This is a genomic window from Pseudochelatococcus sp. (assembly GCF_050946405.1).
Taxonomy (GTDB): domain Bacteria; phylum Pseudomonadota; class Alphaproteobacteria; order Rhizobiales; family Beijerinckiaceae; genus Pseudochelatococcus.
This window is the reverse complement of the sequence record NZ_JBMNUS010000011.1, coordinates 56,580-149,272: the sequence shown is the minus strand read 5'-3', so window position 1 is coordinate 149,272 and position 92,693 is coordinate 56,580. Positions and strand designations below refer to the sequence as shown.

The window sequence follows — 92,693 nt, the reverse complement described above, 5'->3', positions numbered from 1 at the left end:
GCGGAAGCATAGACGCACACGCAGTTTCGCCCTGCCCGCTTGGCCTCGTAAAGCGCGCTGTCGGCAGCGCGGGTGAGATCCTCGAGATCGTAGCCCGTACCGGTAGACGAGGCGATGCCCACGCTGATGGTAATGGCGCGCTCCTCCGCGCCCGTGCCCAGCCGAAAGCCGGATATGTCGCGCCTGATACGCTCCATCGCGCTCACGGCGTCCTGCTCCCGCGCCGACTGAAGGATGCACAGGAATTCCTCGCCGCCGATGCGGAAGAGAGAATCGTTCGGCCGCAGGCTGAGCGTGGCGCGCTCCGCGACGGTACGCAGCACGTCATCGCCGGCGAGGTGGCCGAACGTGTCGTTGACCTGCTTGAAATGATCGAGATCGATGATGGCGACACAGACGGGCGCGCCCGACATCGCCTGACGCCGCAGAATGCGCGCGGCATGGTTGCCGAGCGCGCGCCGGTTGCCGAGCCCCGTCAGCGGATCGATCATGCTCTGCACCCGCTGTTCCGTCTCCAGCCGCTCCTTGATCAGGGAGAGCATCAGATAGGCGACGGCGATGTTGGCGCCGATCGAGACGAGCCGCAAAGCCGCCATCCATCTATCGTCGGCAGCGGACGCGACCATGAGATCGCCCTTCAACAGGTGGAGGAAAAGCAGCGCGCCGTAAGTCAGGAAAACCGTACACTTGATGCCCATCGCCACGCAAAGAGACAAGCGCGAAGGCATATACTCCCGCCTTCCCCGGTACAATTCGGCGATCGCGAGCAGATAATAGGCGACGGGAACGAACGTGATCGCCGCCATCCGCGTCCACGGCAGAGCGGCGCCGCCCGCGAGCGGTATGCACAAAAGCCAGACCAGACCGCCGGCGGAGGCGGCAAGAGCGGATATCGGCCGCTTGCCGAACAGGCGCGCCGCCTGCCAGACCGCGCCGTATCCCAGAAACAGCAGCGTATAGCCGAGATCCCTGAGGCGCGGCAGCCCCATATCCGCCGCATAGCGCGAGAGGAAATCACCCGCCGCAGCCCCCAGAAAGCACACGCCGAGAAACAACAATTCACGATTGGCGCGGTTGTTGCGCCACGATGACAACAGCAGCACACCCAGCAGCAGGTTCGCGGCCATGGCGACGGTGCGCAACGTCAACGGGTCCAGTTCCATCAGGCGTCAACCCCGAAAGGAGCCGGATGACGGGAAAGACCGCCCGGAATGTCAGTGATATCGGGCTCTTTCATAACCCCCGCCCAACAAATCTTGACTTCATAAAAGCCCGTTATTTCCAATTAAAACACACCTCCAGGTCATATCAAGTGCAATACTTATCCAAACGCGGATTCAATATTTCGGTGAAATATCGCTTCATCATCCTGAAACCTTCCGCATTGCATGCAACCTCGTAACAAATCCATCTCCAATATCAATTTTTCCGGCATGTCAACCGGAAGAGCGGGGAACGGCACAATAATTGCGTGTAGCCGGCCGACGCCTGACGCGCCGGCATCGATGATGCGGCGGATGGAACGTCTCGAAAATGGCGGAAAAGTATATGCGGCTGTTGGGAAAATCGGCCGTACTATAACGGTTGCACCCGATCGGGCATCACGTCGAGCATCAATTGCAGCCAGCCGGGGAAGCGGGAGCGGCTTGCGCAGCAGCCCCGTTCAGCCTTCGCGCAAACCGCCCTGATGCGGGAATCCGAACGCGTTCCGATCAAATGGAATCATTCGATCGATAAGAACTTGCCTAAAATCAGGGCGTGAGAGCATTGCCATGTTTCGATGAAACGTGGTCATGCGGCAAGAGCCGCCGGGCGGCCGCCGGGCGGCCGGCGCCCTACTCGCCCGCCGCCGCTTGCAGCCCCCGGAAGGGATGCGCCGGATAGACGCCGAGGATGCGCGACTCCCGCGAGAAAAACGCGAGCTCCTCCAGCGCCAGCCGCAGGCCTGGATCTTCGGGATGGCCGTCGACCTCGGCATAGAAGCGGGTCGCCACGAAACGGCCGCCGACCATGTAGCTTTCCAGCTTCGTCAGGTTGACGCCGTTGGTGGCGAAGCCGCCCAGCGCCTTGTAAAGGGCGGCGGGCACGTTGCGCACCTGAAAGACGAAGCTCGTCACCGTCGGTCCGTCGCCCTGCCGCGCCCAGCGGGGCTCCCGCGCCAGCACCACGAAGCGCGTGGTGTTGTCCTTCTCGTCCTCGACATCGCGCGCCAGCGTGTCGAGACCGTAGATCTCCGCCGCGAGCGCCGGCGCGAGCGCCGCCTGCGTCGGGTCGTTCCATTCCGCCACCTGACGCGCGGCCCCGGCCGTATCGGATGCGACGACCGCCTCGAACCCGTGTTCCCGGATGATCCGCCGACACTGGCCCAGCGCGTGGATATGGCTGTGAACGGCCTTCACGGTGCCGAGCGTCGCCCCCCTCGGCGCAACCAACTGGAAGCGGATGGGGAGAAAGTGTTCGCCGACGATGTAGAGGCCGGACGACGGCAGCAGGTGATGGATATCGGCGACCCGGCCGGCGATGGAATTCTCGATCGGGATCATGCCGAGCCCGGCGCTCCCGCCGCTGATCGCGGCGAGCGCGTCCTCGAAGGTGGCGCAGGGCAGGAACTCCCGGTCAGGGAACACCTCGTGGGCGGCGATGTGGGAATTGGCGCCGGGCTCGCCCTGATAGGAGACGATGCGGGGCAGAAAGTCGAAAGCAGGTGTCGTGAAAGCAGGTGTCATGCCGGATTCATTCCTGAGAGGATGGCGCGGGCGCGGGCCAGATCGTCCGGCGTGTCGACGCCGAGCGGCACGCCGTCGACGATCACGGCATCGATGCGCATGCCCGCCTCCAGCGCCCGCAACTGCTCCAGCTTCTCGCGCCGCTCCAGCGGCGAGGGCGCGAGGGCGACGAAACGCGCCAGTGCCTCCCGGCGATAGGCGTAAAGACCGATGTGGTGAAGCAGCGGCCCCTCGCCCCACGGCGCGGCGGCGCGCGTAAAGTAGAGCGCACGCACGCGGTTGTCCGCCACGGGGCTGCCGACCACCTTCACCACGCTCGGGGCCGTGCGCTCTTCCTCGCGCGAGATGACGGCGGCAAGCGTCGCGATATCCACGCCCGGATCGTCGAGCGGCGGCAGCGCGGAGGCGATGACGGCGGGTTCGATGGTGGGCAGATCGCCCTGCACGTTGACGACGATGTCGTGCCGCCCCTGCGGATCGACGAGAGACAGCGCCTCGAAGATGCGGTCCGAGCCGGAAGGATGGTCGGCGCGCGTCATCACGGCGCGGCCGCCGGCCACCGCCACCGCTTCCGCGATGGCGGGCGAATCAGTTGCAACCACGACCGGGCCGATAGCCGCCGCTTCGGCGCGGCGAAGCACATGCACGATCATGGGCGAGCCGGCGATATCGGCGAGCGGCTTGTCGGGGAGGCGCGTCGCCGCAAGGCGCGCGGGGATGATGACGACGGGCGAGGCCATTAGGAAAACGGAACCTGCGAAAAATGGATATAGGCCGCCACGGTTAGCGAAAAAACGCGCGCATGTCACATAAGATATTTTCAGGCGTCGCCTCGCCGCATGCCCGCGATTGATTATACGAGTTGCAAAGTACGGGGCAATCCGGTTAATCATCAACAATGTGATTGCTCGCGAGGGCCGGCGTGCTCGTGACGGGCAGAACTCAGGCATGGACCGGAGCCGTACACCGATGGATTCCTTCGAGCTCAACAAGATCGCCGGCGGGGTGCTCGGCGCGCTGCTTTTCGCGATGAGCCTCAGCGTCATGTCGGGCATCATCTTCAGCCCGACGATCCCGGTCATTCCCGGCTACGACCTGCCGGGCACGGACGATGCGGGCGGCGGCTCCGCCGGCACGGCGGTGGCTGCGGTGGCGCCCATCGCCGTGCGGCTCGCCAGCGCGGACCCCGCGCGCGGCGAAAAGGCGGTTGCGAAATGCAAGGCCTGCCACAATTTCGTCGAAGGCGCGGGCGCGAAGGTCGGGCCGGACCTCTACAACATCGTCAACCGCGCCATCGGCACCGTGGAAGGCTTCGGCTATTCCGCGCCGATGAAGGCGCACGCCGACGCGGGCGACAAGTGGAACTACGATTCGCTCGACCAGTTCATCCACAAGCCCAAGGATTTCGTGAAGGGCACGATCATGGCCTTCGCCGGCGTGGCGAAGCCCGAGGAACGCGCCGACATCATCGCCTATCTGCGCACCCTCTCGCACGATCCCGCGCCGCTGCCCGAACCCGAGGCCGCTCCGGCCGAGGCGGCGCCCGCCGAAGCGGCACCCGCGCAATAACGCGCGGACGCCGCTTTCCCGGAAAAACCCGCTCAAACAAGCAAATGGTCCGGCGATATGCCGCCGGACCATTCGTTGCAGCAACAATTGTGCTATAGCGTTTTCAAGCAAAGTTGATACCGCTTTGCGTGAAAAAAATGCGTCAAGTCAATAAGATAGAGCATTTCGGCGTTTCAGCGAAACACCGAAATGCTCTAGAATCGATCCAGCAGGCCGAAGCCGATCATCGCGGCCGTCATCAGCGGACGGCGCAGCCAGCGGCCGCCGGGTAAAGCGGGAACCGGCAGCGCGGCCATCCGGTCGAAGCGCAGGGTGTCGCCGCCGATCGCGTCCGCAACGATGCGTCCCGTATAGGGGCCGAGCATCACGCCCTGCCCCGAATAGCCCGAAGCGACATAGAGCCCGTCCTGAACGCCGCCTTCCAGCCGGCGGACGAACGGCAGACGCGTGGCGGTGATGCCGAGCCTTCCGCCCCAGCCATGCGTAACGGCGGCATCCGCAAGCTGCGGATAGAGCGCCAGCATGCGCCCGCGCACGCGCGTGGCGAAATCCGCCGGCAGGCCCGCGCCATAGCTCTCGCCGCCGCCGAAAATGATGCGGTTATCGTCGGTGCGGCGAAAATAATTGACCACGAACCGGGTGTCGGAAGCGGCGATGGGGCCGGCCAGCACGCTGTCCGCCAGCGCCGGGGCGAGCGGCGCGGTGGCGATCATGAAGTTCACCAGCGGAGCCACATGCGCCGCCGTCTCCTCCGACAGCGGATCGAGAGAGCCGTCGCCGGTGAGCAGCACCGCTTTCGCCCGCACCGCGCCTGCATCGGTGACGACGCGCCACCCCTGCCCCTCCCGCACGACGCGGCGGACGGGCGATTGCTCATGGATGCGCGCGCCCGCGTCCTCCGCCAGCCGCGCGAGACCGCGCGCGAGCGCCAGCGGATCGAGATGACCGCCGTGCGGATTGTATACGCCGCCGTGACAGCCGCGCATGCGCGTGTATCTTTCCACCCCGCGCGCATCGAGAACCTCAAGGTCCGGCACGCCGTAACGGCGCGCGAGATGCCCGGCATCCTCCGCCAGCGCCCGGAAATGGCGCGCGCGATGCGCGAGCAGCAGCAGGCCGGGACGGAAGGCGCAATCGGTTTCGGAATCGCCGGCGAGCGCGGCGACCACAGCCACGAGATCCCGCCGCGCCTCTTCGGCCATGTCCCACAGCTCGCGCGCACGCGCCTCGCCCACCTGCGCCTCGAGCCAGGCCTGATCGCGCCGCTGGCCGGGATGCACCTGCCCGCCGTTGACGCCGGAAGCGCCGGCGCCGACACGCGCCGCCTCGACGACGCGCACGGCCGCCCCCGCGAGCGCCGCGGCCCGCGCGGCGCCGAGCCCGGTGAAACCCGCGCCGACGATGCACACGTCGGCCACGTTATCGTCGCCCGCCAGAGCCGGGCGCAAGGCGCGGGCGTCGGCCCGCACCGCATAGAGATTGGTCAGGGGAGATGGCGCCATCGGCCGTCAGGTCCGCAATGGGGAAGGGAAAACACGGTAACGATTGGGAGACCGGCAAATATTTCCGGCGGACGGAGCAAACGGCCCCGCCCGCGAACGCGCGTTTTCATGCGTTCAGACGTTCAGTAGCAGATATTCGCGCTCCCACGGGCTGATCACCTGCATGAAGGTTTCGTATTCCGTGCGCTTGACCGCCGAATAGGTGTTGACGAAGCTCTCGCCCAGCACCTCGATGAGCGGCGTGCACTCGCTGAGTTCGCTCACCGCCTCCAGGATGCCGCGCGGCAGATCGAAATCGAGGTTGTAGGCGGAACCCGAGACCGGCTCGCCGGGCTGCAAGCCGGCCTCGACGCCGAGATAGCCGCAGGCGAGCGTGGCGGCGATGGCGAGATAGGGGTTGGCGTCGGACGACGGCACACGGTTCTCGACGCGCCGCGCATCGGCGTCGGACGGCGGCACGCGCAGGCCGGTGGTGCGGTTGTCGTAACCCCAGCGCACGTTGATGGGCGCGGTGGAGTGGCGCGTGAGCCGGCGATACGAATTGACGTAGGGCGCGAGCATGGGCATCGCCGCCGGCAGATAGGTCTGCAAGCCGGCGATGAAGGAGAAGAAGGCCGGCGACGGCGTTCCGTCCTCGGCCGAGAACAGGTTGCGGCCCGTTTTCATATCCACGACCGAAGTGTGGATGTGCATGGCCGAGCCCGGCTGGCGGGCGATGGGCTTGGCCATGAACGTGGCGTACATGTCATGCTGGAGCGCCGCCTCGCGGATGGTGCGCTTGAACAGGAACACCTGGTCGGCGAGATCGAGCGGATCGCCGTGGCGCAGGTTGATTTCCATCTGCCCCGCGCCCTCTTCGTGAATGAGCGCGTCGATGGCGAGGCCCTGCGCCTCGGAATAGTCGTAGATGTCCTCGAACAGGTCGTCGAACTCGTTGACGGCGGAGATGGAATAAGCCTGCCGGCCGATCTCCGCCCGCCCCGAGCGGCCGATCGGCGGCTCCAGCGGATAATCGGGGTCCGTGTTGCGCTTGACGAGATAGAACTCGATTTCCGGCGCGACGACCGCCTTCCAGCCGCTGCGGCGATAGAATTCGAGCACCCGCTTCAGCACCTGCCGCGGCGCGTTGTCCACCGCGCGCCCGTCGCGGTAGAAGGCGTCATGGATGACCTGCGCCGTCGGGTCGCTCTCCCACGGCACGGCGGTGAGCGTGGAAAAGTCCGGCCGCAGCACGAGGTCGCCGTCGGAGGGCATCTCGCGCTCCAGCACTTCCTCGGGGTAGTTGCCGGCGATGGTCTGGTAGAAGATGGAGCCCGGCATGCTCATGGCCGGGTTGCCGAGAAATTTCTCCGCCGGCATCACCTTGCCGCGCGCGACGCCCGCCTGGTTGGGCACCAGACACTCGATCTCCTCGACGCCGGCGCGCGCCATGAAGTCGCGCGCGTCGTCGATGTCCGCGGCGCCGCGCCTGCTGCGCACGCTTCTCTTCTGAGGCGTTTTCTTCCTGTTCATCGATCACCCGTTGCGTCTGCCGCAGGCAGTAACAGCGGGGAAGCGGCTTCTGTCAATCATCTGACATCAAATCCCCCGATCGTGCCGGTGTGAGTTGGGGAAACGAAGGCGCTTGCGGCGACAGCGCGCCGCCGTTAACGTTTTCCGCCGATGGGACGAGGGAGCACGGCCCGCGTATCCGTGCCGGCAATGCGGAGACTGACGCGCCAATGACTGAGGTTCGCACGGAAGCTCGAACGGAAGCGCGCAAGCGCGATTCGCTGGCCATCGGCGCGGTCCGGCGCGATTTCGCGCCCTGGCTCGACCCGAGCGCGAAACCCCTTATCCGCTACGAAGCCGTCACGAAGCGCTTCGGCGACTTCATCGCTGTGGATAACCTCACCCTGCATATCTTCGAGCGCGAGTTCTTCTGCCTGCTCGGCCCCTCCGGCTGCGGCAAGACGACGCTGATGCGCATGCTCGCCGGCTTCGAGGAGCCGACGGAGGGCCGCATCGTGCTGGCCGACCAGGTGGTGAGCGGCATTCCCCCGCACCGGCGGCCGGTCAACATGATGTTCCAGTCCTACGCGCTTTTCCCGCACATGAACGTGGAGAAGAACATCGCCTTCGGGCTGGCGCAGGACGGCGTGCCGAAGCGCGAGATCGCGGACCGGGTGGCGGAGATGCTGCGCCTCGTGCAGCTCGCCCCCTTCGCGCGGCGCAAGCCGGACCAGCTCTCCGGCGGCCAGCGCCAGCGCGTCGCCCTGGCGCGCGCGCTCGTCAAGCGCCCCAAGGTGCTGCTGCTCGACGAGCCGCTCGGCGCGCTGGACAAGAAGCTGCGCGAAGAGACGCAGTTCGAGCTGATGGACCTGCAAGTCAATCTCGGCATGACCTTCCTCGTCGTCACCCACGATCAGGAAGAAGCCATGGTGATGGCCGACCGCATCGCGGTGATGGACAAGGGCACCATCAAGCAGATCGCGCCGCCCGGACAGGTCTACGAACAGCCTGCCAGCCGCTATGTGGCGGAATTCATCGGCGACGTGAACATCATCGAGGGCCGCGTCGGCGCGGCCGGAGACGGCCGGCTGCGGATCGAGCGCAAGGACGGCGAGGGCTCCCTCGCCATCGAGGCGCCCTCGGGCGTCACGGTGCAACAGGGGCAGGAGGTGGCCATCGCGCTGCGGCCCGAAAAGCTCGTGCTGCACCGCGAGGCGCCGCAAGGCGCGCCTCGCGCGGAAGGCCCACTTGGCGCGGAAGGCCCACTTGGCGCGGAAGGCCCACTTGGCGCGGAAGACACGCCCAACCTGCTCACGGGCGAGATCTGGGATATCGGCTATCTCGGCGACTGGACGATCTACCTCGTGAAGCTCGCGAGCGGCCAGATCGTGCGCGTGTCGCGCGCCAACGCCAGCCGTTTCGTCGCGCAGCCGCTGACCTGGGACGACAAGGTGCACATCACCTTCGCGCCCGAGGCCGGCGTGCTGCTGACGCACTAGCGGGGGGCGGCATGAGCGACAATTCCGCGATCATCGCGCAGGCCACCGCGCCCAAACCCTTCTCGCGCACGCCGTCGCCGGTGCGGGCGATCGTGCCCGCCCTGCCCTTCCTGTGGCTGCTGATCTTCTTTCTCACGCCCTTCGCCATCGTGTTCAGGATGTCGATGTCGCAGCCGGCGACAGCGCAGCCGCCCTACACGCCCGTTTTCGATTGGGCGGCGGGCTGGGCCGGCATCGTGGCGGCGGCGGGCGAACTCAACCTCGACAACTTCCTGCTGCTCGCGGACGATTATCTCTATCTCGCCTCGGCGTTCTCGTCGCTCAGGATCGCGGCGATCTCGACGGCGCTGCTGCTCGCCATCGGCTTTCCCATGGCCTATGCGATGGCGAAGGCGCCCGAGAACCGCCGGCCCGTGCTGCTGATGCTGGTGATCCTGCCGTTCTGGACGAGCTTCCTGATCCGCGTCTACGCCTGGATCGGCATCCTGAAGCCGGAAGGGCTGCTCAACACGGTGCTGATGAGCGCAGGCGTCATCGACCGGCCGTTGCAGATCCTGAACACGGACACGGCCATCTTCATCGGCGTGGTCTATTCCTACCTGCCGTTCATGGTGCTGCCGCTGTACGCGACGCTTGAGAAACTGGACTGGACGCTGCTTGAGGCGGCGCAGGATCTCGGCTGTCCGCCGTGGCGCGCGTTCTGGCGCATCACGGTGCCGCTGGCGTTGCCGGGCATTCTGGCCGGAGCGTTGCTGTGCTTCATCCCGATCGTGGGCGAATACGTCATTCCCGAACTGCTGGGCGGCGCGGATTCGCTGATGATCGGCAAGACGCTGTCGGACGAGTTCTTCAGAAACCGCGACTGGCCCCTGGCTTCGGCGGTGGCGGTGGTGCTGCTGATCATCGTCGTCGGCCCGGTGATGATCTATCGCGAGATTGAGACGCGCAGGCTGGAGAAGGCCCGATGACCCGCCGTTTCACGCCCTTCGACGCCACGGCGCTCACCTTCGGCTTCGCCTTCCTCTACCTGCCGCTGCTGGTGCTGATCGTCTATTCCTTCAACGACTCGCAACTGCTCAACGTTTGGGGCGGCTTTTCCACGCGCTGGTATGTGGCGCTGTGGCACAACGCGCCGCTGCTGACGGCGCTCGGCAATTCGCTGGCCATCGCGGCGCTGTCGGCGGCCATCGCCACCTTCTTCGGCACGCTCGCGGCGCTGGCGCTGGTGCGCTACACGCGTTTCTGGGGGCGGCCGCTGTTCACCGGCATGGTCTACGCGCCGATGGTGATGCCGGAAGTCGTCACCGGCCTGTCGCTGCTGCTGTTCTTCGTCTCGGTGGGAGCGGAGCGCGGCTTCTGGACGGTGACGCTGGCGCATACGACATTCACGATGTGCTATGTCGCGGTGGTGGTGCAATCGCGGCTCGTCACCTTCGACCGCGCGTTGGAAGAAGCGGCGCAGGATCTCGGCTGCCCGCCGGTGCGCACCTTCTTCACCATCACCCTGCCGCTGATCGCGCCTTCGGTGCTGGCGGGCTTCCTGCTTGCCTTCACCCTGTCGCTGGACGACGTGGTGATCGCCAGCTTCGTCACCGGCCCCGGCACCTCCACCCTGCCCATGGAGATCTTCAACAAGGCGCGGCGCGGCCTGTCGCCGGAGATCAACGCGCTGTCGTCGCTGATGCTGCTGGTGGTGACGGTGGTGGTGGTCGGCTCGTCGCTGGCGACGAAACGCGCCGCGCTGCCGGGGCGGTAGGCTTTCGTCCCTCCCGCGGCCCCGCGCGAAGCGTCAGTTCAGCCGGATCGCGACAAAACCGTCGGGATTGCGACAAAACTGTCATAAAACTGTATTGACTCTTTTTTAAATATTTTATAATGGCTGATCATTGCCATATTTTATCCTTATTTTTTGGGGCGATTATTATGAGTGTTTCTCTTTTTGGATCACGTTCCATATTGGGTGCATTGCAACAGGTCGAGCAGACGCAACGGGGCCAAGGGTCGCAGGATGCGTCGCATCTGTTAACATTGTCGGACAAACTGTCGAAGTCGGCAACGCAGCTGAATGACAAAGCGAGAGCCTTGAATGAATTCAAGGCGGAAGTTCGGACTGCCGCGGGCGGATCGGCCGTTGATCTGCTGAAAACCGTGCTCTCCCATATGAAGCCCGATGCCTTGCGGCATGTGAACGTGGCATACAACCTGTCCGCGTCTGCTGATGGCAGCGCCGGCGAGCGCGCTGGCACGCTTCATCTCGCCGTGGGCGAGCAACATGCTGACATCAGCTTTAGCGCCACGAGCGAGACGCAGATCAACAACTATCTGACGGCCCACGAACTTGCGATGCAGGCGACGGCGCATGTCGAGGGCGCGGCCCCTGCCCAGATCGATAAACTGCGCGAGGCTATCTTCGCAGCGCTTGAAAATACCGCCGCCGTCAGCAATCCGGCGGCAGCGTTGCGCTCCGATCCCGGCATAAGAGGCGCCCTGGACAATCTTGGATTGAAGACCAGCATCATCGCCCTCGCCGAAAACGAAAATGGCGTCCCGGTGCCTACCGTTCTTGACATGAGAACAGATCCGAAAGGCCGCGAGGCTGCGATAGACGATCCACAGCTCCGAGAGACGTTGAAGGCTGTCATCGCATACGAAACTGCCGAAGTTGTTGTCGCGCAGGCAAAGAGCATGGCGTCGACACTTACGAGCAAGCCGAGTCAAGCTCAACTCGATGCATTAAGTAACGCCGTGATAAATGCGGTGAACAACGCGGACGTCAGCGTATCCCAGAACAACGAATTGCGCGCGGGAACCGTGAGCTTTGACCCCAACGTCAGAGCAGCTCTGGAAGCGCTCGGACTGGAAGGGTGCATCGTCAGCGCCGACACAGATCGCTCCGGCACCGAAAAACTCACCCTGACGGATATTTCGTCTGCCTTGAATATAGTCGTCGAAACCAGCATCAGCAAAAAAACCAACGCCGCTACCACTAGCAAGGCTTCGCTTACACGAAGCCCGATGGCACTCATTACGTCGCTAAATACGCTTGAGAGAAATAGATATTTAACCGGAAATTTCATGGAGAAACATAAGTATCAGTCCAACGCCACGCTCACAGACTTGCAGAACTCGTCAACTCAGCTTTCATACAGCTACAGCAGTGGCAGCCAAAAAATCAACTTTTCGGTCAATAAAAGCTGCCCAGATTTCGGCCATGTTGTTAGTTTAGCACAAGAATCTTACGTATTTAATCTACAAAAAAAGTTAATCGCAGAATTACAGCACCAAGGTCTCTTGAACACAGGTCATGATGCGGAACAGCAGTTCCGAAAGATCACCAAATTCGCCATCACGACGGCAACACAAGGTAAGAACCTGCCTCTGTCGGAAGATGCCATCGCGGAACTGGCAGTTAAGATCGCGGACGTTGTTACAGCTCTTCGTACGGATTTTCAACAAGGTGGTACAGCATTGCAGGAGCACCAAGCTCAAAAAGAAGAGGTTGAAAAACTCAGGTCGCAATCAAACACTTGTTTCGGCGGCTGGAGACGCCCCACAAGAGAGATCGACGCCGGGGCGCTTGCCGCCGCACTCGCGCGAGCGTCCTGAGAACCGCGGAAAGCCGGAGCGCCGCGCTTCGGCTCTCCGGCCGCCCTGCCACGCCATGATCGCCACCGGCTGACGAAATATTAACGATGTCTGCGTTCTTCTGGCTGCTACACTGAGCAAGTTCGATTCGTTTGGTGTCACGCAGCCGGGAGATCGTCTTTGGTTCGTCGTTCCTGTCCGCCAGCGCCCGGTTCAGCAAAAGCCTCGCCATCGGTCGAGGCGTTGCGCCGCGCCACGCTTCTCGCCACGCGCCGCGACCTGCTCGGCCTCGCGGGCGGCATCGCCGGCGCGGCGCTGGCCGCGCGCCTGTTGCCGGGGGTCGCGATGGCGCAGGAAGATGCGCCGGCCTCCGGGGGCGCTGCCGAGGCGCATGGTCTTTCCGCCTTCGGCGACCTCGCGTTGCCGAAGGATTTTGCGCATTTTCCCTACGTGAACCCGGATGCGCCCGTCGGCGGCAAGCTGGTGATGCGGGTGACGCAGGGCAGCTTCGATACGTTCAACACGCTCAACGCCTATGTGTTGCAGGGCGACGCGGCGGCGGGCATGGGCGCGACCTTCGACTCGCTGATGGCGGGATCGGGCGACGAGCCGGATGCCGTCTATGGCCTCGTGGCGCAATCGGTCGAGGTCAGCGCCGACCGGCGCACCTACCGCTTCCGCCTGCGCAGGCAAGCGCGCTTCCATGACGGCACGCCGCTGACGGCGGCCGATGTCGCCTTCTCCTTCGATATCCTGAAGGAAAAGGGCCATCCCTCCTACGCCGCCATGCTGGCGGAGGCCGAGCGGGCCGAGGCGGAGGCGGACGATATCGTCACCTTCCACCTCTCCGCGCAGCGCGGGCGCGACCTGCATCTCCTCGTCGCCAGCCTGCCCATCTTTTCAAAGGCGTACTGGAGCACGCGCGATTTCGCCGCCTCCACGCTGGAGCCGCCGCTGGGCTCCGGCCCCTACAGGGTGGGGCGCTTCGAGGTGGGGCGCTTCATCGAGTTCAACCGCGTGGACGATTACTGGGCGCGCGATCTCAACGTCAATGTCGGGCAGAACCGCTTCCGGCATGTGCGCTACGAGTATTTTCGCGATGAACAGGTGATGTTCGAGGCGTTCAAGTCCGGCATCATCAATTTCCATGCGGAATATACCGCGAGCCTGTGGGCCAACGGCTACGACTTCGCCGCCTTCCGCGAGGGCCGCGTGCAGCGGGAGAAAATCGAGACCGCCGCCGCGCCCAACGTCCAGGGCTGGTATTTCAACACGCGCCGCGACAAGTTCGCGGACCCGCGCGTGCGCGAGGCCATCGGGCTGGCATTCGATTTCGAATGGACGAACGCCAAGATCATGTACGGCGCCTACCGGCGCACCACATCGTTCTTCGAGCACACGCCGGGCAAGGCCGAAGGTCCGCCCTCGCCCGAGGAACTGGCGCTGCTCGAACCTTTTCGCGGGCAGGTGCCGGACGAGGTGTTCGGCGAGCCCTTCGTGCCGCCGGTGTCCGACGGCTCGGGCAACGACCGCAACCTGCTGCGCCGCGCCTTTCAGTTGCTGACCGAGGCCGGATTGAAGCGCGACGGCGACGTCTTGCGCCTGCCGGACGGCAAGCCGCTGGAGATCGAGTTCCTCGATTCCGGTACGCGCTTGCAGCCGCACACGCAGCCCTTTCAGGCCAACCTGCGCCGGCTCGGCATCAAGGCGACGTCGCGCATCGTCGATCCGTCGCAATATCAGGAGCGGCTACGCCGCCACGATTACGACGTCGTCAGCGTGGCGCGGGCCGGCAGCCTCACGCCGGGGGCGGAATTGCGCATCTTCTACGGCTCCAGGGCCGCGACGACGCCCGGCAGCCTCAACCTCGCCGGCATCGCGAACCCCGCGATCGACGCGCTGATCGACCATGTGGCCCGCGCCGAAACGCGCGCGGACATCGCGATCGGCACACGCGCGCTCGACCGCGTGCTGCGCGCGGGGCGCTACTGGGTGCCGATGTGGTTCCGCCCCGATGATTGGTATGCCTTCTGGGATATCTTCTCCCGCCCCGGGCAAGCGCCGCGCTACAGCTCCGGCGCGCCGGGGACATGGTGGTTCGACGCCGAAAAGGCCCGGCGCATCGGCTGGAAGGGCTGAGCCATGTTCGCCTATGTCGCGCGGCGTGTGCTGCTGATGATTCCGACCATTTTCGGCATCATGCTGATTTCCTTCGTTATCGTGCAGTTCGCCCCGGGCGGGCCGGTGGAGCGCATCATCGCGCAGATGCAGGGCGCGGACGGCGGGGCCATGGCGCGCATCGGCGGCGGGGGCGGCGGCGATCTCGGCGCGGCCGCCGACGCGGCGGGCGCGGGCGGCGGCCGCTACCGCGGCGCGCAGGGGCTCGATCCGGCGTTCATCGCGCAACTGGAAAAGCAGTTCGGCTTCGACAAGCCCGCCCACGAGCGTTTCATCAAGATGCTCGGCGACTACGCCACGTTCAACTTCGGCAAGAGCTATTTTCGCGATGTCTCCGTGCTGTCGCTGATCGCGGAAAAACTGCCGGTATCGATCACGCTCGGCCTGTGGATGACGCTGATCTCCTACGCCGTCTCCATCCCGCTCGGCATCGCCAAGGCCGTGCGCGACGGCTCGCGGTTCGATGTATGGACGTCGGGCGTGATCGTCGTCGGCTACGCCATCCCCTCCTTCCTGTTCGCGATCCTGCTGATCGTGTTCTTCGCCGGCGGCTCGTTCTGGCAGATCTTTCCGCTGCGCGGCCTCACCTCCGAGAACTTTTCGGAATTGTCGGCTCCGGGCAAGATCGCCGATTATCTCTGGCATATCGCGCTGCCGATCCTTTCCATGGCCATCGGCGCCTTCGCGACTTCCACGCTGCTGACGAAAAACTCGTTTCTGGACGAAATCCGCAAGCAATACGTGCTCACCGCCCGCATGAAAGGGCTGAGCGAACGCCAGGTGCTCTACGGCCACGTCTTCCGCAACGCCATGCTGATCGTGATCGCGGGATTTCCCGGCGCCTTCATCGGCGCGTTCTTCGCCGGCTCGCTGCTGATCGAGACCATCTTCTCGCTCGACGGGCTGGGGTTGCTGTCGTTCGAATCCATCGTCAACCGGGATTATCCGGTCGTCTTCGCCAGCCTGTTCATCTTCTCGCTGCTGGGGCTGGTGGTGAACCTTCTCTCCGACCTCACCTATACGTGGATCGATCCGCGCATCGATTTCGAGACGCGGGAGGTCTGAGATGCAAGATGCCGCGTTACAGGATACCGCCAGACGAGACGCCGCCATCCCCGCCGCGCCCGCCCTGCCCGCCGGCGGGTGGCTGCGCCTGTCGCCGCTCAACCGGCGCCGGCTGCGCAACTTCCGCGCCAACCGGCGCGGCTTCTGGTCGCTGTGGATCTTTCTGGCGCTGTTCTTCGTGACGCTGGGCGCGGAGTTCATCGCCAACGACAGGCCGCTCGTCGCCTCCTACAAGGGCGAGTTGCTGTTTCCGGTGCTTGTCGACTACCCGGAGGAAAAGTTCGGCGGCTTCCTCGCGCGCACGGATTATCGCGATCCGTTCATCGCCGGGGAGATCGAGGCCAACGGCTGGATGGTGTGGCCGCCGGTCCGCTTTTCCTACCGCACGCACAACCTCGCCATTCCGGTGCCGGCCCCCGCGCCGCCGACATGGCTGCTCGGCGACGAACAATGCGGCGGTTCCTGCCGCGATATCGAATGGAACTGGCTCGGCACCGACGATCAGGGCCGCGACGTGCTGGCCCGCCTCATCTACGGCTTCCGGCTCTCGGTGCTGTTCGGGCTGATTCTGGCGGGCATATCCTCGATAATCGGCATTTTCACCGGCGCGATACAGGGCTATTTCGGCGGCTGGACGGATCTCGTGCTGCAACGCATCATCGAGATCTGGAACTCGATCCCCTCGCTTTATCTGCTCATCATCGTGTCATCGATCATCACGCCGGGCTTTTTCGTGCTGCTCGGCATCCTCCTGCTGTTCTCGTGGGTGGCGCTCGTCGGCGTCGTGCGGGCGGAGTTCCTGCGCGCGCGCAACTTCGAATATGTGAACGCGGCGCGCGCGCTCGGGCTGTCGGATGCCACCATCATGTTCCGCCACCTGCTGCCCAACGCCATGGTGGCGACGCTCACCTTCCTGCCCTTCGTGCTCAATGGCTCGATCACCACGCTGACATCGCTCGACTTTCTGGGGTTTGGCCTGCCGCCCGGCTCGCCGTCGCTGGGTGAATTGCTGGCGCAGGGCAAGGCCAATCTGCAAGCGCCGTGGCTCGGGCTCACCGGCTTTTTCGTCATCGCGCTGATGCTGTCGCTGCTGATCTTCATCGGCGAGGCCGTGCGCGACGCCTTCGATCCGCGCAAGACGTTCAATTAAGGGACAGCATGGGCGCGCCGCTACTTTCCGTCAAAAACCTGGGCGTGAATTTTCGTCAGGACGGCCGCGAGATCCGCGCCGTCAAGGGTGTGTCCTTCGATCTGCACGCGGGCGAGACGCTGGCGCTGGTGGGCGAATCCGGCTCGGGCAAGTCGGTGACGGCGCTGTCGATCCTGCGGCTGCTCAATTATCCGGCGGCCTCGCATCCCTCCGGCGAGGTGCTGTTCAAGGGGCGCGACCTGCTGCGCGGGACGGAAGACGACTTGCGCAAGGTGCGCGGCAACGACATCACCATGGTGTTTCAGGAGCCGATGACCTCGCTGAACCCGCTGCATGTCATCTCGCGCCAGATCGGCGAAATCCTGAGCCTGCACAAGGGCATCACCGGTCAGGCGGCGCGGGCGCGCACGCTGGAGCTGCTGGAGCTGGTCGGCATCCGCGATGCGGCGAACCGGCTCGACGCCTATCCGCACCAGCTTTCCGGCGGGCAGCGCCAGCGGGTGATGATCGCCATGGCGCTCGCCAACGAGCCGGACCTGCTGATCGCCGACGAACCCACGACCGCGCTCGACGTCACGGTGCAGGCGCAGATTCTCGACCTGCTGGCGGAGCTGAAGGCGCGGCTCAACATGGCGCTGCTGTTCATCACCCACGATCTCAACATCGTGCGCCGCATCGCCGACCGGGTTTGCGTGATGACCGGCGGCGAGATCGTCGAGACGGGGCCGGTGGCGCAGGTGTTCGATGCGCCGCAACACCCCTACACGCAAAAGCTCCTCGCCGCCGAGCCGAAGGGCGCGCCCCGGCCCGTGGCAGCAGATGCGCCGGTGGTGGTCGAGGCCGGGCCGATCAGGGTGTGGTTCCCGATCCGGCGCGGCTTCTTCCGCAAGACCGTCGGTCACGTGAAGGCGGTCGACGGCGTTTCGCTGACGGTGCGGGAGGGCGAGACGGTGGGCGTCGTGGGCGAGTCGGGCTCGGGCAAGACGACGCTCGGCCTCGCGCTGCTGCGCCTCATCCGCTCCGAGGGACCGATCGTCTTTCTCGGCCAGCACATCGACGGGCTGAAGCGCAAGGCGGTGAAGCCGCTGCGACGCTCCATGCAGATCGTGTTTCAGGACCCCTACGGCTCGCTGTCGCCGCGCCTCTCGGTGGCGGAGATCGTGGCCGAGGGACTTGGGGTGCAGAACACTCACCTCTCCGACGAAGAGCAGCGCGCGCGGGTGGCGCAGGCGCTCGCCGATGTCGGCATCGACCCCGCGGCGATGGACCGCTATCCGCACGAGTTTTCCGGCGGGCAGCGCCAGCGCATCGCCATCGCCCGCGCCATGGTGCTGGAGCCGCGCTTCATCGTGCTGGACGAACCGACCTCCGCGCTCGACATGTCGGTGCAGGCGCAGATCGTCGACCTGCTGCGCGAGCTGCAACGCACGCGCCGGCTCGCCTACCTCTTCATCAGCCACGACCTCAAGGTGGTGCGGGCGCTGTCCAACACCGTGATCGTGATGCAGAACGGCAAAGTGGTGGAACAGGGGCCGGCCGGCCCCCTGTTCGCCGATCCGCAGACGGACTACACGCGCACGCTGTTCAATGCCGCGTTCGCGCGCCCCGGGCACGGCTAAAGCATCGTGCGGAAAAGTGGATACCGCTTTTCGTCGACAAAGATACGCAAAATCAATAATCTGGAGTGCATTTCCATCAAAACGCCAACCGCCGGCGCGCGGCGTCGACGCTGACCCGCTTGAGAAAAACTGTCTTGCGCGGTATATTCTACACATGAATTCTGGAATAGATAAAATTGACCGCCTGGAGCGCGACGGCATACTGAAAATCGTATTGCTGTCCATTCTTCTTGCCTGCGTCGGCGCGGCGCTCGTCTTTTTCCAGGGAGCCGAATTTTTCCGGCGTCACACCGTTGTCTGGACCGGCTCCATCGCTGAAGGCACCGTGCGGATAATTTCGGTCGAAGGCTCGCGCAAGAGCAGAAGATACACCGTGGTGGTCGCCTATACCGGCCATTTCGGGCGCGGCGTGCAGACCGCGCAGGGGTCTTACAGGCATTGGCTGCCGTTTCTGGTTCCCGCGTCGGGAGAAACGATCTCCATCGCCTATGATCCGGGCGATCGCCGGAACATCGAGCCCGTGTCGACGCAATCCCTCGGCATGACCGTCGCCGCGTTCAGGCTGTTCGTCGTTCCGGCGCTTACGCTCGCGGCCCTGTCCGGCGGCGCGGCATTCCTTTATCTTGCGATCGGGGCGGGCATTGCGGGCGAGCGCAGCGAAGCGGCCTTCTTCCGTCGCAAGCTGATGCGGCGACGGATGCCGCTTGAGGAAAAGCGCGAAACACGGCCGCCGCCGCGGGAAGCGCCGCCTTTCGGGCCGCTGCGGGAACAAGTTCACTTCGAGATTGACGGCGGCGAGCCGCCACGGCAAACCTGAAAGACTTCCGCGAACGGACGTTCACGCCTGATGCGAAAAACCGGCGCGAGCCTCCTGACAGCGCAACCGACATGGGATATCGACGGCCGAAGCGGCATGAAGAACGCAGCCGACCGTTAGACGCGAGGTGATATCGGCAGTCTAAAGAATTTATGGAGCGCGATCGACCGGCTCGGGCTGACCTTGATTCTGATCCGGATGCTGACTTTGATTCTGACTTCGGTCACGCAAATGCCGCACTCGGGACGAAAAACATTCCGGTTCGCATGGCGTCAACTCATCGTCATGTTCCGCGTATTTGTGTCTTGCTTGCTATGTCACGTTTAACGTGCGACGTCTCGTTTTTCTGCAACTTCAGGCCCGTTCAGCCGGAACGCACAAGGAACGCCATGTTTCCCAAGCCTCTCCCCTCGCTCACGCCCAACACCTACGACTACGAATCGCTGCCGATGGTGAAGCCGACCGGCTTTCGCGAGTACGATGCGCGCTGGCTGTTCGAAAAGGAAATCAACCTGATGGGCGTGCAGGCGCTGGGGCTTGGCCTCGGCCACCTGCTGCATGAGATGGGCGTGAAGCCCGAAATCGTCACCGGCCACGATTTCCGCGGCTATTCGTCCTCGATCAAGTATGCGCTGATCACCGGCCTCATGGCGGCGGGCGTGAAGGTGAAGGATATCGGCCTCGCGCTGTCGCCCATGGCCTATTTCGCCCAGTTCGCGCTCGATGTGCCGGCGGTGGCGATGGTGACGGCCTCGCACAACGACAACGGCTGGACCGGCGTGAAGATGGGCGCGGCGCGCCCCCTCACCTTCGGCCCCGACGAGATGTCGCTCCTGCGCGACATCGTGCTGAACGGCCGGTCGCAAACGCGCCCCGGCGGCGAATATGTCTTCGTGGAAGGCTTCGCGCGGCGTTACATCGACGATCTCGCCAACCGGCCGAAGCTCAAGCGCAAGCTCAAGGTGGTCGCGGCCTGCGGCAACGGCACCGCCGGCGCCTTCGCGCCGCAGGTGCTGGAGGGCATCGGCTGCGAGGTCGTGCCGCTCGACACCACGCTCGATCACACTTTCCCGCGCTACAATCCCAACCCCGAGGACATGAAGATGCTGCACGCCATCTCGGCGGCGGTGCGTGACTCGGGTGCCGATGTCGGCCTGGGTTTCGACGGCGACGGCGACCGCTGCGGCGTGGTGGACAACGAAGGCGAGGAGATTTTCGCCGACAAGATCGGCGTCATGCTGGCGCGGGATCTCTCGACGCTGCATCCGGGCTCGACCTTCGTGGTCGACGTCAAATCCACCGGCCTCTTCGTCACCGATCCCGTGCTTCAACAAAACGGGGTGAAGGCGGACTACTGGAAGACCGGCCACAGCTACATCAAGCGCCGCGTGAAAGAACTCAACGCGCTGGCCGGCTTCGAGAAATCGGGTCATTTCTTCTTCAACGCCCCCATCGGCCACGGCTATGACGACGGCCTGGTGACGGCGCTGGCCGTGTGCGACATGCTGGACCGCAACCCGGACAAGACGATGGCCGACCTCTACCGCGCGCTGCCGCGCACATGGGGCACGCCGACCATGTCGCCCCATTGCGCCGACGAGGTGAAATACGATGTCGTCGCGCGGGTGGTGAAGCGCTTCGAGGCGCTGCGCGCCGAAGGCGGGCAGGTCGGCGGGCAGGCGATCCGCGATCTCGTCACCGTGAACGGCGTGCGCGTCGTCACCGAAGACGGCACCTGGGGGCTCGTGCGCGCCTCCTCGAACAAGCCCGAGCTCGTCGTGGTGATCGAAAGCCCCGTCTCCGAGGCGCGCACACGCGAGATGTTCAAGGCCGTCGATGACATCCTGCGCGAGAACACGGAAGTCGGGGAATACAACCAGACCTTCTGATCTTTCGGGCTGCAACCGATGCAGGGCGCGGGATGTCTCCCGCGCCTTTTTCGTTTTCCGGCGCGGCAGCGCCGCGTCTTTCCTGTCAATACTTCATAAACCATCTGGACAAATCAGCCGTTTGGGATTCAGATGATGATGATTCGGAAAGATGCGGCACGTCTTACCGATCAGACGTTTGGGACTCCGAAGGGGGCGTTGCATGGCGCGCGCGCAAGCGGCGGGCGTGCCCGCGCGCGCGGGCACGATTCTGGGAATTACGCGATCGATCGCCAATCCCGGATACCGCCAACTGGCATTGATGGAACCGTGGCTGAGGCTCATGGTGCCCACGCTGCTTGTCGTGTTTCTCACGTCGCTCATTGCGGGCGCGGTGCTGCAAGGCATCGACAGCCGCAACCAGACCCTTGACGCCGCCATCGCCGAGATCGATCTCGTCGCGGCCCTCGCCGCGAGCGACATCGGCCGCAAGCTCGCCGCCGCCGACGCGGACGGCGAAGGGCCATCGCTGCCGGCAGCGGCCTTCGCGGTGCTCGACCGCGCCATTCCCGCGCAGGCCCTCACCAACGGCCGCGTCATCATGGTCGCAGACGCTTCCGGCCGCGTGAGCGCCGCGCGCCCGAGCACGTGGCTGAACAGCAACTGGCTGAACAGCAACCGGATGAACCGCGGCGGACCGGCGGGCGCGAAACTCTCCGACATCCTCGGCAACGCCCAGCCTCTCACCACTTTCGCCGACCGGGCCGGCGTGCTGCGCATCCGCCTGGCGTCGGGCGAGGCGGCTTTCGCCACGGTGCGCAACCTGCCCGGCGGGGCGCAGGTCGCCGTGATCCAGCCCGAGCGGGATGCGCTGACGGGATGGCGCGCCGCCATCACCGGGCAGACGACGCTGCTGGCCGCCTGCGCCTTCGTGCTGGTGGCGCTGGCGCTCGCCTATTTCATGCAGGCGGCGCGGGCGCGAGCGGCGGATGACGTGTGCGAGAAGGTGCGCGAGCGCGTGGATGCGGCGCTGGACCGCGGCCGTTGCGGCCTGTGGGACTGGGACATCGCGCGCGGCCGCATCTACTGGTCGGACTCGATGTACGATATTCTCGGCTACAGCCGCCACGACGAATTCATGTCCTTCGGCGAGATGAACCGGCTGGTTCACCCGGACGACGCCGATCTCTACGCCATGGCCGACATGGTGGCCAGCAAGCGCGCCTCGGCCATCGACCACGAATTCCGCATCCTCAACGCGGAAAACCAGTGGGTGTGGATCAAGGCGCGCGCGCAGCTCATCGACGACGGCGGCAGCGAGGGGCCGCATCTCGTGGGCATCGCCGTCGACATCACGGAGCAGCGCCGCCTCGCCGAGCGCACCGCGACCGCCGACATGCGGCTGCGCGAGGCGATCGAAACCATTTCGGAAGCTTTCGTCCTGTGGGACGCCAACAACCGCCTCGTCACCTGCAATTCCCGCTTCCAGCGCCTGCATGGCCTGACGCCGGAGCACGTAATCCCCGGCATGGCCTATGACGAGCTGATGAGTCTGGGCACCCTGCCGCCCGTGCGCACGGAGCTGATGGGCCGGATGAGCCCGGCGCAGGGCCGCCCCGGCGCGGACGGCCGGGAGGGCGGCGCGCGCACCTTCGAGGCGCAGCTCGCCGATGGCCGATGGTTGCAGATCAACGAGAGGCGCACCCGCGACGGCGGCTACGTCTCCGTCGGCACCGACATCACGGCCCTGAAGAACCATGAGGAAAGGCTGATGGAATCGGAGCGGCGGCTCATCGCCACCGTGGCTGATCTCAAACGCTCGCGCCAGAAGCTGGAGACGCAGGCGCGTCAGCTCGCCGATCTCGCCGAGCGCTATCTGGAGCAGAAGGCGGAGGCGGAATCCGCCAACCGCGCCAAGGCCGAGTTCCTCGCCAACATGAGCCACGAACTGCGCACGCCGCTCAACGCCATCATCGGCTTTTCGGAGCTGATGGAAAGCGGCATCTTCGGCGAACTCGGCAGCGAGAAATATCACGAATATTGCCAGGATATCCGAAGCAGCGGCAAGTACCTGCTCGGCGTCATCAGCGATATTCTCGACATGTCGCGCATCGAGGCCGGGCGCATCAGGCTGGAATGCGAATCGCTGGTCGTCGACGACGTGATGCGGGAAGCGGCGCGGGCGGTGAAGCGCGATGCGGAACTGAAGGGCCTTGCGCTCGCGGTGGAGACGCTGCCCGATACCTCCATCAGCGCGGACCCGCGCGCGGTGGAGCAGATTCTCGGGCATATCCTGCGCAACGCCGTCAAGTTCACGCCCGAGGGCGGGCACGTCACGCTGCGCGCGCGCGTGTCGGGACCAAACGTCCATCTCTATGTCGAGGACACCGGCATCGGCATTCCGGCCGAGGCGCTCAAGAAGCTCGGCCGCCCGTTCGAGCAGGTGGAGACGGAATTCGCCCGCAGCTACAAGGGATCGGGGCTCGGGCTCGCCATCGCCCGCTCGCTGGCGGAACTGCACGGCGGCGGCCTGCGCATCCGCTCCAGCGTCGGCAACGGCACGGTCGTGATGGTGAGCCTTCCAGCCGGGATGCAGAGCCGGAAGGCGGCCTGAAGCATCGGCGTTTCAACGAAACACGGATAACCGGCAGGCGGATACCGCCGGTTGTCAAGTCGCATCGCTGTCAGCGGGCCGCGGGCGGGCGAATGTCGAGCGGCGCCGCCCACCGCCCGGACGGCGCAGGCGCGGAAGAACGGGCGCGAGCCGGCGCGGGGGCGGCGGCGGGCGCAGCCACGGCAGGGGCGGCGGCAGGCGACGTCGCGGCCGGCACGGTGTAGAAGGCGCTCGTCTCGTCGAAACCGGCCCCGCTCTCGACAGCGCCGTAATTGGGAATGAGGTCGCTCGGGATGGTGATGGACCCGGCGGCGCCGGAGCCCGATTTCAGGCAGTTCGCACAGACGCCGCCCACCGCGCGCTTGGCGCTCCGCTCCCATTGATCGAAACGGCGCTGCTCTTCCTGAAGCGCTTCCAGGTTCGCTTCCCGCTCGCGCATCTTCTGCGCGCGCCACTCCGGCGAAAACATCTTCGGTCCCGTGGCGGCGGAAGCGGAGGAGCCGATGGCGAGCGTGTCCTCCTCAGCCGCCCCGGCGGAGGCATCGACATCCTGGGCTTGCGCCGCACCCGCCAGCAACACCAACGCCAGAACAGCAAGAACCTTCACGGCAGCCCCCCACAAACCAATCCCGACGACAACGCGATGCGCGGGCCGCCCGGGTAAAAACCATCCCGTCCGCCGGCAAATCCGCTCCCGGAAATCGTTCATCCGGGAACGGCGGCAACGGTTCATGAGATAAGCTCACAACGAACAAGGCGCAATGACTGATGTCATACGGCCTATGCTTTTATTCCGGCGAAAGCGCCGCCTCTTCAAGCCGGAGGGGCGCGCCGTTCGGAGAGGAGATCGCGGATTTCCGTCAACAGCCTGACATCGGCGGGCGCCTCGGGCGCGGGCGCCGGCGGCTTGTTGCGCTCCGCCTGACGCTTCAGCTCGTTGATGCCCTTGACCACGAGAAACAGCACCCAGGCGACGATGAGAAAATTGATGGCGGCGGTGATGAAGCTGCCATAGGCGAGCACCGCCCCCTGCGACCGCGCGGTCGCGAGCGACGTGGACGTCACCTCGCCGGAAAGCGGCAGAAAATAGTTGGAGAAGTCGACGCCGCCGCGCGTGATCCAGGCGATCAACGGCATGAAAAGGTCGCCGACGATCGATTCGACGATCCGGCTGAACGACGCGCCGATGATCACGCCGATGGCGAGATCGACCACATTGCCCTTGAGGGCGAACTCCCTGAATTCCTTCAGCATCGATTGCATTCCTCTCACCGCGGGTTTCAGTCACGCCGGATATGGCGCGGCATAGTCTCTTATAGCATCGGGAAACGACAACTCAGCCTCCAAAACGCGCGGCGATGACGCGGCTGAGGCGCTCGCCCTCCGCGAGATAGCGCGCGACGGAGAGTTGCGCCGCATCCGTGCAGGTGCGGTAAGTGACCGAAAAACCGCGATAGCCCTGGTTGAACGCGCCCGCGAGCCGCGCGCGGGTTTCGGGATCGCGGGTCTCGCTGTCGATCAGCGCCGCCATGCGCTCGCGCCATTGCGATGCATCCGCCGCGCCGCAGAGCGGGCGCAGGAACGACAGCGCGCCCATGACCTCCGACAGGCGCAGCAAATCATCCTCATAGCCGGGCGGCGGCGTGCGCGTGACTTCCGGCGCCGGCGCGGCTTCCTCCCGCTCGGGCGCCGTGCGCGCGGGCGGGAGAGGCGCTTTCTGCGCCTGCGCGGGAAAACAGATGCCCGCCGCCAGCAGACAAACCGGCAGGAAGCGCATGAGCCGCTTCATCGCGACGCCCCGTTTTCCGTATCGACGGCAGCCGGAGCATCGAGCGCGGCGCGCGCGCGAATCAGCCACGCCGCCAAACCGTCCGTCACCGGCAGGCCGGCGATTTCATCGGCGCCGAACCAACCGGCCGCCGCGCTGTCGCTGCCCGCCACGGCCTCCCCCCCCTGCCAGCGGGCCGCGAACACCGCGATGACGAAGCGGTGGGCGGCGACGTCATGACGGCCCACGAAGCGAAGACTGACAGGTTGCACCGCTACGGCGGTCTCTTCCGCCAGCTCGCGCAAGGCGGCGGCTTCCGGCGTTTCGCCGGGCTCGATCCGTCCGCCGGGCAGGCTCCACAGGCCGGCGGCGGGCGGATTGCGCCGGCGCACCAGCAGCACGTCGGGGCCGCGAAACACCGCGATGCTGGCGGCCCGCCCCGCTCCTGCATCCGGGAGAAGGAAGCCGGAAGCGCTCAAACGTGCTGTCCGCCGTTGATGTGCAGTTCGGCGCCCGTCACGTAGGACGACGCCTCCGTGCACAGGAAGTAGATCGCCTTCGCCACCTCGTCCGGCGTACCGAGGCGGCGCAGCGGAAACGTCTGCGCCATCTGCGCCGTGCCGGGCGAAAGAATCGACGTATCGATCTCACCGGGCGAAATGGCGTTGACGCGCACGCCGAGCGGCCCGAAGTCGGCCGCCATCTCGCGGGTGAGCGCGGCGAGCGCCGCTTTCGACGTCGCATAGGCCGCGCCGGCATAGGGATGGACGCGCGAACCCGCAATGGACGTGACGTTGACGACCGAGCCGCCCGCGCGCGACAATTCCTCGACAAGGCCGCGCGCCAGCATCACGGAGGCGAAGAAGTTCACCTGAAACACCCGGTGCCAGTCCTCGATCGGCGTATCGAGCGTGCTCAGGCGGCCGCCTTCCTCCGCCTTGGGCGAGATGCCGGCATTGTTGACGAGCGCGTCGAGCACCCCGCCCTCCTCCGCGAGACGGCGCTTCATCTCGTCGATGGCGGCGAGCGTCGAGCGGACATCGGCGAGATCGACCTGGATGTGGTCTTCCGGCCCCATTTCCCACGGGCATTGCTCGGGAAAGGCATGGCGCGAGCTGGTGATCACGCGCCAGCCCGCGGCGGAAAAGCGTTTGACCGTGGCATGACCGATCCCCCGGCTGGCGCCGGTGAGCAACATGATGCGGCGTCGCGCGTTCGTCGTTCTGGTCACGGCCGATTCTCGCTGAAAATATGTATGCCGGATATTACGCCCCTATCGCCTCCCGGTCCACCGCCATGCGAGCGCACCGGCGCTGTTCGGCATGCAATGCGGCCGCCGCGATATCGCATCATGTGCAAGGCGCTTGTCATGGCGGCGCGCAGGCGCGATAACACCTGCATGAACGAGAAAGCTTCTTCCCCCGCTCCCGCGAGCATCGACGGCCTTCCCTTTGAAAAGGCGCTGGCCGAGCTTGAACAGATCGTATCGCGCCTCGAGCGCGGCGATGTGCCGCTTGAGGAATCGATCGCCATATTCGAGCGCGGCGAACTCCTGAAAAAGCACTGCGACGGCCTGCTGAAGGCGGCTGAAGCGCGGATCGACAAGATCACGCAGGCGGACAACGGCAATATCGCCGCCGAACCGCTCGATGTCGAGAGCTGATCTCGCTCCCGCAGCAACGGAAACCTTTGACGCGTGTCAATGAAACGCCTATTCCCTGTTAACTTGCGCTCCAGACCGCGCGCCGCCTGCCCGTGACGTGACGGGACCGCAAGCCTTGCCGGAGGTTTCCCGAAGTTGCCCCTCAACACCCCGCTCCTTGACACCATCCTGACGCCGGCCGATCTCAGGTCCCTGCCGGAAACGGCGCTGCCGCAGCTTGTCGACGAGCTGCGGGCGGAGGTGATCTCCGCCGTCTCCGTGACCGGCGGTCATCTCGGCGCGGGGCTCGGCGTCGTCGAGCTGACGGCCGCGCTGCATTACGTTTTCGACACGCCCGCCGACCGGCTCATCTGGGATGTCGGCCATCAGGCCTATCCGCACAAGATCCTGACGGGCCGGCGCGACCGCATCCGCACGCTGCGCAAGGGCGGCGGCCTCGCCGGCTTCACCCGCCGGGCTGAGAGCCCCTACGATCCTTTCGGCGCGGGCCATTCCTCCACCTCGATCTCGGCGGGGCTCGGCATGGCCGCCGCGCGCGATCTTTCCGGCAGCGACAATCACGTCGTCTGCGTCATCGGCGACGGGGCGATGTCGGCGGGCATGGCCTACGAGGCCATGAACAACGCCGGGGCGCTCGGGGCGCGGCTCATCGTCATTCTCAACGACAACGACATGTCGATCGCCCCGCCCGTGGGCGCGCTTTCCGCGCATCTCGCGCGCATCGTCTCCAGCGGCACCTACCGGTCGTTGCGCGAGACCGGCAAGCAGATCGTCCGCCACCTGCCGCGCTTCTTCTACGAGAAGGCGCAGCGCGCGGAGGAATACGCGCGCGGCTTCTGGGCCGGCGGCACGCTGTTCGAGGAGCTCGGCTTCTACTACGTCGGCCCGGTCGACGGCCATAACCTCGACCACCTGCTGCCCGTGCTGCGCAACGCGCGCGCCGCTCCCGACGGGCCGATCCTCGTCCACGTCGTCACGCAGAAGGGCAAGGGCTACGCGCCCGCCGAGGCGGCGGCGGACAAATATCACGGCGTGAGCACGTTCGATGTCGTCACCGGCGCGCAGGCCAAGCCGAAGGCGAACGCTCCCACCTACACGCGCGTCTTCGCCGACAGCCTCATCCGCGAGGCGGCGGGCGACGACAGGATCGTGGCCATCACCGCCGCCATGCCTTCGGGCACCGGGCTCGATCTCTTCGGGCAGGCATATCCCGAGCGCACCTACGACGTCGGCATCGCGGAGCAGCACGCCGCGACTTTCGCCGCCGGTCTCGCCGCCGAGGGCTACCGGCCGTTCTGCGCCATCTACTCCACCTTTCTGCAACGCGCCTACGACCAGATCGTGCACGACGTCGCCATCCAGAACCTGCCGGTGCGCTTCGCCATCGACCGCGCCGGGCTCGTGGGGGCGGACGGGCCGACGCATGCGGGCTCGTTCGACATCGCCTATCTCGGCTGCCTGCCCAACATGGTGCTGATGGCGGCGAGCGACGAGGCGGAGCTCGTCCATATGGTCGCGACCGCCGCCGCCCACGACGCCGGCCCCATCGCGCTGCGCTATCCGCGCGGCGAGGGCCTGGGGCTGGAGCTGCCGGAGCGGGGCGAGGCGCTGCCCATCGGCAAGGGCCGCATCCTGCGCGAGGGCACGCGCGTGGCGCTGCTGTCGCTCGGCACCCGGCTTGCCGAGGCGCTCGCGGCGGCGGAGCAACTGGAGGCGCGCGGCCTTTCCACCACCGTCGCCGACGCCCGCTTCGCCAAACCGCTCGACCTCGATCTCATCCGCCGTCTCGCGCGCGAGCACGAATGCCTGATCACCGTGGAGGAAGGATCGCGCGGGGGCTTCGGCGCCTTCGTGCTGCATGCGCTGGCGCAGGAGGGGCTGCTCGACCACGGCCTGAAGGTGCGGACCATGACGCTGCCCGATGCCTTCATCGAGCACGACAAGCCCGAACGCATGTACGCCGCCGCCGGGCTCGACGCCGCCGGCATCGTCGCCACCGTGTTCGCGGCGCTGGGCAACGCGCCGGCGATCGCGGGCGTGCCGGCGCTCAGGGCCTGATCCGGGCGGGGCTTCATGGCGGAGCGGCGCAGGGCGGATATCGTGCTGGTCGAGCGCGGGTTTTTCGACAGCCGCGCGCAGGCGCAGGCGGCCATAGCCGCGGGCGGCGTATGCGCGGACGGCGTCGTGCTGCGCAAGGCGTCGCAAGCGATTCCGCCTGAAGCCGCCATCGTGGCGGAGGCGGCGCATCCGTGGGTGTCGCGCGGCGGCGTCAAGCTCGCGGCCGCGCTCGACGTCTTCGGTTTCGCGGTGACGGGCGCGCGGGCGCTCGATCTCGGCGCTTCCACCGGCGGCTTCACGCAGGTGCTGCTGGCGCGCGGCGCGGCGCATGTCCATGCCGTCGATGTCGGCCACGGGCAGTTGCACCCGCTGATCGCGAACGATCCGCGCGTCACCGCGCTGGAGGGCACCGACGCCCGCCGGCTGGCCGAGCGCGAGCCCGGCCCCTTCGACGTGCTGACCGTCGATGTCAGCTTCATCTCGCTGAAGCCCGTGCTGCCGCCCGTCGTGCCGCTGCTGCGGCCGGGCGCGGCGCTGATCGCGCTGATCAAGCCGCAGTTCGAAGCCGGGCGCGCGCATCTCGGCAAGGGCATCGTGCGTGACGCCGCCGTGCAGGCGCAGGTATGCGCGGATATCCGCGCCCATGTCACGGGGCTCGGCTTCACCGTCTCCGGCCTGATCGAGTCGCCGATCGCCGGCGGTGACGGCAATCGCGAATTTCTGATCGGGGGCCGTCTTTCGTGACGCAGACATTGACCATCGCCCGCCTCGGCGCGCGCGGCGACGGGATCGCGGACACGCCCGCCGGCCCCGTCTACGTGCCCTATGCGCTGCCGGGCGAAGTCGTGCGCGTGAGCCTGCCCGCACCCGACCCCGCCACCGGCCGCGCCGCCCGTTCCTCGATGGGGCGCGCCGACGCGCGCGCCGTGCCGGTGGCGATCGAGACCCCCTCCCCCGACCGCCGACCTCCCGAATGCGCGCTATTCATGCGCTGCGGCGGCTGTGTCACGCAGCACATGAGCGAAGCCGTCTACCGCGCCTGGAAACGCGACAGCGTGGTGCGGGCGCTGGCGCAGGCCGGCGTCGACGCCGGCGTCGAACCGCTGGTCGACGCGCACGGCGCGGGACGCCGGCGTGTCACCTTCCATGCACGGCGCAAGCACGCGCCGGAGGGCATCGACGACGCCATCGGCTTCATGGCGGCGCGCAGCCACGATCTCGTGCCGGTCTCGCATTGCCCGGTGCTCGATCCGGGATTGGCGCGGGCGCCGGCCGTCGCGCTCGATCTTGCCCGCCTGCTGCTGCCGAAGGGCAAGCCGCTCGATATCCAGTTGACGGCCACCGTCGGCGGTCTCGATATCGACGTGCGCGGCCACGGCCCCGCCGACGAGGCGGCGCGGCGCAAACTCACCGAGGCGGCCGAGCGGCTCGATCTCGCCCGCCTGTCCCTTCACGGCGATCTCGTCGTCCAGCGCCGCACGCCGGGCATTTTCATGGGGCGCGCCCTGGTGGCGCCGCCGGCCGGCGGCTTCCTGCAAGCGACGGCGAACGGCGAGGAGACGCTGGCGCGGCTCGTGAACGAGGCCATCGCGCAAGCGCCCCGGCGCGTCAGGCTCGCGGCGGATCTTTTCGCGGGCTGCGGCCCCTTCGCGCTGCGCCTTGCGGAAACCGCCGAGGTGCATGCCGTGGAAAGCGCCGCTCCCGCGCTGGCCGCGCTCGACAGGGCTTTTCGGGATACGCCCGGCCTGCGCCGCATCACCACGGAAACGCGCGATCTGTTCCGCCGCCCCCTGTTGCCGCTGGAGTTGAACCGCTACGACGCCGTGGTGTTCGATCCGCCGCGCGCGGGCGCGGAAGCGCTGGCGCGCGAGCTGGCGAAAAGCCGGGTGCCGCTCGTCGTCGCCGTTTCCTGCGACGCCGGCACCTTCGCGCGCGATGCCGGCCTGCTGATCCAGGGCGGCTACCTGCCGCAGCGCATCACGCCGGTCGACCAGTTCCGCCATTCGCCGCATGTCGAAACCGTCGCCGTTTTCACGCGCGCGGAAGCGGCGAAGCCAGCGCGGCGGAAAAGATAGAGCGACGTGCCTTCAAGCCGAAAGCAACAAAAAACCCGCACCATGGCGGCGCGGGTTGCCTTCCTGCATCACAAGCGGCGCATCAGAGCGGAATGCGATCAAACTGAAGCCATCCCGCTCTCAATTCCATATCCTGCCGCACCTTGCGCTCAAATCGACCTGAACGCAAACCGCTCTAAAGCGTTTTCAAGCAAAGCGGATACCGCTTTGCGTGAAGAAAACGCGTCAAGTCAATAAGATAGAGCATTTCTGCGTTTCAACGAAACGCCGAAATACTCTAGAAACGCCCGCCCTGGAACATCTTGCTGATCCACGAACCGGTGTCCTCGCGCGGCTCCATCCCCTTGCCGGCGAGCAAGGCATAGGCGTCCTTGTACCACGGGCTGTCGGGGAAGTTGTGGCCGAGCACGGCCGCCGCCGTCTGCGCCTCGCTCATGATGCCGAGCGCGGTATAGGCTTCGGTCAGGCGCATCAGCGCCTCCTCGACCGCCCGCGTCGTCTGGTAGCGCGCGACGACTTCGCGGAAGCGGTTGATGGCGGCGGTATAGTTGCGCTTGCCGAGATAGAAGCGGCCCACCTCCATCTCATGGCCCGCGAGCTGGTCGCGCACCACCTGAAGATTGAACTTCGCATCCTTGACGTATTCGGAATTGGGATAGCGCTCGATCAGCGTTTCCAGAGCGTTGACGGCGCGCTGCGTGGACGCCTGGTCGCGGGTGACGTCAGGCACCTGCTTGTAATAGGACATCGCCAGCAGATACTGCGCATAGGCGGCGTCCTGCGAGTTGGGATAGAGCGTGACGTAACGCGTCGCGCTGTTGGCCGAGTCGTCGTAGCGCCCGCCCTCGTAGGAAACATAGGTCTGCATGATCAACGACCGCTGCGCCCAGGAGGTGCCCGGATTCTGGCGGTTGATGGTGTCGAATGCCTTGTACGCGCCCTCGAAATCGCCCTTGGCCGACTTCGCGAGGCCCTCGTTGTAGAGTTCCTCCGGCGGCGTCACCGGAACGATCTCGGGCTTGTAAACCTCTGTCTTGTCGAACGGGTTGAGCGACTTGACCGTATCGCACCCGGCAACCGCAAGCGCGATCACGCCGGCCGCGGCCACACGGCCGAGAAGGCCCGCAACGGCATGCCGACCGGAAACCGCTTTATCGGAAAAAGGCAAGTGCGGAAAACGCATCCCTCGTCAGTCCTCCAGATGGCGCGAGGGACACAGACTACCCCCAACCCGAGGGTGTTTACCCCAAACACACCTCATACGCCAAGCACTCTGTTCAAGCACTCTGTTGCCGCGTTTCAGATTCCGCCGCCGGACTTTGGAAAAATCAGGTCAGGTCGGGCGCATAGGCCGGAGCGGGAGCGCCCGCGACCATCTCCCCGTAGGCGTATTCCCGGCGCGGCGCCAGCGAATCGACGATCATGTAATTGGCCCGGTCGCTGAACAGCGCCTCCAGCACCGCCACGTTCATGCGGTGGCCGGCGCAATACGAACGATATTCGCCTTGCAGCGCATAGCCGGCAAGCGCCAGATCGCCGATGGCGTCGAGCAGCTTGTGGCGCACGAACTCGTCCGCGTAGCGCAGCCCCTCGGGATTGACGATGCCGTCGTCGGCGATGGCGACCGAATTGTCCAGCGAGGAACCGAGCGCCAGTCCCATGGCGCGCAGCTTCTCGACATCACGCATGAAGCCGAAGGTACGCGCGCGGCAGATCTCGTCGCGGAACACGGCGGCGTCCAGATCCACCACCTTGCGCTGACGCCCGATCACGGCCGAATCGAAATCGATTTCCACATCGAGACGGAACCCGCGCTCGAAGGGGCGCAACTCGGAGAAACCGCGGCCGTGATTGATCCGCACCGGGCGCAGCACGCGCAGGCAGCGGCGCGGCGCCTTCTGCCGCACGACGCCGGCGGCATCGATCGCCTCGACGAAGCGGGCGGCGCTGCCGTCGAGGATCGGCATTTCCGGCCCGTCGATCTCGGCCAGCACGTTATCGACGCCGAGCCCCGCGAAAGCGGCCATGAGATGCTCGATCGTGGCGACGGAGCCCGTGTCGGCATCGCCCAGCACGGTGCAGAGCTCCGTCGTGCTGACGTGGACATGGCGGGCGTCGATCAGCCGCTCACGGCCGTTCGACAGGCCGGTGCGCAGGAAGACGACGCCGTGATTGGCGTCCGCGGGATGCAGAACAAGTCGTGCAGGCTTGCCGGAATGAACACCCGCCCCCGTGAGCGTTACAGCTTTGCGAAGCGTGGTTTGCCGGCTGGCTTTCATCGACTGCGTCCCGGACCGGCGATACCACATGGCGACGCAAATCCGGTCCAGACCTGCGCGCCGGGTGAGGAGCGGGCGTGAAACACAGCCCTCGACTCACCGTTGCAGTCATACATAGCCGCCATAGCCGACCCGCGCCAAATCACGCTTTCTTACCGTCTGTTACAGTGCAGCAATGACCATAATAGTCTTTGATTACAATTATTTACGATCTATTAACCTTCTCGCGGGCGAAACGCTCGCAAGCGCCCCGCAACGACGAAACCGTCACGCACGGGCGTCGAAAACGTCGTTTTCGGCTCTCCCGCGCGGTCTTTTCGCCGGCGGGGCCGAAAAACGGCAGCGGGGCCTTTCGGCCCCGCTGTGGACAAGTTCGGAAAACGTGATCGGGTTTACCGCATCGAACCGACGATCAATTCGCCTGCCGGCGCAGGAACGCCGGAATTTCGAGCTGATCGTCATCGATCGTGGCATTGCGCGCGCCGACCGGCGGACGGACGGGCTGCTCCGGCTGGGCCGGGCGCGGCGCGGGAGCCGGTGCCGCCGCGGGCTGGCTGCGCTGGGGCGCGGGGGCGGCCTGCGGCGGGTAGGCGACCTGTCCGCCGTGTGCTTGCCCGCCGTGTGCCTGCCCACCCTGCGGCACCGTCTCGTCCCGGCGGCCGAGACCGACTGAGGCGAGGCGTTGCAGCAGCGACATGCGCTGGCGCGGATCGTGGGCCTGCTGCGCATGCTGGGGCGCTTCTCCCCGGCTGGCGCGGATCTGGTTCTGCGCCGGCAGCGGCAGCTCGTCGACGCGCGGCATGCGGGGAGCGCGCACGGTCTGCTCCGCGCGCGGAGGCAGGAAGTGCTCCGGCAGCGGCTCGTGCTGCTGGGGCTGCGGCGCCAGCGCGGGCGCTGCGGGCGCCACGGCCGCGCGCGGCTGCGCGGGCTCGAACACGACATCGTGGCGGCCGACCGCGGGCGCCGAATGCGCGACGGCAGGCGGCACCTGACCGGCGGCGACCAGGGCCGCCAGAGGCGCGCCGTGTCCGGCCGCCTGATAATGCTGCGCGGCCGCCGGCGCCGACGCGTGAACGGCCTCGCCGGGCGCGGCGATCTGCCCCGACGACTGCACCGCGCGCAGGCGCGCTTCCGAGCGCAGCCGCTCGGCGACTTCCGCGATGCGCTGCTCGGTCGCCGTCACCTCCTGCCCGCCGGTGACGAAGAGCGGCTCGATGCCGGTCGCGACGACCGACACGCGGATGATGCCTTCGAGGCTCGGGTCGAAGGTCGCGCCCAGGATGATGTTGGCGTCGGAATCGACTTCCTCGCGGATGCGGGTGGCGGCCTCGTCGACCTCGTAGAGCGTGAGGTCGTTGCCGCCGGTGATGGAGATCAGCAGGCCGCGCGCGCCCTTCATCGACACGTCGTCGAGCAGCGGGTTGGCGATCGCCGCCTCGGCCGCCGTGATGGCGCGCTTCTCGCCGGAAGCCTCGCCCGTGCCCATCATCGCCTTGCCCATGCCGCGCATGATGGAGCGCACGTCGGCGAAGTCGAGGTTGATGAGACCTTCCTTCACCATCAGGTCCGTGATGCAGGCGACGCCCGAATAGAGCACCTGGTCGGCGAGCGAGAAGGCGTCGGCGAAGGTGGTCTTTTCGTTGGCGACGCGGAACAGGTTCTGGTTCGGGATCACGATCAGCGTGTCGACCGACTTCTGCAATTCCTGAATGCCGGATTCGGCCATGCGCATGCGGCGCGCGCCCTCGAACTGGAACGGCTTGGTCACGACGCCGACCGTCAGGATGCCCATGTCGCGGGCCGCCTGGGCGATGACCGGCGCGGCGCCGGTGCCGGTGCCGCCGCCCATGCCGGCGGTGATGAACACCATGTGCGCGCCCGACAGGTTGTCGCGGATCTCGTCGATGACCTCTTCCGCCGCCGCGCGGCCGACATCGGGCTGCGAGCCCGCGCCGAGGCCTTCCGTCACCTGCGTGCCCATCTGGATGATGCGCTCGGAGCGGGAGCTCATGAGCGCCTGGGCATCCGTGTTGGCGCAGACGAACTCGACCCCTTGCAGGCCGGATTCGATCATGTTGTTCACCGCATTGCCGCCGGCTCCGCCGACGCCGAAAACGGTGATGTGGGGCTTCAGTTCCCGGATGTCCGGGGCTTGCAGGTTGATCGCCATGTTTGGCCTCTTCTCATCGATCGGCGCCCGGCTGCGCGCCCCTCTCTCCAGATAAACCCCAGACGTGGCGGCCGCCGCACCGCCGCCCGTGCTCAGAAACTGTCGCGTATCCAGCGGCCCATGCGGCTGAAATAGCCGTCCGTGCCGGTTCGCGCGGCGTAGCCCGCCGAACGCGGCTCGAAATGCTCCACATGCGCCATCTGCGGATACACCAGCAAACCGACGGATGCGGAAAACGCCGGTCCCTTCGCGGCATCCGGCAGGCCCTTGATGCCCAACGGCCGGCCGATACGCACCTGACCCGTTCCCTTCTCGCCGACGAGAATGCGCCGCGCCAGCTCCGGCAAGCCCGTGAGCTGGCTCGCGCCGCCCGTCAGGATCACGCGCCGCCCCGCCTCCGCCGCGAAGCCGGCCTCGCGCAGGCGGCCGCGCGCCAGTTCGAGAATTTCCTCGACGCGCGGCTTGATGATGCGCACCAGATGCGATTTCGGCACATGGTTCGGCACATCCTGCTCGCTGTCGTCCACCTGCGGCACGGCGACGATCTCGCGCTCGTCGGAGGGCGAGGAAATCGCCGCGCCGTAGAGCGTCTTGAGCCGCTCCGCCGCCGCCACGCGGGTGGAAAGGCCGCGCGCCACGTCCATGGTGACGTGGTGGCCGCCGACGGCGAAGGCGTCCGCATGGACGAGATGACCGCCCGCGAACACGCCCATGCTGGTTGTGCCGCCGCCGAGATCGATGAGCACCGCGCCCATCTCCGCCTCGTCGTCCACGAGCGCCGAAAGACCGGCGGCATAGGGCGTCGCCACCACCGCCTCGACATCGAGATGGCAGCGCTCGACCGCCAGCATCAGGTTGCGCACCGCCCCCGCATCGGCGTTGACGACATGCATGTCGACGCCGAGCTTCTCGCCGATCATCCCGCCGGGATCGAGCAGGCCACGCTGGCCGTCGAGCGAGAAACCGGTGGGGAGGGCATGCAGCACGGCCCGGCCCGGCCGCGTCGCGTGGGCGGATGCGGCGTCCAGCACCCGGCCGATATCGCCCGTCGTCACCGCGCCGCCGCGCACCGCCACATTCGCCGTGAACCGTTGCGACGCGAGCCGCCCCCCGGTGAGGTTGACGACCACCGACTTGAGTTCGACCCGCGCCATGCGCTCCGCCGCGTCCACCGCATGGCGGATGGCGCGCTCGGCCGCGTCCAGATCGACGACGATGCCGCCCTTGAGGCCCATGGAGCGTTGGTGGCCGATGCCGAGCACCCGCGCCAGATGGGTGCGGCCGCGCAGGGCCTCGGTCTCGCTCACGGGATTGAGCTGGGCGATCAGGCAGACGATCTTGTTGGTGCCCACGTCGAGCACCGACAGCGTGGCGCTCTTGCGGGCGGAAAGCGGTTTCATCCGTGGCGTCAGCCCCGGAGTCAGGCGGTTGCCGGTGGAGCTCATGTTTCGGGGGCCTTCCGCTTGACGGTTTTCTTCTTCGCGTCGGCCATCGCCGCCGCGCCCTCCTCGCTCAGGCGCATGGCGATGCGGTCGGCCTGGCGCATGTCGATGGCGATCAGATCCTTGTCGAGAATCCGCTCGCGCTTCTCCAGCTCCACGAGACGCGCCATCGCCTCCACCGGCTCGCTTTCGGGCAGGCGCACGATCAGGTCGTTGTCGAACTTCACATCCCAGCGGCGGCCGGAAACCAGAATGCCGGCGCGGATGCGCTCCCTGAGCGGGCCGGCGGCGCGCAGCACGTCGATATATTCCTGCGAGCGCGTATTCGCCCCGTCGCCGGCGACGAACGGCAGCCGCGCGAAACGCGCGTCCGTCATCAGGTCGATGACCGTGCCGTCGCCGGCGATGACGAACAGCTCGCCGTTGAGTTGCCAGAGGGCGCGCGGCTCGCGCTCCACGATGGTGATGGCGAGCGCGTCGGGATAGTGCTTGCTCACCGACGCCTGCCTGATCATCGGCACGGATTCGAGGCGCTTGCGCACCTCGCCGACATCGAGGAAAGCCAGCGAGCGCAGCGGCGTGATGCCCGCCGCCGCCAGCACCTCGCTCTCGCGCAGCTCGACCATGCCGGCGATTTTCACCTCGTCGATGCCGAGCCCGAGCACGCGCGCCAGCGCGTCGTAGGGCGCACCGTAAGCGGCGCGGAACGTTTCCATGTGCCCGCCGAGAGAGACGCCCGCCGCGCCGACCGCCGCGAACAGCACCGCCACCAGCCCGGTTCCCGCGCCGCGCGGCACCGTGCGCGCCGCCTTCTCGAACGCGGTCAGGCGCTGCGACCGCCGGTCGCCGCCGGCGCGGCGCGCACCGGCGGCGGCGGAGGCGCGCCCGCCGCCCTTCAAACCTCGCCACAGATGCTTGACACCAGCCATCGAAAGCCCGCCCGGAAAATTCCGCCTGAACATTCTTTTCGGAAACGGTCGCCGGAGCGTCGATGCTTCGACAGCCGCATCAACGGCTTCAGGGCCACCGTTAACGATGACTCTTCCGCCTTTTGGTAAATATTTATTTAAGAGCCGCATCGCCCGTCGCGGCCGGGAACGCCGCCCCTCCTTGCGCGATCATGACGCCGGCAGGCGCTCACGCGAAAGAAATCCCTTTTTCATCAATGGAATGATCACTGCCGCCGCCGATCCGGCCGCGCCTGCGCCGGCCGCGGACAAGGGTTATTCACAACCGTCGACCGCGCGGGAAATCGCGTTGTCCAACGTTAAGAATTCTGACCTTCCGCAGGCAGTCCGACACGCCGGATTTCCCATTGCAGGACAATTCCCGTTGTCTCACGGACCCTTCGGCGAACTTCCTCACCGAGCACCTCAATATCGGCCGCCGTCGCGCCGCCGGTGTTCACGAGAAAATTGCAATGCAGTTCGGAAACCTGCGCCGCACCGATTCGCAAGCCGCGGCAGCCCGCCGCGTCGATCAGTTCCCACGCCTTGCCGCCGGCCGGATTGGTGAAAGTGGAGCCTCCCGTGCGCGTGTTCACGGGCTGCGTCGCGGCACGGGCCTCCGTGATGGCGTTCATGCGCGCGAGGATGTCGTCGGGATTGCCCGGCTGGCCCTGGAGCAACGCGTCGATGAAAACGAGATCCTCGGACACGGCCGTATGGCGGTAGCTGAAGCCCATGTCGGCAGGCGTGAGCACGCGCCTTTCCCCCCTGCGGTCGAGCGCCCGCGCCTCGACGAGCACCTGCGCGACATCGCCGCCATACGCGCCGCCGTTCATGCGCAGCGCGCCGCCGATGGTGCCGGGAATGCCGCGCAGGAAGACGAGGCCGTCGGTGCCGGCCTCCGCCGCCGCGCGCGCTACCTTGACGTCGGCGGCGCCGGCCCCGGCCCGGACGCCATGACCCGACAACGTGTCGACGCCGGAAAATCCCTTGCCGAGCCGCACCACCGCGCCGGGCACGCCGCCGTCGCGCACCAGCAGGTTGGAGCCGAGCCCGATGACGAGCAGCGGCACGTCGGCGGGCAGCAGCCTGAGAAACAGCGCCAGATCGTCGGCGTCCGCGGGCGTGAACAGCAATTGCGCCGGCCCGCCGGTGCGGAACCACGTCAGCGGCGCGAGCGGCGCGTTGGTGGCGAGACTTCCCCGCACCCCGCCGGCCCCCGGCAGCCCGTCGCGAAACGGCGCGGAGATGTCCGGGAAGATCATGCCACCTCACCCGCAGCCGGTTCGCCGGGTGTGGCATCGCCCGCCGCCAGTTCGCCCGGCAGCGCGTTGGCCCAGCCGGTGATGCTGCCCGCGCCCAGAAACACCACGTAATCGCCGGGCGACACCAGCGCGCGTATCTTGTCGGCCAGCCCCTCCGACCCGTCGATGGCCAGCACGTCGCGGTGGCCGCGCGCGCGCAGGCCGGCGACGAGATCGTCGCGCCCCGCGCCCTCGATCGGCGTCTCGCCCGCCGCGTAGACCGGCGCGACGAGCACGGCGTCGGCATCGTTGAAGCAGGTGCAGAAATCGTTGAACAGCGCGTGCAGGCGCGTATAGCGGTGCGGCTGCACTACCGCCACCACGCGCCCGGTGGTGGAGGCGCGCGCCGCCTTCAGCACGGCGGCGATCTCCACGGGGTGATGGCCGTAGTCGTCGAAGACGGTGACGCCGTTCCATTCGCCCGTGCGCGTGAAGCGCCGCTTCACGCCGCCGAAACCCTCGACGGCCTTGCGGATCGCCTCCGGCGTCATGCCGAGCCGGAAGGCGACCGCGATGGCGGCCGTGGTGTTGAGCGCGTTGTGCAGACCCGGCATCGGCAGCGTCAGGTTGTCGATGACGGTGGCGGCATTCGACTGGCGCTCGCGGATCAGCACGGTGAAGCGGCTGCGCCCGCCCGTCAGATCGACGTCGAGCAGCCGCACGTCGGCCTGCGGATTCTGGCCGTAGGTGATGACGTGGCGGTCCTCGACCGCGCCCACCAGATCCTGCACGACGGGATGGTCGATGCACATCACGGCGAAACCGTAGAAGGGCAGATTCTCGACGAAGGCGCGGAACGCCTCCTTGACCTTCTCGTAAGTGCCGAAATGATCGAGGTGCTCGGGATCGATGTTGGTGACGACGGCGACATCGGCCGGCAGCTTGAGGAACGTCCCGTCGGATTCGTCCGCCTCCACTACCATCCAGTCGCCGCCGCCGAGCCGGGCGTTGGTGCCGTAGGCGTTGATGATGCCGCCGTTGATGACGGTGGGGTCGAAGCCGCCGCCGTCGAGCAGCGTGGCGACGAGCGAGGTGGTCGTGGTCTTGCCGTGCGTGCCGGCGATGGCCACGCAGGTCTTCAGCCGCATCAGCTCCGCCAGCATCTCCGCGCGGCGCACCACCGGCAGGCGGCGCAGGCGCGCTTCCACCAGCTCCGGGTTGTCGCGCTTGATGGCCGTCGAGACGACGACGACTTCCGCCCCGCCCAGATGGCCCGCATCGTGGCCGACGTACACGGCCGCGCCCTTGTCGCGCAGACGGCGGACGTTGGCGTTCTCCGCCGCGTCCGAGCCTTGCACGGTGTAGCCGAGGTTGAGCAGCACCTCCGCGATGCCGGACATGCCGATGCCGCCGATGCCGATGAAATGGATGGGGCCGAGTTCGCGGGGCAGTTTCATGAACCGCATTCCTTCACGTGATGATCGCCGCGACGCCTTTTGCGCCACGGCGTGTCTGAGTTCAAGTACCGGACCGCTTTTCGGAAGCCGTCTCGCCGCGCGCGACGCCCAGCACCCGCTCGGCGAGCCTGTCCGCCGCATCGGGGTAGCCCGCCTTGCGCGCCGCCTCGCCCGCCCGCCGCAGGGCGGCGGGATCGCGCAGGCGCGCCGCGAGTTCCTCCGCGAGCCACGCGGGCGAAAAATCCTTCTGCGCCACGGCGGACGCCGCGCCGGCGCGCACCAGCACGGCCGCGTTCGCCGCCTGGTCCTGATCGAGCGCGCCCGGCAGCGGCACGAGGATCGCGGCGCGGCCGATCACCGCGAGTTCCGCCACCGTCGAGGCGCCGGCGCGCCCGATCACGAGATGCGCCGTCGCCATGCGCTGCGGCAGATCGGTGAAGAACGGCGCGATCTCGGCTCGCACGCCGAGCCGCGCATAGGTTTCGCGCACACGCTCCACATCCTCGGCCCGCGCCTGCTGGACGATGGAAAGACGCCCGCGCAGGTCCTGCGGCAGCAGTTCGACGGCGGGCGGCACGATGTCGCTCATCACCCGCGCGCCCTGGCTGCCGCCCGTCACCACGAGATTGAACGCATCTGCCTCCCCTGGCGGCGCGAGCGGCGTGCCGGCCGCGGCGAGCACCGCCGGGCGCACCGGATTGCCGACATGCGCGAGGCGCGCGCGCGCCTTCTCCGGCACGTTGCCGACTTCGGGAAAGCCCGTGGCGATCAGCGTCGCCCAGTTGCTCAGCAACAGGTTGGCGCGGCCCAGCACGGCGTTCTGCTCGTGCACGACGATCGGTATCCGCAACAATCCGGCCGCGAGCAGCGGCGGGACGGTCGGATAGCCGCCGAAGCCGACGATGACGGCGGGCCGACGGCCGCGGATCGCCGCGAACGCGGCGAAAAAGCCGCGGGCCAATGTCGCCGCCGCCTTCAGCGCCGCGAGCGGCGAGCGCCCGGAGGGCGTCGCCGCGGGAAAGGCGATGACGGCATCGGCGGGAAAGTTCTGCGCGAATTTCGCCGCGCGCGCGTCGGTCGCCAGTTCCACGCGCACGCCGCGCGCCTTCAGCGCCACGGTCAGCGCCTCCGCCGGAAACAGGTGCCCGCCGGAGCCGCCGGCGGCGACGATGACGAGGGGAGCGCGGGTTTCAGCCATTGTAGCCATCCGCCGGTATGCCGCGGTCGAGAATCGCCGCGCGCGGGCGCTTGCGGGTGAGCGCGATCAGGAAACCCATGGCGAGCGCCAGCGACCATAGCGACGACCCGCCGTAGGAGACGAACGGCAGCGTCATGCCCTTGGCCGGCAGCAGATGCACGTTCACCATCATGTTGATGCACGCCTGCACGCCGAACAGCGTCGCGAGCCCGGTCGCGGCGAGGCGGCAGAACGGATCCTCGCTGCGCCGCGCCATCACGAGGCTGCGCAGCACGATGAAGGCGAAGAGCAGCGCCAGCCCGATGCACACCGCGATGCCGAACTCCTCCGCCGTGGCGGCGAAGATGAAGTCGGTATGCGCGTCCGGCAGGATGCGCTTCACGGTGCCCTCCCCCGGCCCCTTGCCGGACCAGCCGCCTTGCGCGAAGGCGTCGAGCGCCGTGTTGACCTGGAAACTGTCGCCGGAGGACGGATCGAGGAAGCGCTCGATGCGCGCGCGAACGTGACCGATGAAGTTGTAGGCGGCGACGAGCCCCAGCAGCGCGATCCCGCCGATGCCCAGCACCCAGAACATGTGCAGCCCTGCCGTGAAGAACAGGCACGCCCACACGATGGTGACGAGCATCGTCTGTCCGATATCGGGCTGGAGGATGAGCGGCACAATGGTGGCCGGGAGCATCAGCACGGCGAGCAGCGTGCCGGGCATGTCCTTGCGCCGGTTGCCTTCCGCGAACAGCCAGGAGGTGAGCACCACGAAGGCCGGCTTGACGAATTCCGAGGGCTGGAGCGTGAAGCCGCCGAGCGTGAACCAGCGCCGCGAACCCTTCACCTCCGGCCCCATGTAGAGCGCGAGCACGATGAGCAGCATGCCGCCGAGATAGGCCAGCAGCGCCGCCCGGCGCACGTAGCGCGGCGGCAGCATGGATGTGCCGAGCAGGATGGCGATGGTGGGAATGAGATAGAACACCTGCCGGTTGACGAAGTGGAAGTCCGACAGGCCGAGCCGCTCGGCGACGGGCGGCCCGCCGCCCATCAGGAACACGAGCCCCGCCACCATCAGCGTGCCGATGGCGGCCAGCGACAGCCTGTCGACGGTCCACAGCCATTCACCCGCATAGGTGCGTTCAGCGCGCGACGCCATTTTCAATCCCTCAAAGCGGCGTCACGTCTCATCGGCCCGACCAGAAACCGGCCCCACTTGCGTCAACGCCTGCACGGCCTCGCGAAAACGATCGCCGCGCACCTCGAAATTCGGGAACTGGTCATAGGAGGCGCAGGCCGGCGACAGCAGCACGACAGCCTCCCCCGCACGGTCGTTGGCCGCAGCGGCGGCCGCCTGCCGCAACGCCTGATCGAGCGTGCCGCTCAGGCTGTAGGGCACCCGGCCGTTGAGCGTGCGCGCAAAGTCCGCGCTCGATTCACCGATGAGATAAGCATGGACGATTTTTGGAAAATATTCCGTTAACGGCGCGATGCCGCCTTCCTTCGCCCGTCCGCCGACGATCCAGAAGATGCGCTCGAAGCTGGCCAGCGCCTTCGCCGTCGCATCGGCGTTGGTGGCCTTGGAATCGTTGACGAACAACACGTCGCCCGCGCGCCCGACCAGCTCCATGCGGTGCGCGAGGCCGGGAAAGGTCGCAAGCCCCCGCGCCGCGACGGCACCCGGCACGCCGATCGCGATGACGGCCGCGAGGGCGGCGGCGGCGTTCTGCGCGTTGTGACGGCCGCGCAGCGAACCGATCCCGGCAAGGTCCGCCACGGCCAGGCCGTCGCGCAGGATCGTCGTGCCCGTCAGCGAGAACCCCGCCGCGAGCGCCCGCTCCACGCTGACGGGAACGACGCGCCCGCCCGCCCGCGCCAGCCGCGCCGCGATCGCCCGCGTATGGGCATCGTCGACGCCGACGACCGCCGTGCCGGACGCCGCGACGAGCCGCTCCTTGATGGCGGCGTAGTTTTCCATCGTGCCGTGGCGGTCGATATGATCGGGCGTCAGGTTCAGCAGCACGCCGACCGTCGGATCGAACGTCGGCGCGAGGTCGATCTGGAACGACGAGCATTCCACCACATGCACCCGCCCGGCTGCCGCCCCTCGCGCGGGCGGATCGAGCGACAGGATCGCCGTGCCGATGTTGCCGCCAAGTTGCACGTCGCGCCCAGCCTCACGCAGCAGATGGGCGATCAGCGCCGTCGTGGTGGACTTGCCGTTGGTGCCGGTGATGGCGATGAAGGGCGCGTCGGGTGCGATCAGCCGCCGCTCCCGGGCGAACAATTCGATGTCGCCGACGATCTCGACGCCTGCCGCCCGCGCCAGCGAGACCGACCAGTGCGGCGCGGGATGGGTGAGCGGCACGCCGGGCGAGAGCACGAGCGCCTGCGCCGCGCTCCAGTCCGCCTCGCGCAGGTCGGCGACGGCGACGCCGGCGGCGCGTGCCTTGTCGCGCCCCGTCTCGCCGTCGTCCCAGGCGGTGACGATCGCGCCGCCCGCGATGAGCGCCTGCGCGGTGGCGAGGCCCGACCCGCCCAGCCCGAAAACGAAAACGCGCTTGCCGTTGAACGCAGTAACCGGGGTCATTCTATCTCAGCTTCAGCGTGGAGAGGCCGACGAGCGCCAGCACGACGGCGATGATCCAGAAGCGGATCACGACCTGCGGCTCCGTCCAGCCCAGTTGCTCGAAATGGTGATGGATGGGCGCCATCTTGAACACGCGCTTGCCGGTGAGCTTGAAGGAAGCCACCTGCACGATGACGGACAGCGCCTCCAGCACGAACAGGCCGCCGACGATGGCGAGCACGATCTCGTGCTTGGTGGCGACGGCGATCGCGCCCAGCATGCCGCCGAGCGCGAGCGAGCCCGTGTCGCCCATGAAGATCTGGGCGGGCGGCGCGTTGAACCACAGAAAGCCGATGCCCGCCCCGATCAAGGCCCCGCACAACACGGAAAGCTCGCCCACGCCCTGCACGAAATTGAGTTGCAGGTAATTGGCGAAGATGGCGTTGCCGACCAGATAGGCGATGAAGCCGAACGTGGCCGCCGCGATCATCACCGGCACGATGGCGAGGCCGTCGAGGCCGTCCGTGAGGTTCACGGCGTTGCCCGCCCCCACGATGACGACGGCGCCGAACGCGGCGAAGAACCAGCCCAGATCGATCAGCAGATCCTTGAAGAAGGGAATGGCCACGGAGGTGGCCAGCAATTCACGCGCGGGCGGCAGCGTCTCGCGGCTGACCAGCACGATGACGATGCAGGCGGCAAGGCCGATCAGCCCCTCGATGGCGAGCCTGAGCTTGCCGGAAAAGCCCTTGTGCGACTGTTTCGTGACCTTGAGATAATCGTCGTAGAAGCCGATGGCGCCGAAGCCCAGCGTCACGAACAGCACGACCCAGACATAGGCGTTGGCGAGATTGGCCCACAGCAGCGCCGAAACGAGAAGGCCGGACAGGATCATGAGCCCGCCCATGGTCGGCGTGCCCTTCTTGGCGAGGTGCGACTGCGGCCCGTCGCTGCGGATCGGCTGGCCCTTGCCCTGCCGCACCCGCAGCGAGGCGATGATCGCGGGGCCGAACAGGAAGACGAAGAACATCGCCGTCGCGGTCGCCGCTCCGGTTCGAAAAGTAATATAGCGGAACACGTTCAGCGCCGGCACGGAGGCGCTCAGTTCTGCAAGCCAGATAAACATGCGCTTTCGGTCTCCGTCAGCCGTGAAATTCCGCCGCCGCGAACGGGCGGCAAGCCCTGTCTGAACGCATCGCATCGTTCCCGGAACGCGCGCGTTTCCGACCGGATGCTATCGTGCGCCCGCCACGCGAAAGCGGTTCTTGAGCGCCGCGACGATGCGCGACACCTTCGTGCCGTTCGATCCCTTGACCATGACGGCGTCGCCCGCCCGGACGGCGCGCAGCACCGCGCCCTCGAGTTCGGCGGGCGTAGCGGCATACGCCCCGCGCACGTCCGGCGCAAGGGCGCGCCACAGGTGATGCATGCCGGGCCCGGCGGCGAAAACGAGGTCGACGTCGTTATCCGCAATGGGGCCGTTCAGCGCCGCATGCAGGTCGGGGCCGTCCTCGCCCAGTTCCAGCATGTCGGCGAGCACCGCGATGCGCCGGCCGCGCAGCCCCACGTCCGCCTGCCCCAGCGTGCTCAGCGCCGCCGTCATCGACGAGGGATTGGCGTTGTAGCTCTCGTCGATCAGCAGGAACGCGCCTTCCGGCTCGCCGAACTCGCCGCCCGGCGCTGAAAGGCGGATGCGCTCGCCCCGCCCCTCGGGCGGCGCGAGATTGCCGAGCGCCAGCGCCGCCAGCGCGAGATCGCCGCCCACCGCCTGCACGGCCGCGAGAACGGCGAGGCTGTTGAGCGCGATGTGCCGGCCGGGCGAGCCGATGCGATACACCACCGGCGCGCCGAACACGCTCGCCTCCACTACGGAAAGGTCGGGCTTCAGCACGATCTGTTCGGCCCGCACGTCGGCCTGCTCATGCTCGCCGAAGGTGACGATGCGCCCGGCCCGCGAGGCGAGCGCATGCGCCCTGAGGCGCTCGAACTGGTCGTTATCGCGGTTGAGGACGGCGACGCCGCCCGGCTCGACGCCGGAAAAGATCTCGCCCTTGGCGTCGGCGATGGCGGCCACCGAAGGGAAATATTCCAGATGCACCGGCCCGACCGTGGTGACGATGGCCACATGCGGGCGCACGATCCGCGACAGCGCGCGCACCTCGCCCGGCGCGTTCATGCCGATCTCGAAGATGCCGTATTGCGTGCGCCGCGGCATGCGCGCCAGCGACAGCGGCACGCCCCATTGATTGTTGTAGGAGGCGGCGGAGGCGTGCGTGCGCCCCTGCGCATCGAGCGCCATCCTGAGCGCCTCCTTGGTGCTCGTCTTGCCGACGGAGCCCGTCACCGCCACGACGCGCCCGCGCGTGCGCCCGCGCGCGGCCCGGCCGAGCCCGGTCAGCGCCTCCAGCACGTCCTTCACCACGTAGAGCGGGCCCGTGCCGTGAAACTGCGCCGCATGCGCCTCGTCGATCACCGCCGCCGCCGCGCCCTTGTCGAGCGCCTGCGCCACATAGGCGTGGCCGTCGCTGTTCACGCCCCTGATGGCGAGGAACAGGTCACCCGGCTGCAACGTGCGCGTGTCGATGGAGACGCCCGTCACGCGGTCCGGCAGGCCGCCGGTGACGCGGGCGTTGAGGGCGGGAATGAGATCGAGCCCCGACCACAGCGCCTCGACGGGACGCGACGGCACGCGCGGCGCAAGCGCGGCCGCGCCGGATGCCTGCGGGGCCGCCGGCCCGGTTGCAGTTGTGATCGTCATGATGTCCGCTCCGCGACAGCGGCTCGCACCGCCTCGTGATCCGAGAAATGAACCGTTGTTGAACCGATGATCTGGCCCGTTTCATGGCCTTTTCCGGCCACGACGAGGATATCCCCCGCCCGCAGCAGGCCGACGCCGTGGCGAATGGCCGCGAGGCGGTCGCCGATCTCGATCACGGACGCGCCGCCTTCGGCGCGTGCGCCCGCCAGCACGGCCGCGCGGATCGCCGCCGGATCTTCCGTGCGGGGGTTGTCGTCGGTCACGATGACGACATCGGCCTTGCGCCCCGCCGCCGCGCCCATCAGCGGCCGCTTGCCCGTGTCCCGGTCGCCGCCCGCGCCGAACACGACGAGAAGCCGCCCCGCCGCATAGCCGCGCAGGGTATCGAGCACCGCCGCGAGCGCATCCGGCTTGTGGGCGTAATCCACCACGACGAGCGCGCCGTCGACTTCCGCCACCCGCTCCAGCCGGCCGCTGACGCCATGCAGCGTCTCCAGCGCGGCGAAAACCGCATCGGGCGCCTCTCCCGCCGCGATGGCGAGACCGGCGGCGACGAGTGCGTTGGACGCCTGAAAATCGCCCGCGAGCGGCAGGCGCACGCTATGCGTGGCGCCGGCATGACGCAGCGTCAGCCGCTGCGCGAAACCGTCGCGCGCCGCGCTCACCAGCGCGATGTCGGCCCCGGCCGCGCCGACGCCGATGAGCGGCAGGCCGCGTTCACGCGCGATCGCCGCCACGCGGGCGGCTTCCGGCGCGTCGGCGTTGACCACCGCCGGCGCGCCCTGCGGCAACAACTCCGCGAACAGCCGCAGCTTGGCGGCGAGATAGGATTCGACATCCGGGTGATAGTCCAGATGGTCGCGGCCCAGATTGGTGAAGGCCGCAGCGCTCAGGCGCACGCCGTCGAGCCGGTGCTGGTCGAGCCCGTGCGAGGAAGCTTCGAGCGCCAGATGCGTCACGCCCTCGCCCGCCAGCCGGTCGAGCGTCTCGTGCAGGGTGATGCCGTCCGGCGTCGTCAGGGAGCCGTAGACGGCGCCCGAGGGCGCGACAACGCCGATGGTGCCGAGACTCGCGGCCTGCCTGCCGGCGCGCGAAAAGATCTGGCGGGTGAAATCCGCCACCGAACTCTTGCCGCTGGTGCCCGTCACCGCCACGATCGTTTCCGGCTGACGCGCAAAAAAACGCGCCGCCGCCAGCGCCGCCGCGCGGCGCACGTTGGCCACCCGCACGTAGACGGCGGCGGGCGGCAGGCCGGCCGGCGCTTCCGCCTCGCCCACGATGGCCGCCGCCCCCTTCGCCGCCGCGTCCGCCGCGAAGGCGAGACCGTCCGCGCGGCTGCCCGGCACGGCGAAGAAGACGTCGCCCGGCCCGACCGCGCGCGAGTCGAGGCGCAGACCCGTCACCCGCACATCCGGCGCGCCGACGCCAGGCAGCAGGTCGGGCAGGTTTTTCGCGAGGGCTGTCGCGGCGGTTCGGGCTTCCGTCATGTCAGTTGCTTCCGCAATTCAATGAATCCCCCACGCACCGAGCCGCGCCATGGTCGGGAACGGGTTGACCGGCTCCTCGAAGCGCGGCGGCAAGCCGAGCAGCGGCGCGACGCGCGCCATGATCTTGCCGGTCGTCACGCCCGCGTTCCAGGCGGCGGTCGTCTGGCCGTAGGTTTCCGGCGCCGCCTGCGGCTCGTCGTAAACGGTGAGGAAAAGGTATTTCGGATCGTCCGAGGGCAGCACGGTCATGAAGGTGGTGAAGTTCTTGTTCTTGGCGTAGCGGCCGTTGATCACCTTTTCGGCCGTGCCGGTCTTGCCGCCGATGAAGTAGCCCGGCACGTCCGCCTTGCGCGCATAGCCGCGCTCGGCGTTGAGACGCATGACGAAGCGCATCGCCTCGCTCGTTTCAGGCTTGATGACCTGCGGCGCATCCGCCCGCGCCTCCTGCTCCGGGCGCTTGAGGAAGGTGGGCGTGATGAACTGTCCGCCGTTCGACAGCGCGCCGACGGCGGCGGCGGCCTGCAAGGGCGCCACCGCAAGGCCGTGGCCGTAGGAGATGGTGATGGTGTTCAGCTCGCCCCAGTTGGGCGGCAACAGCGGCGCGGAGCTTTCCGGCATTTCCGTGCGCATGCGGTCGAGCTGGCCGAGCTTCCTCAGGAACGCCTTGTGCGCGGTCACGCCCTGCTGCAACGCCATCCGCGCCGTGCCGATGTTGGACGAGTAGATGAACACCTCGGGGACGTTGAGCACGCGATTCTTGCCGTGGAAGTCCTTGATGGTGAAACGCCCGTAGCGCAGCGCGCTACGCGCGTCATACGTGGAGTTGATGTTGGCCTTGCCGGAATCGAGCGCCATCGCCACCGTCAGCGCCTTGAAGGTGGAGCCCATCTCGAACACGCCGACGATCATGCGGTTGATGCGGTCGGCCTGCAACGCGTCGACGGGGTTGTTGGGATCGTAGTCCGGCAGCGAGACGAGCGAGATCACCTCGCCCGTGTTCACGTCGAGGATCAGCGTGGCGGCGGCCTTGGCCCGGAAATGCGCCACGCCCTTGATCAGCTCGTCGCGCGCCGCCGCCGTCGCGCGCAGGTCGAGGGACAGCCGCACGGGCTCCAGATCGTCGGCCGAGCGGGCGAAGCCGTAGCCGGCCAGCGCCTTCAGCCCCTGATTGTCCATGTATTTCTCGATGCCGGCGATGCCTTCGTTGTCGACATTGGCGAAGCCGAGCACATGCGCGCCGATGGGGCCGTTGGGATAGACGCGCTTGTTCTCCGGCACGAAGCCGATGCCGGGAATGCCGAGCCGGTGCACCTCCGCCTGCTGGCGGGGCGTGATCTGGCGCTTGACCCAGGCGAAGCCCTTGTTGGTGCTCAGCTTGTCACGCAGGTCCTTCGCATCGAGATCGGGCAGCACGGCGGTCAGCAACTCGGTCGCCTCGTCGGCGTCGATGATGTTGCGCGGCTCGGCGAACACCGACACCGTCTTGATGTCGGTGGCGAGCACGATGCCGTTGCGGTCGAGGATATCGGGGCGGGCCGCCGCCACCGTCGTGCCGCCGTGGAACTCGCCCGGCGCCTTGGGATGCATCGCCAGCCAGGAAAGCCGGCCGACGAGCGTCGCGAACAGCACCATGAAGAACGCGCCCACCAGCAGCACCCGCTGCGACGAACGGTCGGCGCGCATGCGGAAAAGATCGCGCACGAAGAGCCACGCCCGCGCGCGGCGCGAAAGGGCCGGCCGCAGTGCCTCCTCGTAGACGGGCATGTCGGGCGCTCCGGCCTCGGGAGCGTTCGCCGCGTCGCGGCCGTTCATCTCATCCATGATACCCCCTCGTCATCCGTTCGCCCGCGCTTCACGGCGTCGCGGTGGCCAGCGCCCCGCTCCCCGGCGTGCTCGTCGGCATGGCGAGCCCCATCGCCTCAAGCTTCTTGCCGATCTCGTCCACCTTCGGCTGGCGCTCCGGGACATCCGAAAAACGCACGATCTGCTTGATGTCGAGCGGCTGGAGATCGAGATGCCGGTCGGCGAGCACCGTGAGGCGGTCCGGCCGCACATGGAACTGCCAGTCGGCGCGCGAGGCGGCGATGGCGTCCTTCTCGCGCTGGATCTGCGCCTTCAGCCGGGAAAGCTTCTCGGCGTAGAAAATCGATTCGTACTTGATCGAATAGGCGTAGCCGGCCGAGCCGACCAGCGCCACCACCGCCAGCACATGCAGCAGACGCACCAGCATCAGCGCCCCCTCTTGCGAAAACGCGGCTGCGGCAGCGCAGCCAGCGACATCACCGATTCATCCGTTTCACGCGCGGGCGCCTGCGTGCGCTCGCCCGCCCTGAGCTTGGCGGAACGCGCGCGCGGATTGGCGCGGCATTCCGCCTCCCCCGGCGCCACCGCGCCGCGCGTCGCCAGCCGGAAGGTCGCGGCCTCGCCCGCCTCCTCCGGCAGATGGCGCGAGCCGCCGCCCGCGCGGCCGGCCCGGCGCGCCAGGAATTGCTTGACGATACGATCTTCGAGTGAATGGAACGTCACCACCACGAGCCGGCCGCCGGGTTTCAACAGGCGCTCGGCCGCGTGCAGCGCCCGCGCCAGTTCGCCGAGTTCGTCGTTGACGTAAATGCGCAGCGCCTGGAACGTGCGCGTCGCAGGATGCGGCCCGTGCGGCTCCGCCCGCACGACGGAGGCGACGATATCCGCCAGTTCCTTCGTCGTCGCGATGGGCGCATGGGCGCGCCGCTCCACGATGGCGCGCGCCACGGCGCGCGAGCGCCGCTCCTCGCCGAAGTTGTAGATGATGTCGGCGAGCACTTCCTCGTCGGCCGTGTTCACGACATCGGCCGCGCTCTCGCCCGCCTGTTCCATGCGCATGTCGAGCGGGCCGTCGAAGCGCAGCGAGAAGCCGCGCGCGCCCTCGTCGATCTGCATGGAGGATACGCCGATGTCGAGCACCACGCCGTCGACGCTCTCGACGTCCTGCGCGCGCACGGCCGCCTCCATCTCGCCGAACACGGTCTCCGCCAGCGCCAGCCGGCCGCCGGCCGCCGCGACCAGCGGCGCGCCGGCCGCGATCGCATCGGGATCGCGGTCGAGCGCGATCACCCGCGTGCCGGGACGGGCGAGGATGGCGGAGGTGTAGCCGCCCGCGCCGAAGGTGCCGTCGACATAGATGCCGCCATCGCGAAGAGCGAGCGCCTCGCACACCTCCCCCAGCAGCACGGGAACGTGACGGGCCGGTCCGCCTGCGACGCCGGCCGGGCCGTCGTCGCGACCCGTCATCGTTCCCGCGCTCCCGAAACCGGAGCCTCCCCGCCGGCGGAAGCGCCAAGCGCCTTCTTCAGCGCGCGCACCTTCTCCCGCGCCTCGGCGAGATGCGCGCTGAAGCGCCCCGGCTCCCACATCTGGAACTTGTAGCCATGCCCCACGAAAGTCACCGCATCCGTCAGGCCGGCATGCGCCCGCAAGCCTTCCGTCATGACGATGCGCCCTTCCGAATCCACTTTCAGAATTTCGCTCGTGCCGAGCAGCGCCGTCGACAGATGGTCGCGCTCGTCCGAATAGGGCGGGAGCGTCGACAGCAGGCCGTCGATTTCCCGCAACAGAAGATTGCCCCCGGCGTCGAGCGCCGGGCTGTCCAGAGCCGGATGCACGTAAAGCCCCTCGAAACCGTCCCGCGCCAGCACGGCCCGAAACGGCGCGGGGATCGACACCCGCCCCTTCGCGTCCAGCCGGTTGGTGAAATTGGATACGAACCGATCCATGAAGCCCATACCCGAAAGGCAAGGCGCTTGCCGCTCTCACCAACGAACCCGTCGCCATCGCGACACATCCGCGCCCCGGCCGGCATGCGCCGCCATTGCGCAGACACCCGCCGAAGGAACGGCGCCCTTCAGGGGCATGCCGCGTCCGGCCGATCGCAAACGGGATGATTTGGGATATCATGGGATGCCATGGTCGTCAATGGAATCGCGCCCACAACGGCCGGGATTTCCAAGTCCATCACAACCGCGTCAGGGTTAATGAACCGTTGATTCGGCACGGATTTCACGTATTCCCATGAATAAAGACGGCGGAATGAAAAAAGGCCGCGAACGCCATGCGGGCATTCGCGGCCTTCATTCACGACCCGGACGCGCTTTCCCGCGGGAGAAACGCGCCTTGAATCGAAAACGCGATGTCAGCCGGCCTGTAAGCCGGGTTCTGTATGGCGAACGCCTCTCGGCGCCCGCGTGACGACCATTCATCTGGGACGGCTGTCGCCAGCCGCCTCAAGCAACCAACCCGGACGACCGGCGCGGAAACGCGCCTGACGGCCCGGCGAGCCGGACCGTCCGTCGTCCCTATTCGGTTTTGCTCCCGGTGGGGTTTACCTCGCCGCGTCCGTTACCGGCCGCGCGGTGCGCTCTTACCGCACCCTTTCACCCTTACCCCGAACGCATCCGGGGCGGTTTGCTTTCTGTGGCACTTTCCCTGGGGTTGCCCCCGCCGGACGTTATCCGGCACCGTGTTTCCGTGGAGCCCGGACTTTCCTCCGCCTGAAGGCGCGAACCTTGCGGGCGGCGGCCGTCCGGCCGGCTGACATGCCGCGACATAAGGGTGCGCGGCCGCGCGGTCAAGTCTGTAGCCGCCTTCAATCGACCATGATCGCGCCGGCGCCGGTCGCGGCGGAGGCAGTCTTCAGCTTTCCGCCGCGATTTTCGCGGTCAGCGCTTGCCACGATCGTGCGCACCTTGGCGCAATAGGCGAGGTTGGCGCGGCTCGGCCGCTTGGCATAATGGCCGCTCTGGTAGCGCATGACCGCGCCGCAGGTATCGCCGCCCGCGAGCCGATAGGCCTGGCCGAGATATTTCATGCCATAGCGGATATTGGTTTCGGGCTCCATCAGCCCTTTTGCATCGCCGCGATAGCCGAGGCCGCGCGCCGTGGCGTGCTTGATCTGCATCAGGCCGATGGCGCCGCCGTTCGTGACGCGCGGCTGGTAGCGGCTCTCCACCCGCACCACGGCGTCGCCCAGCGCGAAGGGCACGCCGTTGGCGACGGCATGGGCGGCGATGAGGGCGCGATATTGCTCCCGCGCGCCCTGCCTGTAACCGAGCGGCCGGCCGCCGGACGCACGCCCGGACGCCGCCTCGCCAGCCGCCGCGAACGCCGGCGGCGCCACGATCGTCCGCTTCGCGCGCATCTTCAGCGCCTTCTTTCCGCGGGATGCGCCGTCCTTCTCCACGGCTGCCGTTTGCTCCTGCCTTGTGTGCTCCTGTTTCGCCTGCTCTCGCCTCAACCGCTCGCCCGCCATGAACGCATGAGGGTCGGCGTTATCCGACGCGAGTGCGGACGCCACGCCCGCCACTCCCGCCACGATTCCAGCCAGCGCAAACACCATTACTCTCTTCAAGCCATCGCTCCCAGGTCGATCTGGCGCGCGATCGCAACAACGGCCCACGGCGGAACAACATTTCCGCGTGCATCCGCCGCCGCAACCGATGCGACACCAGTCTCCACAAGCCCCCCGGCCATCGACAGGCGTACACTCAACCTGCAAATGCGGCGATCTTCTGGCAGAGGCAAGAATTATGTATTGATATACATTAGAACAAAAACATAAATGAAATAATACATTATGTTTACTATATATTATCCATTATTTTCTATATTCGATTACATAGCTCAAGTTATAATTATGTGGCAAAAAATTGACGATGCTCATACAGCCCGCCTCATGCTTGAATTAGAGGGAGCACACCGTTATTTTCGCGTGTCGGTTCCCGTGCGGCGAGCGGCAGGCGGAGGATCGCCAGAGATTCGGAGTGCATCATGCTGACGTCACGTTTCATCTGCATCGCCACCGCCGGCGCGCTGGCGCTTATGCTCGGCGCCTGCAACACGACGAATCCGCGCGACCGCGCGGTGGGTGGCGCCCTGATCGGCGGCGCGACGGGCGCCGTCGTCGGCGGCGTGGCGACGGGACGCGCGGGCGGCGCGCTGGCGGGCGGCGCCATCGGCGCGGCGAGCGGCGCGATCATCGGCCACGCCACGGCCCCGCGCTGACCTCCCGGAGCCGCCGCGCGATCGAGCCACACGGCGGCAAACGGCGATTTGCGGGCGTGAAGCCATCGGATGCTTCCATCCGACGGAAAAGCGCTCTATGAGGAAGCATGACTTCCCTCATCCCACCGCTTCACGCCTTTCCAAGATGACATCCCGCCCGGCCCCCGACAGCCACGTCGCGTCGAAGATCTTTCCGTCGCCCAACCACGGCCCTCGCGCGCCGAAAGCCGGCGACGCGGAAAACGCCGCCCGCCGGCCGGACATCCTGCTGCTGCACTACACGGACATGGCCGATTCGGGGCAGGCGCTGAACCGCCTCTGCGATGCGACGTCGGAAGTATCGGCGCATTATTTCGTGTTCGAGGACGGCCGCGTGTTGCAGCTCGTGCCCGAGGGGCGGCGCGCCTGGCATGCGGGCGCGGGGGTGTGGGACGGCGAGCGCGACGTCAACTCCGCTTCCATCGGCATCGAGATCGCCCACCCCGGCCATCGCCGCGCGCCGGAACGGCCCGAATCCATGCCGCCCTATCCGCCGGCGCAGATCGAGGCGGTCATCGCCCTGGGGCGCGATATCGTCACTCGCTGGGGCATCCGCGCCGACAGGGTGCTGGCGCATTCCGACGTCGCGCCACAACGCAAGCGCGATCCCGGCGAGGCTTTTCCGTGGCGGGCGCTGGCGCAGGCCGGCGTCGGCCATTGGGTCGAGCCCGCCGCGCTGCGGAGCGGCCGCTTTCTCTCGCCGGGCGAACGCGGCCAGCCGGTGGAAGCGTTGCAGGCCATGCTGGCGCTCTACGGCTACGGCCTCGACATCGACGGCTTCTACGGCATGCACACGGAAGCCGTGGTGCGCGCCTTCCAGCGCCACTTCCGCCCCGAGCGCGTCGATGGCATCGCCGACGCCTCCACCATCACGACGCTGCGCGATCTGATCGCGGCGCGGCCTTAGAGCAGTTTGCGTTCAAATCGATCCATCGAATTGAATGCAAGTTGCGGTAAAATATAGAGTTTAGAGCGGCGTGACGATTCCACTTGAATGCACGCCGCTCTAGCGCCTCAACGGAACGGCGGCTCGTCGAAGCTTCTCAGCTTGCGCGAATGCAGGGAATGGAGCTGGCTGCGCAGCAGGTCCAGCGCCGCGAGGCCGATGCGCAGATGCTGCCCCACCGAGCGCTCGTAAAAGGCATTGGCCGCGCCGGGCAGCTTGATCTCGCCGTGCAGCGGCTTGTCGGACACGCACAGCAGCGTGCCGTAGGGCACCCGCAACCGGAAACCCTGCGCGGCGATGGTGCCGCTCTCCATGTCCACCGCGATGGCGCGCGACAGGTTGATCAGCCGCCGCTCCTGCGACCAGCGCAGCTCCCAGTTGCGGTCGTCGTAGGTGACGACCGTGCCGGTGCGCAGGCGCTTCTTGAGCGTTTCGCCGCGCTCGCCGGTGACGCTCGCCGCCGCTTCCTGCAACGCCACCTGCACCTCGGCGAGCGCCGGAATCGGTATCTCCGGCGGGATGGCCCGGTCGAGGATGTTGTCCTGCCGCAGATAAGCGTGCGCCAGCACATAATCCCCGATCGCCTGGGACTGGCGCAAGCCGCCGCAATGCCCGATCATCAGCCAGCAATGCGGGCGCAGCACCGCCAGATGATCGGTGATGTTCTTGGCGTTCGCCGGCCCCACGCCGATGTTGACGAGGCTCACGCCATGGCCGTCCTCGGCCACCAGATGATAGGCCGGCATCTGGAAACGGTGCCACGCGACGCCGGCCGCCAGCGCCACCGCCTCGTCCTCCGGCGTGCCGCGCGCGATGATCGTGTTGCCCGGCAGCACAAGCCGCGTATAGCGCCCGTCCTGCCGCAGATAGGCCAGCGCGATGCGGATGAACTGGTCGACATAGCGGTGGTAATTGGTCAGCAATATCCACGGCTGGACATGCCGCCAGTCGGTGCCGGTGTAATGCACCAGCCGCCGCAGCGAGAAATCGACCCGCGCGCCGTCGAACAGCGACAGCGGCAGCGGGCGGCTGTCGTCATAGCGCCACAGCCCGTCCGCCACCTCGTCGCCCACCTCGATGAGATTGGGCACGGGAAAATGCCGCGCGAGATCCGCCGCCGTGCTGCCGGCGCCGCCGAGTTCGTCGCCGCGCGCGATCACATAGGGATAGGGAATCTCCTGCCGGCCGCGCCCGACCAGCAAGCGCGCGGAAAAATCCTCCATCAGATGCGTGAGCTGGTCGACCAGATAGCCGCGAAACGCCTCCGGCTGGGTGACGGTCGTCGCATAGACGCCGGCGCGCTGGAATTTCGCATAGGCGCGCGCGCTCACGGGAATGGAGCCGCCGGGCTCGTAGACGACGCGCAATTCCGGGTAGCAGAACGCTTCGCGCGTCGCGGCGTCGGGCGCGATGCGCGCCGATACATAGGCGTCGAGCGCCTCGCGCTGCGCCGCAAGCGCCTCGTCGTGCAGGACGGCGAGCCTGTCGACCGCCTCCCCGGCGCTCGCGCAGGCGACGAAACCGGGCGTCGTGCGCGCGGCGGCATGGTTCATCCGCTTGTTCCTCCAGAAATCGCCGGCCCGGCGCGGTGGAAACCATCGCTGGAACCGTCGCACCAGGCCGGGGAGTGCATGCACTTCCCGCGAAAACGTGATGCATAAACAAAAGGATGGAGCGGCGTGCATTCGGGCGGAATCGTCACGCCGCTCTAAATCCCATATTTTACCGCAACTTGCGTTCAAGTCGATGGATCGACTTGAAGGCAAACTGCTCCGGAGCGACGGCGCCGCCTGGATGCCCGCCGCTCTATCGCACGACCGGATTGGCCGGATCGCCGGGCAGCACGAACAATTGCCCCGGATAGATCAGATCCGGGTTGCGGATCTGGCTCTGGTTGGCGCCGTAGATCATCGTATAGCGCACGCCGCGGCCGTAGATGCGCCGGCTGATGCGCCACAGGCTGTCGCCGCGCTCCACGCGCGTCGTGCGCACCTGCGGCACCACCACATGCGCGCCGTCCTCGCCGGCATCATCCCTGCCCGCTCCGGCGGCGGGCGGCATGACGGGCGCCTCGCGCCCGGCGTCATCAAGCCCGGCGTTGTCCATCACGAACGGCACCTCCGCCCGCGACACCACCTTGTCGCCGTTGGCGGCCGACATTTCGTCGAGACGCACGCGATAATCGCCGTCGCGAAGACCGGAACCGATGCTGAAGCCGAGTTGCCCGCGCGGCGAGGCTTTCGCGGCGGCAAGATAGCTGTCGTTCAGATACAGCCGGACGGCGGCGCCCGGCGGCGCCTGCCCGGAGACATAAAGCCGGCCGGCTTCCGCCTCCACCGCCGTCACGGCGACGGCGGACGGCGGCGACGCGGCGGGCGCCTCCGCCGGCACGGACGTTTCCGCATCGGCGGTTTTCCCGTCCGCGGTTTCCGCCCCGGCCGGCGCGCCGATGCCCGGCCCCGCCAGCACGGCGGTGGGCCGGTCGGGCTCCGCCAGCGCCACGACCGGCTGCGAGCGCCGATCCTCCGCGATGACGATCGTCACCGACTGCCGCGACACCGTTATCGTCCCGTCGTCGGCGATCTCGCGCAGGGTCAGTTCATGGTCGCCGGGCGGCAGAGGCGGCGGCGTGAGGGCGAAAGCGCCCGAGTCGAGCGCCTCGGCCCGGTCATGCACGCGGCCGTCGACGAGCAGTTCGACCGTCCGGCCCGGCGAGGCACGGCCGGCAACGACCGAATCGCCGGCTGGATCGACGCGCACGACATCGAAATTCGGCGTTGCGGGCGCCTGTTCCTCTCCCGCCCCGGCGACCGCGACCGCCGCCGCTTGCGGAAGCGCCGCCGGCGGAGCCACGGCGGCGGGCGAAACCGCATGTGTCGGACGATCGCCGGAAACGGCAGCCGGCGCGGGAGCGGGAGCAGCCGGAGGAACGGGGGTCGTCTGCGTCAGCGGCACCGCCCGGCCGTCAGGTCGCTCCCCGATGCGCGGCAGGCCGAAGACGGCGAAAGCGGCCGCCAGCGCGGCGGCGCCAGCCGCAACGATCGCCGCCTGCCCCCTGCCCGATATGGCCATCAGCCGTCCCTCTCGCCCGAAACCGAAACACAGCCACCTTATATACCGCCTCCGGCCATTTGTCGCGCCATACGAAAGGTTTGGCCCGACAAATGGCCGGAGGCGGCCCGGCATGGACCGGAACATCGTGATCGTGCGCTCTTGACCATGCTGTTGCGGCAGTTCAAACCATGCCGCATGACTACGATTCGATCCATTTGCGTCTATTGCGGCTCCGCCAACGGCAACGACCCGGTTTTCACCGACGAGGCCGTCGCGCTCGGCACGGCGATGGCGAAGTCCGGCATCCGGCTGATCTACGGAGGCGGGAACATCGGCCTCATGGGCGCGACCGCCCGCGCCGTTCTGGAGGCGGGCGGCGAGGTGACCGGCATCATCCCGGACTTCCTGAAGCAGCGCGAAAGCCTGCTGGAAGCCGTGCAGGAAACCGTCATCGTGCCGGACATGCATACCCGCAAGCGGCTGATGTTCGAACGCGCGGACGCCTTCGTCGCCCTGCCCGGCGGCATCGGCACGCTGGAGGAACTCGTCGAGCAGCTCACCTGGGCGCAGCTCGGCCGCCACAAGAAGCCTATCCTGATGCTCGACACGCGGGGCTTCTGGCGCCCGCTGCTGTCGCTGTTCGCCCACATGAATTTCGCGGGCTTCATCCGGCCGGGCCTCGGCGTCACATATCTGGTGGCGGAAAAGGCCGGCGACATCATCCCGATGCTCAACACCGCCGCCCAGCGCAGCGCGCTGACCGAACCCGCCCCCGAGGCGCGGGCCATCGGCGAGCGATTCTGATCACGCCGCCGTCCAGCTCGTCGTGCCGTCCTTGTTGTCGACAAGCGTGACGCCCCGTTCGGCGAGTTCCTTGCGGATGCGGTCGGCTTCGGCCCAGTCTTTCGCGCCGCGGGCGGCCTTGCGCGCCGCGATCGCCGCCTCGATGGCTGCGGCGTCGAGCCCCGCCGGCGGCGTTTCCGCCTCCCGCGCCAGCGGGGAAAGGTCGAAGCCCAGCAGGTCGAGCCCCGCCTTCAGCCCGGCGAGATCGCCGGCCGACTTCAGCCCGTGCAGGACGGTGATGGCCATGTGCGTGTTGAGATCGTCGGCCAGCGCCTCCAGCAGCGCATGCGGCGGTTGCGCCGCCGCCTCCACGCCGTCGACCGCGCGCGCCCAGCCCGCGAGCGTGGCGGCGCTTTCCTCGAGCCCCTTCACCGTCCAGTCGATGGGCTGGCGATAGTGCGTGCGCAGCATGGCGAAGCGCAGCACTGCCCCCGGCCAGGCCCGCCCGCCGAATACGTCTTTCTCCAGCAGGTCGTGAATGGTGATGAAGTTGCCGAGCGACTTGGACATCTTCTCGCCCTCGACCTGCAACAGGCCGTTGTGCAGCCAGTAGTTGGCCATGCGCGGCGTATCGAGCGCGCAGCACGTCTGGGCGATTTCGTTCTCGTGGTGGGGAAACACGAGGTCGATGCCGCCGGCATGGATGTCGAACGTTCCGCTCGCGGCCGGATCGTCGCAGCGAATCCGGCCGGCGAAGCGTTCCACCAGATGGCGCCAGCTCATCGCGGAGCACTCGATATGCCAGCCGGGACGCCCCGGCACGGCGATGCCGGCGGGGCTCTCCCAGCCCGGCTCATGCGCGCCGGAGGGTTTCCAGAGCACGAAGTCCATCGCGTCGCGCTTGTAGGGCGCGACGTCGACGCGCGCGCCCGCCAGCATGTCGTCCAGGGAGCGGCGCGCCAGCGCCCCGTAGCGCGGCAGCCGCCCGCTGTTCTCCCGCGCCGCCGCCTGCATGGCGGCCACCGAGAACAACACGTGATTTTCCGCCACATAGGCGAAACCGCGCGCCACGAGCCGCTCGATCAGCGTGCGCATCTCGGCGATATGCCCGGTCGCGCGCGGCTCGACGGTGGGCGCCAGCACGCCGAGCGCCTGCGTATCCTTGCGATACTGCGCCTCCGTCGTTTCCGTGACGCGGCGGATGGCCTCGTTCAGCGGCAGGGCGGGAAAGTCGCGCGCCGCGCGGGCGTTGATCTTGTCGTCGACATCGGTGAAATTGCGCACGTAAGTTACCGCCTCCGCGCCGTAGCGATGGCGCAGCAGGCGGAACACGAGATCGAACACGATGACGGGACGCGCGTTGCCGATGTGCGCGTAGTCATACACCGTCGGACCGCAGACATACATGCGCACCGCCTGCGGATCGACGGGAATGAAATCTTCCTTGACCCGCGTCAGCGTGTTGAAAAACCGCAGCGTGTAAGAGCTGTCCTGCGTCGAAGGCATGTGCGCCGTTCCCCCAATGCCGCCGGGATGGCGCGCGAATGACCGCGATCCCTGTCATATAAGGGTTATCTGCCCTCTCGGCCGGATGTCGTCAAGGGCGGGGTCGGCGACCGCCCTCAAGGACGGCGCTCAGATGTAGATCGAGGTCGCGATGATGAAGAAAATGAGCACGCCGACGACGTCGTTGGAGGTGGTGATGAAGACGCCTGTGGCCACCGCCGGATCGAGCCGCAGGCGCTTGAGCGCAAGCGGCACGAGCGACCCGACGACGGAGGCCTGCACGGTGACGACCAGCAGGGAAAGCAGCGCGGTGAGCGCGAGCAGGGCCGGCCGGTCGATGTCCATGAAACCCGACACGGCCATGATGCCGATGCCGATGATCAGCCCCACGATGGTGCCGTTGAGCAGCGCGCCCCCCAGTTCGCGCACGATGCGCCCGCCGATGTCGCCGACCCACAGCGCGTTCGACGCCAGCGCCTGCACGGTAATGGTGGAAGCCTGGATGCCGGCGTTGCCCGCCAGCGACATGACGATGGGAATGAGGCTCGCCAGAATCGCCGCCTCCGTCAGCGCGTCCTCGTAGGACCCGACCACCAGCGCCGCGATGCTGGAGCCGATCAGCCCGGCGCTCAGCCACGGCAGGCGGCGCGGGACGATCTGGAGCGGACCGTCCATCGCGCTGGCGTCGGCGGCAAGGCCCGCCATCAGCTTCATGTCCTCTTCCGCTTCCTCGCGGTCGATCTCCCGCAGTTCCTCCGCCGTGATGATGCCGAGCAGCGCCCCGCCCGCATCGACGACGGGCAGCACCGGCAGATGCTCGCGCTCGGCGACGCGGGCCACCTCCTCGCGATCGGTATCGGCCGAGACCGTGACCGTATCGGCGCGCATGATGGTGCCGACGACCGTATCGGTCGGATACAGCACCAGATCCCGCACCTTCAGGTAGCCGACGAGCTGGCGGCCGCCGTTGGTGATATAGACGGCGTAAAGGCGGTCGATGATATCGGCGTTCCGGCGTATCTCGTCGATGACCTGGGCGACCGTCCAGTCCTGCGGCACGGCGACGAGGCGCCGGCGCATGACGGCGCCGGCCGTCTCGTCCCGGTAGGCGATGGCGGCGCGCACCTCCTCCGCCTGCGGATGAGCGGCGAGAGCCGCCTGGACGAGATGTTCCGGCAGGTCGGCCAGGAAGTCGGCGGCATCCGCCACCGACAGTTTCGCCGCGATTCTGGCGATGCGCTGCTGACCTTCGGCGTCGAGCAGGCTGGCGCGAATCGTCGGGTCAAGTTCCTCCAGCGCCGCGAGACCCGGCGCGTCCGGCAAAAGCCGCAGCAGCGCGCGGGCGCGGCGGGGCTTCAGCAGCAGGATGAGTCGCGCGGCCTCCGCGGGCGTCAGGGCGGCGACATCGGCGAGTTCCGCCTCAGCGCCGGCCTTGAGCAATTGATTGAGCTGTTCGAGAGGCTCCGCCTCGCCGTGGGATGCGCGCCGCAGTTCTTCAATCAGCATGATTCTCGCTCCATAAATTCGCCGTTGCATGCCGGAAAACCCGCAAGCCCGCCGCGCGGGGACGCCGATCGGCGCCCTTTACAAGTTGCGCCGTTCAACAAAGCGCGCTACTCATAGAGCCGTTCTGATACAATTTCTTGACGAGCCGATCCCGCGCCGGACGATCGCCGGGCCGACATCCGGCATGGGGGCGACGCCGGCGAAGCGCCGCGACAGACGGCGCGGATACCCGCATGAAGCATCCATACGGGTGTGTTTTTTATGCAACACCCCAGTGCTTTGCGACGTGAGCGGACCGTTTTTCCCCTGATCCGCGTCCGGCGCCCGTTCGCCCTGAAACCCTTGAATCAAAAGGGATAACTATTTTTTGGCGGCCTTTCGCCGCTCATTGTTATTATTCTGTCGCGAACTCGTGTCCAATAATCGTCGGCAATCAGATTGGAGAGTTGAACATGAAATCCGCCTTTCTCCGCTATGTTCTTGCTGCATTCATTGGACTTTTCATGGTGAGCGGCCCCGCCTTCGCGCAAAATGTGCGGATCACGGGCGCTGGCGCGAGCTTCCCGTTCCCGCTCTATTCGGCGTGGTTCCAGAAGTATAGCCAGGTCACGCGCAACGTGCGCATCGACTACCAGTCCACGGGCAGCGGCGCCGGCGTACAGCAGTTCATCCAGCGCCTCGTGGACTTCGCCGGCAGCGACTCGGCGATCTCCGACGAGCAGATCTCCCAGGTCAACGGCGGCGTCGTGGTGCTGCCCCTGACGGCCGGCAAGATCGTTCTCGCCTACAACCTGCCGGGCGTTGCGGAGCTGAAGCTTCCGCGCGAGGTTTACCCGTTGATCTTCACGGGTGAGGTCACCCGCTGGAACGACCCGCGCATCGTCGCCGCCAACCCCGGCGTGACGCTCCCCGACCAGACGATCACCGTCGTCCGCCGTTCGGACAGCTCGGGCACCACTTTCGTGTTCACCAAGCACCTGAGCGAAATCAGCGCCTCCTTCAAGGAGAAGCTCGGTTCCGGCACCACCGTGCAGTGGCCGAGCCTGCCGAACTTCGTCGGCGCGCCGCGCAACGACGGCATCACCGCCACCGTCATGCAGACGCCCGGCTCCATCGGTTACATCGAGTATGGCTTCGCCAAGCTCTCCAACACCCCCTTCGCCCTGCTCGAGAACAAGTCGGGCAACTTCGTGAAGGCGAGCCGCGAAACCGGCCAGGCCGCGCTCGCGAGCGCCGATTTCTCGGGTGACGACCTGCGCATCTGGATCCCGGATCCGGCCGGTGCGGACGCCTATCCGATCTCGACCTTCACCTGGCTGCTGTTCTTCAAGAACCACGGCAACGCCGAGATCCAGTCCGCCCTGCGCGACTTCGTGAAGTGGGCCGCGACCGACGGCCAGCAGCTTGCCGAGGAACTCGGCTACATCCCGCTGCCCAAGGTGGCCGCCGACCGCGTCATCGAAGAGTCCGCCAAGATCCAGTAAGGAACGGGCGGGTATATGACGGACAGCTCCCGGATCCCCGCGGTCCGGGAGCACAATGCGCGGATAACGTCATCCGTCAATCTGCCGATGGCGGCCCTGCCCGCGCGGCGGATTGCCCAATGCGGGTTGTTCGTGGCCGATGGTTCATCAACAAGGTGATGCAAGATGGCTCAGCTCAAGCCTACCTTACTGTCCGAGAAATCCATTTCGCAAAATCCCACCGGCGCCGAATACGCCACCGACCGCGGCTTCAGGGGGCTGGCGCTCGCCAGCGGCGTCGGGGCGATCCTGCTGCTCGTGGCGGTTCTGATCGTGATCGGCGCGGAAGCGCTTCCGGCTATCTCCAAGCACGGTTTCAGCTTCCTGACGAGCGCCGTCTGGGCGCCGGGGCGCAACGAGTTCGGCATCCTGGCCGAGATCTGGGGTACGCTTTACAGCTCCATCCTCGCTCTCCTCATCGCCGGTTTCTTCGGCGTCGCCATCTCCATCTTCCTGACGCAGGACTTCCTGCCGCCGGCGCTGGCGCAGGTCTTCCGCACCATCGTCGAGATGCTCGCCGCCATCCCCAGCGTCGTCTACGGCCTGTGGGGTATCTTCGTCGTCATTCCGGCCATCCGGCCGCTGGCGAACTGGCTGCACGAATACCTCGGCTTCATCCCCTTCTTCGGCACCTCCTACGGTGGCCCCGGCATGGCGCCCGCGGTGATCGTGCTGGCCATCATGGTGCTGCCGACGGTCGCCGCCATCTCGCAGGATGCGTTCCGCCTCATTCCCTACAAGGTGAAGGAAGCGGCCTACGGCATGGGCACGACGCGCTGGGAAGCGATCCTGAAGGTCATGGTTCCGACCGCCGCGAACGGCATCTTCGCCTCGCTGGTTCTCGGTTTCGGCCGCGCGCTCGGCGAAACGATGGCGCTCGCCATGATCATCGGCAACGCGAACCAGATCAGCCTGTCGCTTTTCTCGCCTGCCAACACGCTGGCGTCGCTGCTCGCCTCGACCTTCCCGGAAGCCGGCCAGCTCGAGCGCGAGGCGCTGATGTTCGCCGCGCTGACGCTGCTTTTCATCACCTTCATCGTAAACGTCGCGGGCACGATCATCATGGCCTTCGCGTCCAAGCAGCAGACGAGCTGAGGGGAGCACCGCAATGACTTTCACCACAGCCAACATGCAGCAGGCAGCCGTCGGGGCCCGCCCGGTCCCCAGCATGCGCCGCTCGTTCGCGGAGCCGCGCAACCTGCGCAGCTTCATCCTCACCGTCTTCGTCTGGTTCCTCGCCGTCGTCGCGGCGGTGCCGCTGTTCTCCGTGCTCTACATGCTCATCTCCCAGGGCGGCGCGCGGCTGAGCCTCGATCTGTTCACGGAACTGCCGCCCGCGGGCTTCATGCCGGGCGGCGGCTTCGGCAACGCCATCATCGGCACGCTGGTGATGGTCGGCATCGGATCGGCGATCTCCATTCCGCTCGGCATCCTGGGCGGCACCTATCTCGGCGCGATCGCGCCCACCGGCAAGCTGACGGAAACGGTACGCTTCGTCGCGAAGGTGCTGACCGGCTTTCCCTCCATCCTCGTCGGTGTGTTCGTCTTCGGCGCCATAGTGCAGGCCATGGGCACGTTCTCCGCGCTCGCGGGCGGCGTGGCGCTGGCGATCGGCATGCTGCCGACCGTGCTGCTGACCTCCGAGCAGGCCATCCGCATGGTGCCCCAGCGCATGAAGGACGCCGCCACAGGCATCGGCTGCACCTCGACGCAGACCGTGCTGAAGGTGGTGCTGCCGACGGCGCTGCCCGGCATCATGACCGGCATCATGCTCGGCATCGCCTCGGCGGCGGGCGAATCCGCGCCGCTGCTGTTCACCGCGCTGTTCAGCAGCTTCTGGCTGGAGAGCCTGGTCGAGCCGACCGCCTCGCTGTCGATCCTCATCTACAACTTCTCGGGTATGCCCTTCCCGAACCAGATCCAGCTCGCCTGGTCCGCATCGCTCGTGCTGGTGCTGATCGTACTCGTGTTCAACATCCTCAGCCGGCTCTTCGGAAGCCGGAAGGTCTAACGTCGCCGTCGGAGTAGGCCCATGACCATCAACCTGTCCTCCTCGTCCGCCGCCACGGCTCCGGTCGCCGGCGCCAACGCGCCGCAGTATGCGATCTCCGCGGCGATCGACAAGATCTTCTACGGTGACTTCCTTGCCGTGCGCGACAGCGCCATCGGCGTCGAAAAAGGCAAGATCACCGGCTTCATCGGCCCCTCGGGCTGCGGCAAGTCCACGGTGCTGCGCAGCCTCAACCGCATGAACGACCTGATCCCGATCTTCCGCCTCGAAGGCCGGGTCGACTTCATGGGTCAGGACATCTATGCCAAGGACATCGATCCCGTGTCGGTGCGCCGCCACATCGGCATGGTGTTCCAGCAGCCCAACCCGTTCTCGATGAGCATCTACGAGAACGTCGCCTTCGGTCTGCGTCTCAACCGCTTCAAGGGCAACATGGACGAGCAGGTGGAGCGTTCGCTGCGCCGCGCCGGTCTGTGGAACGAGGTGAAGGACAAGCTGAAGCAGAACGGCCTCGCCCTCTCGGGCGGCCAGCAGCAGCGCCTGTGCATCGCCCGCGCCATCGCGATCGAGCCCACGGTGCTGCTGATGGACGAGCCCTGCTCGGCGCTCGACCCCATCGCGACGCGCATCGTGGAAGAGCTGATGCTGGAGCTGAAGAACGACTACAGCGTCGCCATCGTGACCCACAACATGCAGCAGGCCCAGCGCGTCGCCGACATCACGGCGTTCTTCTCGGTCGACGTCTCCAAGGGCGGCCGCACCGGCTATCTCGTGGAGAAGGGCCCGACGGCCGAGCTCTTCGCCAATCCCCAGGAGCAGCTGACCCGCGAATACGTTTCCGGCCAGTTCAGCTAAGGAGTGGGTCATGAAGCGCGCAGGTCTCAACGCAGCGCTGCGGGTAGCGGCGTTCGCGGCGGCCCTTTGCCTCGCCGGCGGGGTGAAGGCCGTTGAACTCAAGGGAGCGGGGGCGACCTTCCCCGCCAACCTCTACGCGGAGTGGATCGGCGAGTTCAACCGGGCGAACCCGGAAATCACCGTCAGCTACGACGCGGTCGGCAGCGGCGAGGGCATCCGGCGGTTCACGCAGGGCGTCGTCGCCTTCGGCGCCACGGAGCGCCCGATGACCGAGGCGGAAGTCGCGCGTGTCGAGGAGGGCGTGCTGCACGTGCCCACCACGGCCGGCATGGTGGTTCTCGCCTACAACATCCCCGGCCTGTCGCAGGATCTGCGGCTGAGCCGCCAGGCGCTGGCGGGGATCATGAGCGGCCAGATCAGGAACTGGAACGACCCGCTCATCCGCGCCGCCAACCCGGACATCGAGCTGCCGGAAAAAACCATCGCCATCGTCGCCCGACGCGACGCCAGCGGCACCACCTTCTCCTTCACCAACCATCTGGCGACCGTCAGCGGAAGCTGGCAGGAAGTCGGCACCAGCGTCGCCTGGCCGGGCAACACGATGGTCGTTTCCGGCAACGAGGGCGTCGCGGGGCGGATCGCGATCACGGAATATTCGATCGGCTATGTCGAGTACTCCTTCGCGGCCCGGCTCAGGCTGCGCTCGGCGCTGCTGGAGAACAAGGCGGGACGGTTCGTCCGCGCGGACGGCGCCTCCGGCGCCGCGGCGCTGGCCTCCGCGCTCGACGCGATGCCCGAAGACGGGCGCCAGCTCATTCCCGATCCCGAGGGCGAGGCGGTTTATCCCATCGTCTCGTATAGCTGGGCGCTGCTGCGCACCGCGAACAAGGACCCGCAGGTCGCCGACGCGCTGAAGCGTTTCGTCGGCTGGGGTCTCGTCGAAGGCCAGACGTTCGCCGACCGGCTCGGTTACATCCCGCTGCCCGCCCCCGTCGTGGAGCGCGCGCAGTCGATTCTCGGCCAGTTGCGCTGAGCCCCTCCCCTTCCGGCCCCTCACGGGAGCCGGAAATCATGGCATCGGGGCGCTGTCCGGCGATCGTTACCGGATAGCGCCCCGAGATTTCATGACGGGGTCGAAGAACGATCCATCGCGTATCTCCACGGAACGCGCCGGGAGCGCCCGGCCGCGCGGATCGCTGTTCCATTACAATGTACATTATCTATATTCTTTAACCCATATGACCACATCGCGACAGCATATCGTTTTGCAACGACATTTATGTTCGATATCCTCCAGACACGGGAGGGGCACAAGCCAGTGCGGCGCTCCACCGTGGCCCGCAAGGAGCCGGCGCAAGACCTGACGTGCCGGTGATTCGGGAAATGCCGGCAGGGGCGATCGGTAAGGCGGGAGGAAACGGATGGCGCTTTTGATGGACCTTCAGGCGATCGAGACTGCGCTGGTGCGTCTGATAGCGCTATCGGCTGCGCCCGAAGCCGATGTTTTCGAGGACAAGGAGCCGCTGTCGGCGGATGTCGTGCGGCGCATGATAGGCGGCTACGCCTATATCAACGAGCTGCTGCGCGCGCAGGTGAACCTGTTCAGCTACGGCAGTTCCGCCCACTGGCTCGAACTCAACCACCTCGTGCTGTGCGGCGCGACGCCGGAGCGGAGGGAACAGTTTCGCAACCATATCGCGCAGACGGAGCGCCGTTTCTATGACGATTCCATCGGCGGCATCGGCGAGCGGATCGACTGGCTGATGCGCCATCGCTCCAATTCTCCCGAGGCGCTGGCGGCGGGGATCTTCCTGCATATGACGAGCGCGCCGCAGCTTTTCATCGAGGGCAACCGCCGCACGGCAACGCTCGTCGCGAGCTACGCGCTGACCTCCCGCGGGCGCCCGCCGCTGGTGGTGACGGAAAACGACTACAAGGCCTATTTCGCGCTCACCGACGACTGCAAACATATGCACAGGGATCGCTGGGACCATTTCCTGTCCTATTACGGGTTCAGCTACCGCATGGAACGCTTCATCCGGCAGACGGCCGACGCACGCTATCTGAAAGAAAGCGACGGGCCGGAGGGGCCGGCGACGGGCATGGCGTCTTCCCCTTGCCGGGCGAATCCGTCATAGCTCTTCACGGTGCGCGTCTGCCGGCAAGGCGACTCAATTTCGCCACGATGCGGACGAAGCATGCCGCGCCTTCAACCTTTATTCATCCTCACCTGTCAGCCTGCGTCGCGTGACAGCCATCCGAATGCAACAGACCATCATGATTCGCATTGTTCTCCTGTCCGGGTTCGCGTGCCTTCTTTCCCTGCCCTCCGCCATGGCGGAGCAGACGCTCGCGAACGCCGCCGAACCCGCTTCCAGACCCGGCAGCCCTACCTTCGTGCTGCCGGCGAACGACGGCTATGGCGTGGCCGATTGCCTGTCCGTCGGCGGCGAATGCGCGATTCAGGTCGCCAACGCCTGGTGCGCGGCACAGGGCTATCATCACGCATCGGAAATGAGGACGGTTTCCGCCGGCGAGAGATCCGCGCGCGGACCCGCGGTTGCCGTGACCTGCGATCCGTGATCGCACGGCGCACGCCGGCCAGACGAAACGGGAGGATGGCCGGTTGACCGCGCCGCCCGTCCTGACGATCTTGCAAACCGCCGGACGGGCGATCCGTCCGCGCCGCTGCCCCGGAGAGGCCTACGTGACCTTCACAGCTTTCGCTTCATCCTGCACAGCTTTCGCTTCATCCCGCACCGGAGCGCGCAGCGCTCTCGCCTGCGCGTTGCTCGCCGCGCTGACGGCCGCCTCCTGCAACACCACCCAGAACGCGCCCGTCAAGCCTGAAGCGCAGGACGGCTCCGTCTATGCCGCGCCGCTCAACACCGCGGCCCTGTCGAAGCAATCCTGCGGCGCCCCGATCATCGCCTACCGCAACCTGATCGACAGGGACGTGCGCACCGGCTTCCTCAGCCAGTCGGTCTACGACCGGATCGCACCGCAGATCGCCAGCGCCGCGGCCACCTGCATAGCCGGCAACGAGGCCGCCGCCCTCGCCTCGCTGCGCGCCACGAAAAGCCAGTTCGGCTATCCCGTCTGACGGGAGCATCGCCCCCGGGCGCATCTTCCGATCAAACGGTTCCGTTTGATCGGAACGCGCTCTAAAGCGGCAGACATTCAAACTGAATCGAACTGCCGCTCTATGTTTTTGTTTTAGAGCGGCGTGCATTCAAGCGGAATCGTCACGCCGCTTTAAATTCCATATTTTACCGCAACTTGCGTTCAAATCGATCAATCGACTTGAACGCAAACTGCTGTAGCATCGGACCGAAAAGTGCACACACTTTTCGGTCCGATGCTCTAAAGACGGCTTTCGAGAAACGCCACGATATAAGCCGGCATGGTGTCTATATCGATGTCGGCGCGCCCGCGCACGATGCGGATGCCGGACAATTCCGGCTCCGCCTCCCGCGCCAGAAAGGCGTCGATCCGCGCCTTCATGACCTCGGCCGGCAGGTCGGAGCGGGCCTCGCGCAGCAGCGCGATGCGCGGTCCGTCCAGCACGCCGGTCCAGCCGGCATCGAAGGTGACGGTATCCGGCCCGAGGCCCGTTTCCTCCAGCAGTTCCCGCTCCACGCTGCCCGCGATGTCGACGCTGTCGTCGGGGCGAACGTCGTTGCGGTCGAGGCTGCCGCCGGGAAAATACACCTTGCCGCCATTGGCCGTATGCGCGCCCATCTCGCCCAGCAGATAGGCGCCGTCGCCGGAGCGCAGCGCCGCGACGCCGAAGCAGTTGCCCACGCCGGGTTCGGGAAAGCCGAAATCGTGCATGGCGAGGAAGCTGGCGTAGTCCGCCTCGCGCAGCCGCACCGCGAGCACGCCGTCCTCGACGGCGCGGCTGACGCATATGAGCACGATGCCGTTGAACAGCGCGGGCTTTTCCCTGATGCGCCGATCCCAGTTCGCCGCGATCCGCGCGTGGTTCTCGCGCGCCCACGCCCACGGCTCGCGCTCAAGGACGGCCTCGACCCGCCGGAGGGCGACGACCCGCAGGCCGTTATGCGCGCGCGCCGGCATTACACGGGCTGCGCCGTGAAGCGAAGCGTGGGCGCGACGAATTCGTCCTGCGCCTCGATGAGCCGCAGCTCGCGCCCGCCCAGTTCCACCGTCGTGCGGAACAGGCCGTGCATGGACGAGGCGGCGGCTTCCAGCGCCGCCACCGCCGAACGGGTTTTGAGGTAGTGCACGAAGAACAGCGCGGCGATGACGTCGCCGCCGCCGTTGACGGTGATCGGCAGGCGCGGCGTGCGCACCCGATAGAGCCCCTCGCTGCCGGAGGCGAGCAGGTCGAGGCTGTCGTCGGGCGTGTCTTCGGTGATGACGGACGTCACCAGCACGACACCCGGCCCCTTCGCATGCAGGCCGTCGATGGCGGCGCGCGCCAGCGCCAGCGTGGGCGCGGCGTGTTTGGCCAGCAGCTCCAGCTCGAAATGATTGGGCGTGATGACATCGGCGGCCGGCACCGCATGATCGCGCATGAATTCCTCGATGCCGGGCCGCACGAAGACGCCGCGTCCGACATCGCCGATGACCGGATCGCAGCAATAGAGCGCCGCCGGATTGGCCGCCCGCACGCGCCCCACGGTGGAGACGATGGCGTTGCCGATATCGGCCGATCCCATATAGCCGGAGAGCACCCCGTCGCAGGTTCCCAGAACGCCGCGTTCGCCGATGCCGTCGACCAGATCCTCGATCGAATGGCCGTCGAACACCCGCCCCTTCCAGGAGCCGTAGCCCGTGTGGTTGGAGAACTGCACCGTATGGATGGGCCATACGTCGATCCCCAGCCGCTGCATGGGAAAAATGGCCGCCGCATTTCCGACATGGCCGTAGGCGACATGGGACTGGATGGAAAGCACGTTCATTGTTATCTGGAACCCCGGCTGGATGCATCGTCCCGCGCGGGCCTTGCCGGCCGCGCGGTCCGCGGCCAGGCTCCCGCACAAGCCGCGACGAGCGTTTCTACGTCCGCGGGAGGCTGGCCGCAAGGGTCCCGCTACAAACATCCTCGCTCGTCCCGCGCCGCCCGCCTTGCTTACGATGACGGAGCACGCATGACCATCGCAACCCTCATCGACACCGTGATCGTCTTCGCGCGCGACAATGCCGCGTGGGCCGCGCCGATCGTCTTTCTGGTCGCCTTCGCGGAATCGTTCGCCGTGCTGGCGCTGCTGGTGCCGGGATGGGCGATCCTGATCGGCATCGGCGCGCTCACGGGCGCGGCGGGCATCGACTTCTGGCCCCTGTGGGCCGCGGCGGCTTCGGGCGCGGCGCTCGGCGACTGGATTTCCTATTGGGTGGGGCACCGCTTCAGGCACGGCGCCACACGCTGGTGGCCGCTGTCGCGCCATCCGGCCATGGTGGAGCGCGGCTACGCCTTTTTCCGGCGTTTCGGCGCGTGGAGCGTCTTCATCGGCCGCTTCTTCGGCCCGCTGCGGGCGGTGGTGCCACTGATCGCGGGCGTCTTCGGCATGCGGCAACTGCCCTTCCAGTGCGCCAACGTCGCCTCCGCCCTGCTGTGGGCCTTCCTTCTGCTCGCGCCGGCCGGGGCTGCGGTGCGCGGGCTGATGTGAACGCGGCCGCGAGACATTTTTCGCCACTGTGCTCATGCGACCATAGCTTACCGGACACGATTGGCGTATGCACGGCTGCCGGAAACGCAGGGCTCATACCGTTTCCCAATGAGCCCCTCTCGTCGAGAAACGGCATGAGCCCGCGCGGCGCTCGAACGGAACCCGCGCGACCCGCCGGAAGCGGGAAACGTCGGCGCAATGCGCCGGACAGGAAAGATGTAGTCAGATGGATGCTGTCGCTCCCCTCTCCAGAAGAGCCGTGCCGCCGGGCTGGCGGCCGGACCGTTGCGATCGCATCGCCCTCGTGTTGCAGGGCGGCGGCGCGCTTGGCGCCTATCAGGGCGGCGTCTACGAGGCGCTGCACGAGGCGGGGCTGGAGCCCGACTGGGTTTCGGGCGTGTCGATCGGCGCCGTCAACGCCGCCATCATCGCCGGCAACCCGCCCGACCAGCGCCTGCCGAAGCTGCGCGCCTTCTGGGAAAAGATCACAGAGCGCAAGGTGTGGGCCTACACCCCCGACGGCGACATCTTCCGGCAGTTGCGCAACGCCAACAGCGCCTTCCTCACCTACATGTTCGGACAGCCGGGCTTCTTCACGCCGCATGTCCCGAGCCCTTTCTTCAGCCCGGCCGGCGCGCGCACGGCGACGAGCTTCTACGACATGTCGCCGCTGGGCCAGACACTGGAAGAGCTGATCGACTTCTCGATCATCAACAGCCAGAGGATGCGCTTCGCCGTGGGCGCGGTGAATGTCATGACCGGCAATTTCACCTATTTCGACAACGCCCACGAGGAGATCGCGGCCGAGCACATCATGGCTTCCGGCGCGCTGCCGCCCACGCTGCCGATGCAGAAGATCGGCACGGATTTCTACTGGGACGGCGGTCTCGTGTCGAACACGCCGCTGCAACACCTGCTCGACCAGTCCGACCACCAGAACTCGCTGGTTTTCCAGGTCGATCTGTTCAGCGCCCGCGGCGCGCTGCCGCGCGACATCTTCGATGTGTTCAGCCGGCAGAAGGACATCATGAACTCCTCCCGCACGCGCTACAACACCGATGTCTACCGCCAGATCCATCAGTGGAAGACGCGGCTGCTCGCGGCGCTGGAGAAAGTGCCCGACGAGCTGCTCACCGACGACGAGCGCTACCTGCGCCACCAGCTCGGCGACATGCCGGAAATCACCATCCTGCAACTCATCTACCAGCAGACGGCCTACGAGGGGCACGCGAGGGATTACGAGTTTTCCGGCACCTCGATGCGCGAACACTGGCACACGGGCTACGAGGACACGCGGCGCACGCTGCTGCAACGGGAGTGGCTGGAGATGCCGCCGCCCGGCGCGGGCATTGTGGTGCACGACGTGCACCAGAAGCGCGCGCTCTGAAAACGCCCTACCGCGCGGCAGGCGCCCGCAGGCCGGCGCTCGGCGCGGGCGTTGCGGCGGCGGGAGCGGCCGCCGCCTGGGGCGCGACGCGCGAGGGCACGAGATGCTGTTCGGAAGGCGGGGGCGGCACGTTGTTGCCGCCTTGCAGCACGCCCGGAGGCAGCCTGCGCGCGCAGCCGGCGAGCGCCGCGGCGGCCGCGACGGTGATGACCACGGCCCATCGATTGATCGTCATGACAATTCCCTCCTGCCGCATGCGGGATCGTCGCATGCGGATTACGCGACTCGTGCGCGACTTCCGGCACAGATGCGGCCGGTCGCGGCCGCGCCGGGCAATCTACAGCATTTTTTCCCCGATGCGAGCCCGCGCGCGCGGCGGCGCGGGCATGAAGAATTTGCGTCACATCGCTTGACCCCGCGCGGCTCGCGGCGTTAACAAGCCTGTTCAGGTTTCCGGTATGCAGCAGGAAAGTGCCGCCATGGCGCGTATCGTCCTCATCGACAACTATGATTCCTTCACGTGGAATCTGGTGCATCTCGTCGCCTCCACCGGCGCGCAAGTGGACGTGTACCGCAACGACGCCGTCACGGCGGAGGAGATCCGCGCCGGCGCGCCGGACGCCATCGTGCTGTCGCCCGGCCCCTGCACGCCCAACGAGGCGGGCATCTGCCTCGACGTCATCGCGCGGCTCGGACCGAAGATTCCGCTGTTCGGCGTGTGCCTCGGCATGCAGGCGATGGGACAGGTCTACGGCGGCGAGGTCGTGCGTGCGCCGCAGCCCATGCACGGCAAGCTCTCCGAAGTCCGCCACGACGGGCGCGGCCTGTTCCGCGGCATCAACGGCCCCTTTCAGGCGACGCGCTATCACTCGCTCATCGTCGATCGCGCCACGCTGCCCGACGATCTCGCGGTGACGGCGGAAGCGGACGGGCTGATCATGGCGCTGTCGCACAGGACGCTGCCGGTGCACGGCGTCCAGTTCCATCCCGAGAGCATTCTTTCCGAGCACGGCGCGACCATCGTGCGCAACTTCCTCGACCTCGCCGGCGCGTGGAACGCATCCGCGCGCCTTGCCGAACCCGTCTGAACCGGCGCCCGCAGGAACCCGTTTCCGGAATCCCTCGCCAGAAGCCATTGCCAGAAGCCCTCGCCAGGAACCGTTTCATGGATGCTTTCAAGCCCTTCATCGCCAAGGTCGCCACCGGCGCCTCGCTCAGTCGCGAAGAGGCGCGCGCGGCGTTCGACACCATTCTGTCGGGCGAGGTCACGCCCGCGCAGGGCGGCGGCTTCCTGATGGCGCTGCGCGTGCGCGGCGAGAGCGTGGCGGAGATCACCGGCGCCGTGGAGGCGCTGCGCGCGCGCATGCTGCGCGTGGAAGCGCCTGAAAACGCCGTGGATATCGTCGGCACCGGCGGCGACAATTCCGGCAGTTACAATGTTTCCACGCTGGCCGCCATCATCACGGCGGCGGCGGGCGTGCCGGTCGCCAAGCACGGCAACCGGGCCGCGTCATCGAAATCGGGCGCGGCGGATGTGCTGGCCGCGCTGGGCGTCAACCTCGGCGGCGGTCCCGACGTCATCGCCCTCGCCATCCGGGAGGCGGGCGTCGGCTTCATGTTCGCGCCGAACCACCACGCCTCGATGCGGCACGTCGCCTCCGTCCGGGTGGAACTCGGCACGCGGACGCTGTTCAACATCATCGGCCCGCTGTCGAATCCCGCCGGCGCGCGCCGGCAGGTGCTGGGCGTCTATTCCTCCTCGCTGCTGGCGCCGCTGGCGGAAGTGCTCGGGGCTCTGGGGTCGGAACGGGTGTGGCTGGTGCATGGCCTCGACGGGCTCGACGAACTGTCGACGGCCGCGCCGACCGATGTCGTCGCGCTGGAGAACGGCGACATCCGCCGCTTCACCGTGACGGCGGAAGACGCCGGCCTGCCCCCCGCGCGGCCGGAAGACCTGCGCGGCGGCGACCCGGAACACAACGCGCGTGCGCTCCTCGCGGTGCTGGAGGGCGAGCGATCGCCCTATCGCGACATCGCCGTGCTCAACGCCGCCGCCGCTCTCGTCATCGCGGACAAGGCGGCGAACCTGCGCGAGGGCGCGGCCATCGCCGCCGCGGCGCTCGATTCGGGCAAGGCGCGCGCGACGCTGGACAGGCTCGTCGCGGTTTCCAACGGCGGGAGCGGCGCATGACGGCCCCGGACGTGCTGGCGCGGATCGAGACGTACAAGCGCGCGGAGATCGCCGCCGCGAAGGAGGCCTTGCCGCAGGCCGAGATCGAACGGCGGGCCGCGGCCGCGCCCGCGCCGCGCGGATTCGCGGCGGCCATCGCCCGCCATCTCGGCGCGGGGCGGCCGGCGCTCATCGCCGAGATCAAGAAGGCGAGCCCCTCGAAAGGGCTGATCCGGGCCGATTTCGACCCGCCCGCGCTGGCGCGCGCCTATGCGAAGGGCGGCGCGACCTGCCTTTCCGTGCTGACCGACGGTCCCTCGTTCCAGGGCGATCCGACCTATCTTTCGGCGGCGCGCGAGGCGTCCGGCCTGCCGGTGCTGCGCAAGGATTTCCTGTTCGATCCCTACCAGGTCTATGAAGCGCGCGCCTGGGGCGCCGACTGCATCCTGATCATTCTGGCGAGCGTCGACGACGTTGCCGCCCGCGCGCTCGCCGACACTGCCCGCGCGCTCGGCATGGATGCGCTCGTCGAGGTGCACGACGCGGCCGAACTCGACCGCGCGCTGGCGCTGGGAGAAAAACTCGTCGGCATCAACAACCGCAATCTGCGCACGTTCGAAACCTCGCTCACGGTGAGCGAGCGGCTCGCGCCGCGCATTCCCGCCGATCGCATTCCGGTAGGCGAAAGCGGCATTTTCACCCACGCCGATGTCGTCCGCCTGCGGGCGGCGGGCGTCGATACCTTCCTCGTGGGGGAGAGCCTGATGCGGCAGGAAGACGTCGAGGCCGCGACCCGCAACCTGCTTTTCGGCGACGCGGCGCCGGCCGCGTGAGCCGAAAAGCGTGATGCAAAGTCATCAGCCATCCAAAAACCGCCGTCAGGCGGCGCGAGCTTGCAAGAGACATCCGCGTATTCATTGACTTTAAAGCGTAAACTTCTATGGTCCGCAACAAGGATGCGGGGTGTTCCCCATCCAGGGACGGGCCGTTGCCGGCCCAGCGTCGCCATTCGGGACATGCGGTTCCGCTCTTCGGCGCCTGTTTAACGGAATACGATGTCGTTTTCGGAACTCGGTCTGAGCGAAAAGGTCTTGCAGGCGGTCTCGGCCGCCGGCTACACCTCTCCCACCCCCATCCAGGCGCAAGCCATTCCCCACGCATTGGCGCGGCGCGACGTGCTGGGCATCGCCCAGACGGGCACGGGCAAGACGGCGGCTTTCACGCTGCCGATGCTCAACCTGCTGGAAACCGGGCGCGCACGGGCGCGCATGCCGCGCACGCTCATTCTTGAGCCCACGCGCGAGCTGGCCGCGCAGGTGGAAGAGAGCTTCGTCAAGCTCGGCGCCAACCACAAGCTTTCCGTGGCGCTGCTGATCGGCGGCGTGTCCTTCGCCGATCAGGATGCGAAGATCACGCGCGGCGTCGACGTGCTGATCGCCACGCCCGGCCGCCTGCTCGACCATTTCGAGCGCGGCAAGCTGCTGCTGACCGGCATCGAGGTGCTCGTCATCGACGAGGCCGACCGCATGCTCGACATGGGTTTCATTCCCGATATCGAGCGCATCTGCAAGATGGTGCCCTTCACCCGCCAGACGCTGTTCTTCTCCGCCACCATGCCGCCGGAAATCCAGCGGCTGACGGAACAGTTCCTGAGCAACCCGGTGAAGATCGAGGTCGCGCGCCCCTCGTCCACCGCCAGCACGATCACCCAGCGGCTCGTCGCATCGGGCGCGGAAGCGCACGACAAGCGCGCCGTGCTGCGCAACCTCATCAGAAACGCCGAGGATTTGCAGAACGCCATCATCTTCTGCAACCGCAAGCGCGATGTGGCCATCCTGCTGCGCTCGCTGGAACGCCACCGCTTCAACGCGGTCGCGCTGCACGGCGATATGGACCAGATGTCGCGCATGCAGGCGCTCGACAAGTTCCGCACCGGCGGCGCGACGTTGCTGGTGGCGAGCGACGTGGCCGCGCGCGGTCTCGACATCCCCGAGGTGAGCCACGTCTTCAACTACGACGTTCCCTTCCATGCCGAGGATTACGTGCACCGCATCGGCCGCACCGGCCGCGCCGGGCGCTCGGGCTATGCCGCTTCCATCGTCACCAGCCATGACGCCAAGGCGCTCGCGGCCATCGAGGCGCTGACCGGCCAGCCCATCGCCTGGGAAGGACCGACCATCGACGAACTCCTCGCGGAACAGCCGGAACTGGAGCAACCCGATACGCGGCGCGGACGCTCGTCCTCGCGGCGCGAGGGCGGCGAGACGCGCGAGCGCCGCGGCACCCACGCGGGACGCTCCGTGCGGCGGACGGATGCGCCGGAACCGGCGGAAGTCGCGCGCCGCAACGCGCCGCCGCCGCGCCAGCACGAGCCCGTGCGCGCCGGCGACCGCCACAGCCGCTTCCGGCGCGAGGACGACGATTTGCCCGTGGTCGGTTTCGGCAACCATATCCCGGCCTTCCTGCTCCGCGCCGTGAACCTCGACGCCCTGTCGTCGGATAACGATTTCACCGAGCACGACAACGAACTCGAAGTGATCGAGGACGTCGCCGACGAGGCGGGCGAGGATGCGGCCGTCGCGCGCGAGCGCGCGGAGCAGCCCGCGACGGGCCGGGAAGGATCGTCACGCAGGAACCGCTCGCGCCGGGCGAAATCCATCGCGATTCGCACGCCGGAAGACGAGGCGCCGCCCGAAGCGGCGTCGGCGGCCGAGGCGGCGGTCGCGCAAGCGGCCCCTCCCCTGCCGGCGGAAACGGACGACGCGACGGCAGTCGCCGGGCCGGTCGCCGTCGTGGCGGAAGCGCCTTTGCCCGAAGCGCAGCCTGAAGAGCCGGCGCTTGCCGAGTCGCAGCCGGCTGAAATCCCCTCCCCGGAGACCTCATCCGCAGAGATTTCCCCTGCGGAGACATCTCTCGCCGAAACGCCGGCGGCTGAGCCGCAGGAGCCGGCCCCTGCCAAACCGGCGCGCCGCACGCGCCGGAAGGCCGAAACTGCCGGCGAGACGCCGGCGGCGGCCGAGGAACCGGCTGCGAAGCCGACCCGCACGCGCCGCAAGACCGCCGTGAAGGCGGCGGAAGACACGGCCGCGACGGAAGCGGCGCAGCCCGGGGCAACGGAGCCCGTCGCGGAAGAAGCTGCCGCGAAGCCGGTGAGGCGACGCCGGAAGGCGGCGGCCGAAGCGAATGCCGACGTAAACGTCGAGGCAAACGCCGAAGCCGGCGACGAAACGCCGAAGAGGACGCGCCGCACGAAAAAGGCGGCGGAAGAAGTCGTCGACGGCGATGCGGCGACCGCGGCGGCGAAGAAACCCGCCGCCCGCAGATCGCGCAAGAAGGCGGAAGCCGCCCCCCGGCCTGACGCGGAGCAGGGCGATGACACGCCAGGCGGAGAGCGCGGTCTGGAAGAGCGCGATGCGGCGAACGCCGCGCCGGTCGAAACGCCTTCGGAAACCTGATCACCGATGCGGTTCGACGTTCCGCTGATCGAGGGCCGGTTGTTGCGCCGTTACAAGCGCTTCCTGGCCGATGTCGATATCGCGGGTGAGACCGTGACCGTGCATTGCGCCAATCCCGGCGCGATGATCGGCCTGACGGAGCCGGACAATCGCGTCTGGCTGTCGCGGTCGTCGAACGCGAAACGCAAGCTTCCGCTGTCGTGGGAGATGGTGGAAGCCGTTTTCGGCCCGCAGAAGCACATCGTCGGCATCAACACGGCGCACCCCAACCGCATCGCCGCGGAGGCGATCGCGGCAGGCGCCATTCCCGAACTCGCGGGATATTCCGGGCTGCGCCGGGAAGTGCGCTACGGCAAGGCGAGCCGCGTCGACATCCTGCTGGAAGCGCAAGACCGGCCCGCGTGTTATGTCGAGGTCAAGAACGTCCATCTGATGCGGGAACCCGGCCTTGCCGAGTTTCCCGATGCGGTGACGGCGCGCGGCGCGCGTCATCTCGCGGAACTGGGCGACATGGTGGAAGCGGGGCATCGCGCAGTGATGCTCTTCGTCATCCAGATGCCGGCGGATCGCTTCACGCTGGCCGCCGATATCGACCCGTTCTATGCGCAGGCCTTCGCGCGCGCCACGGCGCGCGGCGTCGAGGCGCTGGCCGTCTCCTGCCGCCTCGATCCGGGCGGCGGCGATATCCCGGCCATCATCGAGCTGGACAAGGCGGTGCCCGTTCCGGGTTAGAGCGGGATGCGATCAGGTTGAATCGCCATCCCGCTCCAAATTCCATATTCTACCGCAACTTGCGTTCAATTCGATGAATCGACTTGAACGCAAACTGCTCCAAAGCGCGTTCCGTTCAGTCAGCCGCGCGCGTAGACGACATTGAGGCGCGTGCGGGCGACCTCGCGAAAGCCGTTCTGTCCCAGCAGCGCGTGCAGGTCCGTCTGCCAGCGGCTTTCGCTGTTTTCGAGAATGAGCAGGCGCGGCCACAGGCTTTGCGGCGCCAGGGCGAGGAACGGCTCCAGAATGAGGTCTTCCGCGCCCTGCACGTCGAGCTTGATGGCGTCGACATGGGTGAAGCCCTCGTCGCGGATGACGTCGAGCATGGTCCGGGCGGGCACGCGCAGGGTGGGCGCGTTGGCGGAGCCGACGATCTTGATGCTGGCCTCGCCGATGTTGGAGGGATCGAGAAACAGCGTCACCTCCCCCGCCCTGTCGGCGAGCGCGCAGGCGATCGCCTTGACGGTGCCGAAACGGTTGACGCCGATGTTCCAGACCAGCCGCTCGAACACCTCCGGCTGCGGCTCGATGGCGAGAATCCGCGCGCGCGGCCCCGCGTGCGCCGCCGCATGCAGGGCATAGAAACCCGCGTTGGCGCCGACATCGAGAAACACGAAATCCTCCGTGATCGCGGCGCGCAGGATCGCCAGTTCCTCGGCATCGAAGAACTGCGGCGTGAACAGCACCTTCTTTTCCGAAATATTGTTGTAGGGCTTGATGCGCATGCGCGCGCCGAGCGCCTCGATGTCGAGCGGCGCCCCCGCGAGAGAACGCAGGACGAGGTTGCGCAGGAAAAACGCACAGCGCCGACCTGCCCAGGTATCCGGCAGCCGGCCTGTCAATGCGAGCGCCGACCTGATGAACGGGGCTGGCGCGTAAGCGCCGAAGGGCTCCGATTCGGTCGGCATGGCTTGTGCGATCAAGTCTGTCACCATGAATCGATCATTACACCCCACCCGGCTCGCACGCCAGTCTCACGAACATCACTGCCTGGTTGCACGGAATGTCTTGCATGATGCGTCGTCTCGCTTAGATTGGAAAGGAGCACGATGCAAGGTTGCGCAACAGGTTTCTCATGAACGAATTCGAGGGCGCCGTCACCACGCGCCGGTTTAACGACATCATCATCTACGGCCCGGAGGATTTCGCCGGCATGCGCAAGGCGGGGCAGGCCGCCGCCGCCTGTCTCGATCTGCTGACGGACCTCATCAAGCCCGGCGTCACCACGGCCGCCATCGACGCGCTCGTCGCCGGCTACGGCGAGGAACACGGCTACCTCTCCGCAACGCTGATGTATCGCGGCTATCGCCATTCCTGCTGTACGTCGGTCAATCACGTCGTCTGCCACGGCCAGCCGAACGACAAGCCGCTGCGCGAGGGCGACATCATCAATGTCGACGTCACCTTCGTCGTCGACGGCTGGTATGGCGATTCGAGCCGCATGTACTATGTCGGCGAGGTGCCGCGCAAGGCGCAGCGGCTGGTCGAGGTGACATACGAATCACTGATGCGCGGCATCGCGGTCGTGAAGCCCGGCGCGACGCTCGGCGACATCGGCGCCGTCATCCAGGAATACGCGGAGGGCGAGCGCTGCTCCGTGGTGCGCGACTTCTGCGGCCACGGCGTCGGACGCTCGTTCCACGAGGCCCCCAGCGTGCTGCATTACGGGCAGCGCGGCGAAGGCGTCACGCTGAAGCAGGGCATGATCTTCACCATCGAGCCGATGATCAATCTGGGGCGCCCGCACGTCAAGGTCCTGGCGGACGGCTGGACCGCCGTCACGCGCGACCGCTCGCTCACCGCCCAGTTCGAACATGCCGTGGGCGTGACGGAGACGGGCTGCGAGATATTCACCCTCTCCCCGGCCGGGTTGCATCATCCGCCGTTTTCCACCGATGCCTGATGCCTCGTCCGGCGCGAAGGAACATGCCGCGGGCCGCGGCATGACGCGGTGCGCGGTCGGCCGCCACCCGTAGCGAACCTGCATTTTCATGACCGAGCGGGCCTCTTCCGAAGAAACTCCCCATTTCCACGGCCATCGCGACAGGCTGCGCGCGCGTTTTCGCGACGCGGGCGCGGATGCGCTGGCCGATTACGAACTGCTGGAACTGGTGCTGTTCCGGGCCATTCCCCGCCGCGACGTCAAGCCGATCGCCAAAGATCTCATCCGCCGCTTCGGCAGCTTCGCGGAAGTGCTGTCCGCCCCCGAGCGGCTGCTGGCGGAGACGGAAGGCATCGGCCCCGGCGTCGTCACCGATCTCAAGCTGATCGAGGCCGCCGCCCGGCGGCTGACGCGCGGCGCCGTCGCCGGGCGCTCCGTGCTCGATTCATGGACGGCCGTGCTCGATTATTGCCGCACCGCCATGGCCTTCGCGCCGAAGGAACATTTTCGCGTGCTGTTTCTCGACAAGCGCAACCAGCTCATCGCCGACGAGGAACAGCAGCGCGGCACAGTCGACCATACGCCCGTCTACCCGCGCGAGGTCGTCAAGCGGGCGCTGGAACTGTCGGCGAGCGCCGTCATCCTCGTCCACAATCATCCGTCGGGCGACCCGACCCCTTCGGCCGCCGATATCCGCATGACGCGCGAGATCGTCGACATCGCCACGCCGCTCGGCATCGCCGTGCACGATCACATCATCGTCGGGCGCAAGGGCCACGCCAGCCTGCGCGGCCTGGGCATCATGTGACGCCGTGCGGGCTCGTCCTCTCCCGATGGGCCACGCTCATCGGGAGACGGTATTAAGCGGAAATGGTATCAAGCGGCGCGAATGTCCGCGAAGAATTGCATGATCCGGGTTCGCAGACCGTTCGACTGGTTCCCCACCGCTTCCAGCGCCTCGCGCACGCGCGTCGCCGCCTCCCCGGAACGTTTCGCGCCGACGGTGATGGAGGAGACCTGTTCCGCGACGCCGTGACTGCTGTGGGCGGCATCGTGAACGTTGCGGGCGATCTCGCGCGTCGCGGCCTCCTGCTCCTCGATCGCGGCGGAAACCGATGTCGCGATGTCGCCCATCCGCTCGACCACCCGCTCTATCGACCGCACCGCCTCCGCCGTCGCCTCCGAAACCCCCTGGATATCGCTGACGTGACGGGCGATTTCCTCGGTCGCACGCGCGGTCTGCGCGGCGAGGTTCTTGACCTCGGAGGCCACCACGGCGAAGCCGCGCCCCGCGTCTCCCGCCCGCGCGGCCTCGATGGTGGCGTTGAGCGCCAGCAGGTTCGTCTGCGCCGCGATGGAACTGATCAACTCGACCACCTCGCCGATCTTCTGCGCCGATTCGACGAGATTCTTCACGGTGCTTCCGCTCTTGGCGGTCTCCGTCTCCGCGACGCGCGTCACCTCATGCGAATGGACCATCTGGCGGGCGATTTCCTGAATGGAACCCGACAGTTCCTCCGATGCCGCCGCAACCGTGTTGCTGGCCGTCGCCGCCTCTTCGGAAGCGGCCGTAGCGGCCTCGCTCGTCACCACCCCGGCCGTCGCCGCCCTGGCTATTTTCGAGGCGAGATCGCATGCCTCCTCCACCGTCGCAATCACGGCATTGATCGCAAGGGTCGCATCGCCGTCGAACCCGGCGATCAGTTCTTCAAGCTGGGCTGTGCGGTGGGCCAGCGTCTCCTGCGTCTCGATCTGGTCGTGAACGTCGATCAGCGAGCCGCAAGCACGCGTGGCGCGGCCCTTGGCGTTGCGCGCCACGCCACCCGTCGCCTTGAACCAACGATAGCTGCCGTCCCGCATTTTCAGGCGATAGATCGTTTCATAGCCCTCCGTATGCCCGGCGAGGGCGGCCTTGAAAGCGGTAAAGGTCTTTTCGACATCGTCCGGGTGCAGGCGGCCTGACCAAGATTCCATAACGTCGGGAAACTCACCGACCGTTTCGAAACCGAGCAGGCGGCGGAAGCCGGTCGTCCATGTCCATCGCCAACGTCCGTCAGGATGGGCGGGATCGTCCTCGCACAGCCGCGCATCCCACAGGCCGATGCCCGCATGATTGCTCCAGAGCGCGACGAGTTCGTCGCTCTGTGACGTCAGCGGCAAAATCTTTTCAAGAAATCCCATACCCGCCCCCTGCTTGCAGGCAAAAATCCGCGTTCCGCGTCTTGCTTCTGTCTGGAATAAGGCAGGAATGCGCCGCATATGTCAAGAACATGACGACTAATGTGTCGTCTCCCTCACGGGACATCCCAAAGTTCCTGACAAATCTCCAGGTTGGGGACGGCCAAGGGATTGCGGTCCGCGCGATCGGCGCTTCAGGGCACGCCGGCGGCGGCCGCGGCGAGAACGCGCGGCAGGCTTTCGCCGATCAGGACGAGGTTGAGAGCGATGCCGATCAGGGCGAAAAGCGCGATGACCCCGCAGCGTATCGCGCTCGCGGCACGCTCTTCGCGGATCATCGTTTTCAGCGTCGTCAGCATCCGGCCCTCTCCCTGGCCGGCATCGTGACGGGGAGCGATCAGCGGAAGGTTAACGGCCAGGACATTTCGCGCCGCAGGGTGAACGGCGCGTTAACGCCGCCGGCGCCCGCCCCGCACCGGGGATGCGCCGAGGCTCAGAACACGCATTCCGCGAAGGCGGGCTCGACGGAGCGGTCCCATGCGCCTTCCCACAGCGCGAGCAGATCCTCGGCCTGCGTGCGCCCGCGCGCGAGAATGGCGTCGAGCGGATCGAGGTAGCGCGTCTCGTCCTCGCCCGCGCCGTCGCGCCGTGCGCGGGCGCGCAGCCCGGCGCGGGCCAGCGTCAACACCTCCGTGCCGATCTCGCGCAGCGAGCGCCCGCGCACGGTCGCGGCGAGCCCCCGCGCCGGCGCGGCGTCGCGCAGGGCCTGCCGCTCATCGGCGGTCCAGTCGCGCACGATGTCCCAGGCCGCGTCAAGCGCGCCGGCGTCGTAGAGCAGCCCCACCCAGAACGCGGGCTTGGCGAGCAGCATCGGCACCGGCCCGGCGTCCGCGCCGCGCATTTCCAGAAACTGCTTCAGCCGCACCTCGGGAAAGGCGGTCGACAGGTGGTTCGCCCAGTCCGACAGCGTGGCGCGCTCGCCCTCCAGGCCGGGCATGCGGCCCGCCAGCAGATCGCGGAACGAGCGGCCCGCGACATCGTGATAAGTGTCGCCGCGCTTGACGAAATAGGTCGGCACGTCGAGCATCCACTCGACGTAGCGCTCGAAGCCCATCCCGTCCTCGAAGACGAAGGCGAGCATGCCGGTGCGGTCGCCGTCCGTGTCGCGCCAGATGTCCGAGCGGGCGGAAAGAAGACCGTTCGGCCGCCCGTCCGTGAAGGGCGAATTGGCGAAGAGCGCCGTCGCCAGCGGTTGCAGCGCCAGGCTGACGCGCAGCTTCTTCACCATGTCCGCTTCACTGGCGAAATCGAGATTGACCTGCACGGTCGCGGTGCGGAACATCATGTCGAGGCCGCGGCCGCCGACCTTCGGCATGTAGTTCGCCATGATGCGGTAGCGCCCCTTGGGCATCACGGGCGTCCCGGCGCGCGTCCAGAGCGGGCTCATGCCGAGCGTCAGGAACGAGATGCCGAGCGGTTCCGCCACCGCCTTCACATCCGCGAGATGGCCCAGGAGTTCGTCGCGCGTCTCGTGGACGGTGGCGAGCGGCGCGCCGGAAAGCTCGAACTGCCCGCCCGGCTCCAGCGAGATCGCACCGCCGCCGGCGGGATCGAACAGCCCGATCGGCAGGTCGCCCTCGGTGATCGGCTCCCAGCCCGTGCGCTGCGCAAGCCCCTCCAGCAGCGCGCGGATGCCGCCGTCGCCGGCATAGGGCACCGGCGCATGGCCCTCGCGATAGAAGGGAATCTTCTCGTGTTCGGTGCCGAGCCGCCAGTCCGCCGCGGGGCGACATCCCCGGACGAGGTATTCGACAAGCTCGCGGTGCGACTCAATCGGAGTAGGATCGGATGAATCGCGGGCCATGCAGCATTTTCCTGAAACGGGCGGCACCCTCGTGCGCGCGTGAAACGGGTCATCCTGCATAATGCGAACCATGGCATCCCGCAATATTCGGCAAGGCGGCCGGCGCGGGATAGATCGCGCCGGGGAGCGGAGGACGTGACAATTCTCACGTCGCAACCACCGGGCAAGCTTTCCCTGCCATCGTCGGCGCGAAGCCCTTCCGGCATCGGCCGGAGACCGGAGCCGATGGTATGACTTGTGGGCGCCGGCCATACTGACGTAAAATCCCGCCGCGGAGGACGCTTTCCGGCCGACGCGCGCCCTGGCCGAACGGCGGCGGGCGATGAAGTTTCGCGGAGAAAGGCCGGCGATCGTGCCGCCGGAAGTGTCATGCAGGATACGCCTTCCGCCCTCACGGACGACGAGCTCGACCGCATCAGGGCAGCCATTGCGGAAGCGGGCCGAATCGCGTTGTCTTTCTTCGCGGAAGGGGCGCGCACGCGCGCGGCCGTCGCCTTCAAGGGCGATCGCTCTCCCGTGACGGATGCCGACATCGCCGTCGACCGCTTCCTCAACGACGCGCTGACGCGCATCCGGCCCGACGCCGGCTGGCTGTCGGAAGAATCGGCCGACGATCCCGCCCGCCTCGACCGCCCGCTGACCTGGATCGTCGATCCCATCGACGGCACGCGCGCCTTCGCGGAAGGCGGGCGAGACTGGGCCATCAGCGTGGCCTTCGTGCGGGAGGGCGAGACGCAGGCCGGGCTGCTCTGGGCGCCCGCCCACGACCTTCTTTACGAAGCGCGCGCGGGCGCGGGCGCGCGCCGCAACGGCCTGCCCATCCGCGCGTCGCGGCAGCAGGAGATCGCGGGCGCGCGCATCGCCGGGCCGCGCGGCATGCTGGAGCGGCTCGGCAGGCAGGGCCACGCCATCGTCGCCATGCCACGCGAGCCCTCGCTCGCCCTGCGCCTCGCGCGGGTGGCCGACGCCGGGCTCGATGCCGGGCTCGCCGGCGAAAACGCGCACGACTGGGACATCGCCGCCGCCGATCTCATTCTGCGCGAGGCGGGCGGGCGGCTCAGCACCGCCGGCGGCGCCCCGCCGCGCTACAACGGCCGCCTGCCGGTGCACGGCCGCCTCATCGGCGCCAACAATGCGCTCGCGCCCCGCCTCGTCGCGGCGCTGGCGCGGGAGGAGGCGGGCCGATGAGCGCAGGCGGCGGACGTTTTCGCGGGGCGGTCGATTCCCTGTGCACAGCCGATTGCGCGCGATCCGGCATTCGGGCAGGAATAGCCGCGAACCGGCGCGAGCCGGCACCATCCGTTTTTTCTTCCATCCAGACAGAGTGAGACGATCATCATGACCGACGCCCCCAAACAGTTGCTCCACCTCGTATTCGGCGGTGAACTGGCCGATCTCGACAAGGTCGAATTCCGCGACCTCGGCAAGCTCGACATCGTGGGCATCTATCCCAACTACGCCCAGGCACAGGCGGCATGGAAGGCGAAGTCCCAGTCCAACGTCGACAACGCCCACATGCGCTATTTCGTGGTCCATCTGCACCGCCTGCTCAACCCCGACGAGACGGTGTGACGGCAGCCGGCGCGAGGACTCCGTCATGGTGGTGCTGAAATGGCGATGCTGAAGCGGATCACCCGCTCCCGCCCGGTGCAGGCGGCGCTCGGCGCGTTGCTCGCCGGCTACCTGCGGCTCGTGCGCGCCACCAGCAGCGTCGCGACCGATCCGCCGGACCTTTACGAGACGGCCGGCGGGCTGATGCCGGTGATCGTCGCCATGTGGCACGGCCAGCATTTCATGGTGCCTTTCGCCCGCCGCCCGCAGGACCCGGCGGCGGCGCTGGTGTCGCGCCACGGCGACGGCGAGTTCAACGCGCTCGCGCTCAACCGGCTCGGCATCCGCGCCGTTCGCGGCTCTGGCGCGCGGGAGCGGGCGCGCATGCACGAGAAAGGCGGCGTCGCGGCGCTGCGGGAGCTGCTCAAGGCGCTCGCCGGCGGCGAACTCGTGGTGTTGACGGCGGACGTGCCGAAAGTCTCGCGCCGCTGCGGCCCCGGCATCGTCACGCTCGCGCGCCTTTCGGGGCGGCCGGTCGTGCCCGTCGCGGTCGTTTCCAGCCGGCGGATCGATTTCCGCAGTTGGGACCGCGCCTCCATCGGCCTGCCGTTCGGGCGCATCGCGATGGTCGTCGGCGAGCCCGTGTTCGTTCCCCGCGACGCCGGCGAAGCCGCATTGGAAGACGCGCGCCTCGCGGTGGAACGGGGGCTCGACGCCGTTCACACCCGTGCATACGCCATGATCGGCTCGGCCGATCCGGGCGCGCGCGGCCATCCTCAGCAACAGGCGTGACGCCGCGCGCCCGGTGCGAGCGGGCAGGCGGCATCGGCCTCAAGGACGTAGAGTGCACATCAATTGACGAGCGCAGGTCAGAATATCCCGGCGAAGCGCGGACCCCGTTCCGCGTGCTTTCCGCGAGGCCGCTGACATGAACGGGCGGATCACGAACGGGCAATCCACCTGGCCGCTGGCGGCATACCGCCTGGCGACGACCGCGCTGTCGCCGTTCCTCGGCATGCTGCTCGCCTATCGCGCCCGTCACGGCAAGGAGGAGCCCGCCCGGCGCGGCGAACGGCGCGGCGTGCCGGGGCGCGAGCGCCCGCCGGGGCCGCTCGCCTGGCTCCACGGCGCGAGCGTCGGCGAGACGGTCTCGCTGCTGCCCGTGGTGGAGCGGCTGACGCGGCAGGGCTTCACGGTGCTCGTCACCTCCGGCACCGTCACCTCCGCCCGGCTGCTCGCCGCGCGCCTGCCCGGCCGCGCGCTGCACCAGTACATTCCCCTCGACGTGCCGGCCTACATGGACCGCTTTCTGGATTACTGGCGGCCGGATCTGGTGCTGATCGCCGAATCCGAGATCTGGCCGAATGCCCTGACCGGCATCCGCGAGCGCGGCGTGCCGGTGCTGCTGCTCAACGCGCGCATGTCGGAACGCTCGTTCCGGCGCTGGCAGCGCCTGCCCGCGACGGCGGGCGCCATGCTCCGGCATTTCGACCTGTGCCTCGCGCAATCGGCGGCCGACGGCGAGCGGCTGGAGCGGCTCGGCGCGCCGCGCGTGGTGGTCGCCGGCAACATCAAATACGACGTGCCCGCCCCGCCCGCCAACCCGGCGACGGTGGCGACGCTGTCGGCGATCGTCGGCGAGCGCCCGGTCTGGATCGCGGGCAGCACGCATCCGGGCGAGGACGAACTGATCCTCGAAGCCCATCGCCTGCTGACGCCGGCCTATCCCGCCCTGCTCACCATCATCGCGCCCCGGCATCCCGAGCGGGGCGCGGACATCGCAGCCCTCGCCGCGGCGCGCAACCTGCCGGCCGGGCTGCGTTCCGCCGGCGTCCTGCCGGAGCGGCACTTCGCCGTGCATGTCGCCGACACCATCGGGGAACTGGGCCTGTTCTACCGCCTCGCGCCGGTTGCCTTCATCGGCGGCTCGCTCGTGCCCCACGGCGGGCAGAATCCCATCGAGCCGGCCAAGCTCGGCACCGCCATCCTGCACGGCCCGCATGTGCGCAACTTCGCCGATGTCTACGCCGCCCTCGACCAGGCGGGCGGCGCGTGGCCGGTCGACAGCGCCGAGACGCTGGCGGGCGCCGTCTACGCCCTGCTCTCCCAGCCGGCGCAGGCCCGCGCCATGACGCGCGCCGCGGCGGCCACGGTCAACGCGCTGGGCGGCGCGGTGGAAACCACCATGCAGGCCATCGATCCCTACATCCTGCACATGCACCTGACCGCGCGATAGGACCGGGAGCGAAAGCGCACGAGACGAAATAATGCGCGGCAAGCTGCGCCGGGGCCGGAACCCGCGCGCCCCGCCGATGGTTGCGAGCGGATGGATATCGCCGCCGAAAAAGGATACGACGATGCGCACCCCCGCCTTCTGGTGGCCCTCGCCGCCGACATTCGCCGCGCGCCTGCTGCAACCCGCCGGCGCGGTCTACGGCACGATCACCTCCGGCCGCATGCGGCTGGCGGGCGCGGCGCCGGGCTGCCCCGTCATCTGCGTCGGCAATTTCACGGCCGGCGGCGCGGGCAAGACGCCGACCGCCATCGCGCTGGCCGCGCACCTCGGCGGGGAGGGCCGCACCGTCGCCTTTCTCACGCGCGGTTACGGCGGCCGGCTGCGCGGCCCGGTGCTGCTCGCCAACGACGACCAGACGCAGGTGGAATATACCCATGTCGATGTCGGCGACGAGCCGCTGCTGCTCGCCCGCCGCGCGCCGGTGATGGTGGCGCGCGACAGACGCGCGGGGCTCGCCGCGCTGCTGGCGCAGGAAACGGCGGAACGCGGCGCGCGGCCCGATGTCGTCATCATGGACGACGGCCTGCAAAACCCCGCCATCGCCAAGACGCTGGCGCTCGCCGTGGTCGACGGGCGAACCGGCGTCGGCAACGGCCTGTGCGTGCCCGCAGGGCCGCTGCGCGCGCCGCTCGCAAGCCAGCTTCCCCATGTCGACGCCCTGATCGTCGTCGGCGAAGGCGAGGCGGGCCGCGGCGTCGCGGAAGCGGCGGCGGCGCTGGGCAAGCCCGCGTTCGGCGCGCGCCTCGCGGCGGACCCCGACGCCGCCCGCCTCGTGAGGGGCCGGCGCGTGCTGGCCTTCGCCGGGATCGGGCGGCCGGAAAAGTTTTTCGACATGCTCGAAGAGCTGGGCGCGGAAGTCGTGCAGCGGGCGGCTTTTCCCGATCACGCGCCGTTCACGCCCTCCCGCATCGCGGCGCTGGAGGACGATGCGTTGCGCAAGGATCTGCTGCCGGTGACGACGGAGAAGGACGCCGTGCGCCTCCTCACGCTCACCGCCGCACCGCGCCTGCGCAAGGCGATGGCTGTGCTGCCCGTGCGCATGGCCTTCGACGACGAGGACGGCCTGCGCGCCTTTCTCGCCGCCGCCCTGCCCCCGCCGCCGCGCATCGCGGCGGCATAACGGGCATAACGCCGGGGATCCGCGGCCAAGGGCCGGTTGAATGAGGCACTTCCGGCGCAGGCCGCCCACCCGCCGGCCGGCTTTCAACCGGCCTGCTTGCCGCCGATCTTCCCGAGCTGCACGAGGCGCTGGTGCACGACCTGCGGCGAGGCGTAAGCTTCCTGAAGGTCCACGTTCCAGTAGCGCAGGTTGTCGAGCGCGATCGTCTGCCCCGTCACCGCGCAGCGCACGAAGGTGCCGGGACGCACGACGCGGAAATCGCCGTCCAGATACTGGACGCCGGCCTCGCCGCCGACCGGGAAGCGGTGATCGTGTCGGTTCATCATCTTGTCTTTCGTATCGTTTCCGGCCCGCCAGCGGGCCGCGTTTCGCTTTATATAGGACTATTCCCCGCCCGCGCGTCAATCGCGTATCAATTGTGGATCAATCATTTGCGCCGAACAGGTTGGGCTGGGTGTCCGGCGGCGTCTCGGATGGCGGCTTGGGCTCCGGCCTGCGCCGGCGGGCGCGCGCGGGCTGGGCGCCCTCCCCGGCGACGGCGCGCACCTTGCCGTCCGCGAACACGAGATCGAGCGCCATGCCTTCCGTCACGTCCGCGCGGGCGCGCACGGTGCGGCCTTCCGCATCGAGCACGATGGCATAGCCGCGCGCCAGCACGCCCTTGTGGCCGAGGCTTTCCGCCAGCTTCCACAGGCTGTCGAGCCGCGCGCGCTCCCCCGTGAGCCGCGCCGCGCCGGCGTTCGCCAGCCGCGCCCCGGCGCTCGCCAGCCGCTCGCGCGATGTCCCGATCCGCGTGAGCAGCGGGCGCGGCGACAGGCGCGAGGCGGAGCGCGCGAGGGTGGCCGCGCGTCGCTCGACGCCATGGGCGAAACCGCGCCCCAGCCCGTGCCCCGCCGCCGCGAGCCGGGCGCGGGCGCGCTCCAGCAGCACGAGCGGCGACAGGCGCGCGAGCTTCTGGCCGGCAATCGCGAGTCGCGCGGCATGGCGGCGCACGCCCGCGCCGAGAGACGAGCCGAGCCGGCTGCCGGCGAGATCGAGCCGCTGGCGCGGCGCGGCCAGCAGGTTGTCGGCCTGGGGCAGCGCCCGCGCCAGCGCCCGCAGATCGCCCGCCCGCCTGTCGCCGAGACGCACCATCGCGCCGCGATGGCGGCGGGCGAGATCGGCGACGGCGGCTTGCAGATCGAGCCGCACCGGCACCACCTTTTCCGCCGCCGCCGTGGGCGTGGGCGCGCGCAGGTCGGCGGCGAGGTCGATCAGCGTCCAGTCGGTCTCGTGGCCGATGGCGGAGACGAGCGGAATGGCGCTTTCCGCCGCCGCGCGCACGACGATTTCCTCGTTGAACGA

Annotated in this window: 81 protein-coding genes, 1 other RNA gene and 1 pseudogene (1 of these 83 only partly in view); 41 read left to right on the top strand and 42 right to left on the bottom strand. The window is 67.6% G+C overall.

Annotated features, from left to right (window positions below; all coding sequences use genetic code 11):
- The 3 genes from ACOYJQ_RS15865 to ACOYJQ_RS15855 form a co-directional block, all read right to left on the bottom strand.
- A partial coding sequence (locus ACOYJQ_RS15865; protein ID WP_433459789.1) for a GGDEF domain-containing protein occupies nt 1–1,163 on the bottom strand: 1,163 nt, incomplete at its 3' end.
- 672 nt (nt 1,164–1,835) lie between these two features.
- Nucleotides 1,836–2,726 carry a prephenate dehydratase gene (locus ACOYJQ_RS15860; RefSeq protein ID WP_433459788.1) on the bottom strand — a complete coding sequence of 297 codons (891 nt, stop codon included), beginning with the start codon at nt 2,724–2,726 and terminating at the stop codon, nt 1,836–1,838.
- Nucleotides 2,723–3,466 (bottom strand): 3-deoxy-manno-octulosonate cytidylyltransferase, encoded by a 744-nt coding sequence (locus tag ACOYJQ_RS15855; RefSeq protein WP_433459787.1) that lies wholly within the window; start codon nt 3,464–3,466, stop codon nt 2,723–2,725. The genes ACOYJQ_RS15860 and ACOYJQ_RS15855 overlap by 4 nt, the downstream gene beginning before the upstream one ends.
- A 229-nt stretch (nt 3,467–3,695) precedes the next feature.
- Between ACOYJQ_RS15855 and ACOYJQ_RS15850 the strand changes: the two genes are divergently transcribed.
- Entirely contained in the window at nt 3,696–4,295 is a 600-nt protein-coding gene (locus ACOYJQ_RS15850) for a c-type cytochrome (protein ID WP_433459784.1), read from the top strand.
- 194 nt (nt 4,296–4,489) lie between these two features.
- Here ACOYJQ_RS15850 and ACOYJQ_RS15845 read toward each other — a convergent pair whose 3' ends face one another.
- Together ACOYJQ_RS15845 and ACOYJQ_RS15840 are read right to left on the bottom strand one after the other, a co-directional pair.
- Nucleotides 4,490–5,797 carry an NAD(P)/FAD-dependent oxidoreductase gene (locus ACOYJQ_RS15845; protein ID WP_433459783.1) on the bottom strand — a complete coding sequence of 436 codons (1,308 nt, stop codon included), beginning with the start codon at nt 5,795–5,797 and terminating at the stop codon, nt 4,490–4,492.
- Between the two features lie 114 nt (nt 5,798–5,911).
- A complete protein-coding gene (locus ACOYJQ_RS15840) occupies nt 5,912–7,309 on the bottom strand; it encodes a glutamine synthetase family protein (RefSeq protein WP_433459781.1) in 1,398 nt (465 codons plus the stop codon).
- A gap of 209 nt (nt 7,310–7,518) precedes the next feature.
- Between ACOYJQ_RS15840 and ACOYJQ_RS15835 the strand changes: the two genes are divergently transcribed.
- The 11 genes from ACOYJQ_RS15835 (at nt 7,519) to ACOYJQ_RS15785 (ending at nt 23,683) form a co-directional block, all read left to right on the top strand.
- Nucleotides 7,519–8,787, top strand: coding sequence for an ABC transporter ATP-binding protein (locus tag ACOYJQ_RS15835; RefSeq protein WP_433459779.1), 1,269 nt, complete (start codon nt 7,519–7,521; stop codon nt 8,785–8,787).
- An 11-nt stretch (nt 8,788–8,798) separates the two neighbouring features.
- The gene (locus ACOYJQ_RS15830; RefSeq protein WP_433459777.1) at nt 8,799–9,755 is read left to right on the top strand and encodes an ABC transporter permease subunit; all 957 of its coding nucleotides are present in this window, start codon (nt 8,799–8,801) and stop codon (nt 9,753–9,755) included.
- Nucleotides 9,752–10,543, top strand: coding sequence for an ABC transporter permease (locus tag ACOYJQ_RS15825; protein ID WP_433459776.1), 792 nt, complete (start codon nt 9,752–9,754; stop codon nt 10,541–10,543). Before ACOYJQ_RS15830 ends, ACOYJQ_RS15825 begins: the two co-directional genes overlap by 4 nt.
- Nucleotides 10,544–10,710: 167 nt before the next feature.
- Nucleotides 10,711–12,393 carry a hypothetical protein gene (locus ACOYJQ_RS15820; protein WP_433459775.1) on the top strand — a complete coding sequence of 561 codons (1,683 nt, stop codon included), beginning with the start codon at nt 10,711–10,713 and terminating at the stop codon, nt 12,391–12,393.
- Between the two features lie 222 nt (nt 12,394–12,615).
- Complete coding sequence (locus ACOYJQ_RS15815) at nt 12,616–14,511, top strand: extracellular solute-binding protein (protein ID WP_433459798.1); 1,896 nt, start codon at nt 12,616–12,618, stop codon at nt 14,509–14,511.
- Between the two features lie 3 nt (nt 14,512–14,514).
- On the top strand, nt 14,515–15,615 hold the full coding sequence (locus ACOYJQ_RS15810) for a microcin C ABC transporter permease YejB (protein WP_433459773.1): 1,101 nt from the start codon (nt 14,515–14,517) through the stop codon (nt 15,613–15,615).
- A 1-nt stretch (nt 15,616) separates the two neighbouring features.
- Nucleotides 15,617–16,765 carry an ABC transporter permease gene (locus ACOYJQ_RS15805; protein WP_433459772.1) on the top strand — a complete coding sequence of 383 codons (1,149 nt, stop codon included), beginning with the start codon at nt 15,617–15,619 and terminating at the stop codon, nt 16,763–16,765.
- Between the two features lie 8 nt (nt 16,766–16,773).
- Nucleotides 16,774–18,384, top strand: a complete 1,611-nt coding sequence (locus ACOYJQ_RS15800) for an ABC transporter ATP-binding protein (protein WP_433459771.1) — start codon at nt 16,774–16,776, stop codon at nt 18,382–18,384.
- Between the two features lie 16 nt (nt 18,385–18,400).
- Nucleotides 18,401–19,201 carry a hypothetical protein gene (locus ACOYJQ_RS15795; RefSeq protein ID WP_433459769.1) on the top strand — a complete coding sequence of 267 codons (801 nt, stop codon included), beginning with the start codon at nt 18,401–18,403 and terminating at the stop codon, nt 19,199–19,201.
- 389 nt (nt 19,202–19,590) lie between these two features.
- Nucleotides 19,591–21,090, top strand: a complete 1,500-nt coding sequence (locus ACOYJQ_RS15790; protein ID WP_433459766.1) for a phosphomannomutase/phosphoglucomutase — start codon at nt 19,591–19,593, stop codon at nt 21,088–21,090.
- 202 nt (nt 21,091–21,292) lie between these two features.
- Nucleotides 21,293–23,683 (top strand): PAS domain-containing sensor histidine kinase, encoded by a 2,391-nt coding sequence (locus ACOYJQ_RS15785; RefSeq protein WP_433459765.1) that lies wholly within the window; start codon nt 21,293–21,295, stop codon nt 23,681–23,683.
- A gap of 70 nt (nt 23,684–23,753) precedes the next feature.
- Here ACOYJQ_RS15785 and ACOYJQ_RS15780 read toward each other — a convergent pair whose 3' ends face one another.
- The 5 genes from ACOYJQ_RS15780 to ACOYJQ_RS15760 form a co-directional block, all read right to left on the bottom strand.
- On the bottom strand, nt 23,754–24,290 hold the full coding sequence (locus ACOYJQ_RS15780) for a hypothetical protein (protein ID WP_433459763.1): 537 nt from the start codon (nt 24,288–24,290) through the stop codon (nt 23,754–23,756).
- 206 nt (nt 24,291–24,496) lie between these two features.
- Nucleotides 24,497–24,937, bottom strand: a complete 441-nt coding sequence (gene mscL, locus ACOYJQ_RS15775) for a large conductance mechanosensitive channel protein MscL (RefSeq protein WP_433459762.1) — start codon at nt 24,935–24,937, stop codon at nt 24,497–24,499.
- 82 nt (nt 24,938–25,019) lie between these two features.
- Complete coding sequence (locus ACOYJQ_RS15770) at nt 25,020–25,472, bottom strand: TIGR02301 family protein (protein ID WP_433459761.1); 453 nt, start codon at nt 25,470–25,472, stop codon at nt 25,020–25,022.
- A complete protein-coding gene (locus tag ACOYJQ_RS15765; protein WP_433459760.1) occupies nt 25,469–25,930 on the bottom strand; it encodes an NUDIX hydrolase in 462 nt (153 codons plus the stop codon). Before ACOYJQ_RS15765 ends, ACOYJQ_RS15770 begins: the two co-directional genes overlap by 4 nt.
- Nucleotides 25,927–26,649, bottom strand: a complete 723-nt coding sequence (locus ACOYJQ_RS15760) for an SDR family NAD(P)-dependent oxidoreductase (RefSeq protein ID WP_433459797.1) — start codon at nt 26,647–26,649, stop codon at nt 25,927–25,929. Before ACOYJQ_RS15760 ends, ACOYJQ_RS15765 begins: the two co-directional genes overlap by 4 nt.
- A gap of 201 nt (nt 26,650–26,850) precedes the next feature.
- Here ACOYJQ_RS15760 and ACOYJQ_RS15755 point away from each other — a divergent pair, with 201 nt between their 5' ends.
- The 4 genes from ACOYJQ_RS15755 to ACOYJQ_RS15740 all read left to right on the top strand — a co-directional run bounded on the left by ACOYJQ_RS15755 (nt 26,851) and on the right by ACOYJQ_RS15740 (nt 31,247).
- Complete coding sequence (locus ACOYJQ_RS15755) at nt 26,851–27,114, top strand: exodeoxyribonuclease VII small subunit (protein ID WP_433459794.1); 264 nt, start codon at nt 26,851–26,853, stop codon at nt 27,112–27,114.
- A gap of 135 nt (nt 27,115–27,249) precedes the next feature.
- Nucleotides 27,250–29,172 (top strand): 1-deoxy-D-xylulose-5-phosphate synthase, encoded by a 1,923-nt coding sequence (gene dxs / locus ACOYJQ_RS15750; RefSeq protein WP_433459758.1) that lies wholly within the window; start codon nt 27,250–27,252, stop codon nt 29,170–29,172.
- 15 nt (nt 29,173–29,187) lie between these two features.
- Nucleotides 29,188–29,916 (top strand): TlyA family RNA methyltransferase, encoded by a 729-nt coding sequence (locus ACOYJQ_RS15745; protein ID WP_433459757.1) that lies wholly within the window; start codon nt 29,188–29,190, stop codon nt 29,914–29,916.
- A complete protein-coding gene (locus ACOYJQ_RS15740) occupies nt 29,913–31,247 on the top strand; it encodes a class I SAM-dependent RNA methyltransferase (protein ID WP_433459755.1) in 1,335 nt (444 codons plus the stop codon). Before ACOYJQ_RS15745 ends, ACOYJQ_RS15740 begins: the two co-directional genes overlap by 4 nt.
- A 277-nt stretch (nt 31,248–31,524) precedes the next feature.
- On the opposite strand, the gene ACOYJQ_RS15735 is transcribed toward ACOYJQ_RS15740, so the two are convergent.
- The 19 genes from ACOYJQ_RS15735 to ACOYJQ_RS15645 form a co-directional block, all read right to left on the bottom strand.
- Nucleotides 31,525–32,430 carry an outer membrane protein assembly factor BamD gene (locus ACOYJQ_RS15735; protein WP_433459753.1) on the bottom strand — a complete coding sequence of 302 codons (906 nt, stop codon included), beginning with the start codon at nt 32,428–32,430 and terminating at the stop codon, nt 31,525–31,527.
- Nucleotides 32,431–32,575: 145 nt separating this feature from the next.
- Nucleotides 32,576–33,526 (bottom strand): UDP-3-O-acyl-N-acetylglucosamine deacetylase, encoded by a 951-nt coding sequence (gene lpxC, locus ACOYJQ_RS15730; protein WP_433459752.1) that lies wholly within the window; start codon nt 33,524–33,526, stop codon nt 32,576–32,578.
- Between the two features lie 412 nt (nt 33,527–33,938).
- The gene (ftsZ, locus tag ACOYJQ_RS15725) at nt 33,939–35,696 is read right to left on the bottom strand and encodes a cell division protein FtsZ (protein ID WP_433459749.1); all 1,758 of its coding nucleotides are present in this window, start codon (nt 35,694–35,696) and stop codon (nt 33,939–33,941) included.
- A 92-nt stretch (nt 35,697–35,788) separates the two neighbouring features.
- A complete protein-coding gene (ftsA, locus tag ACOYJQ_RS15720) occupies nt 35,789–37,141 on the bottom strand; it encodes a cell division protein FtsA (RefSeq protein WP_433459746.1) in 1,353 nt (450 codons plus the stop codon).
- A complete protein-coding gene (locus tag ACOYJQ_RS15715) occupies nt 37,138–38,067 on the bottom strand; it encodes a cell division protein FtsQ/DivIB (protein ID WP_433459744.1) in 930 nt (309 codons plus the stop codon). The genes ftsA and ACOYJQ_RS15715 overlap by 4 nt, the downstream gene beginning before the upstream one ends.
- Nucleotides 38,068–38,405: 338 nt before the next feature.
- Complete coding sequence (murB, locus tag ACOYJQ_RS15710) at nt 38,406–39,350, bottom strand: UDP-N-acetylmuramate dehydrogenase (protein ID WP_433459742.1); 945 nt, start codon at nt 39,348–39,350, stop codon at nt 38,406–38,408.
- Nucleotides 39,347–40,786: a UDP-N-acetylmuramate--L-alanine ligase gene (gene murC, locus ACOYJQ_RS15705; RefSeq protein ID WP_433459741.1), complete on the bottom strand. Its 1,440-nt coding sequence runs from the start codon at nt 40,784–40,786 to the stop codon at nt 39,347–39,349. The genes murB and murC overlap by 4 nt, the downstream gene beginning before the upstream one ends.
- A 61-nt stretch (nt 40,787–40,847) precedes the next feature.
- A complete protein-coding gene (murG, locus tag ACOYJQ_RS15700) occupies nt 40,848–41,984 on the bottom strand; it encodes an undecaprenyldiphospho-muramoylpentapeptide beta-N-acetylglucosaminyltransferase (RefSeq protein ID WP_433459739.1) in 1,137 nt (378 codons plus the stop codon).
- A complete protein-coding gene (locus ACOYJQ_RS15695; protein ID WP_433459737.1) occupies nt 41,977–43,125 on the bottom strand; it encodes an FtsW/RodA/SpoVE family cell cycle protein in 1,149 nt (382 codons plus the stop codon). The genes murG and ACOYJQ_RS15695 overlap by 8 nt, the downstream gene beginning before the upstream one ends.
- A gap of 21 nt (nt 43,126–43,146) precedes the next feature.
- Nucleotides 43,147–44,556: a UDP-N-acetylmuramoyl-L-alanine--D-glutamate ligase gene (gene murD / locus ACOYJQ_RS15690; protein WP_433459736.1), complete on the bottom strand. Its 1,410-nt coding sequence runs from the start codon at nt 44,554–44,556 to the stop codon at nt 43,147–43,149.
- 1 nt (nt 44,557) lies between these two features.
- Nucleotides 44,558–45,661 (bottom strand): phospho-N-acetylmuramoyl-pentapeptide-transferase, encoded by a 1,104-nt coding sequence (gene mraY / locus ACOYJQ_RS15685; protein ID WP_433459734.1) that lies wholly within the window; start codon nt 45,659–45,661, stop codon nt 44,558–44,560.
- A 108-nt stretch (nt 45,662–45,769) separates the two neighbouring features.
- Complete coding sequence (locus ACOYJQ_RS15680; RefSeq protein ID WP_433459733.1) at nt 45,770–47,293, bottom strand: UDP-N-acetylmuramoylalanyl-D-glutamyl-2,6-diaminopimelate--D-alanyl-D-alanine ligase; 1,524 nt, start codon at nt 47,291–47,293, stop codon at nt 45,770–45,772.
- Nucleotides 47,290–48,780 carry a UDP-N-acetylmuramoyl-L-alanyl-D-glutamate--2,6-diaminopimelate ligase gene (locus tag ACOYJQ_RS15675; RefSeq protein WP_433459731.1) on the bottom strand — a complete coding sequence of 497 codons (1,491 nt, stop codon included), beginning with the start codon at nt 48,778–48,780 and terminating at the stop codon, nt 47,290–47,292. Before ACOYJQ_RS15675 ends, ACOYJQ_RS15680 begins: the two co-directional genes overlap by 4 nt.
- Nucleotides 48,781–48,798: 18 nt before the next feature.
- Nucleotides 48,799–50,601 (bottom strand): peptidoglycan D,D-transpeptidase FtsI family protein, encoded by a 1,803-nt coding sequence (locus tag ACOYJQ_RS15670; RefSeq protein WP_433459729.1) that lies wholly within the window; start codon nt 50,599–50,601, stop codon nt 48,799–48,801.
- Nucleotides 50,602–50,632: 31 nt separating this feature from the next.
- Complete coding sequence (gene ftsL, locus ACOYJQ_RS15665; RefSeq protein WP_433459728.1) at nt 50,633–51,010, bottom strand: cell division protein FtsL; 378 nt, start codon at nt 51,008–51,010, stop codon at nt 50,633–50,635.
- Nucleotides 51,010–52,050 (bottom strand): 16S rRNA (cytosine(1402)-N(4))-methyltransferase RsmH, encoded by a 1,041-nt coding sequence (gene rsmH / locus ACOYJQ_RS15660; RefSeq protein ID WP_433459727.1) that lies wholly within the window; start codon nt 52,048–52,050, stop codon nt 51,010–51,012. The genes ftsL and rsmH overlap by 1 nt, the downstream gene beginning before the upstream one ends.
- Nucleotides 52,047–52,532: a division/cell wall cluster transcriptional repressor MraZ gene (locus tag ACOYJQ_RS15655; RefSeq protein ID WP_433459726.1), complete on the bottom strand. Its 486-nt coding sequence runs from the start codon at nt 52,530–52,532 to the stop codon at nt 52,047–52,049. Before ACOYJQ_RS15655 ends, rsmH begins: the two co-directional genes overlap by 4 nt.
- 412 nt (nt 52,533–52,944) lie before the next feature.
- An RNA gene (rnpB, locus tag ACOYJQ_RS15650) (RNase P RNA component class A) lies at nt 52,945–53,350 on the bottom strand.
- 51 nt (nt 53,351–53,401) lie between these two features.
- A complete protein-coding gene (locus ACOYJQ_RS15645; protein ID WP_433459724.1) occupies nt 53,402–54,151 on the bottom strand; it encodes a lytic transglycosylase domain-containing protein in 750 nt (249 codons plus the stop codon).
- 431 nt (nt 54,152–54,582) lie between these two features.
- Here ACOYJQ_RS15645 and ACOYJQ_RS15640 point away from each other — a divergent pair, with 431 nt between their 5' ends.
- Complete coding sequence (locus ACOYJQ_RS15640; RefSeq protein WP_433459722.1) at nt 54,583–54,816, top strand: glycine zipper domain-containing protein; 234 nt, start codon at nt 54,583–54,585, stop codon at nt 54,814–54,816.
- A 145-nt stretch (nt 54,817–54,961) separates the two neighbouring features.
- Nucleotides 54,962–55,762: an N-acetylmuramoyl-L-alanine amidase gene (locus ACOYJQ_RS15635; protein WP_433459721.1), complete on the top strand. Its 801-nt coding sequence runs from the start codon at nt 54,962–54,964 to the stop codon at nt 55,760–55,762.
- Between the two features lie 107 nt (nt 55,763–55,869).
- Here the strand turns inward: ACOYJQ_RS15635 and ACOYJQ_RS15630 are convergent, their stop codons facing one another.
- Together ACOYJQ_RS15630 and ACOYJQ_RS15625 are read right to left on the bottom strand one after the other, a co-directional pair.
- Nucleotides 55,870–57,354, bottom strand: coding sequence for an AMP nucleosidase (locus ACOYJQ_RS15630; RefSeq protein ID WP_433459720.1), 1,485 nt, complete (start codon nt 57,352–57,354; stop codon nt 55,870–55,872).
- 253 nt (nt 57,355–57,607) lie between these two features.
- On the bottom strand, nt 57,608–58,873 hold the full coding sequence (locus tag ACOYJQ_RS15625) for a LysM peptidoglycan-binding domain-containing protein (RefSeq protein WP_433459719.1): 1,266 nt from the start codon (nt 58,871–58,873) through the stop codon (nt 57,608–57,610).
- Nucleotides 58,874–59,050: 177 nt separating this feature from the next.
- Between ACOYJQ_RS15625 and ACOYJQ_RS15620 the strand changes: the two genes are divergently transcribed.
- Complete coding sequence (locus ACOYJQ_RS15620) at nt 59,051–59,659, top strand: TIGR00730 family Rossman fold protein (protein ID WP_433459718.1); 609 nt, start codon at nt 59,051–59,053, stop codon at nt 59,657–59,659.
- On the opposite strand, the gene cysS is transcribed toward ACOYJQ_RS15620, so the two are convergent.
- Together cysS and mgtE are read right to left on the bottom strand one after the other, a co-directional pair.
- Nucleotides 59,660–61,144, bottom strand: coding sequence for a cysteine--tRNA ligase (gene cysS, locus ACOYJQ_RS15615; protein ID WP_433459716.1), 1,485 nt, complete (start codon nt 61,142–61,144; stop codon nt 59,660–59,662).
- A gap of 129 nt (nt 61,145–61,273) precedes the next feature.
- Entirely contained in the window at nt 61,274–62,650 is a 1,377-nt protein-coding gene (mgtE, locus tag ACOYJQ_RS15610; RefSeq protein ID WP_433459714.1) for a magnesium transporter, read from the bottom strand.
- A gap of 503 nt (nt 62,651–63,153) precedes the next feature.
- Here mgtE and pstS (ACOYJQ_RS15605) point away from each other — a divergent pair.
- From pstS (ACOYJQ_RS15605) to ACOYJQ_RS15570, 8 genes are all read left to right on the top strand, one after another.
- Nucleotides 63,154–64,134 (top strand): phosphate ABC transporter substrate-binding protein PstS, encoded by a 981-nt coding sequence (gene pstS, locus ACOYJQ_RS15605; protein ID WP_433459713.1) that lies wholly within the window; start codon nt 63,154–63,156, stop codon nt 64,132–64,134.
- A gap of 165 nt (nt 64,135–64,299) precedes the next feature.
- Entirely contained in the window at nt 64,300–65,268 is a 969-nt protein-coding gene (gene pstC / locus ACOYJQ_RS15600; RefSeq protein ID WP_433459711.1) for a phosphate ABC transporter permease subunit PstC, read from the top strand.
- A gap of 13 nt (nt 65,269–65,281) precedes the next feature.
- The gene (gene pstA, locus ACOYJQ_RS15595; protein ID WP_433459710.1) at nt 65,282–66,184 is read left to right on the top strand and encodes a phosphate ABC transporter permease PstA; all 903 of its coding nucleotides are present in this window, start codon (nt 65,282–65,284) and stop codon (nt 66,182–66,184) included.
- A 21-nt stretch (nt 66,185–66,205) separates the two neighbouring features.
- Nucleotides 66,206–67,039: a phosphate ABC transporter ATP-binding protein PstB gene (gene pstB / locus ACOYJQ_RS15590; protein ID WP_433459708.1), complete on the top strand. Its 834-nt coding sequence runs from the start codon at nt 66,206–66,208 to the stop codon at nt 67,037–67,039.
- 10 nt (nt 67,040–67,049) lie between these two features.
- Complete coding sequence (pstS, locus tag ACOYJQ_RS15585) at nt 67,050–68,072, top strand: phosphate ABC transporter substrate-binding protein PstS (protein ID WP_433459706.1); 1,023 nt, start codon at nt 67,050–67,052, stop codon at nt 68,070–68,072.
- 388 nt (nt 68,073–68,460) lie between these two features.
- Nucleotides 68,461–69,177, top strand: coding sequence for a hypothetical protein (locus ACOYJQ_RS15580; protein ID WP_433459704.1), 717 nt, complete (start codon nt 68,461–68,463; stop codon nt 69,175–69,177).
- A gap of 139 nt (nt 69,178–69,316) precedes the next feature.
- Nucleotides 69,317–69,622 (top strand): hypothetical protein, encoded by a 306-nt coding sequence (locus ACOYJQ_RS15575; protein ID WP_433459702.1) that lies wholly within the window; start codon nt 69,317–69,319, stop codon nt 69,620–69,622.
- Nucleotides 69,623–69,746: 124 nt separating this feature from the next.
- Nucleotides 69,747–70,142 carry a hypothetical protein gene (locus ACOYJQ_RS15570; protein WP_433459700.1) on the top strand — a complete coding sequence of 132 codons (396 nt, stop codon included), beginning with the start codon at nt 69,747–69,749 and terminating at the stop codon, nt 70,140–70,142.
- 260 nt (nt 70,143–70,402) lie between these two features.
- On the opposite strand, the gene ACOYJQ_RS15565 is transcribed toward ACOYJQ_RS15570, so the two are convergent.
- A complete protein-coding gene (locus ACOYJQ_RS15565; RefSeq protein WP_433459698.1) occupies nt 70,403–71,119 on the bottom strand; it encodes an NUDIX hydrolase in 717 nt (238 codons plus the stop codon).
- Complete coding sequence (pdxY, locus tag ACOYJQ_RS15560) at nt 71,119–71,967, bottom strand: pyridoxal kinase PdxY (RefSeq protein WP_433459695.1); 849 nt, start codon at nt 71,965–71,967, stop codon at nt 71,119–71,121. The genes ACOYJQ_RS15565 and pdxY overlap by 1 nt, the downstream gene beginning before the upstream one ends.
- A gap of 189 nt (nt 71,968–72,156) precedes the next feature.
- On the opposite strand from pdxY, the gene ACOYJQ_RS15555 reads away from it, so the two are divergent.
- Both ACOYJQ_RS15555 and ACOYJQ_RS15550 read left to right on the top strand, forming a co-directional pair.
- Complete coding sequence (locus ACOYJQ_RS15555; protein ID WP_433459694.1) at nt 72,157–72,675, top strand: DedA family protein; 519 nt, start codon at nt 72,157–72,159, stop codon at nt 72,673–72,675.
- A gap of 226 nt (nt 72,676–72,901) precedes the next feature.
- Nucleotides 72,902–74,062, top strand: a complete 1,161-nt coding sequence (locus tag ACOYJQ_RS15550) for a patatin-like phospholipase family protein (protein WP_433459693.1) — start codon at nt 72,902–72,904, stop codon at nt 74,060–74,062.
- Between the two features lie 7 nt (nt 74,063–74,069).
- Here ACOYJQ_RS15550 and ACOYJQ_RS15545 read toward each other — a convergent pair whose 3' ends face one another.
- Nucleotides 74,070–74,297 carry a hypothetical protein gene (locus ACOYJQ_RS15545; RefSeq protein WP_433459691.1) on the bottom strand — a complete coding sequence of 76 codons (228 nt, stop codon included), beginning with the start codon at nt 74,295–74,297 and terminating at the stop codon, nt 74,070–74,072.
- 244 nt (nt 74,298–74,541) lie between these two features.
- On the opposite strand from ACOYJQ_RS15545, the gene ACOYJQ_RS15540 reads away from it, so the two are divergent.
- From ACOYJQ_RS15540 to sfsA, 5 genes and pseudogenes are all read left to right on the top strand, one after another.
- Nucleotides 74,542–75,150 carry an anthranilate synthase component II gene (locus ACOYJQ_RS15540; protein ID WP_433459689.1) on the top strand — a complete coding sequence of 203 codons (609 nt, stop codon included), beginning with the start codon at nt 74,542–74,544 and terminating at the stop codon, nt 75,148–75,150.
- A gap of 77 nt (nt 75,151–75,227) precedes the next feature.
- The gene (gene trpD, locus ACOYJQ_RS15535) at nt 75,228–76,253 is read left to right on the top strand and encodes an anthranilate phosphoribosyltransferase (RefSeq protein ID WP_433459688.1); all 1,026 of its coding nucleotides are present in this window, start codon (nt 75,228–75,230) and stop codon (nt 76,251–76,253) included.
- Nucleotides 76,250–77,065 (top strand): indole-3-glycerol phosphate synthase TrpC, encoded by an 816-nt coding sequence (gene trpC, locus ACOYJQ_RS15530; RefSeq protein ID WP_433459686.1) that lies wholly within the window; start codon nt 76,250–76,252, stop codon nt 77,063–77,065. The genes trpD and trpC overlap by 4 nt, the downstream gene beginning before the upstream one ends.
- Before the next feature lie 222 nt (nt 77,066–77,287).
- A pseudogene (locus ACOYJQ_RS15525) lies at nt 77,288–78,709 on the top strand (DEAD/DEAH box helicase); the annotation flags it as partial.
- A 984-nt stretch (nt 78,710–79,693) separates the two neighbouring features.
- A complete protein-coding gene (gene sfsA, locus ACOYJQ_RS15520; RefSeq protein ID WP_433459685.1) occupies nt 79,694–80,419 on the top strand; it encodes a DNA/RNA nuclease SfsA in 726 nt (241 codons plus the stop codon).
- Nucleotides 80,420–80,538: 119 nt separating this feature from the next.
- On the opposite strand, the gene ACOYJQ_RS15515 is transcribed toward sfsA, so the two are convergent.
- Nucleotides 80,539–81,393, bottom strand: a complete 855-nt coding sequence (locus ACOYJQ_RS15515) for an FkbM family methyltransferase (protein ID WP_433459684.1) — start codon at nt 81,391–81,393, stop codon at nt 80,539–80,541.
- Between the two features lie 140 nt (nt 81,394–81,533).
- Here ACOYJQ_RS15515 and map point away from each other — a divergent pair, with 140 nt between their 5' ends.
- Both map and radC read left to right on the top strand, forming a co-directional pair.
- Nucleotides 81,534–82,361: a type I methionyl aminopeptidase gene (gene map, locus ACOYJQ_RS15510; protein ID WP_433459793.1), complete on the top strand. Its 828-nt coding sequence runs from the start codon at nt 81,534–81,536 to the stop codon at nt 82,359–82,361.
- Nucleotides 82,362–82,449: 88 nt separating this feature from the next.
- A complete protein-coding gene (gene radC, locus ACOYJQ_RS15505) occupies nt 82,450–83,148 on the top strand; it encodes a RadC family protein (protein ID WP_433459683.1) in 699 nt (232 codons plus the stop codon).
- A 68-nt stretch (nt 83,149–83,216) separates the two neighbouring features.
- On the opposite strand, the gene ACOYJQ_RS15500 is transcribed toward radC, so the two are convergent.
- The 3 genes from ACOYJQ_RS15500 to ACOYJQ_RS15490 form a co-directional block, all read right to left on the bottom strand.
- Entirely contained in the window at nt 83,217–84,521 is a 1,305-nt protein-coding gene (locus ACOYJQ_RS15500; RefSeq protein ID WP_433459681.1) for a methyl-accepting chemotaxis protein, read from the bottom strand.
- Between the two features lie 191 nt (nt 84,522–84,712).
- The gene (locus ACOYJQ_RS15495; protein ID WP_433459679.1) at nt 84,713–84,877 is read right to left on the bottom strand and encodes a hypothetical protein; all 165 of its coding nucleotides are present in this window, start codon (nt 84,875–84,877) and stop codon (nt 84,713–84,715) included.
- Between the two features lie 134 nt (nt 84,878–85,011).
- Nucleotides 85,012–86,382: a glutamate--cysteine ligase gene (locus ACOYJQ_RS15490; protein ID WP_433459677.1), complete on the bottom strand. Its 1,371-nt coding sequence runs from the start codon at nt 86,380–86,382 to the stop codon at nt 85,012–85,014.
- A gap of 369 nt (nt 86,383–86,751) precedes the next feature.
- On the opposite strand from ACOYJQ_RS15490, the gene ACOYJQ_RS15485 reads away from it, so the two are divergent.
- The 5 genes from ACOYJQ_RS15485 (at nt 86,752) to lpxK (ending at nt 91,349) form a co-directional block, all read left to right on the top strand.
- Complete coding sequence (locus ACOYJQ_RS15485) at nt 86,752–87,570, top strand: inositol monophosphatase family protein (protein ID WP_433459675.1); 819 nt, start codon at nt 86,752–86,754, stop codon at nt 87,568–87,570.
- 150 nt (nt 87,571–87,720) lie between these two features.
- Nucleotides 87,721–87,954 (top strand): DUF4170 domain-containing protein, encoded by a 234-nt coding sequence (locus ACOYJQ_RS15480; RefSeq protein WP_433459673.1) that lies wholly within the window; start codon nt 87,721–87,723, stop codon nt 87,952–87,954.
- A 39-nt stretch (nt 87,955–87,993) separates the two neighbouring features.
- On the top strand, nt 87,994–88,725 hold the full coding sequence (locus ACOYJQ_RS15475; protein WP_433459671.1) for a lysophospholipid acyltransferase family protein: 732 nt from the start codon (nt 87,994–87,996) through the stop codon (nt 88,723–88,725).
- Nucleotides 88,726–88,861: 136 nt separating this feature from the next.
- Nucleotides 88,862–90,169, top strand: a complete 1,308-nt coding sequence (locus ACOYJQ_RS15470; protein ID WP_433459669.1) for a 3-deoxy-D-manno-octulosonic acid transferase — start codon at nt 88,862–88,864, stop codon at nt 90,167–90,169.
- Between the two features lie 121 nt (nt 90,170–90,290).
- On the top strand, nt 90,291–91,349 hold the full coding sequence (gene lpxK / locus ACOYJQ_RS15465) for a tetraacyldisaccharide 4'-kinase (RefSeq protein ID WP_433459667.1): 1,059 nt from the start codon (nt 90,291–90,293) through the stop codon (nt 91,347–91,349).
- An 83-nt stretch (nt 91,350–91,432) separates the two neighbouring features.
- Here lpxK and ACOYJQ_RS15460 read toward each other — a convergent pair whose 3' ends face one another.
- Together ACOYJQ_RS15460 and xseA are read right to left on the bottom strand one after the other, a co-directional pair.
- Nucleotides 91,433–91,675, bottom strand: a complete 243-nt coding sequence (locus tag ACOYJQ_RS15460; protein ID WP_433459665.1) for a DUF2093 domain-containing protein — start codon at nt 91,673–91,675, stop codon at nt 91,433–91,435.
- Between the two features lie 97 nt (nt 91,676–91,772).
- Nucleotides 91,773–92,693 carry the 3' portion of an exodeoxyribonuclease VII large subunit gene (gene xseA / locus ACOYJQ_RS15455; RefSeq protein ID WP_433459663.1) on the bottom strand. The gene runs 684 nt beyond the window's last position, so the window shows 921 of its 1,605 coding nt (coding positions 685–1,605); its start codon lies beyond the right edge, outside the window; its stop codon occupies nt 91,773–91,775.

Excerpts from the sequence above, each read along its gene's own strand:
- ACOYJQ_RS15860 (WP_433459788.1), bottom strand. The coding sequence starts at position 2,726 with ATGACACCTGCTTTCACGACACCTGCTTTCGACTTTCTGCCCCGCATC.
- ACOYJQ_RS15855 (WP_433459787.1), bottom strand. The coding sequence starts at position 3,466 with ATGGCCTCGCCCGTCGTCATCATCCCCGCGCGCCTTGCGGCGACGCGC.
- ACOYJQ_RS15850 (WP_433459784.1), top strand. The coding sequence starts at position 3,696 with ATGGATTCCTTCGAGCTCAACAAGATCGCCGGCGGGGTGCTCGGCGCG.
- ACOYJQ_RS15845 (WP_433459783.1), bottom strand. The coding sequence starts at position 5,797 with ATGGCGCCATCTCCCCTGACCAATCTCTATGCGGTGCGGGCCGACGCC.
- ACOYJQ_RS15840 (WP_433459781.1), bottom strand. The coding sequence starts at position 7,309 with ATGAACAGGAAGAAAACGCCTCAGAAGAGAAGCGTGCGCAGCAGGCGC.
- ACOYJQ_RS15835 (WP_433459779.1), top strand. The coding sequence starts at position 7,519 with ATGACTGAGGTTCGCACGGAAGCTCGAACGGAAGCGCGCAAGCGCGAT.
- ACOYJQ_RS15830 (WP_433459777.1), top strand. The coding sequence starts at position 8,799 with ATGAGCGACAATTCCGCGATCATCGCGCAGGCCACCGCGCCCAAACCC.
- ACOYJQ_RS15825 (WP_433459776.1), top strand. The coding sequence starts at position 9,752 with ATGACCCGCCGTTTCACGCCCTTCGACGCCACGGCGCTCACCTTCGGC.
- ACOYJQ_RS15820 (WP_433459775.1), top strand. The coding sequence starts at position 10,711 with ATGAGTGTTTCTCTTTTTGGATCACGTTCCATATTGGGTGCATTGCAA.
- ACOYJQ_RS15810 (WP_433459773.1), top strand. The coding sequence starts at position 14,515 with ATGTTCGCCTATGTCGCGCGGCGTGTGCTGCTGATGATTCCGACCATT.
- ACOYJQ_RS15805 (WP_433459772.1), top strand. The coding sequence starts at position 15,617 with ATGCAAGATGCCGCGTTACAGGATACCGCCAGACGAGACGCCGCCATC.
- ACOYJQ_RS15800 (WP_433459771.1), top strand. The coding sequence starts at position 16,774 with ATGGGCGCGCCGCTACTTTCCGTCAAAAACCTGGGCGTGAATTTTCGT.
- ACOYJQ_RS15790 (WP_433459766.1), top strand. The coding sequence starts at position 19,591 with ATGTTTCCCAAGCCTCTCCCCTCGCTCACGCCCAACACCTACGACTAC.
- ACOYJQ_RS15785 (WP_433459765.1), top strand. The coding sequence starts at position 21,293 with ATGGCGCGCGCGCAAGCGGCGGGCGTGCCCGCGCGCGCGGGCACGATT.
- mscL (WP_433459762.1), bottom strand. The coding sequence starts at position 24,937 with ATGCTGAAGGAATTCAGGGAGTTCGCCCTCAAGGGCAATGTGGTCGAT.
- ACOYJQ_RS15770 (WP_433459761.1), bottom strand. The coding sequence starts at position 25,472 with ATGAAGCGGCTCATGCGCTTCCTGCCGGTTTGTCTGCTGGCGGCGGGC.
- ACOYJQ_RS15760 (WP_433459797.1), bottom strand. The coding sequence starts at position 26,649 with ATGTTGCTCACCGGCGCCAGCCGGGGGATCGGTCATGCCACGGTCAAA.
- ACOYJQ_RS15755 (WP_433459794.1), top strand. The coding sequence starts at position 26,851 with ATGAACGAGAAAGCTTCTTCCCCCGCTCCCGCGAGCATCGACGGCCTT.
- ACOYJQ_RS15745 (WP_433459757.1), top strand. The coding sequence starts at position 29,188 with ATGGCGGAGCGGCGCAGGGCGGATATCGTGCTGGTCGAGCGCGGGTTT.
- ACOYJQ_RS15735 (WP_433459753.1), bottom strand. The coding sequence starts at position 32,430 with ATGCGTTTTCCGCACTTGCCTTTTTCCGATAAAGCGGTTTCCGGTCGG.
- lpxC (WP_433459752.1), bottom strand. The coding sequence starts at position 33,526 with ATGAAAGCCAGCCGGCAAACCACGCTTCGCAAAGCTGTAACGCTCACG.
- ftsZ (WP_433459749.1), bottom strand. The coding sequence starts at position 35,696 with ATGGCGATCAACCTGCAAGCCCCGGACATCCGGGAACTGAAGCCCCAC.
- ftsA (WP_433459746.1), bottom strand. The coding sequence starts at position 37,141 with ATGAGCTCCACCGGCAACCGCCTGACTCCGGGGCTGACGCCACGGATG.
- ACOYJQ_RS15715 (WP_433459744.1), bottom strand. The coding sequence starts at position 38,067 with ATGGCTGGTGTCAAGCATCTGTGGCGAGGTTTGAAGGGCGGCGGGCGC.
- murB (WP_433459742.1), bottom strand. The coding sequence starts at position 39,350 with ATGATCTTCCCGGACATCTCCGCGCCGTTTCGCGACGGGCTGCCGGGG.
- murC (WP_433459741.1), bottom strand. The coding sequence starts at position 40,786 with ATGAAACTGCCCCGCGAACTCGGCCCCATCCATTTCATCGGCATCGGC.
- murG (WP_433459739.1), bottom strand. The coding sequence starts at position 41,984 with ATGGCTGAAACCCGCGCTCCCCTCGTCATCGTCGCCGCCGGCGGCTCC.
- ACOYJQ_RS15695 (WP_433459737.1), bottom strand. The coding sequence starts at position 43,125 with ATGGCGTCGCGCGCTGAACGCACCTATGCGGGTGAATGGCTGTGGACC.
- murD (WP_433459736.1), bottom strand. The coding sequence starts at position 44,556 with ATGACCCCGGTTACTGCGTTCAACGGCAAGCGCGTTTTCGTTTTCGGG.
- mraY (WP_433459734.1), bottom strand. The coding sequence starts at position 45,661 with ATGTTTATCTGGCTTGCAGAACTGAGCGCCTCCGTGCCGGCGCTGAAC.
- ACOYJQ_RS15680 (WP_433459733.1), bottom strand. The coding sequence starts at position 47,293 with ATGACGATCACAACTGCAACCGGGCCGGCGGCCCCGCAGGCATCCGGC.
- ACOYJQ_RS15675 (WP_433459731.1), bottom strand. The coding sequence starts at position 48,780 with ATGACGGAAGCCCGAACCGCCGCGACAGCCCTCGCGAAAAACCTGCCC.
- ACOYJQ_RS15670 (WP_433459729.1), bottom strand. The coding sequence starts at position 50,601 with ATGGATGAGATGAACGGCCGCGACGCGGCGAACGCTCCCGAGGCCGGA.
- ftsL (WP_433459728.1), bottom strand. The coding sequence starts at position 51,010 with ATGCTGGTGCGTCTGCTGCATGTGCTGGCGGTGGTGGCGCTGGTCGGC.
- rsmH (WP_433459727.1), bottom strand. The coding sequence starts at position 52,050 with ATGACGGGTCGCGACGACGGCCCGGCCGGCGTCGCAGGCGGACCGGCC.
- ACOYJQ_RS15655 (WP_433459726.1), bottom strand. The coding sequence starts at position 52,532 with ATGGATCGGTTCGTATCCAATTTCACCAACCGGCTGGACGCGAAGGGG.
- ACOYJQ_RS15645 (WP_433459724.1), bottom strand. The coding sequence starts at position 54,151 with ATGGTGTTTGCGCTGGCTGGAATCGTGGCGGGAGTGGCGGGCGTGGCG.
- ACOYJQ_RS15640 (WP_433459722.1), top strand. The coding sequence starts at position 54,583 with ATGCTGACGTCACGTTTCATCTGCATCGCCACCGCCGGCGCGCTGGCG.
- ACOYJQ_RS15635 (WP_433459721.1), top strand. The coding sequence starts at position 54,962 with ATGACATCCCGCCCGGCCCCCGACAGCCACGTCGCGTCGAAGATCTTT.
- ACOYJQ_RS15630 (WP_433459720.1), bottom strand. The coding sequence starts at position 57,354 with ATGAACCATGCCGCCGCGCGCACGACGCCCGGTTTCGTCGCCTGCGCG.
- ACOYJQ_RS15625 (WP_433459719.1), bottom strand. The coding sequence starts at position 58,873 with ATGGCCATATCGGGCAGGGGGCAGGCGGCGATCGTTGCGGCTGGCGCC.
- ACOYJQ_RS15620 (WP_433459718.1), top strand. The coding sequence starts at position 59,051 with ATGACTACGATTCGATCCATTTGCGTCTATTGCGGCTCCGCCAACGGC.
- cysS (WP_433459716.1), bottom strand. The coding sequence starts at position 61,144 with ATGCCTTCGACGCAGGACAGCTCTTACACGCTGCGGTTTTTCAACACG.
- mgtE (WP_433459714.1), bottom strand. The coding sequence starts at position 62,650 with ATGCTGATTGAAGAACTGCGGCGCGCATCCCACGGCGAGGCGGAGCCT.
- pstS (WP_433459713.1), top strand. The coding sequence starts at position 63,154 with ATGGTGAGCGGCCCCGCCTTCGCGCAAAATGTGCGGATCACGGGCGCT.
- pstC (WP_433459711.1), top strand. The coding sequence starts at position 64,300 with ATGGCTCAGCTCAAGCCTACCTTACTGTCCGAGAAATCCATTTCGCAA.
- pstA (WP_433459710.1), top strand. The coding sequence starts at position 65,282 with ATGACTTTCACCACAGCCAACATGCAGCAGGCAGCCGTCGGGGCCCGC.
- pstB (WP_433459708.1), top strand. The coding sequence starts at position 66,206 with ATGACCATCAACCTGTCCTCCTCGTCCGCCGCCACGGCTCCGGTCGCC.
- pstS (WP_433459706.1), top strand. The coding sequence starts at position 67,050 with ATGAAGCGCGCAGGTCTCAACGCAGCGCTGCGGGTAGCGGCGTTCGCG.
- ACOYJQ_RS15580 (WP_433459704.1), top strand. The coding sequence starts at position 68,461 with ATGGCGCTTTTGATGGACCTTCAGGCGATCGAGACTGCGCTGGTGCGT.
- ACOYJQ_RS15575 (WP_433459702.1), top strand. The coding sequence starts at position 69,317 with ATGATTCGCATTGTTCTCCTGTCCGGGTTCGCGTGCCTTCTTTCCCTG.
- ACOYJQ_RS15565 (WP_433459698.1), bottom strand. The coding sequence starts at position 71,119 with ATGCCGGCGCGCGCGCATAACGGCCTGCGGGTCGTCGCCCTCCGGCGG.
- pdxY (WP_433459695.1), bottom strand. The coding sequence starts at position 71,967 with ATGAACGTGCTTTCCATCCAGTCCCATGTCGCCTACGGCCATGTCGGA.
- ACOYJQ_RS15555 (WP_433459694.1), top strand. The coding sequence starts at position 72,157 with ATGACCATCGCAACCCTCATCGACACCGTGATCGTCTTCGCGCGCGAC.
- ACOYJQ_RS15550 (WP_433459693.1), top strand. The coding sequence starts at position 72,902 with ATGGATGCTGTCGCTCCCCTCTCCAGAAGAGCCGTGCCGCCGGGCTGG.
- ACOYJQ_RS15545 (WP_433459691.1), bottom strand. The coding sequence starts at position 74,297 with ATGACGATCAATCGATGGGCCGTGGTCATCACCGTCGCGGCCGCCGCG.
- ACOYJQ_RS15540 (WP_433459689.1), top strand. The coding sequence starts at position 74,542 with ATGGCGCGTATCGTCCTCATCGACAACTATGATTCCTTCACGTGGAAT.
- trpD (WP_433459688.1), top strand. The coding sequence starts at position 75,228 with ATGGATGCTTTCAAGCCCTTCATCGCCAAGGTCGCCACCGGCGCCTCG.
- trpC (WP_433459686.1), top strand. The coding sequence starts at position 76,250 with ATGACGGCCCCGGACGTGCTGGCGCGGATCGAGACGTACAAGCGCGCG.
- sfsA (WP_433459685.1), top strand. The coding sequence starts at position 79,694 with ATGCGGTTCGACGTTCCGCTGATCGAGGGCCGGTTGTTGCGCCGTTAC.
- ACOYJQ_RS15515 (WP_433459684.1), bottom strand. The coding sequence starts at position 81,393 with ATGGTGACAGACTTGATCGCACAAGCCATGCCGACCGAATCGGAGCCC.
- map (WP_433459793.1), top strand. The coding sequence starts at position 81,534 with ATGAACGAATTCGAGGGCGCCGTCACCACGCGCCGGTTTAACGACATC.
- radC (WP_433459683.1), top strand. The coding sequence starts at position 82,450 with ATGACCGAGCGGGCCTCTTCCGAAGAAACTCCCCATTTCCACGGCCAT.
- ACOYJQ_RS15500 (WP_433459681.1), bottom strand. The coding sequence starts at position 84,521 with ATGGGATTTCTTGAAAAGATTTTGCCGCTGACGTCACAGAGCGACGAA.
- ACOYJQ_RS15495 (WP_433459679.1), bottom strand. The coding sequence starts at position 84,877 with ATGCTGACGACGCTGAAAACGATGATCCGCGAAGAGCGTGCCGCGAGC.
- ACOYJQ_RS15490 (WP_433459677.1), bottom strand. The coding sequence starts at position 86,382 with ATGGCCCGCGATTCATCCGATCCTACTCCGATTGAGTCGCACCGCGAG.
- ACOYJQ_RS15485 (WP_433459675.1), top strand. The coding sequence starts at position 86,752 with ATGCAGGATACGCCTTCCGCCCTCACGGACGACGAGCTCGACCGCATC.
- ACOYJQ_RS15480 (WP_433459673.1), top strand. The coding sequence starts at position 87,721 with ATGACCGACGCCCCCAAACAGTTGCTCCACCTCGTATTCGGCGGTGAA.
- ACOYJQ_RS15475 (WP_433459671.1), top strand. The coding sequence starts at position 87,994 with ATGGCGATGCTGAAGCGGATCACCCGCTCCCGCCCGGTGCAGGCGGCG.
- ACOYJQ_RS15470 (WP_433459669.1), top strand. The coding sequence starts at position 88,862 with ATGAACGGGCGGATCACGAACGGGCAATCCACCTGGCCGCTGGCGGCA.
- lpxK (WP_433459667.1), top strand. The coding sequence starts at position 90,291 with ATGCGCACCCCCGCCTTCTGGTGGCCCTCGCCGCCGACATTCGCCGCG.
- ACOYJQ_RS15460 (WP_433459665.1), bottom strand. The coding sequence starts at position 91,675 with ATGATGAACCGACACGATCACCGCTTCCCGGTCGGCGGCGAGGCCGGC.